The sequence below is a fragment of the Cellulomonas terrae genome, from assembly GCF_007990265.1.
Lineage (GTDB): Bacteria > Actinomycetota > Actinomycetes > Actinomycetales > Cellulomonadaceae > Cellulomonas > Cellulomonas terrae.
This window is the reverse complement of sequence record NZ_BJWH01000007.1, coordinates 56440-163014: the sequence shown is the minus strand read 5'-3', so window position 1 is coordinate 163014 and position 106575 is coordinate 56440. Positions and strand designations below refer to the sequence as shown.

The following is a 106575-nucleotide window of genomic DNA, read 5'->3' as shown; positions in this document are numbered from 1 at the left end:
CTCGCCGACACCGGCTTCGGCTCGGGGCTGCTCGAGCCGGTCGCGCTCGTCGACGGGCTCGTCTCCCGCCAGGGCGCCTGGACGTTCCGCACCGTCCAGCTCGACGACGGCTCCTGGCAGCTCCACGAGCAGCGCGCCGGGGCCTGGCAGACCCACTACACGATCCCGTCCGAGACCACGTACCCGGCCGACGTCGAGGTCGCCAACTTCGCGACGTCCCACCGCCCGACGTCCCGGTTCGTGCTCCAGGTCGTCGTGATGCGCAAGGACGAGGAGCGTCTCCGGGCCCTGATCGGGCGTCGGTTCACCGTCGAGACGCCCGCCGGTCAGGTGGAGGAGCGCACGGTCGGCGACGACGAGCTGGGCGGCGTGCTCCGTGACCTGGGTCTGTCCCTGACCGCCGACCAGCTCACGGCGCTCGGCGGCCGCTAGTCCTGCTCGGTGGAGCCCTCGGCCAGGTCCTCGGACTCGTCCGGCTGGTAGACGCACACCCACAGGTCGTCCGAGTGGACCGTGACCTCCATGGTGTCCGCCGGGTCGATGACGTCGCCGTCGAGCTGCCGCGGCTGCGAGCGGTCGCTGGTGATCCGGATCCGCGACCCGCGCAGGACCTCCATGTTGGGGACCCGGTGACGGCCGGGGCGGAGCACCGCGAAGGCCGTCTGGATCCAGTGGCCGAGGTTGCGCGGCGCCAGCACCGCCACGTCCATCTGACCGTTGTCGGGCTCGGCGTCGGGCAGCAGGTTGACCCCGCCCTGGAGCCGTCCGACGTTGCCGACGATCACCGTGCGGGCGCGCCGGCGCAGCACCGGGTAGTCGTCGACCTGCACCTCGACCTTCATCTCGGCGTCGTTGAGGTGCTTGAGCGCCGAGAAGACGTACGCGACCGGGCCGAGCACCGCCTTGAGCTTGGTGGGGGCGTCGTCGACCATCGCCGCGTCCAGGCCCATGCCCGCCATCACGGCGAACCGCTGCCCGTCGACCTCGCCCAGGTCGACCACGCGTCGACCGCGGTCCAGCGCCAGCCGCACGCCCTCGATCGTGTCCGTGGGGACGCCGAGGTTGGTCGCCAGCAGGTTGCCGGTCCCGCCCGGCAGGATCGCGAGCGCCGTCTCCGAGCCCGCGAGCCCGTCGATGCACGCGCGGACCGTGCCGTCGCCACCGGCCACGAACACGACCGCGGCACCGTCCTCGACCGCCTGCTTCGCCTGCCCGGTGCCGGGGTCCTCGGCCGTCGTCTCCAGCCACATCGGCTCGGGCCAGCCGGCCTCGGCCAGCTGCTCGACGATGCCGGCGCGGAGCTCGTCGAGGCCCTCGACGCGGTTCGGGTTGACGATGACCGCGGTGCGCAGGGGACCGCCGCCGTCGCGCTGCTCGGCGGCGGGCTGGGTGGTCGCGTCCTGGGGGGTCGTCACGGTGGCGAGTATGTCCCGAGCCTCTACGACCGGCCACTCAGGCACGTGTGACGCTCGCCGCCCGGCGGCCGTACGCTGCCGCGGTGATCACGGACGCGCTCGACGAGTGGACCCCGCAGGACCCTGCCCAGGTGACCCTGCTGGCGGAGTACCGGGCGTTCGTCGCGGCGTCGGGAGCGGCCGCGGTCGACCGGTCGCTGGCCCCCGCGCACCTGACGGCCACCTGCTTCGTCCTCACGCCCGACCTGTCGCGCGTGCTCCTGTGCTTCCATCGCAAGGGCCAGTTCTGGGTGCAGCTGGGCGGGCACCTGGAGCCCGGCGACGCGTCGCTGGCCGGGGCCGCGTCCCGCGAGGGCCGCGAGGAGGGCGGGATCGCGGGCCTCGTCGCGGGACGGCTTCCGGTCGACGTCCACCGGCACGAGCTGTCGGCGGCCTTCGGGCACTGCCGGACGCACTGGGACGTCGGGTTCGTCGCGTACGCATCCCCCGACGCGGTGCCTGTGGTCAGCGACGAGAGCGAGCACGTGGCCTGGTTCGACGTCGACGACCTGCCCGCGGGCACGCCCGACGACTTCCCCGTGCGGCTGCGCACCGTGCTCGACGAGGTACGGGCCCGGTGACCGGCTTCGCGCCGCTGCCGCTCCGTCTGGAGACCGAGCGGCTGGTCCTCACGCCGGAGGTCGAGTCCGACGCGCCGTGGTTCGCGGAGCTGCTGACCGCGCGAGGGACCGGCACGTTCACGGTCGACGACGCGCGCGAACGGATCGCGGCGATGGCGGTCGTCGTCGAGACGACCGGCATCGGCGCCCGGGTGCTCCGGCGTCGGGAAGACGACCAGGCTCTCGGGTACTGCGCGATCATCGTCGGCCGCGGGACGCTCGACGAGCCCGAGATCGCCTACGAGCTGCTGCCGTCCGCGCACGGTCACGGGTACGCAACCGAGGCGGCCCGGGCGGTGCTGGACGCCGCCTTCGCCACCGGTCGGACACGCATCTGGTCGACCGTGCGGCCGTGGAACGCGCCCTCGTTGCGGGTGCTGGACAAGCTCGGGTTCCGGCGCGACCACGTGACCGTCGACGACGCGGGCGAGATCGTCTGGCTGGCTGCTAGCCGCTGATCGGGCCGTCCTCGGCGCCGCCGGTCCGGCCCACCTCGATGGTCCCGCCGGTCATGGCGGCCGACAGGCAGTCGATGACGCGGCGGACGTCCGCCTCCGTCGCGCCGGGCGCCGAGGGGACGACGACGCGTGACACCGGCTCGTCCGACGACATCAGGCCGTCCGCCATCGCCGGGTCGTCCAGGCAGACGCTCCAGTCGCCCTCGGGGAAGGACAGCGCGATCGCCCACGGTCCCTCGGCGGGGAACCTGGTCGGCCGGGCGCCGAGCCCGGCCAGTGCCGACAGCGCCAGCGCCACCGCGAGCACCAGGGCCGCGACGACGCCGACTTTCCCTCTGATCGCTCGCACCCCCCGATCCTACGTCTCGTCATTGCACCAATCGGTTCAGTGTCGTATGGTGAACCACATGGTTCAGCATGACACCCTCGACCGGATCTACTCGGCCCTGGCCGACTCGACCCGGCGCGACATCCTCACCCGGCTCGGGGAGGGCCCCGCCAGCATCGGGGAGCTCGCCGAGCCGCACGGCATGACCCTCACCGGCATGACCAAGCACGTCCGGGTCCTCGAGGACGCCGGGCTGGTCCGCACCGAGAAGGTCGGCCGGTCCCGGCAGTGCCGCCTCGGCGAAGAACGGCTGGACGACGCCATGGCCTGGATCTCCTTCTACCAGCGGCTCTGGGAGCGTCGGCTCGACGGTCTCGAAGCCTTCTTCACCCTGCAGAGAGGAACGGAAGAATGACCACCGACACCACCCTCGAGCTGCGCGCCACGCGCGTCCTGCCCGCCACCCCGGAGCAGGTGTTCGACGCCTACACCGACGCCGAGAAGCAGAAGATCTGGTTCTCCATCCTCGACGAGGAGCCCGGCGTCGTGGAGATCGAGGTCGACCTGCGCGTCGGCGGCCAGCAGACCGCCGTGTGGGGGCCAGACCGCGACACCCTCTTCCGGGAGACGCAGACGTTCCTCGTCATCGACCGTCCGCACCGCCTCGTCACCGAGTCGTCAGGCAGCAGCCCCGACGGCATGACCATGACCACCCAGGTCGAGGTCACGTTCGAGGCGCACGGCGACGGCACGCTCATGTCCGTCGTGCAGACCGGGTTCCCGTCGGTCGAGATGCGGGACTTCTTCGCCGAGCACGCGTGGGTCGGCGCGTTCGACCGCATCGCCGCGTACCTGTCGCAGGCGTGACGACCACGACCCCCACGCCTGCCGTCCGCACCCGGCCGGCGTGGGTGACCGTGGGCGGAGCCGTCGTGGTCGCCGTGGCGGTCAACCTGGTGGTCTACGGGATCGGTCGGGCGGCAGGAGCGACGTTCGACTTCAGCTCCACCACCGGCCCCGCGAACGTCGACCCAGCGACCGTCGCCGGGTTCACCGCGGTGCCGCTGCTGGTCGGGCTGACGCTCGCCGCGCTGCTCGGTCGGCGGTGGACCTGGGTGGTCCCCGCGGCGCTGGTCATCGCCCCGGCGCTCGCCGTCGCGACGATCTTCCTCATGACCGTCCCGGCGGACCTCGACACCGCGAGCACCGTCACGCTCGCGTGCTGCCACCTGGCCCTCGTCCCGATCTCGGTCCTGGCACTCCGGGCGCTGCGGCATTGACGTTGCCCGCCGCGGGGACGGCGCGCGAGGCTGACCCGATGGTCGACCTCGTGCACGTCCCCGCGGACCCGGACCACCCCGACGCCTGGACGGTGGAGGGGACGGTCCAGGTCGGCGACGCCGTCGACCTCGCCCTCCACGGCTCGACCGACTTCGCGCTCGACGTCCCGACGACGCGCGCGACCTTGACCGAGCCCCACCGCGAGGTGCACCGGCTCGTCGCCCTCCCCGACGGTGCGCCGCGGACACCCGCGTCCGTCGTCGGCCGGGCCATGGTCGGCCTCCCGCTCGTCGGGAACGCGCACCTGGCCGTCGTCTACGTCGGTGTGCACCCCGACTGGCGACGACGCGGCATCGGGGCGGCGCTCTGGGACGCCGGCCTCGAGATCGCCCGGGCTGCCGGGCGCCGCGTCGTCGTCTCCGACTCCTCCTACCGGACCGAGCCACCGCCCGGACCGGACGCCCTCGAGTCCCCCACCGGCAGCGGCCGCATCCCCGTCGACGACGACGCCACCCGCTTCGCGCTGGCCCGCGGGTTCACGCTCGAGCAGGTGGTCCGGCACTCGGTGCTGGACCTGCCGGCCTCGGTGGACCACCTGCGAGCAGATCCGGGCAGCGACTACCGCGTCCACCTGATGCAGGACGAGTTCCCCGCGCAGTGGCTCGACGGCCTGGCCGTCCTGCGGACGCGGATGAGCACCGACGCCCCCTCCGCCGGCCTCGAGCTCACCGAGGACCCGTGGGACACCGAGCGCGTCCTCGCCGACGGCGCCGACATCCGCCGCCGCGGGCAGGGCTTCCTGGTGGCCGCCGTCGAGCACGTGCCCACCGGGGTGCTCGCCGGCTTCTCGGAGGTCCGCTACCCCCTGGACAAGCCGGCCGTCGTGCACCAGGGCGACACGCTGGTCCTGCGCGAGCACCGCGGCCACGGCCTCGGGATGCTCGCCAAGATCGCCGTCCTCGACGCCCTCGCCGAGGCCCGCCCGGACGCCGAGCGCATCCACACCTGGAACGCGCAGGAGAACGCGCACATGCTCGCCATCAACGTGGCGCTCGGCTTCCGGCAGGCCAGCGTGGACGCGGAGTGGCAGCGGCCCCTGTGACCGCTGCCGTCTCGTTCCGACCGGGTTCCGTGCGTGACGCCGCCGGTGGCCTGGTCGCGCTCACGCTGGCCACGTTCGTCGCGATCACCACCGAGCTGGTCCCCGTCGGCCTGCTGCCGCAGATCAGCACCGACCTGGAGGTCACGGAGTCCGTCGCGGGGCTGCTCGTCACCGTGTACGCGTTCATGGTCGCGGCGCTCGCGATCCCCCTGACCCTGGGCACCCGCCGGCTCCCCCGCAAGGGTCTGCTCCTGGTGACCCTGGTCGCCTACACCGCGAGCAACGTGCTCGTCGGGATCGCGCCGTCGTTCGGCCTCGTCGCCGCCGGACGCGCGGTCGGTGGCGTCGCGCACGCGCTCTTCTTCTCGCTGAGCATCGGGTACGCGTCCCGGCTGGTGCTCCCGCAGGTCACCGGCCGCGCGCTCGCCCTGGTCACCGCCGGGGCGTCCGCCGGTCTCGTGCTCGGCGTGCCGCTGTCCACCGCGCTGGGCACCGCGATCGGGTGGCGCAACGGGTTCCTGGTCCTCGCCGCCGGGTGCGCGCTGGCCACGGTCCTCGTCGCCACCCTGCTCCCCGCCGTCTCCGGCGACGACTCGCCCCACGCCGACCACACCCGCACCGACCGACGCCGACGGCTCGGCATCGTGTCGACCACCAACACGCTGACCTACCTGGCCCAGTACACCGTCTACACGTACGTGTCGGTCATCCTGCTCGCGACCGGGCTCACCGAGACCGCCGTCGGCCCGGTGCTCCTCGGCCTCGGCGCCGTCGGCCTCGTCGGCACCGCCTACGCCGCCGTGTCGCTCGACCGGTTCCCCCGCCGCGGCACCCTCGTCGTGCACGCCGTCATGGCCCTCGGCCTGCTCGCGCTCGGCCTCGCCTTCCCGTCGCGCGCCGGCGTCCTCGTCGCGGCCGCCGTGTGGTCCGGCGCGTTCGGCGCGATGGCGTCCGTGTTCCAGACCGCCGCCATCCGCACGCGCGGCGCGTCCCCCGACGTCATCGGTGCGCTGGTCAACTCCACCGCGAACATCGGGATCGGCGGCGGCGCAGCCCTCGGCGCGCTCGTCCTGGTCGGCCCCGGGCTCGGCGCCCTGCCGTACGTCGGCGCCGGGCTGCTCGTGGCGAGCCTCGTGGTCGTCGTCGTGGCCCGGCGGTCCTTCCCGACGCTGCCGGAGTAGCCCGGCCGTTCAGGGCGTCAGGACGTACCCCGTCGCGCTCCCGTCGGCCATCCCGCCCCAGGCGAAGACCACGGACGGCGACGCCGCGACCGCCGGGGAGTCGTTGTCCGACCACGGGTCGGCCGGCAGCGGCGTGGTCGTCCCGGCCACCGGGTCGAGCAGCACGTCGCCGACCCTGACCCGGTCCCCGACCACCACGCGCGGCCACGAGCTGCGGCCCGGCGCCGCGGGCAGGTCCGCCCAGGTCGCCGTGGCCGGGTCGAAGATCCCCCCGGACCGGTACGTCCGACCCCAGCTGCCCACCTCGCCCCCGTCCGCGCCGCCCACGTCCGGGAACACCACCCGGCCCGCGACCGCCACCGGGTCGGACCCGATGACCTCGCTGTCCGGCAGCACCGTCCACGCCGTCAGCGTGGGGTCGAGCTCGGCGGCCCGCACGAGCGACGGCGTCTCCGCCCCCGGGCTCGGCACCAGGTCCTTCGCCGTGAGGATCACCCGGCCGTCGACGACGACCACCGACCGGTCGTAGCCGGGACCGAGCGGGTCGTCCGGGATCCGGTGCCAGGTGCCCGTCGCCGGGTCGAGCCACGAGTCGACAGCCGCGACCTGCTCGTCCGAGGAGGGCACGGACAGCAGCACGTCACCGTGCGCCACGAGTCGCCCGGCGCCGTCCGGCGGCGTCGGCACCGTCGACCAGTGGTCGGCCACCACGTCGTACGCGAGCAGCACCGGAGACCTCTCCGGTGCTGTCGTGTCCGTCAGCAGGAAGAGCACGCCGCCGACCACCGCCGTGCTCGCCGTCGGGACGGGCACGGGAGCGTCGGCGATCCGCTCCCACGCACCCGTGGACGGGTCGAACGTGGCGCCGTCGGCGCGCCACTCGCCCGTCGGGACCGCGCAGTCCGAGTTCGGTGGGCACGCCGGACCGTCGTCACCCCCGACGACGACGAAGCGGTCGGCCACCCACGCCACCGTCGCGACCCGACGCGCCGAGAGCGGACCGTCCGGCACGCGGTGCCAGCCGTCGCCCGCGAGCGCTCCCGCACTCCGGCCTCCGGGCGCCTCCGCCGGTCCGCACGCCAGCAGGAGCGCGACGACGACCCACGCACCGACGGCCGACCTGCTGGTCCGCACCCGTCACCTCCTGTCACCGCGTTAGTGTCGCGTCGACCCCGTTCCTTGCACCGAGCCGGAGGCCCGTGTGACCGTCCCGCAGGCCGTGCTCGGGTTCGCCGTCGTCGCCGGGCTGCTGACGATCATCCCGGGCATCGACACCGCGCTCGTGCTGCGGTCGGCGATCAGCCGGGGGCGGGCGTACGCGTTCGCGGCCGCGCTCGGCATCAACGCCGGCTGCCTGATCTGGGGCGTCGCCGCGGCGGTCGGTGCGTCGGCCCTGCTCGCCGCGTCCGAGGTGGCCTACCGGATCCTCACCCTGGCCGGCGCCGCGTACCTGGTCTGGCTCGGCATCGGCCTGCTCCGGACGAGCCTGCGGCCCCACCGCGCGGCGGCCGTCGACCCGCCACGGGCGTCCGCCTGGCACGGGTTCGCCACGGGGCTGTGGACCAACCTGCTGAACCCGAAGATCGGCGTCTTCTACCTGGCGACGATCCCCCAGTTCGTCCCCGCCGACACCTCCCCGCTGCTCATGGGCGTCCTGCTCGCGGCCGTGCACAACGTCCTGGGCATGGTGTGGTTCACCGTGATCATCCTGGCCACCGGGTTCGCGGCCCGCTGGCTCGCCCGCGACGCCGTCGCGAAGGTCACCGACCGCATCACGGGCACCGTCCTGGTCGCGTTCGGCGCGAAGCTGGCGCTGGACGCCCGGTAGGCCTCAGTCGGCCGCGGGCTCCGGGTCGGGCGTGAGCTCGGGGTCCGGCGAGCGGTCAGGTACGGGCTTCGGCAGGTCCTCCCCCGACAGCCACGAGTACCAGGCCGTCTCGGGCCCGCCCTGCAGCAGCAGCGCCCGCGTCAGCAGGGTGAGCGGCACGGCGAGGATCGCGCCGAGCGGCCCGATCACGAAGGTCCAGAAGATGACGGACACGAAGCTGAGCGTGAGCGTGATGTTCACGGCGTCGGCGACGAACTTCGGCTGCACCAGCACCTGCAGCACCACGTTCACCGCGCTGTAGACGGCGACCACGGCGAGCGCGAGCGGCCAGCCGCCGACGACGAGCGCCAGGATCGTGGGCGGGACGACGCCGATGACGAACCCGATGTTCGGGATGAAGTTGGTGACGAACGCGAGGATCGCCCAGACGGCCGGGGCGGGGACGCCGAGGGCCCAGAGCGCGAGCCCGTCGATGATCGCGACGACGGCACCGAACGACGCACTGACCACGAAGTACCGGCGGACGCCGATGTTGAACGTGGTGGCCCGGCGCAGGACACCGCCCTGCGTCGCGCCGAAGTGCACGTGCGCACCGTCGTACCGGGCGGCGTCGACGGACATGAAGATGACGTAGGTGACGACGACGAACAGCGTGGTCGCGACCCCGAGCGCCGCTCCGGAGATGCTCGTCGCGAGGCCGAGCAGCTGCGACGGCTGGAACGCGTCCGTCACGGAGCTCACGGCGTCCTGGTCGAGCCCGAGGGTCGCGAGCCACGACGTCGCGCCGCCGACCGCATCCTGCAGCTCGGAGAGGTACTCCTGCACGAGACCGGCGAACTGGATCCCCGCGAACGTGAGCATGGCGATCAGGACGAGCAGGATCAGATAGACGACGACGATGACGACGGTCGTCGCGGCCGCGCGGTTCCACCCGCGGTGCTCGAGCGGGTGCCGGATCGGGTGCACGATGATGACGAGCACCGCGGCGAGGAACAGCGGGGCGAGGACCTCCCGCGCGGCGTGGACGCCGGCGAGGACGACGACCGCGGCCGAGAGGAACAGGAGCGTCCGGGTGGAGGGCGCGAGGCCCTGGGGCGGTGCCATCGGGCCGACGTGCTCCTTCGACGTTGTCCACGAGCGGGTGCTCGCAAGATAGCGCGGCGCCTAGCCCGGGGCGGCGCGCCACTCGCGCGGCGTCATCCCGTACTCCCGACGGAACACGCGTCCGAAGTGGGAGGCGTCGACGAACCCCCACCGGGCGCCGACGGCGGCGACCGTCAGGTGCGCGGACGCGGGGTCGCGCAGGGCTCGTCGGCACTCCTGCAGGCGCAGCGTCCGGATCGTGTCCTGGAGGCCGACCCCGGCGCGCTCCAGCTCCGCGTACAGGTGCCGGACCGAGACGTGGTGCGCGGCCGCGATGGCCGCCGCGGTCAGGTCGCGGTCCGCCAGGTGCGTCCGCACGTACTCCTGGACGCGGAGCACCAGCGATCCCCGCAGGGGCGCTGCGGCGCGCGGCGCGTCTGCCAGGTGGGTGGTGATGAGGGCGCGGAGCAGGTCGATGCTCGGACCGGCGACGAGCTCGGCCGCCGTCGGGTGGTCGAGGACGTCGGTGCTGCCGAGCGAGTCGAAGTACGGCGCGACGACGGCCGCGAGCGGGTTGTTGTCCGGGCCGATGCGCACCCCCGCGACGGCGTCGATCGTCGGGTCCGGCAGGGCGAGCGCACTGCGGGGTACCTGGAAGTAGTGCAGGTCGGTGCGGTTCGTGTTGAGCACGGTGTACGGACGGGTGCTGTCGTAGACGGCCATGTCACCCGCGCGCAGGACGGCCTGGTTGTCTCCCTGCGCGACCATCGTGGTGCCCGCCACCTGGACGGCGAGGAACACCGTCGGCTCGTGGTCCTGCCGGGCCAGGCCCGGCGTGCGCCGCAGGAGGGTGGGCGTCGACCGCGCCGACGAGAAGTTCACGGGACCCGCCTCGGCGACGCGGCAGAGCACCTCGATGTCCGCGGCGGGCCGGTCGTACTCGATCTCGACCGGGAGGACCCCGGACCAGATGGCGTCACGGATGATCTCGATGCGGTCGTCGGGCGGCAGGTCGTCGGAGCGCAGGACGAGAGTCACCGGAAACCCCCACATGTCGGACACGGCGGATGGACCCACCGTAAGCGTCTGGACGCGCGCCCGACAGGGGCGATCGTGCACGGACGGACCAGAACCGTGCACGTCACGGCCACCCGGGCGTCGCCCGCGCTCCGGAGACTGGCGTGGTCGTCGCCGCCTGGGAGGGAACCCGCCATGAGCCCCACCGTCGTCCTGATCCACGGAGCCTTCGCCGACGCCTCCGGCTGGGGCGGCGTGATCAGCCGCCTGACCGCCGCCGGCCACACCGTGTACGCCCCGGCGAACCCCTTGCGCAGCGTGTCGGGCGATGCCGCGTACGTCCGGTCGTTCGTGTCGACGATCGAGGGTCCCGTCATCCTGGTCGGCCACTCGTACGGCGGGGCGGTCATCACGAACGCGGCCGTGGGTGCCGACAACGTCAGGGCGCTCGTCTACGTCGCGGCGTTCGCGCTCGACGAGGGTGAGGCGGCCGGTCCTGCCACCGCGCTGGGCAGCGACGGCCCGCCGCCGGACCTCACGCAGGTGATCGTCGTGCGCCCGTTCCCGGACGCCGGCGAGGGCAACGCCGACGCCTACCTGGACCCGGCAATCTTCCCGCAGACCTTCTGCCAGGACCTGCCGCCGGAGGAGGGCGCGATCATGGCGGTCTCGCAGCGGCCCGCCGCGCTGGCCACGCTCGGGGAGCCGTCCGGGCCGCCCGCGTGGAGGACGCTCCCGTCCTGGTACCTGGTCGCGTCGCAGGACCGCGTGATCCCGCCGGCAGCCGAGCGCGCGATGGCGGCGCGCGCCGGGTCGACGACCGTGGAGATCGACAGCTCGCACGTCGCGATGATCAGCCACCCCGACGAGGTCGCGGACCTCATCCAGCAGGCGATCGCCGCTGTGTCCTAACGGGGTCGGACCAGCGGCGCGGGGAACCGGGGCATGACCGGGGTGCCCGCCAGCCAGGCGGTCAACCGGTCGGCCTCGGCGTCCAGCGCTGCGCGCGCGTCGCGGCCGACGTCCTCGAGCAGGACCAGGTCGACCGCGCCGTCCTTCGTCGACCACCCGCCGACGATCCGTCCGTCGACCCAGATGGTCGCGCCCCCGTTGCCCGCGGTGTCGAACAGCTGGGCACGGTGCGGGCCGAGGTACCAGTCGCGCTCGGTCCAGCCCATCGTCGTGGGGTCCAGCGCGGGCAGCAGCGCGACCCAGGGCTCGACGGGGCCGACGGGCTCGGTGTCGTCGGGCAGCACCCAGCCGGAACCGCCGCGGTCGAGCGTCACCTCGACCGCACCGACGTCCCGCAGCGCCTGCCGCACCGCGGTGAGCGTCGAGCCGAGCCACCACTTCAGGTCGAGCGTGGTCCCCGGCCCGAACCGGCGCAGCCACCGCCAGACCAGCTCCGCACGCGCGACGTCCTCGGGCAGGGACGGGATCGGCTCCCCCAGCCAGTCGGCCGCGAGCGCCCAGGTGGGCCGCGACGACACCCACGACCCGAGGTTGCCGGCGCGCACGATCGTCCCCGCGGCCTGCAGGTAGGTCATCACGCGCGACACGACGGGGAACGACCCCGCCCACGACTTCCCGTGGCCGTACGCGATCGAGCCCTCCAGCACCGGGTCGCGCTCCCGGAGCTGCGCCGCCGTGAGGGGCCCGTCGGCCAGTCCGGCGACGGCAGCGGCCGTGACCTCGTCGAACCATCGCTCGGCGTCCTCGACGAGGCCCGCCTCCCGGACCTCCTTCTGCAGCCGGCGCCGCTCGGCCCCGGCGACCTTGTCGCTCGACGCGGCCTGCACGACCGGCAGCAGGTCCCGCCCGACCGCGAAGAGCGTCCGGCGCATGGCCAGGTGCTTGACCAGCGTGCGGTCGTCGAAGAACGCGCGGTCCAGGTCCGGCACGGTGAACCCGTCGACGCGCGCCCAGGCCGACAGGTACAGGCCGGTCGGGTCGGTGGCGTGCAGGCAGACCATCGCGTCGGCCGCGGCCTCCACGGAGGAGACCCGGAAGGGCGGGGCGACCGCGTGCCGGCGGGCGATGCGGGCGCGGCGCTCGTCGTCGTCGAGGTGGGTCACGCGGTGATCTTCTCAGCAGACCGTCCTCAGCCGACGGTGTGGTTGTAGAGCCAGTCGTTGCGGGTGTCGTCGGCGGCCCGGCGCAGGAACATCGGCATCATCGCGTCGCGGATCGCGACGCCCAGGCGGCTCTTCGTGACCCGCTTCTGCGCGTTGATCGCGCGCGCGTACGTCACCACCGCGTCGGTGCGCGGCTGCCGGACCTCCTGATAGGCCGCGAACGCGGTCGTGTGATCGCCGTCGAGACGCAGGGACCTGGCCAGGACCGCCGCGTCCTCGAGCGCGAGGGACGCCCCCTGCCCGGCGCTCGGGCTCGTGGCGTGCACGGCGTCTCCGATCGCGACGACCCGCCCGCGGCTCCACCGCCGCACGCCGACCAGGTCGTCGATCGGGTACGGGCGCAGCTCGTCGGTGGTCGCCGCGAGGATCTGCGGGACCGGGTACGGGTCGTCGACGTGCAGCGCGCGGAGGTCGTCGAGAGTGACGGTCGCGTCCCGGTCGGGCGCGGTGACGTTGGCGAACCAGTAGGTGGTGCCGTCGGCGCGCACGAGGTACCCGAAGAACGAGCGCACGCCGAAGACGAAGTGCTGCGTCTCGGGTGTCGGTGCCAGCCCGGGCACCCGCGCGAAGCCGCCGACCCCGACCAGCCCGCTGTAGACCGGCTCGGGGGCGTCCGCGTCGATGTACCGGCGCGTCGGCGAGCCGATGCCGTCGGCGCCGACGAGGAGGTCGCCCTCCGCGACGGTCCCGTCCGCGAACGTCGCGCGCACGCCGTCGGCGTCCTGGTCGATCGAGACCAGCCGCGCGCCGTACGTCGTCGGGACGCCCGCCGCGTCGGACCCCTCGCGCAGCACCTGGTGCAGCCAGCTGCGCCGCACGATGACGCTGCCGCGCTCGGGCTCGCGCGCCGGGCCGTTGGGCACCGCGCCGAGCTCCTTGCCGGTCCGGCTCCACATCACCATCCGCCCGGCGCGGTGCGCGTCGGTGAGCAGCCGGTGCCGCAGGCCGAGCGTCTCCAGGACGGCGAGGCCGTTCGTCGCGACGTTGAGGAACAGGCCCGCATACGGGTCGGGCTCGGCGTGCGCCTCGTAGACGTGGGTGTCCCAGCCGTCGCGGGCGAGGAGCTGGGCGGCCGCGGGACCCGCGACGCCGCCGCCAATGACGAGTGCTCTGGGCATGACGCCCCCCTTTGATACCGTGGAAGTACGAGACTCTCGTTTCTAGAGTCTCTCGTATTTCGAGAGAGTAGGTCGTCCGTGAGACCCTCGTCAACCCGCGAGCAGTCGATCGCGCGCATGGCCGACGTCATGCGCGACTTCATGGCGAACGCCGTGCTGTTCCAGGACGCGGTCGCGCGCACCGGCGGGCTGAACAGCACGGACCTCCAGGCGGTCGGCCTGCTGATGAGCCACGGCCCCGCCACCCCCGGTGAGCTGGCCGAGCGCACCGGCCTGAGCGCCGGCGGCGCGATCACCGCGGTCATCGACCGGCTCGAGAAGGCCGGCTACGTCAGCCGCCAGCGCGACCAGGCCGACCGTCGGCGGGTCATCGTGACGGCCGACGTCGAGAAGGTCCTGCAGCAGGTCGGCCCGGTCTACGGTCGCGTCGGCGCGCGCTGGGCGGCCTACCTGGACACCCTCACCGACGAGCAGATCGAGCTGGCGAACGAGCTCTTCACGCGCGCGAGCGAGATCAACCGCGAGGAGATCGAGCTGCTGAAGGACCGTCGATGATCGAGGTCACGACGCCGGACGGCCGCACCCTGCGGGCCTACGACGTCCCCGTCGACGACGAGCGCCTCACCGTCGTCTGGCACCACGGCACGCCCAACGTCGGCACCCCGCCGGAGCCGCTGCTGCCCGCGAGCGCCGCACGGGGCATCCGCTGGGTGTCCTACGACCGTCCCGGCTACGGCGGCTCGACCCCGCACGCCGGACGCGACATCGCGTCCGCGGCCGGCGACGTCGAGGCGATCGCCGACGCCCTCGGGCTCGGCCGGTTCGCGGTCCTCGGCCACTCCGGCGGCGGGCCGCACGCGCTGGCCTGCGCCGCGCGCCTCGGGGACCGGGTCGTCGCCGCCGTCAGCGGGTCGGGCCTCGCGCCGTACCCCGCGGACGGCCTCGACTGGTTCGGGGGCATCGCCGCCGGCGGCACGGCCGAGCTCCGCGCCGCGGTCGAGGGGCGCGCGGCGCTCGAGCACGTGCTGACCACCAGCGAGTACGACCCGGAGATGTTCACCACGACCGACCACGCAGCGCTCGACGGGGCCTGGGGCTGGCTCGGCCGGATCGCCGGCGAGGCGCTGGAGGGCGGCATCGGCGGCATGGTCGACGACGACCTCGCCTACGTCGCGCCCTGGGGCTTCGACCCCGCGACCATCACCGCGCCGGTCCTCCTGCTGCACGGCGAGGCCGACCGCGTGGTGCCCAGCAGCCACGCGGTCTGGCTGGCGGACCGCATCCCGTCGGCGGAGCTCTGGCTGCGCCCCGGCGACGGCCACGTGTCGGTGCTGGCTGCGGCGACGGACGCGCTGGACTGGCTGCTCTCGAAAGTCGACGTCACGGGCACCTGAATCGCTTCGGTGCCTGGTCATCGTGCGGACTCGTCGTGAGGGTGGACGGACGCCCCCGTCACCCGTCAGCGACCCCGTCGCCTGACAGTGGGCGCTCCCGGGGGGTCAACGTCGACGTCTTCGAGAAGGGGACACACATGTCAGTCCGAGCACGACCTCGCGCGTTGGTCACAGCGCTCCTCGCCGTCACCATGGCGATGGCGGCCGCGATCGTCACGTCGCAGCCCGCCTCCGCCCACGGGTCGGTCACCGACCCCCCGACACGCAACTACGGGTGCTGGGAGCGGTGGGGCAGCAACCACCTCGACCCGACCATGGAGCAGAAGGACCCCATGTGCTGGCAGGCCTGGAAGGCCGACCCGAACGCCATGTGGAACTGGAACGGGCTGTACCGCGAGAACGTCGGCGGCAACCACCAGGCCGTCATCCCGAACGGCCAGCTGTGCTCCGGCGGCCGGACGTTCTCGCCGCGCTACGACGCCATGGACGCCGTCGGACCGTGGGTGGCCAAGGGCGTGCCGACGTCGTTCACCCTGACGCTGACCGACAGCGCGAAGCACGGTGCCGACTACCTGCGCATCTACGTCTCCAAGGCGGGCTTCGACCCGACCAGGGAGGCGCTCGGCTGGGACGACCTGGACCTCGTCAAGGAGACCGGTCGCTACGGCACCACGGGCCTGTACCAGACGGACCTGAACCTGTCCGGCCGCTCCGGCCGCGCGGTCCTGTTCACGATCTGGCAGGCCAGCCACCTGGACCAGCCGTACTACCTGTGCAGCGACATCAACATCGGTGGCGGCAACACGACGCCGACCCCCACCCCGACGCCGACCGTGACGGCCCCGCCGACGCCGACCCCCACGGTGACGCCGACCCCGACGCCCACCCCGACGGTCACCCCCACCCCGACCCCCACGCCCACCGGTGGCACCGGTTCGTGCACGGCGACGGTGAAGGTGGTCAACAGCTGGAACGGCGCGTTCGTCGGTGAGGTCACGGTGAAGGCCGGCTCGTCCGCACTGACCGGCTGGCACGCCACCATCGGCGGCGCGACCGTCACCCAGGCGTGGAACGGCTCGCTGTCCGGGGCCAACACCATCACCAGCGCCGCCTGGAACGGCTCCGTCCCGGCAGGTGGCACGGCGACCGCCGGCTTCATCGCCAGCGGGACCGGCAGCGGTCTGACGGCAGTCTGCGGCACGCACTGACGCAGGCCTGACCTGACGCCCGCCCGTCCCGAGCAGGGGACGGGCGGGCGTCCTCGCGTCCGGCCTCCTCCGCGGGCGGCCCGTGCGGTCTGCATGCCAGGCTCGGCCCCGCGGTCCGTGACGCCCTCTGCACGCCTGGCAGTCAGCCGCTGAGCGCGCGGCGCCGTCCGGACGCGCGGAGCAGGAGCACCGTCACGGTCCACACGAGTGCCACGCCCGCGACGCCCACGGACACCGCGACGACGGTGCGGGGGAAGTACTCCTGGAGCATCGTGCTGCAGTACTCGTCAGCGCTGATCCCCGGTGCGAGCTCGGCGTTCTGGAGGTCCTCGTGACAGCTCCGGACGATCGCGAACCTGCCGGCCGCCAGCAGCAGCCCCCACGGGAGCAGGAGGACCAGCAGCCAGCGCAGCTCCTCGACGAGCGACATCGGCGGCCGACCGCGCCGACGCCGCCGCTCGTGGGCGCGCGACCGCAGCAGTCGCGCGCCGAGCCAGGTCCCGACGACGACCAGCACCCCGACGGTGGCCATGAGCATCGTGCACCCCCTCCGTCGCGCTCGACAGTAGGGGTGGCGCGGGCCAGAGCCCCCCGGTCGGGGCCGCGCTCACCCGGATGGGTCAGGGCCGCGAGGTCGGCAGCCCGAACGCCTCGAAGTGCTCGGTGCCGATGAACGCGGTCAGCGCCGCAACCCGGTCCCCGTGGAGCGTGAGGACGTCGATCGACCAGGCGTGGTGCACGTCGTCGCCGGCTGCGCGCAGGTACGACGCCACCGCGGGCTGCCCGTTCGCGCTCGTCGGGACGTGCCGCCACGAGCCGCAGGAGAACGCCACCGTCGTCGCGAACTCGGTCACGGCCGCGCGGCCCGCGTACCAGTGCGTCAGCGGCGGCATCGACCAGGTGACGTCCTCGGTCAGCAGCGAGAGCAGCAGGTCCACGTCGCCGCGTTCGAGCGCCGAGGAGTACCCCGCGACGACCTCGCGCACGCGCGCGTCGGCGGCGGGGACGGCGTCGCGCGGCGGCACCTTCTCCGCGACGGTCGCCCGCGCGCGCTGCAGGGCGCTGTTCACCGACGCGGTCGTGGTGTCCATCCAGGTCGCGATCTCGGCGGCGGAGAAGCCCAGCACCTCGAACAGCAGGAGGGCGGCACGCTGGTTGCCGGGCAGGTGCTGGAGGGCGGCGACGAACGCGAGCTCGACGGACTCGCGCTGCTCGTAGCGCGCGTCGGGGTACGGGCTGAGCCAGGCGACGTCGGTCAGCGGGGCGTCCCCGACGACGGCGTGCTCGCTCGACGGGCCGAGGTCCACGGGCAGCGCGCGGCGGCCGCGCCGGGCGATGAGGTCCAGGCAGGCGTTGGTGGCGATCCGGTAGAGCCACGACCGCAACGAGCTCCGCCCCTCGAAGTCGTCGATCGCGCGCCAGGCGCGCAGGAGCGCGTCCTGCACGGCGTCGTCGGCGTCGTGCACCGAGCCCAGCATCCGGTAGCAGTGCGCGTGCAGCTCGCCGCGCAGGGGTGCGAGCTGCTCCGTGAAGGCATCGACCTCGGACAGGTCCGTCATGACCGATGATTCTGCCCCGCGGCGCAAGTCTTACCGGCATGACGACCATCACCACCTCCACCACGCTCGACGTCCCCGGCGCACGGCTGCACTACGAGCTGCGCGGCAGAGGCCCCCTGATCGCCCTCGTCGGCGCCCCCATGGACGCCACCGCGTTCGCTCCGCTGGCGGACCTGCTCGCCACCGACCACACCGTCCTGACCACCGACCCCCGCGGCATCAACCGCAGCTCCGTCGACCACCCCGACCGCGACTCCACCCCCGTCGAGCGTGCCGACGACCTCGCGGCGCTCCTGCGCCACGTCGACGCGGGGCCCGCAGCGGTCCTGGGCTCGTCGGGCGGTGCGGTCACCGTCCTGGCTCTGGTGGAGCGTGCGCCGGAGCTGGTGCACACCGCCGTCCCGCACGAGCCGCCGCTCGACGAGCTGCTCCCCGACCACGCCGAGCTGTACGACAGGACCGAGCGGATGGTCGCCACCTACCTCACCGGCGACACCCGGTCGGCGTGGAAGCAGTTCATGGAGATCGGGAACCTGCAGGTGCCCGACGAGGTGTTCGAGCTGTACTTCGGCTCGCCGCGCGAGGGTCAGGACGCGCTCGACGAGCACTTCCAGTTCGCGCACATGCTCCGGCACACCGTGCGGTTCCGGCCGGACATCCCTGCGCTCCGGGCGGCACCGACGCGTCTGGTCGTCGGCATCGGGGAGGAGTCCGCCGGTGAGCTCTGCGACCGTACCTCGCGCGCGCTGGCGGACCTGCTGGGCCTCGAACCGACCCTGTTCCCCGGCGAGCACATCGGCTTCGCCGAGCACCCGGAGGCGTTCGCGGTCCGGCTCCGCGAGATCCTGGGCGCATGAGCCTCGACGCCACGTTCACCGCACCCATCAAGAAGGACGGCGCCTTCGCCACCTACCTGGAGCTGGACGGCTCTGCGGAGGTGCTCGGCACGCGCAAGGCGGTCAAGGTGACCGGCACGCTCGACGGCCACGAGTTCGCCGCCACCCTCATGCCGTCGGGCGCCGGCCCGCACTGGCTCCCGCTGCGCAAGGCCCTGTGCACGACCATCGGCAAGAGCGAGGCGGGCGAGCTGGTCGAGGTCCGCCTGCTGGACCGCACGACCTGACTGTGACACTGCCCTGAGTGACGCGACGCAGTCCCAGACGTCACTCATGGCAGGGTCGGCAGGCTCCCTGGCGCCGAACCCGACATGAGTGACGTGACGACGGGTCGTGGCGCCACTCATGTCGGGCTCGGCCGGGTCAGCCGCCCGTGATCACGAACTGGGAGCCCGGTTGCGTGACGATGTTGCCGTTCGCGTTCCCCGAGAGCGTCACGTTGCTCAGGATCGCGTTGCCGCGGATCCCGCTCATCGCCAGGATGCCGGCTCCGTTGCGGCTGTTCGTGATCCGCACGTTCGCGATCCGGACGTCCGGCACGACGCCGCCGCCGTTCTTGAACTGGATGCCGTCGTAGGTGGAGTCGTCGATGTCGGTGTCCCGGATCGTGACGCCGGTGATGTCCAGGGTGCTCGGGAAGATGGTGATGGCCCCGAACTCCTGGTCCTCGTTCCAGAACGCCCCGCCGGTGCGGTACAGGCCGTTGTTGGCGATCAGCGTGGTCCCGCCGAACGGCAGGGGGCTGTGGTCGGTCGCCAGCATGATGCCCGGGTAGTTCATGGTGTCGTAGACGAGGTTGTTCTCGATCGACTGGTTGGAGCCGCCGTAGATCGCGATCCCGTTCGCGCGCCACGGCAGCTGGATCGTGTTGTTCACGAAGTGGTTGTCGCGGGCGTTGTCGGCGGTCCGGTCCTTGACGTACGGGTTGGACCAGATGGCCAGCGCGTCGTCACCGGTGGTGCGGAACGACGAGTTGAACACCCGCGAGCTCCTGGTGCCGTTGGAGAAGTTGATCCCGTCGGCGTAGGTGTTCCGGATGCGCATGCCCGTGAGCTCCAGGCCGTCGGCGGGTCCCCACAGCTCGGGGATGTTGTCGTAGTCCCGGCCCACCCAGACACCCACGTTGGCGTGCTCGATCCACACGTTGCTGATCTTCGTGCCCGTGCCGAACCGGCCGTTGAGCCCGACGCCGCCCTCGTCGTTCCCGTCGCCGCCACGGATCCGGCCGGAGCCGAAGATCGCGATGTCGGAGATCTGGACGGCCTTGTCGATGTCGAACCCGAAGTTGCCCTCGTGCGGGTGGTTGAGGGTGTTCGCGTCCTGCGGCTCGATCAGCGAGTAGAGCTGTGAGTGCCACATGCCCGCACCGCGGATCGTCACGTTCGAGATGCCCACCTGGTTGTACGTCCCGCGGTTGAGCGGGTCGTCGGTGAGGATCTTCTTCTCCTGGCGCCACTGCCCCTGCGGGATCCAGACGCAGCTGATCTGGCCGTTCTGGTCCGCCGTCACGGCCGCCTGGATCGCGGCCGTGTCGTCGAGCCCATCGTTCGGCACCGCGCCGTAGGCAGTGATCGAGGTGCACTCCGCAGGCTTGGACAGCGGCGGCGCCACCTGCTCCAGGTCGACGGAGTCGATGACGTAGAACGCCGCCGAGTCGCCCGCGTCGCGCTGCAGCCGGAACACCGTGCCCGCCGGGTAGGACTGCGCGAGCAGCGCGTGCGACTCGTCGAACAGCCGGCGAGCGTCGCCGCCCGGGGTGTTGGTGAGGCCCTCGGGCTGGTCGGTGGTCCCGTACAGCCAGCTGTGGCGCGACGACAGGGTCACCTTCTGCACGAAGGTCCCGTTCGCGTACAGGCTGATGGTCGCGTCCTGACCGCCGCCGCCCGCGGCGTCCGGGATGGAGTTCCGCACGACGATCGAGTTGGTCGCGCCGGTGGACGTGAGCTGCACGTACTGCCCCTGGCTGGTGAGGCGCACCGACCTGCGGCCCGAGGACTCGGTGCCGAAGTTGGTGTGCCCGAACGTCCGCACCGCGTCGGCCTCGAGGAGGGTGCCCGTGTAGGTGCCGGCCTCGGCCTCGTACGACGTGTACGGCACCGCGGCACCGCGCCCGACGACGATCGCCTGCGCGAGCGTGTTGTTGTTCTCGTTGGTCTCCGCGACGGCGTTCGTCGCGTCGGCCGTGGCGGTCAGCGTGGCCCCACCGGTGGCGGCGGTCCAGGTGCCGCCGATGGCGACCGTGGAGGTCGCGCCGGAGGCAAGAGAACCCGTCGCGCCGTTCAGCGTCGTGCTGCCGACGACGAGCCGCGTGGTGCTCGCTGCGGCGGCCGACGACCCGCGGTTCTTCACGGTGACGGTGAACGACACCGAGGACCCGACCGCCGGGTTGGCCGGGTTCGACGCGATGGCGAGGACCTGCAGGTCCGGGCCGGGCGCCTCGGTCACGACGACCTTCGTCGGGTTGCTGAAGCCGTTGTTGGCCTCGTTCTGCTCGACGACGGTGTTGGCGGGGTCGACGACCGCGCCGATCGTGTACGACCCGGCGGGCCGCGTGCCGATGGCCTTCGAGACGGTCGTGGACTGGCCGGCTGCGAGCGCGGGGACGGCCACGGAGTCGACGCGAGTGCCGTCGACCGTGAGGTCCACCGTGGTCGCCGCCGACGCCAGGGTGCCGCCGTTCCGGACGGTCGCGGAGAGCGTGATCGCGGCCGTCTCGACGGGCGACGCCGGGCTGGCCGTCACCGCGGTGACTGTGAGGTCCGGGTTGGGTGCCGGCAGGCCGACGACCTGGAGCACGGAGACCTGCCCGTTGCCCGCACCGGTGTTGCCGGTGAAGACGAGGCGGACGTCCGTGGCCGAGCCGCTGACCGGGATCGTCACCTTGTTGCCCGACGCGGGGGCGAACGCGTACGCCGCCGACGCCTTCAGGGACGTCCACGCGCCGGTGCCGACGCGGCCCTCGATCGAGAAGGTCTGCGTCCGCGCACCCCAGGCGGCGACCGGCGGGACGCCGACGACCACCTGCTGGAGGGTCGACTGCGACGCCAGGTTCACCGCGAGCCAGCTCGGGTAGGCACCGCCGGCGCCCTCCCAGTACGTGTTCGGGTCGGCGTCGACCGCGTTGCCGGCGACGAACGAGAACTCGGTCGACGACGCGGTCGCGGGCCGTCCGGCGGCGAGGTCCTCTCCCGTGCCACCCGGCGTGCTCACCACGAGGGACGCCGTGGCGCTGTTGTTGCTCTCGTTCGACTCGGCGACGGTGTTCGTCGGGTCCACGGAAGCGACCAGCGTGTAGGTCCCGGCGGCGCGGGTGCCGATGCTGATCGAGACGTTCTGCTGCGCGCCGGCGGCGAGCGCCCCGACGTTCGCCGTCCCGACGGCGGTGCCGTTCAGGGTGAGCGCGACCGTCGTCGCGGCCGACCCGGCCGTGCCGGTGTTGCGCGCGGTGCCCGTGACCGTGATGACGTCCGTCGGGGTCGGGCTCCCGGGCGACGTACCCGTGAGGCTGACCTGCAGATCGGCCGCGGTGGGCTCAGGTCCGGAGGACACGACGACCGAGCCGGACGCCGCGTTGTTGGTCTCGTCGGACTCGGCGACGGTGTTCGCCGGGTCGACCGTGACCGTGAGCGGGTAGTTGCCGGTGGCCCGGGTGCCCGCGGTGACGCTGATCGTGGTCTGCGCGCCGGCCGCGAGCGCCGGGACGTTCACCGTGCCGACGGTGGTCCCACTGATCGCGACGACGGCGGTGGTGGCGGCCGAGCCGGCGGTCCCGGAGTTCCGCACCGTGGCGCCGACGGAGATGGCCTGGGTCGGCGTCACCGTGATCGGGTTCGTCGTCAGCGCGACCTGGAGGTCGGGGCTCGTCGGGACGGGCGTGGTGCTGCCGAACACCTGGAGCTCGGCCACCTGGGCGTTCGACGAGCCGGTGTTCGCGGTGAACACGAGCCGGACGTCGGTCGCGGACCCGGTGACCGGGATCGTCACGGTGTTGCCGGACGACGGGCTGAACGCGTAGGCCGCCGACGCCTTGAGCGCGCTCCACGAGCCGCTCCCCGTGCGGCCCTCGACGGCGAACGTCTGCGTCCGGTTCCCCCACGCGGCGTCGGGGTTGAGCTTGACGACGACGCCGGTCAGCGTGGACTGCGCGGCCAGCGACACCGTGAGGTTCGACGGGTAGGCACCCGGCGCACCCTCCCAGTAGGTGGCGGTGGAGCCGTCGACCGCGTTGGCGGCGACGTAGGTCTGCTGCACGGAGGTCGCGGTGACCGGGCGACCCTGCGCGAGGTTGCTGCCCGCGGGCGGGTCGACCGGGGGTGTCGACGAGTTCCCGTAGACCTCGACCTCGGACAGCTGCGCGGCGGGCCAGCCGGTGTTCGCGCTGACCGCGGCGCGGACGTAGCGGGCGGTGGTGTCGGTCACGTCCACGGCGACGGTGTTGCCGCCGGTGAACGTGTAGGAGGCGGACGCCTTGAGCGTCGTGAAGGTGGACCCGTCGGTCGAGCCCTGGAGCGTGACGGTCTCGGTGCGGGCACCCCAGCCGCCGGGGATCTTCAGGGTGACGTCGGTGACGGTCGCGGCGACGCCGAGGTCCACCTGGACCCACTGCGGGAACGCGTTGTTGGCCGACTCCCAGTAGCTGGCCTGGTTCCCATCGGTGACGTTGCCGGCGACGTAGGTCTGGTTCGAGCTGCTGGCGGTGGCGGGCTTGCCCGCGGAGAGCAGCACGGGAGCGGCGGACGCCCCCTGTGCCACGAGCGCGATGCCCAGGGGCGCGACGAGCGCGACGGTGGCACCGGCCACGATCGCGCGCTTCAACCGAGTTCTCATGGACGTCCTCGTTCTCCCTGCGTCGTTGCAGGAGTCGACCCCGTGAGGGGTGTGCGGAGAGCGGACGGCGTGATGAGTGCGGTTCATCGCGACCGGCTGCACGGCTTTGTGCAGTGACTTTGTCGAATTCTTGCAGTAGTGAGGTGCGACATTACGAACATCCCGCACACCCCGTCAAGAGCGGCTGTCACCGGGTCACGCTAGGTTTCGTCACGACGAGAGGAGACGCCCATGTCGTTCCAGGCTTACTTGGACACCATCGAGGACAGGACCGGCCTCACCCCGAGGGAGCTCGTGGCGATCGCGCACGAGAAGGGCCTCGACGCGCCCGGCGCCAAGGCGGCGGGGGTCGTGACCTGGCTGGCGGACGACTACGGCCTCGGCCGCGGGCACGCCATGGCCCTGTGGCACGTGATCTCGAAGGGGCCCACGATCAGCACCAAGCACGTCGGCACGGACGGAGTGCACCGCGACGAGTCCGACACGCTGTGGCTCGACGGCAAGGCGACGAAGCCGGTCTGACGTGAACGCCACCGACGACTACATCGCGACGTTCCCCGACGACGTCCGGCCGATCCTGACCGAGGTCGCCGCGGCGCTGCGACGCGCGCTTCCGGGCGCGGAGGAGCGGATCCGGTACGACATGCCCGCGTTCATGCTGGGCGACCGGTACGCGCTGCACTTCGCGGGCTGGAAGAAGCACGTCGGCCTCTATCCCGTCGCGCCGCTGGAACCGGCGCTGGAGGCCGAGGTCGCTCCGTACCGGGCGGCGAAGGACACGGTGAAGCTCCTGTACCGCGACCCCGTGCCGACCGACCTCGTCGAACGCATCGCCGTCGCGCTGCGCCGGATGCACGAGGACCGCTGAGGGCTACTCGAGGCCGTAGACGTCCGCCACGAGCGCCCGCACGTCGTGCGCCCGTCTGCCCTCCACCGCACGCACCAGCGACCGCAGCCACACCGGGTCGTCCGCTCCCGGCAGGCCCAGCCGGTGCACCGCGTGCCAGCGCACCCGCGCGTTCACGGTGGACGTCAGCTCCTGCAGCACGGTGCTCCCGCTCGTGCGCTCGAGCACCGCGGAGGTCTGGTCGGCGGCAGCGAGCCGATCGTCCGCGCTCCTGGCGTTCTCCCACGCCGCGAGCGCCTGCTCCAGCTCCGCCGCGAGCTCGTCCGGCCGCGTCGCCAGGCCGCGGTCGAGGGCCAGCAGGCGGAGCACGCCGAGTGCACGGAAGGACTCCCGGGAGCTCTCCTCGTCGAGGGTGGCGACGGTCGCGGGCCGGTGGTGGGCCTGGACCACGAGCCCTCGGTCGGCCAGCGTCGTCAGGGCCTCCCGCACCGGGGTGCGGGAGATGCCCAACCACGCCATGAGATCGGACTCGCGCAGCACCTCGCCGGGCACCAGCGTGCCGTCGATGATGGCGTCCTGGATGACGAGACTGGCCCTCTCGCGCAGGGTCGGGGCGACCGGCGCGACCGGATCCCGGTCCTCACCTCCCGGGAGCGAGTGCGACGAGTGCTCGACGTGCTCGCGCCACGCTGCCACCGCACCGTCCGCGTCGCCGTCCAACGCCGCGTCGACCACCTCCGCCAACCGCGCACGCCAGGCCTCGGGATCGAGGAGCGCGACGCGCACGGCGACGTGCCGCTCGATCGTGGGCCGCACCCTGGCCTCGAGCCGCACGTACTCGGCGTTCCCCGCAGCGCGGAGGAAGGGCGCGGCGACCGCGCGGCCGAGCGTGGCGTGCGCCATGGCCGCCCGGGTGTCGACCGCGTCGGACAACGAGGCCGTGCGCAGGCGCTGCAGATCTCGCCGGTCCCGCTCGGTCAGCGTGGCGACCGACTCCCTCATCGCGCGTTCGACGACGGCGGCGAGCACGTCGGCGCACTCCCGCGTCCGTCGCAGGTCGAGGGGCGCGACGCGCGTGGACCGGCGGGGCACGACCTCGACCAGCCAGACGTCGGCGAGCCGGTTGAGCGCCTCGCGCAGCGGCGCCCGGGACCCGCTGGTCAGCGTCAGCAGGTCGGCGTCGTCGAGGCGGGCGCCGGGCGCGAGACGTCCCGTGACGATCTCGGCCAGGAGGACGTCGTAGGCCTCCGCACGGGCGGGACGGCCACCGAGGTCCAGCGGCGTGGAGGGGATGGGCACGTGCTCAGTGAACCTGGTCGATCGGTCGTGAACAACAGGACGTTGGTCCCTGTTTGTGGTTCTGGTTGCTGAAATACATTTGATCCATCAGCCCAGACAGCCCGTCGACAAGGAGCTTCCGATGTCCATCCGCACAGGTCGCAGCGCCCGCTGGTTCGCCTCGCTGGCGGTCCTGACCACCTCGGCCATCATCTTCTCCGGCGCCGGAGCGGCGCACGCCACCCCCGGCCACCCCGGCACCCCCGACGCCGGACGCGTCGTCTTCCACGAGGACTTCGAGAAGGCTCCCGACACGGGCCTGCGCAGCCTGCTGGCGACCTACAAGGGGGTGGACGGTCGCTCGTACACGGCCGACCCGTACTGGATGAACGCCGTGAAGGCCAACGGCATGATCCTGTCCTGGAACAACACGAAGGCCGCCTCCGACGCCACGGGCTCGCAGAACGGCTCCGAGGACGCCGCGTTCGACACCCTCCGCCAGCTCTCGGAGGCGATCGGCAAGGTCAACGGGACGACGGCCCCGAGGACCAACTCGGTCATCTCGGCGTACACCCAGGACAAGGGCACCCCGCCGGCCGGCAACCAGGTCATGTTCGCCACCACCGAGGACATCCAGCTCGCGGACTCGGCGGGCCGGTTCCTCGCGTTCTCCATGACCGCGGCCGCCACCAACGCCAAGAGCGCCACGGCACCGCAGCGCGAGAACCCGCAGCTCATGTTCTCCGTGTCCCAGGACGGCACCGAGACCACCCTGAACAACGCGCCCATCGACCCCCTGACGGACGGCCGCGGCGCGAAGGTCGCCGTGACCCAGATCAAGGGCGCCGCCAACGCGGACGTCTACGCCGGCCAGTACGCGTCCGACAAGTCGTTCCTCTACGACGGTGGCGAGTTCGGCATCGTCATCCGGAACCTGACGTCCGCCCACCTGGGCAACGACGGGGCGTTCGACGACATCAAGGTCCTCGACGTCACCCCGCAGCTCGACAAGCAGTTCGGGCAGTCCGAGGCGACGACGGGCGACTCGGTGCGGCTGACGTTCACCGTGACCAACACCGCCGAGCTCGCGAACAAGAAGGGCTGGTCGTTCACCGACTCCCTGCCCGCCGGCCTGGTCGTCGCAGCGGACCCGGACGTCGTCGTGGACGGCACCGCCACCGTGGTCGCCGACCCCGGCGCGGCAGCGATCACCGTCTCGGACGGTGACCTCGCGGCCGGCGACAACGCCCTGACGATCTCGCTGAACGTCACGTCCCACACCGCGGGCAGCTACACCAACGGCCCGTCCAACATCACCGTCCGCAGGGGCCTCGACTCGCCCGACTCGACCACCGTCACGTTCACGGACCCGGCACCCGCCCCGGCGGACCTGGTCGTCCGCTACGTCGACGAGGCCGGCAAGGAGCTCGCCCCGTCCGACGTGTCCGACGGCACGGTCGGGGACATGTACGACACGACCGCCCGGGTCATCCCCGACTACGAGCTCGTGGCGGTGCCGGCGAACGCGGCCGGGACCCTCGGCGAGGGCACGACCGAGGTCGTCTACGTCTACCGCCCGGTCCCCGCGCCCAAGGTCGGCGACCTGGTCGTGCGGTACGTGGACGAGGACGGCCACGAGGTCGCCGGCACCGAGCACACGCCCGGGACCCCGGGCGACAGGTACACCACCCACGCGAAGACCATCGACGGGTACACGCTCACCACCGACCCCCAGAACGCCGACGGCACCCTGGTCGAGGGCACCATCGAGGTCGTGTACGTGTACACGAAGGACCCCGTCGCACCCGCACCGGCCGACCTCGTCGTGCGCTGGGTCGACGAGGCCGGCACCGACCTCAGCGACCGGCTCGACCACACCGGCCTGGTCGGCGACAGCTACACGACGGAGGCCAAGGCGTTCGACGGCTACGTGCTCGTCGTGACTCCCGGCAACGCCGGCGGTGAGCTCACCGCCATCACGACCACGGTCACCTACGTGTACTCGAAGGTCGTCGCTCCGGTCCCGGCCGAGCTGACGGTGCGGTTCGTCGACACCGCCGGCAACCCGCTCGCCGAGGCCACGCACCGCGACGGCGTCGAGCACGACGCCTACTCGACCGCCCCGCTCGAGATCCCCGGCTACACCCTGACCGCCGTCCCGGCGAACGCGAGCGGCGAGATGGTCGGGAGCGTCGAGGTCGTGTACGTCTACACGAAGGACCCGGTCGTCCCGGTGACCCCGCCGGCCACCCCCGCCGCCCCGGTCGTCCCGGTCACGCCGGAGCCGGAGGTCGTCTCGCAGGTCCTCGCCACCCCGGACGCGCGGCCCGCCGCCGCAGGCTCGCTCGCCCACACCGGGTCGGACGCCGGCGTGGTCGCCGCCCTCGCGGCCGGGCTCGCCGTCGCCGGAGCAGCCCTCGTGGCCCTGCGCCGTCGGAACTCCGTCGAGGAGGGCTGACCTCGACGGCACGACCGGGAACGCCCCGCCGAGACGCTCGGTGGGGCGTTCCCGTTGCCGACGGTCAGAACGTCGCGGCGAGCTTGTCCAGCGACGACTCCAGGCCCTGCCGGGACAGCGCCGCGGTCTGCTCGTCGGCGTAGCCGCGCTCGACCACGGTGAGGAGCCCGTCGCGCACGGTCACGACGTGCGGCACCTCGCGCGGGATACCCGGTGGGAAGCCGAGGTCCTGGGGGTCGTAGGAACCGCCGTCGGCGTCGCTGAAGCCGTTGCGGAACTCCAGGCGCTCTCCGTCGTCGATGCGCGTGTAGGTCCACGTGTTCCACAGGTCGACCCCGTCGGGCGTCCGCATGGCGACGAGCGAGACGCCGCCCACCCGCACGTCCATCCGCGCGGCCGGGCAGGTGAACCCCTGCGGCCCCCACCACCGACGCAGGACGTCGGAGTCGGTCCACGCCGCCCACAGGGCGCTCGCCGGGGCGTCGAACGCCCGCCGCACCTCGAGGTCGGTCATGACGCCAGCTCCCGGTCCAGCGCCTCCATCGAGGCGCGCGTCCCGGACTCGAACCCGCCGGACGGGATCCACCGGTCACGGTCCTCGACGGAGGCGAACAGCGACACCGACGTCAGCCGGCACCCGCCCGGCGTGGGCTCGAACGTCTCGACGAGCAGCTGGAGGGCGCCCGGACCACCGGGCTCGAACTCGAAGGTCGACACGAGCCGGTGCGGTGCGCTGACCTCGTGGAACACCCCCCGCATCGGGTACTCGACGCCGTCGGAACGGGTCATCACCAGCCGCCAGCGGCCGCCGACGCGCAGATCGTGCTCGTCGACGACGACGGTGAACCGGTCCGACCCCTTCCACCGCGGCATCAGCGCGGGGTCGGTGTAGGCACGGAACGCCACCTCGGGCGGCACGTCGAAGTCGTGCACGACGACGACGTCCTGCCGCCCCGGCTCGACGATCAGCTCAGTGGAACCCATCGCGGTCCTCCTCCCGCCGCAGCGCGGCGATCTCGCGGTCCAGGGCGTCGAAGCTCCGCCGGAACGCCGCCCGGTGGTGCTCGAGCCAGTCGGTGGCGTCGTCCAGCGCGTCCTCACGGAGCCGGCTCGGCCGCCACTGTGCGCGCCTGCCCCGCGTGATCAGCCCTGCCTCCTCGAGCACCCGCAGGTGCTTGGAGACGGCCTGCGTCGTCATGTCGAACGGTTCCGCGAGCTCGGCCACGGTCGCCTCGCCGTCGGCCAGCCGGGCGAGGATGGCTCGACGCGTGGGGTCCGCGAGGGCGGCGAACGTCGCACTCAGCGGATCCACCTGTGAAACCTCTCGGTTGTGCAACCTGTTGGTTGAAGAATGCTCCTGCGGCGGTCGGGTCGTCAAGCGCATACGCTCGCGAAGGCGGCGACGCCGCCGCACGGCTGCGAGACGAGGGGAGTGTCCATGAGCATCAACGACGACGACATCACCACCGAGCCGGCACCCGCAGGGGAAGGTGTGGCAGACGGCGGCGCCAACCCGGGCGGCCACGACGGCGGCGCCGACGGGTCGGCCGGCGAGGGCCCCGCGGACGGCGGCGCCAACCCCGCCGGGCACGACGGGGGCGCCGACGGTTCCGCGGGCGAGGGACCGGCCGACGGTGGAGCGAACCCCGCTGGTCACGACGGCGGGGCGGACGGCTCGGCGTAGTGCCCGAGAACGTCCTGGCAGAGCGCGGACCGGTCCTGCGGTCCGCGCTCTCCCGCTGCATCGGCATCCCCGGCGAGCAGTTCGCCGACGAGTTCTGGGGGCGCGCGGCTCTGCTCTCCCCCGCGAACGACGACTTCGCGGACCTGTTCTCCGCGGCCGCCGTCGACGAGCTCGTCGGCCGCCGCGCCCTGCGCACGCCCTTCGTCCGCCTCGCGCACGAGGGCGACGTCCTGGCACCCGCCCGCTACACCGCGTCGGGCGGGTTCGGCGCCGAGGTGTCCGACCAGGTGTCGAGCGACAAGGTCCTGGCGGAGTTCGCGGCGGGCGCGACGATCGTCCTGCAGGGCCTGCACCGGCTGTGGCCGCCATTGGTCGACTTCACGCGCGAGCTCGTCGAGGAGCTGGGCCACCCCGCGCAGGTCAACGCGTACGTCACGCCGCCGTCGTCGCAGGGCTTCTCGCCGCACTACGACACCCACGACGTGTTCGTCCTGCAGGTGTCCGGCGAGAAGCACTGGGTGATCCACGCACCCGTGCACCCGGACCCGCTGAAGGACCAGGTCTGGACCGACCACCGCGCGGCGGTCGCTGAGGCAGGTCGGGGCACCCCCGTCATCGACCGGGTCCTGCGTCCGGGTGACGCCCTCTACCTTCCGCGCGGCTGGATCCACTCGGCGACCGCCCTCGGCGACACCTCCATCCACCTGACCGTCGGGATCTCCGCGTACACCCGGGCCGACGTCGTCGACACGCTCCTGAGCCTGGTCGGCGACTCGGCCGCCCTGCGGGCGTCGCTGCCGATGGGGATCGACGTCAGCGACCCCGACCGGCTGCGCCCGATCGTCGAGGCGACCGTCACCGACCTCGTCGCCGCACTCACCTCCGAGCAGGACCCGGTCGGGCTGGCCGCACGACGCCTCGGCGCCCGGTTCGACCGCGACACCCGTCCGGAACCGGTCGCACCCTTGGCGACGCTCAGCGCGATCACCGCGCTGAGCGAGCACACGACCGTCCGCTGGCGCCCGTCGTTCGGCGGCCGCATCGACACCGCCGGCGACCGCGTCCGGCTGACCGCCCGCGGCACGGTGCTCTCCCTGCCCGTCGAGGCGGCGCCGGCCCTGCACGTGCTCCGCACCGGCGACCCGGTCACCGTCGGCTCGCTCCCCGGGCTCGACCTGGCCAGCGCGCTCGTCGTCGTGCGCCGCCTGCTGCGCGAGGGTGTGGTGGTGACGTCGCCGTGACCGAGGAGTGGGTGCCCTGCAGCGACGGTGCCCGCGACCGCGACGACTCCCTCGTCGGCACCGGCTCCCACGGAGACCGCTGGTTCCTCGTCGAGAACCAGGCGGCCTGGGGCCGGCACGCACTGCTCGACCCGCCGTTCGACCAGACCCTCGGCCGCGCGCTGGTGCACCGCATCGAGGCCGCCGGGATCCGGCCGCTCGCCGTCCGCCGCCCCGGGCGCCGCACCACCCAGGTCGGCACCCGGTGGGCGCTCGTCGACTCCCGTCCGGGCCGGGAGTCGATCCGGTGGGGGAACGTCGACCGGACCTCCGACCTGCTCGACGTGCCGCTCGACGGCTCCGCGGGGGAGCCGTCGGACCGACCGGTCTTCGCCGTCTGCGCCCACGGCCGCCACGACCGGTGCTGCGCGGTCCGCGGGAGGGCGGTCGCCGCCCGGCTGGCGTCCGCGTACCCCGAGGAGACCTGGGAGTGCTCGCACCTGGGCGGCGACCGGTTCGCCGGGACGATGGTGCTGCTCCCGCACGGTCTGTACTACGGCTGGGTCGACGACGGCGACGCCGTCACCGTGGCCGACGCCTACCTGGACGGGCGCGTGGAGCCGCGGTTCCTGCGCGGCCGCAGCGCCTACTCCCACCCGGTCCAGGCCGCGCAGCACTTCGCGCGGGCTGCGCTCGGCGACGACCACCTCGACGCGTTCCCGCCGCTGGGCGAGCACCGCACCGCCGACGGCTCGTCGGTCCGGCTCGACGCGCCCGACGGGCCGGTGACGGTCGGGCTGGTCGAGACGTCGTCGGCCCCCCTGCTGTCCACCTGCACCGCCACGCAGGCGCTGCCCGTGCGGCAGTGGGCGCTCGGCGGGATGGAGCGCTAGGACGCCTGCGAGATGCGGACCGTGTTGCCCGACGGGTCCCGGAACGCACAGTCGCGCGGGCCCCAGCCCTGGTCGGTCGGCTCCTGGAGCACCTCGGCGCCGGACGCCTGCACGGTCGCGAAGGTCGCGTCGACGTCGTCGGAGGCGAACACGAGCATCGGCAGGACGCCCTTGGCGAGCAGCTCGGCGATGACGTCACCGTCGGCCTGCGACCGGCCGGCGTGCGGGTCGGACAGGACGATGCCGAGCCCGGGCTGCGCGTCGGTGCCGAGGGTGACCCAGCGGTGGCCGCCGGCGGACACGTCCTGCTGGACGTCGAGTCCGAGGGCGTCCCGGTAGAAGGCGAGCGCCTCGTCGACGTCGCTGACGGTGATGTTGGTGTACTGGAGTGAGATCGTCATGGGACCGACCCTAGGGAGCGGTCCACGGGCGTCGCTTCTTCGATCCTGACCGGTTACGGGACGATGTGGCCCGCTGTGCGGAACAGCTCGTACCACTCCGGTCGCGTCAGCGGGATGTCCGAGCCCTGCGCAGCACCCGTCACCCGGGCGGGGCTCGTCGTGCCCAGGACCACCTGCATCTGCGCGGGGTGACGGGTGATCCACGCGGTCGCGATCGCGATGGGCGGGACCTCGTACTTCGCCGCCAGCCGGTCGATCACCGCGTTGAGCTCCGGGTGGTCGGGCGAGCCGAGGAACACGCCGGTGAAGAACCCCGCCTGGAACGGCGACCACGCCTGGACGGTGATGTCGTGCAGCCGGCAGTAGTCGAGGATGCCGCCGTCACGGTCGATCGACTGGTCCTCCGCCTGCATGTTGGCGGCGACCCCGCGGGCGATGATCGACGAGTGCGTGATCGACAGCTGCAGCTGGTTGGCCACGATCGGCTGGCGCACGAACTTCTTCAGCAGGTCGATCTGCCCGGGGGTCTGGTTCGAGACGCCGAACGCGCGCACCTTGCCCGCGGCCTCCAGCTCGTCGAACGCCCGCGCGACCTCCTCCGGCTCCACCAGCGCGTCCGGGCGGTGGAGCAGCAGGACGTCGAGGTGGTCGGTGCCCAGCGCGGCCAGGGAGCCCTCGACCTGCCGGACGATGTGCTCGTAGGAGAAGTCGAAGCCGTCGGGCGGCACGATGCCGCACTTCGACTGGATGACGACCTCCGCCCGGTCGGCCGGCGTCAGCCGCATCGCCTCGGCGTACCGGCGCTCGCACACGTGCATCGCCCCGCCGTAGATGTCGGCGTGGTCGATCATCGTGATCCCGGCGTCGCGCGCCGCGCCGACCAGCGTGCGGATCTCGTCGTCGGACTTCTCGGCGATGCGCATCAGCCCGAGCACCACGTTGGGGACGACGATGTCGGTACCGGGCAGGGTGAACGTCTTCACAGCAGGGGTCCTCTCGGTGCGGTCAGCCCAGCCTGTGCCGGATCGTCCGTCGCCGCACCCGGCAGCGACGCGAGCAGGCTGGCCTGCGGTCGGCGCTCGCGGCCCGACGGCTCGCGGACCAGACGCGCGTCGACGACGAACCCGGCGGCCTCCAGCAGTGCAGCCACCGTGTCGGGGTCGTGCAGCCACGCGTCGCACCGCACGTCGTGGCCGTACGCGTGGGTCAGCGACCGGTGCTCGTCGGCGCCCGCCTGGAACCCGAGCAGCAGGTGCCCGCCCGGTGCGAGGACGCGACGCAGCTCGGTGACGACCGCCGGCAGGCCCTCGGGCGGCGTGTGGATGATCGAGTACCACGCGAGCACCCCCGCCACGGCGCCGTCGGGCAGGTCGAGCGCGGCCATCGACCCGACCTCGAAGCGCAGCGTCGGGTACGTGTGCCGCGCGACCGCGATCATCCCGGGCGAGAGGTCGATGCCGACGGCGTCGATGCCGTGGTCGGACAGGTAGGCGGTCAGTCGGCCGGTCCCGCAGCCGACGTCCGCGACGGGGCCGTCGACGCGGTCCGCGAAGTCGGCGAGCATCGCCCGGTCCAGCGGCCCCTCGGCGTCCAGGCCCGTGACGATCCGGGCGTAGTCGACGGCGACCGTGTCGTACGTGGCGCGGGTCGCGTCGAGGCTCATCGCGTCAGCCCGTGACCAGGAAGCCGGCGCGGAGCAGCACCTCGTCGCGGGACGACGGGCCCACCAGCAGCTCGAACCTCCCGGGCTCGACGATGCGGCGGCCGTCCGCGTCCACGAGCGTGCAGTCCGCCACGGGCAGCGTCAGGTCGACGACGACCCGCTCACCGGGCGCGACGTCCACCTGCCGGTAGGTCTTGAGCTCCTTCGTCGCCCACGTCACCGACGTGACGCTGTCGCGGACGTACACCTGCACGGTCTCTCGCGACGGCCGGTCCCCCGTGTTGTGCAGCGTGACGTGGGCACGGACGGTGTCGTCGACCCCCAGCACCGGCTCGACCACCTGCAGGTCCGCGTACTCGACGGTCGTGTAGGACAACCCCTCCCCGAACGCGAACGGCACCCGCTGCGTCAGGTCCGCGTACCGCGTCCCGTGCTGGCCGGGGAGCTGGTTGTAGAACACGGGCAGCTGACCGACGTGCTCCGCGAACGAGATCGGCAGGCGGCCCGACGGCTCGATCCGGCCGAGCACCAGCTCCGCGACGGCGGTCCCGCCGCGCATCCCCGGGTTGGCCGCCCAGATGATCGCGGCGGCGTCCCGGGCCGACGGCGGGAGCACGTGCGGCTTGCTGGCGATGACGACGACGACCATCGGCGTGCCCGTCTCGGCCAGCGCGTCGAGCAGCGCGACCTGCCCGCCGACGAGCTCCAGCGTGGCGGTCGACCGCCCCTCGCCGACGAGCTCGATGCGGTCACCGACGACCGCGACCACGACGTCGGCCTCCCGCGCGACGGCGACCGCCTCGGCGATCAGGGCGGCGTCGGGCTCGACCGGGAACACGACCTGCGGACGCGGCTGGCCGTCGGGGAAGAACTCCCCCTCCGGGTCGAGGCCGAGCGTGAGGATGTCCGCGCCACGGGCGTGCGTGACGGTCCAGCCGTCCGGCACCTCGGCGCGCAGGCCGTCGAGCACGGTCTGGGTCAGCTCGCGCGGGTGGCCGTCGGGCAGCCAGTCGGCCTGGCCCGACGAGCCCGCCCAGTCGCCGAGCTGCGCGTGCTGGTCATCGGCGTTGGGGCCGACGACGGCGATCGTCTTCGTCGCGTCGGAGAGCGGGAGGGTGCCGTCGTTGGTCAGCAGCACCAGCGAGCGACGGGCCAGCTCCAGGTTCAGCTCGGCGTGCTCGGCCGCGCCGATCACCGCCGTCTGCCGCTCGACGCTCGGGTGCCGCGGGTCCTCGAACAGCCCCAGCTCGAACTTCAGCGTGAGGATCCGGCCGACGGCCGCGTCGATGGCGGCCTCGTCGAGAAGCCCTTCACGGACGGCCTCCTGGGCTCCCTCGAAGAAGCCTGGCGTCACCATCACCATGTCGTTGCCCGCCCGCACCGCCGCGGCCGACGCGTGCGCGTAGTCGGGCTGGATGTGCTGCTCCCAGACCATCCGACCCACGTTGTCCCAGTCGGTGACGAGCGTGCCCTCGTAGCCCCACTCGCCGCGCAGGACGTCGTTGAGCAGCCACTCGTTGATCGTGATCGGGACTCCGTCCATCGACTGGTACCCGAGCATGAACGTCCGGCAGCCCTCCCGGGCCACCCGCTCGAACGGCGGCAGGAACCAGGAGCGGAGCTTGCGACGGGAGATGTCCGCCTCGGTGGCGTCGCGGCCGCCCTGCGTCTCGGAGTAGCCCGCGAAGTGCTTGGCCGTCGCCAGGATCGCCGTCGGGTCCGCCAGGCCGGTGCCCTGGTAGCCGCGGACCATCGCGGAGGCCAGCTCGCCGATGAGGAACGGGTCCTCGCCGAACGTCTCGCTGACCCGACCCCAGCGCAGGTCCCGGGCGATGCAGAGGACCGGGGAGAACGTCCAGTGGATGCCGGTCGCGGCCACCTCGACGGCCGTCGCCCGCGCCCCGCGCTCCAGCAGGTCGGCGTCCCAGGTGGCCGCCATGCCGAGCTGCGTCGGGAAGATCGTCGCGCCCTCCCAGAAGGAGTGCCCGTGGATGCAGTCCTCCGCGATCAGCAGCGGGATCTGCAGGCGGGTCTGCGCGGTGAGCTCGTGCGCCTGGCGCACCCGCTCCGGGGACGTGTGCAGGATCGACCCGACGTGCAGGTTCAGGACCAGGTCCTCGACACCGCCCTGCGCGTTGAGCTGCATCATCTGCCCGACCTTCTCCTCGAGCGTCATGCGCCCGACGAGGTCGGCGACGCGCTCTGCGACGGGGAGGGCAGGGTCCTGGTAGGGCGCGTTCATGGCGATGTCCCGAGTGTCGGATCGATTCGACGATGATGTCTGCGGGACACCCTAGAGGAGCGTGCGATGACGGACGAGTACGAAGCGGTTCGGGCCAAGCTGAACGACGGATCGCTGTATGTGGACTACGGCCCCGGGCTGGAGGCGCTCGAAGCCGAGCGCGTCGCCGGCAAGGAGCTGACCTACGACTACAACCACTCGCGCCCCGCCGAGGCCGCGCGGCGGACGTCGATCCTGCAGCAGCTCCTCGGCTCCGTCGGCTCCGGCGCGTGGGTCGAACCGCCGTTCCACGTGTCCTACGGCTCGCACGTGCACGTCGGCGACGCGTTCTACGCCAACTTCAACCTCGTGCTCGTCGACGACGCCGACATCCACATCGGCGACCGCGTGATGATCGCGCCCAACGTCACCATCTCGACCGCCGGCCACCCGACCGTGCCCGAGGAGCGCGTCGGAGGGCGGCAGTTCTCTCTGCCCGTGCGCATCGAGGACGACGTGTGGATCGGCGCGAACGTCGTGATCCTGCCCGGTGTGACCGTCGGCGCGGGGAGCGTCATTGGGGCGGGCTCCGTCGTCACCCGCGACATCCCGCCGCGCGTCGTCGCGGTCGGCTCGCCGTGCCGGGTGCTGCGCTCGGTCGACGACGAGGGCGGGCGACCGCACCGCCTCGCGTAGCCCCGCGACGGCCGATGCTCCAGCCCGGAGCACCGGCTCGGCGGCGTTCGTCGGCGGGTCGTTCCCGCAGGTCAGGGGCGCGTGTCAGTGGGGGATCGTACACTTGTTCTAGTCCCGATCGAGGGTGACGCGTGTGCGGCAGGAGGTGGTGACGGTGACGGCGGTGCTCGACGATCTGGTCATCGACGACCTCGTCGCGACCGACCTCGCCCGCGCGCGAGAGCTCGCGCCCGTGGCGTCTCCTGTCCTCGTGTGGGCGGACTCCGGGCGCGGCGCGCGTCCCGGCGCTTCACCGGACGTACCGCCGGGTGCGCGCATGGTGGACCTGGGGGCGGTCGAGGAGTTCCCGCTGCCCGGCGTGGAGATCGAGCAGCTCGTCGCGATGCTCGGCTCGGTGCCCGTCGCGGACGTGTCCGGGGCGGCGTTGGTCAACGGAGTGGCCGCGTGGCAGCAGGTGCTGAACATGGCCCAGGCGGCCCAGGCGGAGTGGGTCCGCGAGCTGGAGGCACGGACGCCGGATGCGCTCCGGCACGTCCCGGACGAGCTCTCGTGCGCCCTCGTGACCACCAGACGGAGTGCGGAGACGCTGCTCCTGCGGGCGTGGGGCGCCGCGCAGCACCCGGTCCTCGCTGACGCGTGGGCGGGCGGGGAGGTCGACGCCCGCAAGGTCGACGTGATCCTGGACGAGCTCGGCCGAGCCGGGCAGGCTCTGTCCGGCATCGAGGTCGCCTCGGTGGTGGCCGACGCGGTGGACCGAGCAGGGACCATGACCGGTCCGCAGCTGACCCGGCACGTTCGTGCCGCCCTGATCGCCGCTGACCCGGCCGTCGCCGAGCAGCGGCGGGTGGCGGAGCGGGAGCGGCGTGGAGTGTTCCTGGAGCTGGCGCCCGACGCGATGGCCCGCCTGATCGCGTACCTGCCCGCGGCCGAGGCGACGGCCGCGTTCACGGCGATCGACGCCCTTGCCGGCAACGCCGGCGCGGACGGGGACTCCCGGACGGTGGACCAGCGGCGGGCCGACGCGTTCGCCGACGTGTTCACGTCGACCCTGGACCGCCAGGCGACGCCGGACGGGACCCCGCTCCCGACCAGGCACGGGCAGCGGGTCGCCCTGCAGGTGAGCGTCGCGGCGACCACCCTGCTGGGGCTGGACGACGCGCCCGGCCACCTGGGCTCCTACGGTCCGATCCCCGCCCAGGCCGCCCGCGAGCTCGCCCAGGACGCCACCTGGCGACGTGTGCTCACCGACCCCGACACCGGGCAGGTCTGCTCCGTAGGGACTCGGGCCTACCGCCCGGGGGCGGACCTCACGCGGACCGTGCAGGCCCGCGACGTGACCTGCACCTTCCCTGGCTGTCGCCAACCCGCGACCCGGTGCGAGCTCGACCACCGCATCCCGTACGACGTGACGCGCAGCGCGAGCGATCAGGTGCACGACCCGCAGACCTGCGAGGCGAACCTCCACGCGTTGTGCAAGCACCACCATCAAGCCAAGACGGACGGCTGGTGGACCGTCACCTACGACCGGACCACCGGCGTCTCGTCGTGGACCGACCGACACGGCATCACGAGCGCCCGGCACCCCGTCCCGGTTCTGGTCCCACCCGAAGCCCTCCACCACCGACCACCCCCGGCACCACGAGCCGACCGCAGCGACCCACCGTTCTGACTGCGCGCGATCGTCGCCCTCGCCTACACCACTCACCCGCGCACCCTCGCTCACCCGCGCAGCCGAGTGAGGTTCCCGCGGCGACCGAGCGTGCCGCTGGTCACTTGACCGTCGGATCGTGGTTGGAGGCCGGTCCGCACGGGCCGGGTAGCCCGCTACGTTGGCGCGCATGCGTATCGCGGTCCTGTCCGACGTGCACGGCAACCTCACCGCGTTCGACGCAGTGCTGGCGGACATCGACGGTCGCGGGATCACGACGATCCTCAACCTCGGCGACGTGGCCGGGAAGGGTCCGCGGGGCTCGGCGGCGGTCGCCCGCACCCGCGAGCGCTGCACGCTGACGGTTCGCGGGAACTGGGACGACTTCCTGCCGGCCTCGGCCGAGCACGACGACCCGGCGATCCGCTGGTGGCATGCCGAGCTCTCCGGCGACGACCGAGACTGGCTCGCGAGCCTGCCGCTCAGCCATGACCTGGAGCTCGGCGGGCGGAACGTCCGGCTGTTCCACGCGTCGGCCACGAGCGTCTACACGCGCGTGCACTTCCACCACACCGACGAGGAGTTCGCGGCGATGTTCGCGACGACCGAGCTGACCGGCGACGGCCCGGAGCCCACCGTGGTGCTGTACGGGGACGTGCACGACGCGTACGTCGAGACGTTCCGCGGCCGGACGTTGGTGAACGTGGGCAGCGTCGGCAACCCGCTCGACGAGACGACTGCGTCGTACGTGATCCTGGAGGGCGTCGGCATGACCTTCAGCGTGCAGATCGTGCGCGTGCCGTACGACGTCGAGGCGGAGATCGCCGTGGCGCATGCCCTCGGGATGCCGGAGCTGGAGTCGTGGACGATCGAGCTGCGGACCGGCATCTACCGCGGGCGGCACGCCGAGGTGGGCCTCATCGGGCAGGAGTGAGACCGACCGCGTTGACCAGCCGACGCACCACCGCGTCCGGGTCCGACTCCCACTCGGTCGCGAGCACCTGCACGACGCGCCACCCGCCGGAGCGCAGCGCGGTCGGCTGGGTGACGCGGCGCTCGTCGAGGGAGTGGGCGAGGAGCCGGGTCGGCTGGTCGACGAGGACTCCCACGGTGTGCTCGGCGGCGCCGGGCGGACGCAGGGCCAAGTCGGCACGGAACGCGGACTGGCCGACCCCGGCGACGACCTCGACGCCGGCCGCGCGGAGCGCCTCGGCGATCTGCTCGACGATCGGGGAGACGGCCTCGGGCGCGGCACGCCCGCTGCGTTCACGGAGGCCGGCGAGCACGCCGGCCGCCGCAGCAGCGTCCCCGTTGGAGACCGCGTCGGCGTAGTGCAGGAAGCCGCGCAGGGTGTTGGCGCCGTCGTTGTAGGTGTTGGTGATCGCGGTGTGGTCGATGCTGCTGACCAGGACCATGTGCCGGCGCGCGCGGCTGAAGATGACGTTGAGCCGCTTCTCGCCGCCCGCGTTGTTGATGGGACCGAAGTTCATGCGCATGCGGCCGTCGGGTCCGGCGGCGTAGCAGACGCTCATGAGGATGACGTCGCGCTCGTCGCCCTGGACGTTCTCGAGGTTCTTCACGAACAGCCCGACCACCTGGCCGTCCTCCTCGCGCGCGAGCTCGGCGTCGTACCGGCGGGCGAACTCGGCGTCCTCGCGGCCCAGCCGCTCCAGCGCGCGCTCGATCTCCGACTGCTGCGCCTCGGAGAACGCGACGATCCCGAGCGTCTGCCCGGTCCCCCGGGCGAGCAGCTCGCGGACCAGGTGCGCGATCCACACGGCCTCCTGCGGGTTGGTGCGCTGCGTGTAGACACCGTCGAGCACCCGCATCGCGCTGATGCTGCGCTCCAGCAGGCCGTCGACGGCAGCGACGACGTCCTCCTGCGCGGGCATCGCGCCGACCGCCACCTCCAGCGGACGCGCCCGGACGTGGGTCAGCGTCCGGTCCGGGATCGTGGTCAGCCGCCCCTCGTAGAAGGCCGCGTTGCTGAACTGGATGAGCGCCTCGTACTGGCTGCGGTAGTGCCAGGTCAGCATGGTCGACGGCAGCCGGACGGACCCGACCGCGAGGAAGCTGTCGGAGTCGAGCACCACGCCGACGGGGGCGTCGTCGTCGCTGACCGGCTCGTCCGACGACGGCGCGCCGACCTGGAAGTACCGCGTGGGCGGCAGCTGCATCCGGTCCCCGACGACGATCACCTGCGCGCCACGGAACAGCGCCGGGACGGCCTCCTCGACGGGGATCTGGCTGGCCTCGTCGAAGATCACGACGTCGAACGACGTCTCCAGCGGCAGCGTGTCGGACAGCGACGACGGGCTCATCAGCCACACGGGCCGCATCGCCGCGACGACGGCGCCGGGGTCCGCGGAGGCCAGGTGCCGGATCGACTTGTACGCGCGGACCTTGCCGAACTCGTGCTCCAGCTCCCGCCGACCCGCCATCCAGACCGCCTTGAGCGCCCGGTCCTCGGGACTCATGCCGGTGACGCTGCGCTGCGAGTGCGCGACGGACTCCGCGAACCGTGCGCACAGCCGGGCGGTGACGACGGCGGCGTTGGCGCGCTGGAGCTCAGGGGCGCGTTCGGCCACCCGGTCCAGCAGGTCGGCCAGGCGGTCGCCGTCGAGCCTGTCGAGCGAGGGCTCCAGCGCGCGGGCCTCCCGCATGGAAGCGGCGACGACGGCGTACTCGAGCTGGTCCGGTGACGCGTCGAGGTGCCGGAGCGCACGCAGCACGGTCGGGGCCGCCGAGAGGTCACGCAGCGTGCCGGCCGTCGCCCGGACGAGGGCCTGCCCGTCGGCGCCGGTCAGGCCGCGCAGCTCGTCGCGCAGGTCGGTCATCGGGAGGTCGTCCGCGCCCAGGACGAGTCCCGACAGGAGCGCCCGTACGGCCTCGACCTGGTCGGGGAGCCGGTCGAGCACGTCGTCGGGCTCGGTGTCGGCCAGGCGGGTGCGCCACACGGCGAGCGCGCCGGTGTACTGCCGGATCGCGGTGATCCGGTCGCTGAGCACCGCGAGGTCACCGTGCCCCCACTCGCGGGCGAGCTCCTGCGAGAGCGCGTCGGCGCGGGCCGCGGTGTCATAGCGCGCGACGAGGAGCTCGAGAGCCTGCGTGGCCGTCGGCCGGACCTGCCGGTCCCCGGCGTCGAAACCGGCCGCGACCAGCTTCTTCACGCGCCGCCAGCCACCGTCGAGGAACTTCCACGCCGACGGCTCGCGTCGGCGCGCGATGTCGAGGGCGGCGGCTGCGTCGGGGGCGGAGAGCGGCGCGCGCCAGCCGACCGCGGCCCGGTCGGCGGCGTCCGCCGCGGCCTCGACCTCGCGCCACGCGGCCGTGGCGTCCTGCAGCCGCCGCGCGGCCGGCGTCCGTGGGGTGACCGCCGAGCCGAGGTCGCGCTGGACCAGCGGGGCGAGCACCGCGTGCATCTGCCCGATCGCGTCCGCGTCGTCCACCGTGAGCCCGTCGGCGTCGGACGACGCGACGAGCAGCGCGAGCACGGCCTCGATCGCGTCCACCGCCTCCTGGGCACGCTGGGCGACCACGGCGTCGGCGCGGGACTCGTGCAGGATCGCGGGGTCGACCAGGCGGACGGGCGTCCTCGCGAGCACCGGCGCAGCGCCCGCCCGCGCCAGGGCAGCGACGAGCGAGTCGACCAGCGGCCGGGCCGGCACCCAGTCGGCCGGCTCGGGCAGCAGGGCCTGCTCCGCGGGGGTCAGGTCGTCGCCCCAGCGGAACCCGCGCAGCGAGATCAACCGGTCGAGCACGTCCTGTACGTCCGCGAGCGCCCGCTCGTACGCGCCGACCTCGGCCAGCGCGGCGGTCGTCGCGTCGATCAGCGCCGCCCGTCGGGCCTCGACGGCCCCCAGCGGCTCGTCGTCGGCCAGCCACCGCTCGTACGTGTCCCGCAGCCCGTGCACGAACTCCTTCTTGTCCTGCTGGCTGTCGTGCACCAGCGTGCAGATCTCGCCCAGTCCCTGCGCACGAAGCCGCGCGTGCACCACGTCGAGCGCGGCGCGCTTCTGGCAGACGAACAGCACCCGCTTGCCGTGCGCGACGAAGTCGGCGACCAGGTTGGTGATCGTCTGCGACTTGCCGGTTCCGGGCGGCCCCTGGATGACGAAGTTGTCGCCGGAGCGGGCCAGCGCCACGGCGCCGACCTGCGACGCGTCTGCGGGGACCACGAGGTAGCGGTCGGCCACGGGGACGGTCGCGCCGTGCTCGGCGACGTCCCGCGGGGCGCTCGAGAACAGCTCGTCGAAGGCGGCGTTCTCCAGCGGCTCGGTCAGCAACGAGTCGTAGTCGCGGACCAGGCTGAGGGTGCGGTAGTTGAAGTTGGCCAGCGTGACCATCGTCAGGTCGACGTCCCACGTGTAGGGGTTGTCGTCGGCTGTCGACTGCACGGAGAACGTCTCCACCACGTGCTGCGGGGCGGGTGCGTCGCCCAGCTCGACCGACAGCGGGATCGGTCGACGCTGGATCCGGTCGGCGTAGATCTGCACGCCCAGCGGCGCCCAGCCCGGACGCCGGTACGAGTACGCGTACTGGCGGCGGCCGATCGTCGGGCGGCTCGACGGCCGCCGTCGCCGGTACGCCTGGAGCGCCACCTGCGCGCGGTGCCGGACGAGCTCGATGCGGGGCTTGTCGACGAGCGAGACCACGACGGCCGGCTGCGTCGCGCGCGCCTGCCTCTCGATGGTCGCCCGCAGCTCCTCGACGGCCCCGTCGGCGGCGAGGTCGACAGTCTCGGGCAGCCGCAGGCCGAAGAGCTCGTCCAGCTGGTGCCGCAGCACCGGGTTGACCTCGGCCACGGTGCTGGTCAGCTCCATGCGGTACGCGTCGCGCACGCCCCGCTGCTTGGTCAGCGTCACCGGCGCCAGCACCAGGGGCGACTCGATGGGCGTGGTCGGATCGTTCTTCACGTCGTGCCAGCGCAGGAACGCCACGACGAGCCGCAGCTGGTCGCGCCCGTACTCGGCGCGGTCCCGACGGGCCGACGAGATCAGCGCGTCGAGCGCCGCGGCGGCGTAGGGGGCGTCGTCCCACCGCACCAGCGAGCCGACGTCGAGCACCTTCCCGTCGACCAGCCGCGACGACGCCGGACCGCCCCACGTGAACAGCTGCGACGCGCGGATGTGCCGGACGTCGAGCACCAGCGGCACCGACGCCTCGGTGAGGTTGATGGTCCGGCCGGTGGGCCGGAAGTGCAGGAGCGGGTTGCGCCGGGACGCGTCGAAGAGCCGGTCGCGCAGGTGCGCCAGGACGGCCGCGCGGGAGTCGGGCTGGGCGCTCAGCACCCGGTCGAGGTCGAAGTCCTCGGGCTGGTCGCGGTACGACTCCAGCCGCCTGACGACGTCGGCGAGGTCCTGCGCGCGACGCCGGCGGTCAGGCGCGATCATCGCGCTGGCGACCGTCGCGAGGACCGGGTGCAGCCCGGGGTCGAGGGCGAACAGGTTGTTCCGCCGCTCCTGGAGCTGAGCCGCGTCGCCCTCGTCGGCCAGGTCGAGCCCGCACACGAGCGCGACGAACAGCTCGCCCAGGCTGGCGATGTCGGTGAGCTCGTCGTGGTGGCCGACGAGGTGCTCCCAGCGCTGCCAGCCGGCGACGATCCGGACGGTGCCCTCGTCCTGCTCGACCTCGACGGCGCCGGTGAGCTCCGCGGCCGCGATCGCCGACCGGTTCCGCACCGGCGGTCCGGCGAGCGACACGTCGACCGTCACCGGGTCGTCGCCGTCCTGCTCCAGCGCCGCGAGGCCCCGCAGCGGTGCGACCCTGCCGGTCTCGTGGAGCGTCTGCACCGTGCGGAACACCGGCAGCAGCAGTCCCAGGACGTCGTCGGCGGGCAGCCCGCCCCGCTCCACTGCGCGCTCGATCAGCCGCCGCATCAGCGCACCACCGGCACACGGGGACGTCCGCACGTCACGACGCGCCGCATCAGCGCACCACCCGCGGCGAGTCGGCCGACGCCAGCACGCGGGACATGGCCCGGTCGCCCAGGTCGAGCTCGGCGCCGATCATCCGCAGCACGTCGTCGCCCAGGCCGACCCGCCGCGCCAGCGCCAGGACCGCGCCCAGGTCGTCGGCACCGCCTTCGTCGTCGGCCGTCGCGAAGTCGAGCAGCACGGCCGCCAGGTAGGTGCGCGTCTCGGTGGCGAGCGTCGTGGGCATGTCCGAGATGACCGGGGTGCCTCCGACGACGACCCCGAACCGTCGCGCCAGGTCCAGGGCCTCCTCGCTGCGGACGGCGTCGTCCGCCACGAGCATCCAGACCAGCGAGCGCGTGATCTCGACGAGCCGGTCCTGCCCGAGCACGTCGAGCACCGCGAGGTCGAGCTGCGGGCCCAGGGACGCCTCGACCATCGCGTCGGCACCCGGACCGCGCTCGGCCCACTCCTGCAGCGCCCACGCCCGCAGGACGGTCTCCGGGTGGGTGCTCCCGGCGCTCGGCACGCTGTAGTCCACCTCGGCCGCCTGCCGCAGGTACGCCGCCGAGTCGACCTTCGCCAGGCCGGTGACCACCTTGACCAGCCCGCTCACGGTCGTCGTCAGCGAGCCGCACGCCAGCATCCCGCCGCGGTCGGCCACCAGCTCGGTGGCCAGGCGGTACCGGCGTGCGGTCTCGAGGTACTCCGACGGGGTGCGGGCGTCGGACTCGGCCGCGTCGAGCAGCCGCGACGCCGCGAGGTACCGGCCGTCGTCCGCGGTCCACAGCACGTGGTGCGCCAGCTCGTGCCCCGCGACCGCGCACAGCTCCTCGGGGTCGAGCAGGTTGAGCAGGCCGCCGGAGAGGATCAGGACCGCCCGGTCCGGCACGAACACGAGCTCCGCGTCGACGCCCTGGCCGCGCTCGTCGACGTAGATCTCGATCGGGAGCACGACCCCGAGCGCGTCCGCGGCCCGCTGGACGGCGGCGTGCACCTCGGCGTGCCCGACAGGATCCACCCGGTACGTCTGCCGCAGCAGCACCTGCTCGAGCTCCGCCGTCGGAGTCGTCGGCCGCAGGGACCGGAACGCCACGGGGTTCTCCCGTTCCAGGGTCGTCGCGACGTCGCGGTGGTACGCCAGCGGTCCGAACCCCGTCACCAGCGCTCCCTTCCTCGTCGTGGCCCGGCGACGATAACGCGAGCGGGGGACATCTTTGCGGAGTCTTCACATTCGCACCGTGGCGCGGCGGTGCACGTCTTCGGCAGGGTGAGGCGCGTCCAGACCGGACCGGGCGCAGGGGGCGAACGGACGGCGGACGCACACGCAGGGGGAACGCATGACTGCTGCACGTCGCCATGCCCGCAGGTGGGGCGCACTTCTCGGGGCTCTTGCCCTAACCGTCACGCTCGGGTCGGCCACCGCGAGCGCCAGCCCGTCGTCCGACCGTCCCGACCGCACGAGCCGGGCGGAGGCCGCCCGCGTCGACCGCGTCCCGGTGCCCGACCCGCAGTGGTTCGACTGCAGCAGCGTCTTCGGCGAACGCACCGAGTGCGGGACCGTCCGGCTGCCGCTCGACTACGACCAGCCGCGCAAGGCCACGACCGACGTCGCGCTGCTGCGGCTGTCGGTCGCGGACCCGGCGCGCAAGATCGGCACCCTGTTCATCAACCCGGGCGGTCCGGGCGGGTCCGGGGTGCAGATCGCCGCGGCCGCGTCGTTCTTCCTGTCCCCGGCGCTGCTCGAGCGGTTCGACGTCGTCGGCGTCGACCCGCGCGGCACCAACTTCAGCAGCAACGTGAAGTGCTTCCGCCACCTGGGTGAGCAGGCGGACGCCTTGACAGGTCTCAACGTCGCGTTCCCGGTGGGCGACGCGGAGACCGGTGCGTACGTCGCGTCGGCGAAGGCGTTCGGGTCGGCCTGCTCCACCGCCGGCGCTCCGCTCGCCGGGTCGATGTCGACGGCCGAGGTCGCGCGCGACATGGACGTGCTGCGCCGGATGGTCGGCGACAAGAAGCTGACCTACCTGGGCTTCTCGTACGGCACGTACCTGGGCAACGTCTACGCGAACCTGTACCCGGACCGCGTGCGCGCGGTCGTCATCGACGGCGTGCTCGACCCGCTGGCCTGGGCCGGCACGGCCGAGAACGCGAGCATCCCGCAGACGCAGCGGCTGAAGTCCGGCGAGGGCGCGTCGAAGGCGCTGGACGAGATCCTCGCCCGGTGCGCCACGGCGGGGCCGGAGTACTGCCTCCTCGCCGGCCTCGGCGACCCGGCGACGGTCTACGCGGACATCGTCGCGTCGCTCAAGGCGAACCCGGTCGTCATCACGGACGAGACGGGTGCGCCGCTGTTCGAGCTCACGTACCCGACGCTGGTCGGCCTTCTCTTGGGCGACCTCTACCAGCCGGACGCGGCGGCCTGGGTGGACCAGGACCTGACCTTCGTCCACAGCCTCGTCTTCCCGGCGGGCGCCGAGCTCCCCGGCGCCCGTGCAGCGTTCATCGCGCGGTACCAGGCGATGCACGGACCGGCCGCTCCGAGGCCGCCCGTCGCTGCCGGGTGGCCGTACGACAACTCGCCCGAGGCGTTCCAGAGCGTGCTGTGCACCGACGGGCTCAACCCCGCCCGTGCCGAGGACTGGGTGCCGGCGTCCGCCGCGGCCGACGCCGCAGCACCGGGCTTCGGTCCGCTCTGGACGTGGGCGTCGTCCCCGTGCGCGTCGTCGACCTGGACGATCCGCGACGAGGACGCGTACACCGGCCCGTTCACCAGGAAGACGGCCGCTCCGGTGCTCGTCGTCGGCAACTACTGGGATCCGGCGACGAACTACGACGGGGCCGTGGCCGCAGCCGCGCTCCTGCCTCGGAGCACCCTCCTGTCGAGCGACTCGTGGGGGCACACCGCGTACGGCACGTCGGCGTGCGTGACCGACGCCGTGGACGCCTACCTGCTCACGGGCGCGACGCCCGCGGCCGGGACCGTGTGCACCGGTGACGTGCAGCCGTTCACCGAGCCGCTGGGCGGCGAGGAAGATCCGCAGTCGCGGCGGTCGGCCCCGGCGCGGCCGCTCCCGCCGGTGGTGCCGCCGCTGCCGGGTGCGGTGCCGCGCTCCTGACGGCCAGGTGTCCTGACCGGGCGGTCCGCCGCCCGGTCAGGCGCCGCCGCCGGATGACCCGCTCCGCGAACGCGAGGTTGATCACCCACGCGGCACCCATGAGCACCGCCCGCAGCGTCTCGCCGGGTGCGCCGATGACCAGCGTCCACGGCGCGAAGATCAGCGCCTGCGTGCCGGCACCCTGGCCGATCGCGTAGCCGCGGGTCACCCACGCGCTGTGCGTGACGACGTCCCGTCGACGGATGGCCACGACCCCGAGCACGAGGAACGCGACCATCGCGCTGCCGAACACGAGCCGGATCCACATCAGCAGCGGCCCGTCGCCGGCCGGCAGGTCCGTGAAGACCGCCATCCAGAGGCCCGCGAGCGCCGCGAGGACCCCCGCCGGAGCCACGACCCGGCCGGCGAGGCGGTGCCAGCGAGGCCGGCGCCGCCGCAGGCCCGGGTGGAACTGGAACGCGCCGAGCACCAGGAACACCGTCGCGCACACGATGTGCACCACCACGGGCACCGGCATGGTCACGAACCGCTCGTTGGCGGCCGTCACCTCCGGGTCGCTGCTGAGCTCCGCGAGCCGGATCCCGCCGGCCAGCATCGGGACCAGGCTGAGCAGGATCAGTCCGGCGGGTATCCGCCACGCGTGCTTGGGCACCGGTTCTCCTCACGTCGTCCTGCGTCGAGCCTGCTGTCCGGGCGCGCGGGGCACATCGGCACTTCGTCCGTCGCGCGCTCGACCGATCGGCCGATCCGGAAACCCTGCACGCCGTCCGGTCGTTCACCCCTCGACGGCCACCCCCATCCGGACGGAGACCCCATGAACCCGCTCGTCTGCCCCAAGTGCGGCTCGGACATGCGCGCGTACGAGCGCAACGGCGTGACCATCGACCAGTGCACCGGCTGCCGGGGGATCTTCCTCGACCGCGGCGAGCTGGAGAAGCTCACCGACGCCGAGGCCTCCTACTACGGCACCCGCACGGCGGCTCCCGCCCCGGCGCCGGCACCCGCACCTGCCCGGTACCCCGACGACCGGTACCGCGAGGACGACCGGTACCGCGGCGGCGACCGTGACGACTACTACAAGAAGAAGAAGAAGCGCAGCTTCCTGGACGACCTGTTCGACTGAGCCCCGGGTCGGTGTCAGACCCGCACGGCAGGGTGTCCGCATGGACGTTCAGGCAGCAGTGGAGCGCAGGGTCTCCTCGGGTGAGGTGCACGGGGCGGCGTGGCTCGTGGACCGCGCGGGGGACGTGTCCAGCGGGGCCGTCGGGATCAGCGGGCCGGACTCGGTCTTCCGCATCTCGTCGGTGACCAAGCCGGTGGTCGCGGCGCTCGCCATGGGGCTGGTCGACGAGGGGCTCCTGCGCCTGGACGACCCGGTCGACGCGCTGCTGCCGGAGCTCGCCGACCGGCGTGTCCTGAGGCGACCCGACGGCCCGATCGACGACACCGTCCCCGCCGACCGCCCGATCACCGTCCGGGACGTGCTCGGGTTCCGGCTCGGGCTCGGCATGGACTTCACCGGACCGTTCCCTGGCACGGTGCTCGGCGCGCTCGCGGAGCAGGGCCTGCCCGTCGGACCGCCCGCGCCGCAGGCCTCCCCCGGGCCCGACGAGTGGATGCGGATCGTCGGGAGCGTGCCGCTGTCCCACCAGCCGGGTGCGCGGTGGCTCTACAACACGGGCGCCCAGGTCCTCGGCGTGCTCGTCGCGCGCGCGGCCGGTCGTCCCCTGCCGGACCTGCTGGCCGAGCGGCTGCTGGACCCGTTGGGCATGACCGACACCGGGTTCTGGGTGCCGCCCGACAGCCTCGATCGGGTCGAGCCGCTCTGGCTCGGCCCCGACGTGTACGACGAGCCCGACGGCCAGTGGGCGACGCCACCGGCGTTCCCCGACGCCGCCAGCGGTCTGGTCTCGACCGTCACGGACCTGCACGCGCTGGCGCGCGCCCTCCGCGCCGGCGGCGGACCGGTCCTGTCCCCCGCCGCGGTCACGCAGCTGGTCACGGCGGCGGGCGACGCGCACGACCCGGACGGCGGCGAGGGGTGGGGGCTGGGCGTCGGGGTCTGCGTGGCCGAACGACCCGACGGCCGGCACGCGGGCAGCTACGGGTGGGACGGCGGGCTCGGGTCGACGTGGTGGACCGACCCGGTCACCGACACGATCGCGATCCTGCTCACCACGGACGCGTGGACGTCACCGCAGCCGACACCGGTCTTCACCGACTTCTGGACGGCGGCGTTCTAGGCGGGCTGCTCAGCGCACCCGCACGTTCCCCACCGTCGCCTCGACGTGGAAGACGGCGTCCCGGAGCTCGAGGCCCGTGACCGTCACGCCGTCGACCTTGGCCTCGATCGCGCGCTGCACGGCGATGACGACCCAGGGCTCCGACTCGCCGCGCTGGACCTCCACCAGGCCAGGGGGCAGGCCACGGTCACGCAGCGCGGCGTTGATCGGACCCACGAGGTACGGCACCAGCTTGTGCGCGGGGAGCGCCCGCGCGTGCGCGGTCACGACGAGCGTCACCACACCGTCGGAGTAGTCCGCGAACCGGACCGTGACCGCGACAGCACCGACCGCGGCGGCGGCGAGGCGCAGCCCGGTGGAGGGGTCGGGGATCTCGCGCAGGTCGATGTCGGCGTGGATCGTCGAGCCCTCGCAGCGCAGCTCGCGCACCATGGGCGGCATCGGTTCCTTCGCCACCGCGACAGCGATCGCCTCGGTGAAGGGTAGGGCGAGCTGCATCCGGGCTCCTCGGTCGGCGGGACGGCGACCTCAGCACGGTACGGCCTATCCGCCCCGCCCGCCGACGTCAGCCGTCCGAACGGGCGACCGTGTGCCGGTCGACGAGACGGGTGTCCGTCAGGCGGGCGTGCTGTCCGCCAGCCAGGCCTCGAACGCGTCGAACGACGACCGCCGGCCCAGGAAGTCCGCGACGAGGTCGGCCGCGTCGGCGGACCCGCCCGGCGCGAGGATCGTGTCGCGGTACCGCCGGCCGACCGTCGGGTCCATCAGGTCGGCGCCGAACGCGGTGCGCAGGTCCTTCGCGATGATCAGGCTCCAGAGGTACGTGTAGTACGCGGACCCGTACCCGTCGAGGTGCCCGAACCCGGCGTACTGGTGGGTGTCCGCGATCGGCGTGTACGGCCCGAACCGGGCGTCGACCTGAGCCGTGTAGGCCGCCAGGTCGGCGGGTGGGTCGGCGTGCAGGCCGTACGACAGGGCCGTGTAGTTGAGCTGCCGACGGGTCCACGCCCCGCGCCCGAACGCGTCCGCGCGGCACATGCGCTCGACCAGCGCTGCCGGGATCGGCTCCCCGGCGGCGTTCGTCGCGAAGGACCCGAGCACGCCAGCGTCCCAGCCCCACTCCTCGAGCAGCTGGCTGGGCGCCTCGACGAAGTCCCACTCGGTCGCGACACCCGTGAACATCGCCCACGGCTGGTTCCCGCCCAGCACCTCGTGCACCAGGTGGCCGAGCTCGTGGAAGAACGTCAGCACGTCGTCGTGCTCCATGAGGCCGGTCGGGAAGTTGCAGACCAGCGCCCCCTCGGGCAGCGAGCGGCCGGCGATGCCCGGCACCAGCGGGAACTGGGCGGCGTGGTTGAACTTCCCCGGACGCGGGTGCATGTCGAGATAGACGCGGCCGATGGCCCGGCCGTCGTCGGTGACGTCGTAGACCTCGACGTCGTCGTGCCAGGTGGGCGCGTCCACCGGCTGGAGCTCGATGCCGAACAGCCGCGACACCACGCCCAGCACCCCCGGCTTGACGGTCTCGTACCGGAAGTACTCGCGGACCTCGCGCGAGTCGACGTCGTACTGCTCGTTCTTGATGATCTGGTCGTAGTAGAGGTTGTCCGCGGCGGTCACCGCCGTCGCGTCGGGGACGTCCTGGCGGTAGCGCGCGAGCATGATGTCGACGTCACGCGCGGCGGGCACGGCGGTGAGCGCGTCGAGCTGCTCGACCAGGTCGGCGATCGCCTGGCCGGAGCCGATCATCTTGACCTCGGCGTCGTACGTCGGCCAGTCCGGGTAGCCCAGGAGGCTGGCTCGCTCCGCGCGCAGCCGGAGCAGCTCCGCGAGGATCGGCTCGTTGGCCGGCCACCCGATGCGCTGGTGCTCCGTCGTGAGCGCCAGCCGGACGGCGGGGTCGGCCGCGTACGTGCGGACGGGCAGCAGGTCCGGGTACTCGGTGGTCAGCGTGACCAGACCGTCCTCGCCCGCCGGGTGCTCCGCGCGGAAGTCGTCCGGCAGCCCGTCCAGCTGCTCGGGCCGCACCGAGATGCTCCGGACGCCGTCGCGGATGTTCCGGGAGAACTCCAGGCCCAGCTCCGTGCAGCGCTGCGCGAGCGCCCGGAGCCGGTCGCGGTCCTCGGGCGACCGGTCGACGCCGGCACGCCGGAAGTCGCGCAGGACGTGCTCCCGCACGCGGGCCGCGCCGGGCTCGAGGCCCTCGGCATCCGTCGCGGCGAGCACCTGCCACAGCTCGTGGTCCAGGCCCCGCTCGGTCACGAGGTCCTCGGCGGCCTGCGCGCGTTCCTCGGCGGCCGCCCGCAGGTCCGCGTCGGGGTGCACCTCGGCCAGCAGGTGCGCGGCAGCCGAACCCGTCGCGATGGCGACGTCCGCGTCGTTCCAGAGCCCGAGCACCTCCGCCGTCGAGCGCGGCGTGCCGTCCTTCAGACGGGCCAGCAGCACGCGGGCGTCGTCGAGCGACGCGTCCACCGTGGTCGCGAGGAAGTCGGGCCAGGCGGCACTGTCGGTGGGGAACGAGGTCGGCATGAGCCGACGATAACCGCAGCCCCCACGACTCGTGCGACCCCTTTGTGGGCGAGGCGCCCGGCTGCAGGACCGCGGACTCGTAGGCTCGACGGGTGCAGACCCGGCTGGCCGACATCGCGCAACAGGCGCAGGTGAGCACGGCCACCGTCTCCCGCGTGCTGAACGGCCGGCCCGGTGTCTCCGGCGGCACGCGCCAGGCGGTGCTCGCCGCGCTCGACGTCCTCGGCTACGAACGCCCTGCCTCGCTGACGACGAAGTCGGTCGGCCTGGTCGGTCTCGTCGTGCCCGAGCTGACCAACCCGGTGTTCCCCGCGTTCGTCGACGCCATCGAGCAGTGCCTCACCGAGGAGCGGTTCACACCCGTGCTCTGCACGCAGTCCCCGGGCGGCACGTCCGAGGACCGGTACGTCGAGGTGCTGCTCGAGCACGCCGTGAACGGCATCGTGTTCGTCTCGGGCCTGCACGCCGACAAGCAGGCCAACCTCGGGCGCTACCAGCGGCTGCGCAACTCGGGCGTCCCGATCGTGCTGGTCAACGGCTACAACGAAGAGATCGACGCCCCGTTCGTGTCCACCGACGACGCGGCGGCGATCGACGCGTCCGTCGACCACCTCGTCGCGCTCGGCCACCGGCGCATCGGGCTGGCCATCGGGCCCGACCGGTTCGTCCCCACCCGTCGCAAGGTCGCCGCGTTCGGCGCGGCGCTCGCGCGGCACGGCCTCGACGACGGCGAGGTCCACGTCAGCTCGTCGCTCTACACCGCCGAGGGCGGGCAGGCCGCCGCGACCGACCTCCTCGACTCCCGGCACACCGCGATCATCTGCGGCTCCGACCTGATGGCCCTCGGCGCCGTCCGGGCCGCGCGCTCGAACGGGCTGCGCGTCCCGGAGGACGTGTCCGTGGTCGGGTACGACGACTCCCTGCTCGTCGCGTTCGCCGACCCGCCGCTGACCACCGTCCGGCAACCGGTCGACGCGATCTGCCGGGCCGCCGTCGACGCGCTCCTGGCCGAGATGCGCGGGGAGAAGCCGTCGCGGGTCGAGCAGCTGTTCGCCCCGGAGCTCGTCGTCCGGGGGTCGACGGCCCGCGGACCGGGCTAGCCCCGCTGTCGGAGGCCGTCTCTAGGGTGGGTCGCATGCCGGAGCCGTTCGTCTCACCGACCACGCCCGAGGCCGTCGAGGACCTGCGCGCGAGGTTGCGGGCGACGCGCTGGCCCGAGGCGCCCGAGGACGCCGGCTGGTCGCTGGGCGTCGACCTCGACTACCTGCGAGACCTCGTCGCCTACTGGGCCGACGGGTTCGACTGGCCTGCGCAGGAGGCGGCGCTGTCCCGGTACCCCCGGTTCCACGTGCCGCTGGACGACCGACGGATCCACGTGGTGCACGCTCGCGCGGGATCGTTCCCGCTGATCCTGACGCACGGCTGGCCGGACTCGTTCTGGCGGTACAGCGAGGTCATCTCGCTGCTCACCGACCCCGAGGACCCCGCGGACGCGTTCGACGTCGTCGTCCCGGACATGCCGGGGTTCGGGTACTCGGACGGTCCGCCGCTGGACGTCGTCGGCGTCGCCGGGCTGTGGGCGGAGCTGATGACGACGCTCGGGTACCAGCGGTTCGGTGCGGCCGGCGGGGACATCGGCAGCGGGGTCAGCCGGTTCCTCGCGCTCGACCACCCCGACCGTGTCGTGGCGGTGCACCGGACGGACGGCGGGCTCCCGATCTACACCGGCGACCCCGCGGACCTGGCCCCTGAGGAGCGCGAGTTCATCGCCGGCGCGCAGGCGTGGGGTGCGGGCGAGGGTGCGTACGCCGCGATGCACCGGACGAAGCCGCTGACAGCGGCCGTCGGGCTCACCGACTCCCCGGCAGGCCTCGCGGCGTGGATCGTCGAGAAGCTGGAGGCGTGGAGCGACCGTGCGCTGACCCGCGACCAGATCCTCACCAACCTGACGATCTACTGGCTGACGGGAACCATCGGCTCCTCGATGCGGATGTACCACGCCAACTCGCGGATCCCGCCGGAGCAGCACGCCCGCCGGGTCGAGGTGCCGTCCGGCTTCTCGCTCTTCCCCGCGGACCTCGTCCGGCCGCCGCGGGTGTGGCTGGACCGCACCGCGAACACCGTGCGCGTGACCGAGCCGCCGCGCGGCGGGCACTTCGCGCCGATCGAGGAGCCCGAGCTGTACGCCCAGGAGCTGCGGGACTTCTTCCGGCCCTACCGCTGAGGCTCACGGCGGGCGAGGACGACTCCCCCCGGCACCTCGGCGTCCGGGTCGATCAGCAGGTGCGCCTCGATCACGAAGCCGGCGTCGCGCAGCCAGCCCGCGACCCGCTCGACGGGCCGCCGGTGCACGTGGACCCGCATCGGGTGACCGCCGTAGCCTTCGGTCTTGAGGGTGCTGCGGTCGCCGACGTGGAACCCGAGCATCGCGACGCCGCCGGGACGCAGGACGCGGTGCAGGTGGGCGGCCACCGCCGGCAGCTCGTCGTCGGGGACGTGGATGGTCGAGTACCACGCCAGCGCCCCGCCGGCCGAGCCGTCCGGCACGTCCAGGTCCGTCATGGACCCGACCTCGAAGCGCAGCCCGGGGTGGTCGCGGCGCGCGAGCCGGATCATCTCCGGCGAGAGGTCGATGCCGACGGCGTCGAGCCCCAGGTCACGCAGGTACGCGGTGACGTGCCCCGGGCCGCACCCGACGTCGACCACCGGACCGCCGGCCGCGCGGGCGCGCTCGGCGAAGAGGGCCAGCACGCCCCGCACCACAGGGAAGGCGTCGAGAGTCACCGCCCGGGCGTAGCTCTCCGCGACGGTGTCGTAGGACGCACGTGCGTCCGCCAGCCACCCGGTCACGGACGCCCCAGGATCAGCTTCACCGTGACGGTGTCGCCCAGGTCGAGGAGCTCTGCCTTGCGCACCTTGTCCTTGACGGGCACGAGGTAGCGACCGTCCTTCGGGAAGAGCGACGTCTCCCACTCGGTGTCGTCGATGCGGGCGAGCACCGGGATGACGCCCCAGCCGTAGGTGACCTCCGAGGAGACGGCCTTGATCGCGGCGCTCTCCTCGGGCGGCACGGGGACGTAGTGGAACGGTGCAGGACCGCGCCAGTAGATGATCTCGCCGCTGAACTCGAACTCCATCGCGCCATGATGACGCGGGCCACAGACATGCGTCTTGACTTATATAAGCGACGGATGAATTATTGCCCTGTGCACGCCTTCGACATCCTCGGCGACCCGGTCCGCCGGCGCCTCCTCGAGCTCCTCGCCGACGGCGAGCGGGCCGCAGGCGAACTCGCCGAGACCGTGCACGCCGAGTTCGGGATCAGTCAGCCCGCGGTGTCGCAGCACCTGCGTGTGCTGCGGGAGCACGGGTTCGCGACCGTGCGGCCCGACGGCGCCCGTCGGCTCTATGCCGTCGACACCGGCCCGCTGCACGAGGTCGACGACTGGCTCGACGCGTTCCGCCGCGCCTGGGCACCCAAGCTCGCCGCACTCGACACCGAGATCGCCCGCGGGCGCCGCGCCCGCCGAACCGCCCCTGAGGAGACCCGATGACCGACCAGCCCGTGCAGACCGACGGCCAGCTCGACGCGGTGAGCCGCGCCGTGACGGCCACCCGCCACGACGACACCGTCGACACGGTGGCGACCATCAGCCAGTCCTACCGCACCGACGCCGACGACCTCTGGGACGCCTGCACCACGGCCGAGCGGCTGGCCCGCTGGTTCGGCCCGGTGAGCGGGGACCTGCGGCTCGGCGGGGCGTACCAGATCGAGGGCAACGCGCACGGCACGGTCACGTCCTGCACGCCGCCCCGCACGTTCACGCTCACGTGGGAGCTGTACGGTCCGCCCACGATCCTCACGGTCACGGTCGAGCCCGACGGCGACGACCGCTCCCGCCTCACCCTCGAGCACAGCGGCTCGCTCGACGCCGGCCTCTGGGACCAGTTCGGCCCCGGCGCGGTCGGCATCGGCTGGGACCTCGGGCTCGTCGGCCTCGCCCACCACCTGGCCACCGGGAGCGACACCCCGGCGGAGTCCACCGGGTGGGTCGGGACCGACAGCGGCCGCGAGTTTATGGCCGGCAGCAGCCGGCGCTGGGCCGACGCGTCGATCGCGGCCGGCACCCCCGAGGCCGACGCGCGCTCCGCGCAGGAGCGCACGTCGGCGATGTTCCTCGGCGGCTGACGGTCAGTGCCAGTCGGAGATCCGGACGTCGTGCGGCGCGGGTGCGCCGGCGCCCGTCTCGACCAGCTGCTTGAGGCTCATCAGGAACGTCGCCCACTTGGTGCTGCAGTGGGACATGAACTCGACCCGCTCCCGCCACCCCTCGTGCGCGAACAGGACGATGACGTAGTCGCCCTCCTGCTTGAGCTCCCAGCGGACGGTCGTCCCGATCCACTCGGGCGGCCCGTCGACGACCTCCCACAGCACGCTCCTGCCGGGCTCCGACTCGAGCACCACCATGTCGAAGCCGCCCTCGGGGAAGCGGAACTCCAGCACGCCGCCGACGTCCGCGCTGCCGGTCGTGTCGACCGTCCACCAGCCCGCGAGCCCGTCGACCGTCGCCACCGCCTGGTACACGTCGTCCAGGGCCGCACCCTTCACACCGACCCTGTGGATGATGTCCACCATCTCGATCCCTCTCTTCTCTCTCGTCACTTCTTCTGACTGCGCTCGATCGCCTCGGCGATCCGCTTGATCCGCTGCAGGCGGGCATCCCATGCCGACCCGACGTCCGCGAGCTGGGCCACCGCGCGGGCGAGCTGCACCTCGTCCACCCGGTACCGGCGCTCGCGGCCCTCGGGGGTGACGTGCACCAGCCCGACGCGGTCCAGCACCACCAGGTGCTTGGCCACGGCCTGCCGCGTCACCGGCAGGTTGTCGCTGAGCGTGGTGGCGGTGCCGGCCCCGTCGGCGAGCAGGAGGTCGAGCATCCGCCGCCGTGTCGGGTCCCCGATCGCCGACCACAGGTCGTCGTCGACGGCGATGCTCATGGCGTCGACACCAGCCCGGCCGCGTACTGGGCGATGGCCGGCACGAACCGGTCCCAGCCCTCGACGTGGTCGGCGTAGGCCGCCTCGAGGGTCGCGATCTCCCAGCCCTTCTCGCGGAACCCCGTCTCCGTCATCCGGAGCAGGGTTCCCGCTCCGGACGGGGCGAGCTCGAACGTGACGAGCAGTGACGGCCCGTCACCCGCCCCGTCGAACACCCACCGGAACGAGAACAGCCGCGGCGCGTCGACGTCGACGACCGTGAGCGGCTCCACGTGGTCGCCCCACCCGACCGAGGACACGGTCCCCGGGGTCGGTGTCAGGTCGGTCTCCGCGCCGCCCCACCACTCCCGGATGTGCTCGGGGCTGGTGACCACCGCGAAGACGGTCTCCGGCGACGCGTCGACGTGGATCTCGCGCTCGATGCTTCCGAACTCCATGAGCTTCTCGCTTTCTGCAACGATTGGTTGCAGATCACGATAGCGGCCGATCGATCGCCACGCAACCATTGGTTGCGTGGCGACGAATCCGACCTGAGCGTCGTGGCGAGAAGGTTCACGGCACCCCTGTCCGGTTCGTCAGCGCGCCGGTGGCAGGTCAGCGCCGAGCAAGCCCTGGATCGCGCGTCAGTGCACCCGAGCGGCACTCCTGGCTTGCTGGACTCGTTCCCTGGCTCGACGCGCTCGGGGCGCGGTCGTCAGCGGCGGCGCGCCGTGACGGAGGTGATCAGCGGTGCCACGAGTGCGACCGCCGCCGCGACGAACGCGGCCGTGGCGACCGTCTCGTCCACCAGCGGGCCGTTCGTGCGGCCCAGGCCGATCCACGCCAGGCCCCACGCCATCGCCAGTCCGACGGGGACGACCACCGACGGGCGACCCCGGCCGAACACGGCGTACGCGACGGACAGCGCGGCGCCGGCGGCCAGCACGATCACGGACCACGCCGTCGCCCCGAGGCCGAGCTCGCCCACGTCGGCGACCGTGAGGAACGCGGCGATGTTGGCGAGCGTCGCGACGCTGACCCACCCGAGGTACAGCCCCATCGTCGTGTCGGTGATCAAGGACGTCGCGACCCCGGTGTGCGCGAGGCGTACGAGCCGCACGAACACGACCGCCAGCACGGCGAGCAGCGCGAGGATCACCACGACGCTCCCGCCGACCGACCCGGCCTGCACGACCGCGATCCACAGCGCGTTGAGCAGCATCGACGCCAGCACCCACCAGGAGACGGCGCGCAGACGGGGGTCGGCGCCCTGGCGCGGCAGGGCCTGGGCGACCGCGAACACACCGAGGCCGAGGTAGATCAGCGACCAGATCGAGAACGCGGGGGTGTCGGGGGCGAGCGGGGTCGCGGTCGCGGACAGGGCACCGTCGGCGGCGTCGGCGATGGGCTGCCCGCCGAACGCGCCGGACCCGACCGCAGCACCGCCGATCGCGACGATCGCGCCGACGAGGACGGTGACCTGGCGGACCCGGTCCCGGGTCGTGACGGGTGCGTGGGTGTCGAGTGCGGTCTCCATGCCGCCCATCGTGCCAACGCTCAGCATGCTGAGCATCTCGAAACGAGTTGCGCCCGTGCGGGAGGCTGTCCGCGATGACGACCCGCATGCACGCCGACGAGCTCGACCTCCCGGTCGCCCTGGTCGAGCGACTGCTCGAGGACCAGTTCCCGCAGTGGACCGACCGACCGGTCCGGCGCCTCGCGTCGAGCGGCACCGACAACGCGATGTTCCGCCTCGGCGACGACCTGGTGGTCCGGATGCCGCGCATCCACTGGGCCGGCGGCACGGTCGACCACGAGGCACGGTGGCTGCCGCTCGTCGACGGCCTGCTCCCCGTGACAATCCCGCGGGTGCTGGCCGTCGGGACTCCCGGCGCCGGCTACCCGTGGTCCTGGTCGGTGCTGACCTGGGTGCCGGGCGACAACCCGGTGCTCGGGCGGCTCCGCGACCCGGAGGGGCTGGCGCGCGACCTCGCGACGCTGGTGCGGGCGATCCGCGCTCTGCCGCTGGTCGACGGCCCAGTGAAAGACGGGCGCCTGGTCGACCGCGACGAGCAGGTACGTCGTGACGTCGTGGCGGTCTCCGACGAGATCGACGCGGCCGCCGTGACCGCGGCCTGGGAGCACGCGCTCGCCACGGCCGAGTGGGACGGGCACCGCTCCTGGGTGCACGGCGACGTCGCGCCGGGGAACCTCCTCCTCACCGACGACCGGCTCACGGGCCTCATCGACTTCGCCGGCATCGCCACCGGCGACCCGACGCTCGACCTCGGCGTCGCCTGGAACCTCCTGCCCCCGCCGGCCCGGGCGGTGTTCCGGGACGACCTCGACGTCGACGAGAGCACCTGGACCCGCGCCCGGGCCCGCGCGCTGGCGCAGGCGCTGGTCCAGCTGCCCTACTACCGCGACACGAACCCGGTGCTGGCTGCGAACGCCCGGCACGTGATCCGCGAGGTGACCGCCGAGGTCAGCTGACCGCGACGCGGGCCGGCAGCTCCACGCCGATGCGCAGCGCCTCGACCAGGTCCCGGTACAGCGCGTCGGACTCCAGCAGCTCCTCGTGCGTCCCGCGGGCCCGCACCCGGCCGTCCTCCATCACCAGGATCGTGTCGGCGTCGAGCACGGTGGAGAGCCGGTGGGCGACCGTGACGACGGCCCCCCGTGCGGCCAGGTCCCGGATGCAGTCGTGGATCGCGGACTCCGTCAGGCCGTCCACCTGGGCGGTCGCCTCGTCGAGCAGCAGCACCTCGGGCGCCTTGAGGATCGCGCGCGCCAGGGCGATGCGCTGCCGCTGGCCGCCGGAGACGGAGGTCGACGTCAGCGACGTGTCCAGCCCGTCGGGGAGCGCGTCGAACGCGCCGTCGAGCCGGACCGCGGCGAGCACGCGGTCGAGCTCCTCGTCGGTCGCGTCGGGGGCGCTGAACAGGAGGTTGTCGCGGATCGAGCCCGGCACGATCGGCGTCTCCTGCTCGACGTACGCGAAGCGCTCGCGGAGGCGGTCGTGCCCGATCTCGGAGAACGGGCGCCCGTCCAGCAGCAGCTGCCCGGACTGCGGCTCGAGGAAGCGCAGCAGCAGGGAGAAGACCGTCGTCTTGCCCGCACCCGACGGGCCGACGAGCGCCGTGTGGCCCCGTCGCGGCACCGCGAACGAGATGTCGCGCACCGCCGGCTCGGCGTCGGGACCGTACGCGGCGGTCACGTTCCGGAGCTCGACGACGGGGGTCGAGTCGTCCGGCACGACCAGCGCGGGAGCACCGGGGGCCACGGGCTGCTCGCTGTCCATCTCCGTCACCTCGCGGATGCGCGCGGCGGCGGCGATGCCGGACTGCAGCTGCGTGAAGGCCTCCGTCAGCTCGGTGATCGGGCCGACGATGTTGAACGCGTAGAGCAGGAACGCGACCAGGCTCGACACCGCCAGCAGGTCCTGCGAGACGCGCCAGGCGCCGAGCCCGAGGATGACGACGATCGCGAGCTGGATGCCGCCCCACGAGATGGTCCAGGCGATCGCGGTGGTCCGCACCGCGCGCACCGAGTGGTCCTTGGCGTCGCGCGCGTCGGCGAGGATCCGCTCGCCCTGGCGCTCCTCGGCGCGGCTCGACTTCACGGTCCGGACCGCGCGCAGCGTCCCCTCGAGCGTGCCGCCGAGCCGGCCGACCGACTCCTGGGCGGCCTCCTGCGCCTTCGCGATGCCGGGCAGCAGCAGGGCCATGAGGACGCTGACGACGATGATCGCGGCGATGGTCGTGCCGAGCAGGACGAGGTCGAGGACGGCCATGAGGATGAGCGTCCCGATCAGGGCGACGACGCCGTTGACCAGGCTCACGAGGCTCGACGACGCCGCCTCGCGCAGCAGCAGCGTGTCGGACGTGGTGCGGGTGACCAGCTCGCCGACGGGACGCCGCGTGACCGCGGGGACGGTCGCGCGCAGGAACTTCCGCACCAGCGACTCGCGCGCGTCGAGCACGATGCGCTCGGCCACGGTGCCCATGAGGATCCACTGCGTCAGCCCGACGGCGGACCCGACCACCAGGAGCCCGATCAGCAGCGCGATGGGCGTCGCCAGGCTCAGCCCCTCCGAGAGCGAGTCGAGCACCCACTTGGTGACCATGGGCGTCGCGAGGCCCATGGCCGTGGCCACCAGGCTGAGCGCCAGGCCGAGCAGGAGGGTGTTCTTGTGGGGCCGGGCGAAGCCGACGAGGATGCGCAGCTTCTCGCCGCGCGGGGGTTGGTCGGTGTCCGTCGGGGTGTCCGTCGTCGTCGCCGTCATCCATCCAGTGGAACACTGATGTTCCAGAGAGGTCAACCGTGTCCCTCGGTGGAACACGGTGCTACTTTCGGTGGATGACAGTCGACAGCGAGACCGGTACACGGGGCCGGACCCGCAAGGCGATCCTCGACGCCGCCGTCCGGGTCCTCGCCACCGACCCGGGTGCGAGCCTCGGCCAGATCGCCGACGCCGCCGACGTCGGCCGCACCACGCTCCACCGCTACTACCCCGACCGCGCCGAGCTGCTCGCGGCCCTGACCCAGGAGGCGGCGCGACGGCTCACCGACGCGGGCGAGCGGGCCCGTCTCGACGAGGGCCCGGGCCTCGACGCGCTGCTGCGTGCCTGCCAGACGTGCCTCCAGCTCGGCGACCTCCTGACGCTCCTGTTCACCGACGTCGTGTCGCTCGAGGCGTGCGGTGACGAGGACGGCTTCTCCCGCGCGCTCGACGCGGCCTGCACGCGCGGGCTGGCGGACGGCACGCTCGACGCCCGCCTCAGCCCCGCCTGGCTGCAGGGCGTCCTGTGGTCGTCGCTCTACCTCGGCTGGAGCGAGCTCCGCGAGGGCACGGCCCCGCCCCACGACGTGGTCGGCCAGCTCCTGCTCACCGTGCGCAAGGCGCTCGCTGCCTGACGCATTCGGCTGGACGCGTCGCCGGTCTCGGATGCACCATCGAGCCCATGACGACGCACCAGGGAAGCGAGGCGGCCGTCCTGGCCTGCTCAGGCGGGGCCCGGACGCCCGCACAGCACGCCTGACGCCACACCCGGCGACACCACCGACGGACCCGTGATCCGCCGGTGCTCGGGCGTACCTGCGCGGGCGCTCGCGCCGCCACGATCCCGTGCCGGCTCCCGCCGCCTCGAAAGCCCACGCCCGTGAACCCCCTGACCGAGAAGCTCATCCGCGCGTCCTTCGTGAACTGCTCACGACGCGAGGCCGCCCAGCTCACCGTCCCCACCGACCTGTCCGACCTGCGCTGGGACCGCCTCGACTACCTGGGCTGGATCGACCGCAAGGCACCGCTGCGCGCCTATGTGGTGGTGCCTGACGAGGACACCCTCGTGGGCATCGCGCTGCGCTCGCCCGAGGTGGGCAAGCGACGCCCCGCCGTGTGCGCCTGGTGCGAGGACGTCTACTCCACCGAGGACGTCTCGATGTACGTCGCCCGTCGCGCCGGCGCACCCGGCCGCAACGGCGACACCGTCGGCACCCTCGTCTGCACCGGCTTCGAGTGCTCGCACAACGTGCGTCGCAAGCCCACGATCATCGAGGCCGGGCAGGATCCCGCCGGGGTCGTCCTGCGCCGGATCGACGGGCTGCGCGAGCGGTCGGTGCGATTCGCGCGCGAGGTCCTGCGCGACCTGTGAGTGCCGGTGGTGCGGCGGCAGTCCGCCGCACCACCGGACCGCCTAGTTGGTCCTGCCGTGCGGCGCGGCGGAGGCGTAGACCGCCGCCGCGGTGATCGCGAGGCTCGACAGGGTGACGTAGACGCGCGTGAGCGACGGGCGCTGCACGGTCAGTTGGTCCGGCTGAACGGGGCGGCGAACGCGTAGACCGCGGCGGCGGTGACCGCGAGGCTCGACAGGGTGACGTACACCCGGGTGGCGGAGGGTCGCTTCATGGTGTGCTCCTCGTGAGGGGGGAAGCCGTGGCCGGAGCCGTGGCAGTGGGGTGGTGCACCCCGGCGGCGTCGCCGGGGAGTGAGGTGGGCCGGGCGGCCGCCAGGACCAGCACCGCGGCGAGGCCCGCCCAGAGCAGGACGTCGCCGACGCTGAACACCATCGCGACGCCCGGGACGGGGACCAGGTCGGCCAGCGGCACGAGCAGCGTCGAGCCGTCGATCGGGACGTGGCCGGGCGCGCCGGTGACGTCGAGACCGACGGACCGCGCCGCGGGGACGGCGAACGGCATGCCGCCGTTGAGGGCGGTCGCGAGGGCGTTCGACAGGGCGCCGGCCGTGGCGATGCCGAGAGCGACGCGGACCGCACGGCCGGACCCGCGCGCGTTCGCGAAGGCGAACCCGACGGCGCACACCGCGAGCGCGAGCGGCACCAGCGCCCCACCGGCGGCCCCCAGCACGCCGGACGCCCACGCGGGATCCGCGGTGCGCAGCGCCTGGACGGCCGCACCCGACAGCGCCCAGGGCGCCCCGCGGACCCGGACGTTCGCGAGCGAGGCGAGCCCGCCGCGGCGGAGCACGAGGACGAGCACGGCGAGCACCGGGACGACCAGCAGCAGCACGATCTGCGCGGCATCCATCGTGACCTCCCCAGGTGTGGCGGGAAGGTATCGACCCTGGCCAGGCGTCCACAAGGGTCGTCTCAGCGCCCGGCCGCAGGTCAGTTGCCGCCGCGAACCATCTCCCGCCTGTGACCGTTCTGTGCTGGTCTAGGGGGCGGCCGACAGGGGGTTGGCCCGGCGCGGCCTACAGGTCGCGCCGACGCGTGAGGAGGACACCGCATGGCGGCACGTCGAACTCTGGTCGCACTAGCCTCATCGATCGTCATCGTCGCAGCGGGGGCGCTCACGTCCCCGGCCGCGGCGCACGATCGCGGGAGATCCCCGGAGAAGTTCGCCCAGAAAGTCAGCACCAAGGCCGTCCAGGGACACCTGGCAGCCTTCCAGCGCATCGCCGACAAGAACGGCGGCAACCGGGCAGCCCTGACGTCCGGCTACGAGGAGAGCGCCCGCTACGTCGAGCGCACCCTGCGCAAGGCCGGGTACCGGACGGAACGAGACCCGTTCACGTTCGACCGCGAGATCATCGACACGGCGACCCTCACGGAGAACTCGCCGGGCTCCGCCTCGTACGAGGTGGACCAGATGGAGTTCTCCCCGAACTCCGCCGTCGGCGGCGTGACCGGCAACCTGGTCGCCCCCGCCAACCCGCTCGGCTGCACCGCCGCCGACTGGTCCGGCATCGACGCCAGCGACCAGATCGCGCTCGTCAGCCGCGGGTCCTGCCCGTTCGCCGACAAGGCCGTGGCCGCCGAGGCGGCAGGCGCCGACGGTGTCGTCATCTACAACAACGTCGCCGACGTGCAGCTGTTCGGCACGCTGGGCACCGAGGGCCTGGTCGACGTCCCCGTGGCCGGGATCCGGCAGGCCGACGGGCAGGCGCTCGCCGCCGCGCTCGCCGCAGGCGACGTGAACGTCACCCTCGACCTGACCAGCCACACCGAGGTGGCGGAGTCGTTCAACGTGATCGCGGAGACCAGGCAGGGCCGGGACGACAACGTCGTCATGCTCGGCGCGCACCTCGACGGTGTCGAGGAGGGACCGGGGATCAACGACAACGGCACGGGATCGGCGACGATCCTCGAGACCGCCGTCCAGCTGGCCAAGTCGCACACCCCGCACCACAACACGGTGCGCTTCGCGTGGTGGGGCGCCGAGGAGCTCGGGCTCATCGGGTCGACGGCCTACGTCGAGGAGCTGGCCACGCAGGAGGGTGAGCTCGACCGCATCGCGACGTACCTGAACTACGACATGGTCGGCTCGCCGAACTACATCATCGGCGTGTACGACGCGGACGAGTCCACCTACCCCGCTCCGGTCGACGTCCCCGAGGGGTCGATCGCCACCGAGAAGGTGCTCACCGACTGGTTCGACTCGATCGGGCAGCCGTGGGTCGACACCGAGTTCTCCGGCCGCTCCGACTACCAGGCGTTCATCCTCAACGGGGTCCCGGCGTCCGGCCTGTTCACCGGTGCCGACGACGTCAAGACCCCCGAGGAGGTCGCCCTGTTCGGGGGCACCGCGGGGATCACGCACGACCCGAACTACCACTCCGTCGGTGACGACCTGTCGAACGTGAACGCGAAGGCCCTCGGCATCATGACGAAGGCGATCGCAGCGTCCGCCTACAGCCTCGCGTGGGACACGTCGGCCATCAACGGCGTCTCCGGCCCGGGCAAGGGCAAGCCGCACCCGGGTCACGGCCACGGGCCGGGCAAGCACCTCGCACCCGAGGACCGCGTCATGCTGGAGCGCGCCTCCTGACGACGAGGGTGGCGCGCACGGGGCTCCGTGCGCGCCACCCCTGTCCGGGTGCCCTCAGACATCCACCCGGTGAGCCTCAGCCACGCCGGTACACCGACACGTGCGAACGCGAGTCGGCGGTGAACTCCCCGCCGGACCAGTCGGCGTCGCGGCTCTCGAGGGTGAACCCGGCCAGCTGCGCCATGAGGTCGAGCTCGGCTGGCCAGATGTACCGGTGCGGCGTCCAGCCGTGGTCGGCCTGCCGGCCCTCGTCGAACCGGAAGTGGTGCGAGACGACCCGCTGGTGCAGCACGTCGTAGGTGTCGAGGCCGACGTACCCGGGCTCGTTCAGCCAGACCGTGGCCCCCACACCCGGCGGGAGCTTGCGCAGCTCGGGCACCCACAGCTCGATCAGGAACCGGCCACCGGGGACCAGGTGGCGGGCGGCGTTGCGGAAGCACGCGACCTGCTCCTCCTGCGTGAGCAGGTTGGCGATCGTGTTGAACACCAGGTAGACGAGGCGGAACTCACCCGGCGCGGTGGCCGTCGCCATGTCGCCCAGCACCACCGGGATCGTGTCCTCGTCGACCTTGGTCCGCAGCTGCTCGACCATGTGCGGTGACAGCTCGATGCCGGTGACGGGCACGCCGCACTCCGCGAGCGGGACGGCGACCCGACCGGTCCCGATCGCGAGCTCCAGCGCCCGGCCGCCCTCCGCGAGCGCGGCGAGCCGGTCCACGGTGGGGCCGAGGACCTCGGGCGCGAACATGCCGATGCCGGGGGTGTCGTAACGCCGGGCGGCCTCGGCGTCCCAGAGCTGCTGCTGTGTCATCGGGACGACGATGGCAGCGCAGCGCCGACGGCGTCCACGGGAATCACCGCGCGAGCTTGCGCTCCAGCACCGCCCTCTCACGCTCGTTCCCGCACAACCCGATGGCGCGCTCGATCTCGACCCGAGCCTCGTCGTCGCGCCCGAGCCGACGGAGCAGCTCGCCGCGGACGCTCGGCAGCAGGTGCGACTCGCGCAGGGCGCCCGTCGCGACCAGCCCGTCGACCACCGGCAGCGCCGCCGCGGGACCCTGCGCCATCGAGATCGCGACGGCACGGTTCAGCTCGACGACCGGCGACGGGGCCAGCCGCCCGAGCGCCTCGTAGAGGACGACGATCCGGTCCCAGTCCGTCTCCTGGACCGACGGGGATACCGCGTGGCACTCGGCGATCGCGGCCTGGACGCCGTACGCGCCGAGCCCTCTGCCCACCCGTCCGGCCGTGGCGAGCGCCGCGCGTCCGCGCCGGATCGCCGCGCGGTCCCACCGTCGACGGTCCTGCTCCTCCAGCAGGACGGGCTCGCCGTCGTCACGGACCCTCGCCGGGAACCGTGCGGCGGTCAGCTCCAGGAGCGCGAGCAGGCCGTGGACCTCGGGCTCGTCGGGGACCAGCCGCGCCAGCACGCGGGCCTGCCGGACGGCCTCGTGGGCGAGGTCCTGGCGGATCCAGTCGCTGCCCGACGTCGCCGAGGAGCCCTCGGTGAACACCAGGTAGAGGACGTTCAGCACCGCTGCCAGCCGCTCCCGGCGCTCCTCGGACGGCGGCACCGCGAACGGGACCCGGGCCGCGCCGAGCGTCTTCTTCGCACGCGTGACCCGGGCCTGGACGGTGGCCGTCGGCACCAGGAGCGCGCGGGCGATCTCGTCGCTGGTCAGACCGCCGACCACCCGCAGCGTCATCGTGACCTGCGCCTCGCGGGACAGGACCGGGTGGCACGCGACGAACATCAGGGCCAGCACGTCGTCGTCGATCTGGTCCGGGTCCCACACGAGGTCGTCCCCCGCACCCTCGCTCAGGTCGCGGGCGAGCGTCGCGTGCCGCTCGTCGAGCGCGACCCGACGCCGGTACGTGTCGACCGCCCGCCGACGGCCCACCGTGAGCAGCCACGCCGCCGGGCTGCTCGGGACGCCGTCGCGCGGCCACGCGACGAGCGCCGCCGCCAGCGCCTCCTGCGCGAGGTCCTCCGCGAGGGAGAAGTCGCCGGTGTACCGCGCGAGGGTCGAGACGATGCGCGCGGACTCGATCCGCCACACCGCCTCGACCGCCGCTCGCGCTCTTCCGAGGCTGGCGTCCGACGACCTCAGAGCTGCCCCGTCCGCTCGCGCCACGCACGCTCCTTCTGGATCCACTCGTTGTCCTGCGGGAACTCGTCGATGCTCGCCACGCGGCGGATCTCGGTCTTCTGGCCGGGGCCGGTCAGCGGCGCGCGCTTGGCCCACTCGACGGCCTCCTCCTTCGACGCGACGTCGAGGATCCAGAAGCCGCCGAACAGCTCCTTCGTCTCGCCGTACGGTCCGTCGCTGACGACGGGGGGCTGCGACGAGAAGTCGATGACGACGCCGTCGGCGGCGTCGTCCAGACCCTCGGCCGCGACGAGCACCCCGGCGGAGATCATCTCGTCGTTGAACCTGCCCATCGCCTCCATGATCTCGGCGAAGTCGACGTTCTCGAACGCGGCGAGCGCCTCGTCGGTGGCACGCATGATCAGCATGTACTTCACGGTTCTTCTCCTACCGTCCCGGGGACCCCCTTCGGACCCTCTCACCGACGAGTCGAACGGCGGAACCGGAGGATCGACATCGCCAGCGAGAGATTTCCTTCCTACGATGCGGCGATGGATCGCGCCGGGCTCGTCGAGTACGTCCGTACGCAGGCCGACGGTGTCCTGAGCACCCTCGGGCCGGACGGCTCGCCGCAGGCCGCGTACCTGCCGATCACGGCGACCGACCGCGGCGACCTCGTGCTGGACGTGCGGACGACCTCGCGCAAGGTCGCGAACCTCCGTCGGGACCCGCGGGTGGCGGTGGTCGTCGGGGGACGCGACGGGACGACGCTGCAGTGCGAGGGCGTCGCGGACCTGCCGGACGGCGCCGACCGGGACGCCTGTGCGCGGGCGTACCTCGACGCGTTCCCGCAGTTCGAGGCGTCGCTGGCCGATCCTGGGGTCGTGCTGGTCCGGGTCCGGCTCACGTGGGCCCGCCTCGGCGACTACCGGCCCGGCGTCTCGTCGTCGCAGGACGTCGACCTGCGCGTCGGCATCCGCCGCGTCCGCGCCGACGACTGGCGGTCGGCGCGCGCCCTGCGGCTCGACGCGCTCCGGGACGAGGACGCGGGCATCGCGTTCCTGGAGACCTACGAGCGCGCGGCGGCGGAGCCGGACGTGTTCTACCAGGGCCGCACCGCACGTGCGGCGGACGGGGACGACGTCGCGCAGTTCGTCGCGATCGACGGATCGGACTGGGTGGGCTCGGTGACCGTCATCACACAGCGGGCCGGCTCGGTCGACTACCACGGGCGGCCGGTCGAGCGGAGCCGCGCGGCCGTCGTCGGGGTCTTCGTCCGCGGCGAGCACCGCGGCTCGGGACTGGTCGACCGGCTGCTCGAGACGGGTGCGCAGTGGGCCCACGACCTGGGGTTCGACCTCCTGACCCTCGGCGTGCACCGTGACAACGCGCGTGCCCAGGGCGCCTACCGGCGTGCAGGCTTCGCGCCCTCGGGCGTCACGTTCGAGAGCACCATCGGCCCCGAGCTCGAGATGGTGCGGCACCTGCGTCCCGGTGTGCAACGCGACACTTCGGACATTTCTCCGCCCGTCGTCGGCTAGCCTCGACCGGCCGCCGCCTGCCGCTGAGGAGACCGATGACCGACGAACGCACCGCCGCCGACGCGGACCTGGCGACAGCGCGCCGGCTGCTGGCCGAGGGCGGGGACGACGCGTCCGACGCCGCCGCCGAGCACGCCGACCGCGCCGTCCAGGCGTACCTGGAGCTCGGCGACGTGCCGGCGGCCGCCGACGTGCTCTGGTTCCTGGGCCGGCTCGACGCCTCGCGCGGCCGCACCGACGACGCCGCTCGGCACCTGCGCGAGGCAGTCGAGGGCTTCGTCGTCACGCACGACGACCGCGCGGACGAGGTGGCCGACGAGCTGTTCGCGCTGCTGCGCCGCACGGGGCAGACCGACCGCGTGGAGGAGTTCCTGACCTGGCGGCTGTGGCTCGTCGGCACGATGTCCGGGGAGCAGGAGCGCACGACGGCCGCCGGGCGGCGACGGGCCCCCTGACGGTCGGGCGCTCAGGGCTGGCGGCGGTGCACGGTCCACGCCTCGGGGGTGTCCAGGTCGCCGTCCGCCACGCGCGTGTACACCAGCCGGTCGTGCAGCCGGTCGCGCCGGCCCGCCCACAGCTCGACCTCGTCGCACTCGACCCGCCAGCCGCCCCACCCGTCCGGCACGGGGACGTCGTCGGCCGACCCGGTGTCCGGGTAGAGCGCGGCGTACCGCTCGTAGGAAGCGACCAGCGCCGCCCGGTCGGCGATCGGCTGCGACTGGTCGGACGCCCACGCGCTGATGCGTGAGCCCCAGGGGCGCGTGGCGAAGTAGGCGACGATCTCGTCGCGACCCACGGGGACCGCGCGGCCGCGGAACCGGACCGCGCGGAACATCGCCGGCCACGTCAGCGACGCGGCGACCGATCCGGTGGCGGTGATCTCCCTGCTCTTCGCCGAGCCGAGGTCGGTGACGAACCCCGGCCCGCGCTCGTCGAGGAACCGCATCAGGACGGTGCGGACGTTCGCGTGGCCGTCGGCGTCGACCGTGGCGACCGACAGCGCCGTCGGCTCGACGACGTCACCCCGCTCGGCGTGCCGGGCGTGCGCCTCGGCGACCCACCGGCGGACCTGCTGGAGCGGCGTCGGCGCGAGGTCGTCCTCGCTCAGCCCTTCGCCCGAGTACTCGCTGCGCACACTGCCACCCCTCGCTCGGCCGGTCCGCTGCCCGGGCCTGGTGAGCGTACGTCGACCGATCGGATCCCGTCTCGCGGGCTACGCTGGCCGTGGCTTCCAGGCAGCCACCGGTCCGCGGGCAGGGCGCAGCCCACTGGGTGTGAGACGGCTGCACCCCTCCGCCTCCTTTCGGCCCGACGACGCGGACCTCGGGCGACGAGAGGAGGTCGCCGTGGCGACCCTGTCACTGCCCGCCCGCCCGGACCTCGGGCACCTGCGCCGACAGGCCCGCGCCCTGCAGCGCGCCGCAGTCGCCGGGGACCCGCAGGCCGCCGAGCGGATCGCGCGGAACCACCCGGACCCGCCGACCGACCTGACCACGTTCCGGCTCAGCGCCGCACAGCTCGTCGTAGCCCGCGAGTACGGCTTCCCGAGCTGGCCTCGGCTGCGCCACCACCTCGACGCCCGGGCCGCGCACACCTGGGTCCCCACCGACGAGGACCGGTCGGCGCCCGCACAGTTCTGCCGGCTCGCGTGCCTGACGTACGCGGGCACCGACGGACCGGACCGCTGGGCCGAGGCACGGGCGCTCCTCGTCGCAAACCCGCAGCTCGTCGAGGACGACATCTGGGCCGCCGCGGCCGCGTCCCGGCGGGAGGTCGTCGCCCGCCTGCTCGACCGTGACCCGGGCCTGGCCCGCCGCGGTGGTGGCCCGCACGGCTGGCGGCCGCTCGCCTACCTGGCCTACTCACGCGTCGGCGGCGGCGACCCCGTCGGCACGGCCCGGCTGCTGCTCGACGCGGGTGCGGACCCGGACGAGGGCTACCTCTGGCACGGGGAGCCGACCCTGTTCACCCTGCTCACCGGCGTGTTCGGCGAGGGCGAGGGCGGTCCCGTGAGCCAGCCGCGCCACCCGGAGTCGATCGCGCTCGCCCGGCTGCTGCTCGACCGCGGCGCCGAGCCGAACGACGGGCAGACCCTGTACAACCGCATGTTCGGCACCGACGACGACCACCTGGTCCTGCTGTTCGAGCACGGCCTCGGCCGCGGAGACGGCGGGGTCTGGCGGCGGCGGCTGGGACCGGAGACGGTCGACGAGCCGACGAGGCTGCTCCGCGACCTGCTGCGCTGGGCGGTGCAGCACGGGCAGCTCGCGCGGGTGCGGCTGCTCGCAGACCAGGGGGTGGACCTGCACGCCCCCTTCGACGACGGCGCGTGGCCGACGGGCGGCCGTTCGGGCACGCCCGCGCCGACCCCGCTGGGCCTGGCCGCCGCGAGCGGCGACCGCGCGATGGTCGACCTCCTGGTGTCGCTCGGGGCGGAGCCTGTCGACGCGGCACCGGTGGAGGCGTTCGTCGAGGCGGCGATGCTCGGCGACCGGGACCGGGTGGCGGCCCTGGGCGACGCGGTCGTCGCGCAGGCACGACGGGAGCGACCGGGGCTGGTGGTCTGGGCGGCGGCGCGCGGTCGGCACGACACCGTCGCCCTGCTGGCGGACCTCGGGTTCGACGTGAACGCGTACGGGCGCCACGACGTCCCCGTCGAGGAGCGGTGGGAGACCGCACTGCACGCCGCGGCGAGCTCGGGGGACGCCGACCTGGCCGCCCTCCTGCTGAGCCTCGGGGCCGACCCGTCGCTGCGGGACGCCCGGTTCGGCGCGACCCCGCTGGAGTGGGCGCGTCACCTCGGCCAGGCGTCGGCGGCGGACCTGCTCGACGGCCTCTGAGTCAGCGACCGGGCGGGCGGGTCATCGGGCGGCCACCTCCGTCCGGGCGAGCGTGTGCGGGTTGGCCGGACGCGCCAGGCCGTAGTGCTCCCGCAGGGTCGTCCCTGCGTACTCGGACCGGAACAGGCCGCGCTCGACGAGGATCGGGACCACGTCGTCGACGAAGTCCTCCAGCCCCGACGGCAGCACGGCGGGCATGATGTTGAACCCGTCGGCGGCGCCGTGGTCGTACCAGTCCTGGATGGCGTCGGCGACCTGCACGGCCGTGCCGGAGAACGTGCGGTGACCGCGCCCGCCGCCGAGCCGCCCGATGAGCTGACGGACCGTGAGCCGCTCGCGCCGGGCCAGGTTCACGATGAGCGTGTACCGGCTCTTGGCGCCCTCGATCTCGTCCTCCGACGGGAGGTCGGCCGGCAGCTCGCGGTCCAGCGGCAGGTCGTCGGGGTCCACCCGGAGCGTCTTGGCCAGCTGCACGCGGGCGTACTCGGGCGTGATGAGGCGGTCGAGCTCGTCCTCCTTCTCCCGTGCCTCGGCCTCCGTGGCGCCGATGACCGGCACGATGCCGGGCAGCACCAGGACGGTGGCGGGGTCGCGGCCCCACTCGACGGCCCGCCGCTTGAGGTCGGTGTAGAACGCCTGTGCGTCCTCGAGGGTCTGCTGCGCGGTGAACACCGCCTCCGCGTACCGCGCGGCGAGGTCCTTGCCGTCCTCCGACGAGCCCGCCTGCACCAGCAGCGGGTGCGCCTGCGGCGACCGCGGCGTGGTCAGCGCTCCCGCGACCGAGAAGTACCGGCCGACGTGCTCGATGGGGTGGACGCGCGACGAGTCGCCCCAGACGCCCGCCTCCTTGTCGCCGACCTCCGCGTCGTCCTCCCACGAGTCCCAGAGCTTGAGCGAGACCTCCAGGAACTCCGCCGCGCGCTCGTAGCGCTCGTGGTGCGGCGGCTGCTCGTCGAGACCGAAGTTGCGCGCCGCCTCGACGAACGCCGTGGTCACGACGTTCCAGCCGACGCGGCCGCCGCTGATGTGGTCGAGCGACGCGAACCGGCGAGCCAGGTTGTACGGGTCGTTGTAGGTGGTGGACGCCGTCGCGATGAGGCCGATCCGCTGCGTGACCGCGGCGATCGCGGCGAGCACGACCGTCGGCTCCAGCGTGCCCGCCGGACGCCGGCCCACGTCACGGCTCTGCGCGGGACCGTCGGCGAAGAAGATCGAGTCGAGCTTCCCGCGCTCGGCGGTCTGCGCGAGCCGCTGCAGGTAGGCGATGTTGGTGGACAGGTACGTCGGGTCGCTCTCCGGCAGCCGCCACGACGCCTCGTGGTGGCCGGTGCTCATGAGGAACGCGTTGAGGTGCAGGGGTCCGGGTCGGTGGGTCACGGGTGGGTCCTCTCGGTCAGGGGGACGCCGAGCGCGGCGAGGAGCTGCGCGCGCAGGTCGGCGAAGCGGGGGTCGGTGGTGTCGCGGGGGCCGTCGATGCCGACCTCCACGTGCAGGGCGATGCGGCCGTGGTCCAGCACGATCACGCGGTCGGCGAGGACGATCGCCTCGTCGACGTCGTGCGTGACCAGCAGGACCGCGGGCTCGTGCCGGGCGTACAGGTCCCGCAGGAGACCGTGCATCCGGATGCGGGTGAGCGCGTCGAGCGCGCCGAACGGCTCGTCGGCCAGGAGCAGCTGTGGTTCGCGGACCAGCGACCGTGCCAGCGACACGCGCTGCTGCTCGCCGCCCGACAGCTCGGTGGGCCACGCGCGCTCGCGGCCCGCCAGCCCGACCTCCGCCAGCCGCTCGATCCCGAGCTCCCGGACGCGCGGGCCGCGCAGACCCAGCATCACGTTGTCGAGCACCCGTGCCCACGGCAGCAGCCGGGAGTCCTGGAAGACCACCGACACCCGGTCCGGCACGGCGATCGTGCCGGTGCCGTGCACGTCGTGGTCCAGGCCGGCCAGGGCGCGCAGCAGGGTGCTCTTGCCGGAGCCGCTGCGGCCGAGGATCGCGACGAACTCGCCTGCCGCGATCGACAGGTCGAGACCGCGCAGCACGCGACCGTCGCCCTCGCCCAGCCCGTAGGCGCGGACCAGGTCGCGCACGACGACCGTGCCGTCCGACGTCGTCGTGCGCTCGTCGGCGAGGACGCCGTGCACAGGCGGCGGGACGTCCGAACGCTCGGGGACCCTCAGTCGGCCAGGGTGCGACGCCACGTCAGGGCCCTCCTCTGCACGAGTCGGACCAGGGCGTCGGACCCGAAGCCGAGGACGCCGTAGAGCACCAGGCCGACGACGATGATCTCGGTCTGCCCGTACGTGCGCGCGAGCTCCATCATGTAGCCGATGCCGGCGGTGCCGTTGATCTGCTCGACGACGACGAGGGACAGCCACGCCCCCGTCACCGCGAACCGCAGCCCCAGCAGGAACCCGGGCAGCGCGCCCGGCAGCACTACCCGTCGGACGAACTCCCACCGCGACAGGCCGACCGTCTCGGCGAGCTCGACGTACCGGGCGTCGATGGTGCGCAGCCCGTTGTGGGTGTGGATGTACACCGGCACGAACACGCCCAGCAGGATGGTGACGACCTTCATGGTCTCGCCGATGCCGAGCCACAGGATGAGCAGCGGCAGCAGCGCGAGGCTCGGGATGGCCCGCTTGACCTGCACGGGACCGTCGATCAGGGCCTCGCCCCACCGGCTCAGGCCGGACACGAGCGCCAGGAGCGTGCCCAGCACGATGCCGAGCGCGAGCCCGAGGAAGGCGCGCTGCGCGGAGACGGCCAGGTTCTCCTGCAGGCGACCCTGCTCGAGCAGCTCGCCCGTGGTGGTGACGACCGTCCAGGGTGCGGAGAGGGTCCGCTGGTCGAGGAAGCCCGTCGCGCTGCCGATCGTCCAGACGGCCAGGAGGGCGACGAGGCCGAGCGCGGCGCCGCCGGGGAGGGTGCGGCCCGGTCCGAGCCGCCGTGTCGTGCGTCGTCGGATCCGGGTGGTCCCTGTCGGGCGCGGTGCGACGAGCGCGCGCGGTGCGGTGAGCGTCGACATCAGCCCTCCGCCCCGGCGCGGTACTGCTCGACGGCCTCGGCGACGACCGGCGCGAACCGCAGGTCCCACAGGTCCGCCGCGTCGAGGACCTCGTTGCCGGTCTCCGCCGCGAGCAGGTCGACGGTCTCCTGGTGGCGCGCGATCGGCTCGGTCCAGTCGGCGGGGATGTCCGGGATCCCCGCGTGCTCGACCAGGTAGTCCGCGTCGGCCTCGCTCAGCCCCTGGTCCTCGACGTAGTACCCGGCCTTCCACTCCTCCGGGTGGTCGTGGATCCAGAGCTTGGCCGCCGCCCACAGCCGGACGTACGCGCGCAGGGCGGCCGCCTTGGCGGGGTCGTCGAGCGTCGACGTCGGCGAGTAGAGGACGCTCGGGTCGTCGCGGAGCCCGTGCTCGACCGTGTGGGCGCCGTCCTTGCCGTAGCTGTCGAGGTAGCGGGCGACCTGCACGCCACCGAGCGGCGCGATGTCGACCTCCTTGGCCGCGAGCGCCGTCGGGTACACGTCGCCGGTGCTGGGCAGCTCGACGAGCTCGACGTCGTCCGTCGTCAGGCCGGCCTCCTCCAGCGCGCGCAGGACGATCGCCCCCTGGGCCTGCCCCGGGCTGTACGCGATGCGGTGGCCCTCGAAGTCCTCCAGGGACTTCACCCCCTCGACGCCGGGGGCGACGCCGAACGAGTAGATCGGGTTCTCCTCCCAGTCCTCGCGGTACGACGCGGCGACGATCCGGACGTCCAGCCCGGTCCACGTCGCGTGGATCGGTGGGATGTCCGCGACGGCGCCCACGTCCAGCGACCCGGCGCGGAACGCCTCGGTCGTGGCGGGCCCGCCGGACACGTTGGCCCACTCGATGTCGAAGCCGAGGTCGCTGTCGAGGTCGTCGCCCGCGAGCTCGACGGCGACCTGGATGCTCGGGTCGCCGACGACGAGCGTCGTGCCCGCGGGCACCGTGGTGGGCAGCGTCGCGTCCGGGGCGGTGCTGGTGGCGGGGGTGGCGGCCGCGTCGGAGCAGGCCGCCAACATGGCCACGAGGAGGGCCGCGGCGACGGCGGACAGGGGTCGAGAACGCATGGTGGAGCCTTTCGATGGCATGACGGGGGTGCCGTGGGCGCGACGAGGCGGCACGGCAGGCGGTCAGGTGTCCCCGGAGCGACGGGGTCGTGCGGGCGAGAGGTCAGCGACAGGGCTGACAGGCACCGCTGGTCGACGGGTCGACGACGAGGCGCAGCAGGGCTGCGCGGTCGGTCACGCGACTCGTGGACATGGGGCGGGACCATGCCAGTGCGGTCGGGGTGTGACAACAGTGACCGGCGAGGTTTCCAGATGGTGAGACCCCGGGTTCTGCCAGGATCTGCGCAGGCCGTGAGGACGAGGTGGCAGATGCGCGAGGCAGGGAACCGCACCACGAGCACCGAGCTGTGGATGGAGCCGGACGACGAGGTCGTGTTCGACGCGGCCCTGCGCGAGCTGGTGCCGCAGGCGGCATGGAGGTGCAGCCACGGCGGCCCGCTGGTTCCGGGCAACACCCACCTGCACCCGACCCTGCCCGAGGCGCTGCACTGCGGCCGGGTCCAGGCGTTCCTCCCGCTGCCCCTGGGGGCGTTGCCGGCCGGCTGTGTGCCGCTCCCCGGGGTCCACGTCGGGGACCGGGGGTCGGTGGCGATCATCCAGTACCTCACCAGCACGCACCTGCCGGACTACGTCGGGGGGCGGTTCCAGAGCGGCCGCCTGGCCGTGCGGTGGAACATGCTCGACACCGGCCAGGCCCTGCACGACCAGCTCACCGCGGAGTGCCGCACGGTCTGGTCCGCGCTCCGCCGGGCCACGACACAGGTCACGGTCGCCCGCCCCTCCGGGACCGTGAAGGCGCAACGATTCGGCGCTGCCGCCCTGGCGCTCGCCCAGCAGCCGGACACCCGCCTGGCGCGGACCAGCGCCCACGCCGAGGTGACCCTCGTCCGTTCCTGAGCCAATAGAGGACTTGTCCTATAGATGACAGGTCCCCTATGGTCGGTGCATGTCCCTCAAGCACGCCGTCCTCGGGTTCCTCTCGATCTCCCCGATGTCCGGCTACGACCTGCGCAAGCACATGGAGGAGTCGGTCGCGCACTTCTGGCCGGCCGACCAGGCGCAGATCTACCGCACGCTCGGCCACCTGGCCTCCGAGGGCCTCGTCGACGTCCGGACCATCCCGCAAGAGGGCAAGCCCGACCGGCGCGAGCACTCCATCACCGACGCGGGCCTGGCCGAGCTCGACTCCTGGCTCGCCGCACCCGTGGAGTACGTGCCGTCGCGGGAGGTGTTCCTGGTGCGGCTGTTCTTCGTCGGCCGCCTCGGCACCGACCGCGTGCGGGCCGTCCTGGAGGAACGTGCCGCGGAGGCGCGCGAGCTCGCCGCCGTCCTGGAGCAGACCCGGGTCGCCTCCGAGCAGGCGCTCGCGGCCGCCGGCATCACGCCCACCCTCGAGATGCGCCTGCGTCTCGCGACCCTCGCCAACGGGCTCGTGCACGCGCGCGCCGAGCTCGACTGGGCCCAGGACCTGCTTGCCGAGCTGACCGACTGAGCCACCCGCCCCACCACCGACCGCCACCCGGCGGCCGGGCGATGCCCCACGCCCGAAGGAGCCCCACCATGTCCACGACCGCAGCAGTCCCCCGCACCCGCAGGCCCGTGACCCGCCGCGGGGTGACGGTCTACGCCGTCGGCGTCCTCGTCCTGTCCACGCTCGGCGGCCTGGTCATGGCGTCGTCGCCGGACCCGGAGACCAGCGCGGGCGCCCTCCTGTTCATCATGAGCCCGATCCTCCTGGCCGTGGGCCTGCGCACGATCGGCCGCGAGGGCTGGGCCGACGCAGGCCTGCGCCTCGGCCGCGAGCGCGGCTGGTACGCCGTCGCGCTGCTGCTGTTCCCCGTGCTGTTCGCGGTCCCGCTCGCACTCGGGGCACTCGTCGGGGACGTGCACCTGGCGCCCGGCGCGGCCGAGCGGTTCGCCGTGCTGTTCGCCACCGGGCTGGTCGCCCGCCTGACGTTCGCGGCGTTCGAGGAGTTCGGCTGGCGGGGGTACCTGGAGCCCCGGCTCGCCGCGCTGGGCGTCCCGGCGCTGCGTCGGCACCTCGCGGTCGGTGTCCTGTGGGCCGTGTGGCACGTGCCCTACATCGTCGCGTTCGGCGACGGGTACACCACGCTCCCCCTGGCGGTCCAGATCCCGATGTTCTCCGTCGCGGTGCTCGCGATGGCGGTCATCTGGGGGGTCGCCCGCGACCGCACCGGCAGCGTCTGGCCCGCTGTGCTCGGCCACGGCATGGCCAACGCCGTGGCCTGGCCGCTGCTGTCCGCAGACGTCGTCGTCATCGACACGCCTCTGCTCTTCGGCGTCCGCCCCGAGAGCCTCGCGGTGCTCCCGCTCCTGATCCTCACCGCAGCCGTGGTCTACCGGCGCTGGGGACGCGAGGCCGCCGGTACTGTCCCTGCATGACCGAGCAGGCCGCGGCGCGACGCGTTCCCTGGGCGAGCGTTCTCAGCTGGGTCGCGCTGCTGCTCGCGGCCGTCGGGGCGACCGGCGTCGTCCTCGCGGCGGTGTTCGCGGTCGAGGGTGCCCGGGACCCGCAGTCCTTCGGCACCCTCGGCGCGGTGACGCTCCTGATGTCCTCGCTGGTGCCGTCCCTGCCCGCCCTGGCGATCGCGCTCGTGCAGGCCCGGCGGGGGTGGGCGCCCCGGGCGCGGACCCGGACCACGGTCGTCCTGGCGGCGCTCGGCCCGGTCGTGATGGTGGTCCTGCTGCTCGTCGTGGCCGCCCGTGAGCTCGTCGGCTGACCGCCGCTCCCCCGGAGGACCACCCGTGTCGAAGAACGTTCGGATCGTGAAGGGCACCGTCGTCGCCGAGGGCAGCTTCTCGGAGTCGGAGCTCCTCGTCGGGAGATACACCTCGAGACGTGCCTTCGAGCTCTGGCGGGCGCAGCTCCCGTCCCTGGCGTTCCTGACGGACCTGCCACTGCTCGAGAGCCTGGGCCTGATCAACGTCAAGGTCGCCGACCCTGGTGCCCTCGCGGAGGTCGGCACGCTCAGGAGTCTCTTCCTCAACGAGTTCCGGTCGGCGGCGGGCTGGGACTTCCTCGCGGATCTCACGCAGGTCGAGGAGCTGCACATCCTCAACACCAGAGGAGCGCTCGTCCTGCCTGACCTGCGGCGGCTCGACCACCTGACGACCTTCCGCATCTGGGGGTGCAAAGGTCTGTCCGACATCTCGTTCCTCATCGACGTGCCCCACCTGGAGGAGGTGGCGCTCGTCGACACGGCCCTGACCCCGGACGACCTGCTGCCCCTCCTCCAGAAGCCGTCCGTCGCCTACCTGAGTTCCAGCTTCGCCAGGAGACGGGAGGCCGACCTGTTCGACGAGTACCTGGACAGGTACGGCAAGACGGCCGACCGGGAAGCGGCGTCGTGACCTGACGGATATCCCCGTGCACCGGCCGGGGCGCGCTCGTACGTTGTCGCGATGGAGCAGCCCGCCATCCACGACCACTACGACTCGGCGTTCGACGAGGACACGCGTCTGCGCCAGGGCCTCGGCCGCCTCGAGCTGGCGCGGGTGCAGGAGGTCGTCCGGCGTCACCTGCCGCCGGCAGCGCGGGTGCTCGACGTGGGCGGCGCGACGGGGGTGCACTCCGAGTGGCTGCTCGACGACGGCCACGCCGTCCACCTCGTCGACCTGCTGCCGGGGCACGTGGCGCGGGCGTCCGAACGCCTCGGGTCCGTCGACGGGTTCACCGCCCAGGTGGCCGACGCCCGCGCCCTCCCCCTGCCCGACGCGTCGGTCGACGCCGTCCTCCTGCTCGGTCCGCTCTACCACCTGACCGACCGCGCCGACCGGCTGGCCGCCTGGCGGGAGGCGCTGCGGGTCGTCGTGCCCGGTGGGGTCGTGATCGCGATGGCGATCACCCGGTTCGCGTCCCTGTTCGACGGGCTCGCGCAGTCGTACCTGTTCGACCCCGCGTTCCGGACGATCGTCGAGCAGGACCTGGCCACCGGCGTGCACGAGAACCCCACCGGGGACCCGCGCTGGTTCACCACCGCCTACTTCCACCGACCGGAGGAGCTCCCGGCGGAGGCGACCGAGGCCGGTCTCGTCGTGCGGGAGACGGTCGGCGTGGAGGGGATGGGCCACTGGATCAAGCCGCTCGCGTCCGCGTTCGACGACGGCGACGCCCGCCGCGAGGCGGTGCTCGACGCGGCACGCGTGATCGAGGCGGAACCCAGCCTGCTCGGGCTGAGCCCGCACCTGCTCACCGTGGCGACCCGCGCCGCCCGCTGACTACTCCGGAGCCGACGCCCAGACGCCCAGCTCGTTGCCGGCCGGGTCGTGGAAGTGGAACCGGCGGCCGCCGGGGAAGTCGTAGGGGCCGTTGACGACGGTCCCCCCGGCTGCCACCACCGCGGCGACGGTGGCGTCGAGGTCCTCGGAGAACAGCAGGACGAGCGGGCCGCCGGTACCGGGCGTGTTGTGCGCGCTGAGCCCGCCGACCTCGCCGTCGCCGTCGGACGAGCGGATGCCGGCGTAGTCGGGGCCGTACGGCGTGAACTCCCAGCCGAACGCGCGGGAGTAGAAGTCGATCGCCGCCGGCAGGTCCGGCGCCGCGATCTCGACGTAGTCCAGGGTGTGGTGTGTCGGAGCCATGCCACGACGCTAGGGGCAGCCACCCACACCCCTTGCACCTCACGTGACGTGAGGGCCTAGCGTCAGGCGCAAGCGGCGACGACGGTGCGCCGCCCGAGCCGAGGAGCGAGCATGACGAGCCTGGTCCCGTACCTGACGGTGCACGACGCGGCGGCGGCGATCGCGTTCTACACGGCGGCGTTCGGTGCGCAGGAGAACCTGCAGGAGTCGGAGCGTGACGAGACTGATGGGAAGATCGGCTTCGCCGCCCTCACCATCGCCGGCAACCCCTTCTACCTGTCCGACGAGTTCCACGACTACGGCGCCTACGCCCCGGCGACGCTCGGGCACAGCTCGTGCGCGGTCGTGCTCGGGGTCGACGACGCCGACGCGGTGTACGCGGCCGCGGTCGCCGCCGGTGCGACCGTCGACCGGGAGCCGTCGGACCAGGGCGACGAGAAGCGCGGCTGGCTGGTGGACCCGTTCGGCCACCGCTGGGCCATCCACTCGCCGCTGTCCTGAGATGGCCGACGAGTGGCGGGTGGGCGAGCTCGCCGACGTCTCCGGCCTGACCGTCCGCACGCTGCACCACTACGACGACATCGGGCTCCTGACGCCGGACCGCACGCCCGCGGGCCATCGGGTGTACCGGCGCGAGCAGGTGGAGCGGCTCTACCGGATCAGCGTGCTGCGCCGGTTCGGGACGTCCCTGGAGGACATCGCCACGGCCCTCGACGACCCGACGTGGACCCTCGACGGCGCCCTGCGCACGCACCTGGCCACGCTGGAGGACCAGGTGCTGCGGATGGAGCGGCTGCTGCACCGGCTCACCGTGGTCCCCGCCGACGGCTCCGCCGACGAGGACGTCTGCCGGCGCCTCCTGGCCGTCCTGGAGGACACCGCGGTCGCCGCCACCGAGCCGCTGCGCCGGATCGCGGTGCTGGTCTACGCCGACCTGGAGGCCGCGCACCGGCACCTGGTCGACGTGTTCGGCCTGGAGCCGGGACCGCTGCACCGCGACGACACCGGCATCGTCGTGCACGCGGAGGTCCGCACCGCGGACGGGGTCGTCATGCTCCACCGCGTCGCGCCCGAGTGGGGGCTCGCGTCCCCGGCCACGCTCGGCGCCGCGACCGGCATGCTCGTCGTCACCGTCCAGGACGTCGACGCCCACCACGAGGCCGTCGTCGCGCGCGGCGGCACCGTCACGTTCCCGCCCGCCGACCAGCCCTACGGGGTGCGCGAGTACGGGGCGCTCGGACCCGAGGGTGAGCCGTGGTCGTTCTGGGCGCCGCTGCCCTGAGCCTCCAGCACCGCCAGGTCCCGCTCGGCGTACCGGCGGTGCTCCCACTCCTCGTTGAGCACGATGCGCAGGCACTGGCGCGGCGTGAACGAGTCGCCCTCGTCGGGCCAGCCCGGGCCGACCAGCGGTTCCCCCTGGACGTCGAGCTGCTCGTCGGTGAGGCCGTCGACCACCCCGCGCACGAGCGCCATCGCGGCCAGCCGGACGGTGAGCGCCTCGTCGAGCGACGGGCGCGCGGCGCGGTCCCGCGGGACGCCCGGGCGGGGGCGCATCTCGTCCCACGGCAGGGACAGCGGGTGCCACGGGGTCGGGTCACCGAGGACGCCGCGGCCCACCCACGACTCCGACGCGAACGCCAGGTGACGCAGGGTCTCGATGAACGACCACTCCTCGGCGACCGACGCGTGCAGCTGTTCGGGCGGCAGCCGCCGGGCACGTTCCACCGTCGCGGCCCACAGCCGCTCGTTCACGTCCCACGCCTGCCGGAACCCGTCGGCGGTGGTCGGCCGGAACAGGACCCTGTCCGGGAACCGGCGGTCCAGCTCCGCCTCGATCAGCGGGGCGACGTCGACGCCGTTGATGACGACGTCCTCGATCTCCCCGTCGATGGTCGTGCGGGTGATCTCGACGCCGCGCATGACCACGCCGTGGAACCCGACGGACCGGAACGTCGCGCCGGTCAGGTCCACCATCTGGAAACGCGCGCCCCGCAGGTCGGCGTCGTCGAACCGCACCTCGTCGCTCATGGCGACCACGCTAGGACCGGGGTCCGACACGTCACCGCCCCGCACGTGCGAGCCGGGCCTCCCGCTGCTTCTGCTTCTGCTTCGCGAGGTCCTGCTCGCCCTTGAGCGTCGTGCTCTCGATCCACGACAGCAGCCCGGCGTCGTCGTCGGACCGGCGGAAGACCTGCCCGTACCGGATGCGGCTGAACACGTCCGGCATCCGCGTGGCCAGGTAGCCGATCGCGACGCGCGCCAGGGCCCACGCCACCGCGATCCCATTGAGCAGCCCCGCGACCACCGCGCCGACGACGAGGGCCGGCTCCCCGGAGACCTGCGACCAGACGATCATCCCGGCGGTGGGCAGGACCGTCACCGGGACCAGCAGGAGCACGATCCAGACGTGCAGGGCGATGTTGCCGTTGGCATCGTTCGGTCCCCGGCGCCGGCGCGGGTCGACGCCCGGCGACACCCCCAGCGCCGAGACGAGGATCGCGGCGCCGGCTGCGGCGCCGAAGACCGCGGGGATCGCCGCGAGCAGCACCGGCACCGTCCACCACGCCTGCGTGAGCAGCAGGAACGGGACCGTCACGACGATCGCGCGCGGCAGGAACACGATGAGCATCGCCCACTGCCGGCCGTGCACGTCGGACCGCACGGACGTCTCGTCCTGCCCGACGACGTTCTGCCAGACGGCCGACCCGTCCTGCCCGTAGAGGTTGCACCCGCTCAGGCCGAGCATGAACGCGACGATCAGCCCGGCGAACGGCGCAGCAGGTGCGGTGTACCCCCCGAGGTAGGCGAAGACGCCGATCGCGGCGCCCGTCCACACGGCGGTGCTGCTCTCCAGGGCACGCCACGCGTCGCGACGCCACTGCCGGACCTCCTTCATCGCGACGGCCCCGGTCTGCGTCGCGGGCAGGATCCCGCCACCGGCGACGAGGCCCGGGGAACGGCGGCGTCGGCGGCGCTTCTCGACGGCCGCGCCGCGCGGCACCAGCAGCGGGACCGTCGCCAGCACGAGGACGGCGTCGACGGCGGCGAGCGCCAGGAGCAGCAGCCCTGCGCGCGACCAGTCCCCGCCCGCAGCGGCGTCGACGGCGAGCACCGTCCACGACGTCGGCAGTGCGTCGACCACGGTCGTGATCGGCCCCTCGGGGAGCCCGTCCTGCAGCAGCCTCGGGATGCTCTGGACGGCGACCTGCACGATCATCCAGCCGGCGAACCAGGCCGCGAACATCAGGCCGAACTGCACGCCGGCGATCTCGACACCGAGCTTCGTCCGCATCGCGGCACCCAGCAGCCCGTACACGAGCCGGGACAAGGTCACGACGAGGAGCCAGGTCAGGGGGGCGCCGACGAGCACGACGACGACCGTGGCGGGCGCCACGACCAGCGCGTGGACGACGACCGCGAGGAGGGCGAGCAGCACGAAGCCGGACGCGATGCTCACGAGCACGCTCACCAGCAGCCCTCGTCCGAGCGCGGCGCGCGGCAGCGGGAGCAGGGCGAAGTAGTCGGCGCGCAGGACACCGGCCCCGCTGGTCAGGACCGGTCCGATCGCGGCACCGAGGCCCCACAGGGCGAGCACGAGGGTCAGCGCGGACGCGCGCACCTGGTCCCCGGACGCCAGCACGGCGACGGCCCAGGTGGCCAGGACGGCCAGCGCCCCGAACACCCAGCCGACCTTGCGCAGCCCCGGCGTGGTGTTCCGGAGCATGGTGAACTTCAGCGAGATCAGCTCGCGATCCATGCCAGCTCCTCCTCGTCGACCTCGGGCGCGCCGACCAGCTCGACGAACCGGTCCTCGAGGCTGGCCCCCCGCCGTACCTCGTCGAGCGTCCCGTCGGCCACGACCTGCCCGCGCGCGACGATGGCGACCCGGTCGCACAGCTGCTCGACCATCGCCATGACGTGGCTGGAGATCACCACGGCACCGCCGCCCTCGGTGAACCGGCGCAGGATCCGCGTCAGCACGCGCGCCGACACCGGGTCGACCGCCTCGTACGGCTCGTCGAGGACCAGCACCTTCGGCGCGTGCAGGAGGGCCGTGGCGAGGCCGATCTTCTTGCGCATGCCCGTCGAGTACTCGCCGACTAGGGTGCCCAGCGTCTCGGCCTCGTCGAGCTCCAGGATCCGCAGCAGCTCCTCGGTGCGCGCCGCGACGACGTCCTTCGGCAGCCGGCGGAAGCGGCCCCAGTACGTGAGGAGCTCGCCGCCGGTCAGCCGTTCGGGCAGGGCGAGACCGTCGGGGAGCACGCCGAGCCGCTGCTTGGCGCCGATGGGGTCGGCCCACACGTCGATCCCCTGGACCAGCGCGCGACCGCTCGTGGGGCGCAGCAGGCCGACCGCCATGGACAGGGCGGTCGTCTTCCCCGCGCCGTTGGGTCCGACAACCCCGTAGAACGACCCGTACGGGACGCGCAACGACATGTCGTCGACCGCGACCTTCTCCGCGAACTCCCGGCGGAGGTCGATGAGCTCGAGTGCGTGTTCGTCTGCCATGCCTCCAGTCTCGGCAGCCTGTCCACGGTCCTCTTCGGTCGATCGGCCAGACCTCCCGGCCGTCCGGCCAGAAGTCGCCGGCCGACCGTCGCCGGCGGACGGCGTCTCCGTATCCTCGGAGGATGGCTGACGAGACGCGTGCCCGCCGGTGGGTACGCGCGCTCTCGCCGCTGGAACCGCACCGGACCCGCCGCGAGTGGATCGCGGACGGGATCGTGTTCGCCGCGTCGCTCTGGTCCTGGTACTACTACGCCTTCCTGATCCCCCCGTCGTACGTCGCGGGCGTGAGCGCGTGGTTCTGGCCGGTCGACCAGGTCCTCGGCCTCGTCGCGTGCCTGCTCCTGTGGTGGACACGCCGGTACCCGCGAGCCGTCGGGCTGCTGCTGGTGGCGCCGGGCGCGCTGGCGATCACCGCCGCCCTGCCCACTCTCGTCGGCGTCTTCCGGATGGCGAAGCTCTCCCGGCCGCTGAGCTCCGTGGCCATCACCGCGCTGCACATCGCGACCGCGCTGCCCTACCACTGGCTCTTCCCGCTGCCGGGCATGGAGCTCGTCGTGTGGGTGGTCGTCATCCCGCTGATGTACGCCCTCACGCTCACGCTCGGGCTGCTCGCACGGTCTCGCCGCCAGGTCATCGCCGGTCTGCGCGAGTCCGCCGCCCGGGACCGCGAGCGCTACGAGGAGCGGTTGGCGACGACGCGCCGGGACGAGCGAGAACGGATCGCCCGCGAGATGCACGACGTGCTCGCCCACCGCGTCTCGCTGCTGTCCGTGCACGCCGGCGCCCTGGAGTACCGCACCGACCCGGCCCGCCCCGACAGCACCCCGCCGACCGCGGACGAGATCCACGCCGCGGCCGTGGTCATCCGCGAGAACGCGCACCGGGCCGTCGAGGACCTCAGCGAGCTGCTCACCGTGCTGCACGAGGTCTCGCCCGGCACCGAGCGACCACAGCCGCGGCTCCGGGACATCCCCCTGCTCGTCGCCGAGGCGCGGGAGGCGGGCGAGTCCGTCGACATCCACATGGAGGTCCCGACGGACGGGCTGCGGGAGTCGATGCAGCGCACCGCGTTCCGCGCGGTGCAGGAAGGACTGACCAACGCCCGCAAGCACGCCCCCCACGCGACCGTGCGGGTCGTCGTCGCGGAGCAGGACGACGATCTCCTCGTCGAGGTCGAGAACGCCGTGCCCGTCGGGCTGACCTCCGCGGAGATCCCCGGCGCCGGGCGAGGGCTCGTCGGGCTGGCCGAGCGGGTGCGGCTGGAGGGCGGTCGGATGGACGCTGCGGTCCGCGACGGGCGGTTCCGGCTGACCGTGGTCCTCCCGGCCGGGCTGCGATGAGCGACCGGACGATCCGCGTCCTCCTCGTCGACGACGACCCGCTGGTCCGGACCGGCCTGAGGCTGATGCTCGCGGGCGCCGACGGCATCACGGTCGCCGGGGAGGCGTCCGACGGCGACGAGCTCGACGACGCGGTCACCCGCACCCACCCGGACGTCGTGCTCCTCGACGTCCGCATGCCGCGCGTCGACGGGGTCACCGCGCTGCGCCGGCTGACGGCGGACCCCCGTCCGGCCGTCATCGTGCTGACCACGTTCCGCACCGACGGCGTCGTCCTCGACGCGTTGCGGGCCGGCGCCGCGGGGTTCCTGCTCAAGCACACCCCGCCCCAGCAGATCGTCGACGCCGTGCGGACCGCGGCCGACGGGCAGCCGATCGTCTCGCCGAGCGTCCTGAGCCAGCTCATCGAGCACGCCCGCTCGGGTGGCGCCCCGGCCGCCCCCGACCTGCGCGAGGCGGGGCTCAGCCAGCGGGAGCACGACGTGGCGATGGCGGTCGCCGACGGGCTGGGGAACGCGGAGATCGCCGAGCAGCTGTACCTGTCCCTGGGCACCGTGAAGTCGCACATCTCCAGCGCGCTGACCAAGCTCGGGCTGGAGAACCGGGTCCAGCTCGCCATCCGCGCGCACGACGCGAGGCCGAGAGACTGAGCCCATGAGCGACGACTTCCACGACCCGGCGTCGATCTCCACCGGACGGCTGCCCCGCGAGGAGCTGGTGGCGCAGCTCATGCAGGACGCCTACGACCGGTACGCCGGCGTCGACGACGGTGCGGTCGCCGACTACATCCCTGCGCTGGCCGCCGCCGACCCCGCCCTGTTCGGCCTGAGCATCGTGTCGGTCACCGGCGCGTCCCACAGCGTCGGCGACGCCCTGCACGAGTTCTCGATCCAGTCCGTGTCGAAGGCGTTCGTGTTCGCGCTGGTCTGCGACGCGCTCGGCCCCGAGGCCGTGCTCCGCCAGGTCGGGGTGAACAACACCGGCCTGCCGTTCAACTCCGTGATGGCTCTCGAGCTCAACGGCGGCAGCCCGATGAACCCGCTGGTCAACGCCGGGGCGCTGGCCACCACCAGCCTCGTGCCGGGTGCGACCGCGCAGGACAAGTGGACGTTCGTGCAGACCGGCCTGTCCGCGTTCGCCGGCCGCCCGCTGTCCCTCGACGACGACGTGTACGCGTCCGAGGCGGCGCACAACCGGCGCAACCAGGCCATCGCCCGCCTGCTGGAGTCCTACGGCCGCATCGCCCACGACCCGCTGGAGACCACCGACGTCTACACGCGGCAGTGCTCCCTGCTCGTCTCCGCGACCGACCTGGCCGTCATGGGCGCCACCCTGGCCGACGGCGGCGTCAACCCCGTCACCGGCGAGCGCGTCGTCGACCCGTCGGTGTGCCGGTACGTGCTCGCCGCCCTCGCCACGAGCGGCCTCTACGAGCGCTCCGGCGAGTGGCTGTTCAGCATCGGCCTGCCCGGCAAGAGCGGCGTGTCCGGCGGCATCGTCACCGTCGCGCCCGGCAAGGGGAGCCTGAGCACGTTCTCCCCCCGCCTCGACGCCGCCGGCAACAGCGTCCGCGGGGGTCTGGCCACCCGCTACCTGTCGGGCGCGCTGGGCCTGAACCTGTTCGCGTCCCGCCCGGAGTAGGGGCGACTCGGACAGCCCCTCATGTCGGGCGCGTGAGGTGCCGATCCCCTGGTTGCGTCCGACGACACGATCGGGCACCCGCGACGAGAGGCCCGTCAGTCATGACTGCGTCACCGAAGCGGCACCGTCACCGTGCCGAGCCGCAGCCCCGCCGCGTGCCCTCGTGGTCGCGGCCGCTCGCGGTGGCCCCCGTCGTGAGCGTCGGGGTCATCGCCGTCGCCCTGCTGACCAGCGCGAGCGCGAGCTCGTCACCGCTGGGCGCCGGCATCGGGACGCACGGGGAGGTGACGTCGGCCGCGCTGCAGGCGCCCGTCTCCGCCGCGGTGAGCGCACCGGCGGACGCGATGTGGACCGCCCCGGACGCCGAGGTGCCGTGGCTCGGGCCAGCGATCGACGCCGAGCTCGCGCGGATCGCCGCCGCGCAGGCCGAGGCGGCGCGGCTCGCCGCGGAGGCCGCCGCGCAGGCCGAGGCGGAGGCCGCGCTCAAGGCCGCCGCGCACAAGGCCGCACGGGACGCGGCGCGCCGACCGGCGGGGAGCTCGGCCCCGACCGTCCCGTCGAGCACCCCGGTCGGCGAGGTCAAGGAGTACGCGGCCTCCCTGGTGGCCGCCGACCAGTTCGGCTGCCTGGACGCGCTCTTCCAGCGCGAGTCGGGCTGGAACCCCACCGCGAAGAACAAGTCGTCGAGCGCGTACGGCATCCCGCAGGCGCTCCCCGGGTCCAAGATGGCGTCCGCCGGTGCCGACTGGCAGACCAACCCGATGACGCAGGTCCGCTGGGGCGTCTCCTACGTCAACGCCCGGTACGGCTCGCCGTGCGGCGCGTGGGCGCACTCGGAGTCCCACGGCTGGTACTGACGTCGCGTGCCTATGCCGGGCGATCCAGCCGGGCGCTCAGGTACCGCAGCGTGCCGGCGGCGAAGCCCTCCGGGTTGCGGGTGCCCTCCAGGCCGGCGAACGGACGCAGCGCGCGCTGGAACGGGCGCGGGATCCACTCGCGGACCAGCTCGGACTTGCGGTCGTCGTCGAGGCGCAGCGCGGCCAGCACCTCGGCGGTGATGTCGCGCTCCTCGACGGGCACCAGCCCGCTGGACATGAGCTGGGCGCGGGTCGTCGCGACGTCGTCGGCACCGCGCAGGTCCGCCCACACGAACGAGCCGGCGGGCCGCAGGACGCGGTGCGCCTCCGCGACGAACGCCTCCATCGAGGCGTAGCAGTGCGAGGACTCGACGTTCACGACGACGTCGAACGACGCATCCGGGAACGGCAGCGCCTGCGCGTCCCCCTGCACGAAGCGCAGGCCCGGGCCGGTCCGGTCGCGCCGGGACAGGTCGACCGCCGACGACGCGAAGTCGACGCCCGTCGTGGTGCTCGGGCCGAGCGTCCGGCTGATCCACGACGCGCCGCCGCCACGGCCCGACCCGACCTCCAGCACGTCGGTGCCCGACACGTCGAGGCCGTCGAGCACGTGCGCGTAGAGCTGGATGCAGAACCGGTCGGGCTCGTCGGCCGGGTCCAGCGTCAGGGGCGTCCCGCCTGCGTAGCCGTAGTTCATGAACGACCACTCCGGACGACGGACGCGGGACCCGAGCAGCTCGTAGGTGGCTCGCCAGGCGAGCTGTCGCAGACGCATCGCGCGAACGCTACCGCCGCGGGGTGCAGCCGTACAGACGACCGCGCACGGGTGGCCGGCGCCGGTCGGAGCCTGGATCGACCTGTCCCGGCACGGCTCCCGGGCTTAGGCTCGGAGGACCCGCCGCAGCCCGCGACGCACGACCCACGGGAGTCCCCGTGACCGACGCGATCGACCGGCCCGTCGTACTCGACCTCGACGACGACGTCTTCGAGCGCCCAGTCGTCACCCGGCGCCCCCTGCACGCCCCGGCACCCGCCTACCAGCCGCTGTCGGCCACGGTCCGCTACCCGGCCGGCCCCGTGCCGGACCTCGAGGACGCCGTCCCCGAGCCGACCCCCACCCGCACCCCGCGACGGTGGCCCTGGCGGGGCCTGCGCATCCCGCGCCGGGAGTCCTGGCAGGGCATCCGCGTCAGCGTGCAGCTCCGGCCGTCCACCTGGTACCGGTCGCGCGTCGCCGCCGGGCTGCTCGGTGTCTTCCTCGGCGCGTTCGGGCTGCACCGCATGTACCTCGGGCACTGGAAGCGCGGGCTGACGATGCTGGCCATCACGGTGGTCGGCGGGTTCTTCACGCTCGGGCTCGCGGCGCTCGCCATGGGGATGTGGGGGTTCGCCGAGGGCCTCCTCATCCTGTCGGTGCACCGGGGCCGGTACGCGCGCGACGCCTACGGCAAGTTGCTGCGCGGCTGAGTCCGGTCATCCCGAGAAAGATCGGGAACCGGACCTGGCCAGGCCGCCACGTCGAAGGCCACCACTGCGGCGACGATTCTTCGGATGTCGGCCGCCGTCATGTCCTCGCCACGGAAGATGTCCACAGCGGGGTTGGCGACGGCGACGCCGTGAGGACCACCTGGAACGACGGTGAACGTCGTCTCGATCTCCTGCCCGCGCACGCTGCGCACGACGGCGTGAATCTCGTGCGCAGCCGTGGTGGACAGCGACACCAGGATCATCGGACGACTCGGTGGACGTACGTCAGGAACGCCTCGTCGTCGTGCTCGGCGACCGGTGCGGACGGCCCGTCGACGGTGAAGCCGAGCCGCTCGTACAGCGCCCGGGCCGTCGCGTTCTCCGGTTGCGTCTCCAGCCGCACCTCCGACACCCCGTGCGTCGCGGCCTCGTCGATAACGTGCTGGACCAGCGCCCGGCCGGCACCGAGCGAACGGGCCGCCGGGGCGACGAAGAGGTCGTTCAGCCACCAGACCGTGCCGAGGTCGAGCGACGTATGCGCCGGGTAGACCTGAACGAAGCCCGCGACGTCGTCGCCGGCGAGCGCAGCCCAGACGAACGAGTCCTGCGTCTGCACGCGACGGCGCAGGAACGTGCGGGCGTCCTCGTCGGTGTCGAGCCGGCCGTAGAAGTGCCGGTACGCGACGAACAGCTCGACGACGGCGGACGTCGTGCCGACGGCGGTGGCGCCGTCGATGCGGGTGATGATCACGAAGACTCCTGGGGTCGGGTCGGAACCCCGACCAGGTCGTAGTCAGGCAGCGCTGTCTCCTCCCAACGAACAGGGGTCGCCCAGGCCGGCGGGTAGGCGCGGACCGGTGGCAACCCTCGTCGGCAGCTGTCGCACCAGAAGGCCGGCATCACTGCCTCGCCGCCGTGGCTGAAGGAGACGAACTCCAGCCTCAGCGCCTGGACGCCACACGTGGGGCAGGACAGGCGAGCGGCCCTCCCCGGCAGAGCCGCTGCCTGTTCGTAGGCGTCGAGCCATCGCTCGAGCTCGTCGTCGTCGCTGCCGGTCATCGTGGGCTCCACGGGTCAGCGGCGACGGTGAGCGGCCCGGTCCCCTGCACTGTCGGACCCTATCGACATCTCGATGCCGCACCGGGTTCTGTGCCGACAGCTCCTGGGCGCCCGCCGGCCGATCAGCTCGCCGCACGGGCGGCTGGTCCACCGACGTCATACGTCCGGGCGACGAGACGCGTCGTCGCGCGCGGGGCGATCGTCAGGCCGAGCCCCAGGCCACGGAGCACCGCGACGACGCCGGTCACGTGCAGCGACCCGTGCCGTTCCAGCACCAGGTGCACGCGACCGTGCGACCGTTCGGCGCGGTGGAACCCGAGGATCGTCGTGGACACGGTGGTGTGCAGCGGGAACCGGTCCCGGGCGACCGCGTCGTCGTCGTGCTCCAGGATCACCAGGTCCGCGCCGCCGAGCTCGGCGCGCAGCCCCTCGACCCGCCAGTGCACCGGCGCATCCAGGCCACCGGTGACGTGCCGGGACCGGTTCGCCGACGAGATCGCCAACGGCTCGCCGCCGACGGCCGCGGACGCGGCCGCCAGGAACGTCTGCGACGGGCACGCGTCCCCCGGCACGATCACCTGGGTCGTCCTCGCGTCCGCGTCGACAGCGGCCAGGTCCGCGGGGACGTGACCGGCCGCCGGGCCGCGGAACCCGAACGGACCCAGCGCGCTGAACGCGTCGACCACGTCCCGCAGCAGCGACGGCGGCACGGCTGCGGGGAGCGCCGCGAGGTCGAACGCGTCGAGGACGTGACCGGTCGGTGCGGTGACGCTGCCGGTCTGGTCCAGCGGACGGCCCTTCAGGGCGTTGACCCTCCGGACGCCGTCCCCGCGGGACGTCAGTGCGTAGATCGCGCCGAACCCGTGCGCGACGGGCGTGCCGTCGGCGAGCAGAGCGGCCGCGACCCGCGCGTCGGCGGGACGGTCGAGGACGAGGCGCGCTGGGGCGTCGGACATGGTGGTTCCTCCCGGGGTCACCACGAAGGACGAGCGGGAGGCCTCCGGGATACCACCTGCCACGGATCCTGCTCGATCGCGGCGACCGTGGCATCGTGGGTGGACATGGCCGTGATCCTCGACATCACCCTCTCCCTCGACGGCTTCGTGTCGGGCCCCGACGACGGGGTCGAGGCCCTGCACCGCTGGGCGGTGGGCGACGACCGCACCGCGCAGGACGTCGGGCTGCTCGCCGCGCTCACCGACGCCACGGGTGCGGTCGTGATGGGCCGCCGCACGTTCGACGTGGTCGACGGGCCGGACGGCTGGAACGAGGACATGCACTACGGCGCCGACCAGGGCGACGTCCCGCCGCCGTGCTTCGTCGTCACCCACCACGCCCCCCAGCACGTGCGGCTCACCGACCGGATGACCATCGTCACGACGGGCCTGCGCGACGCGCTCGACCAGGCGACCGCCGCCGCGGGCGACAAGGACGTGTTCATCATGGGCGGGGGCGAGCTCGGCGGGTCGGCTCTGCACGACGGGCTCGTCGACCGCCTGCACCTGCACGTCGCACCGCTGCTGCTCGGGACCGGCACCCCGCTGTTCGAGGGTTCGCGCATGAACCTGCGGCTCGACGAGGCCGCGACCGTCGTCACCCGCAACGCCGCGCACCTGCACTACGACGTCCTTCGGTGACAGGCCGGTGTCGGCGCCCCGTGGAACCGTGGACGCCATGGAGATCACACGTCTGCAACCGGCCGGTCTCGTGCAGAGCCCGGCATTCAGCCACGTCGCCGTCGTGCCCGCAGGTGCGACGACCATCTACGTCGGCGGTCAGAACGGCGTCGACGACACCGGGAAGGTCGTCTCCGACGACGTCGCGGAGCAGTCGGTCCGCGCGGTCGACAACGTGAGCGCCGCGCTCGAGGCGGCCGGTGCGACGCTCGCCGACGTCGTGCAGTGGACCGTGTTCCTCGCCGAGGGTGCGGACCTCGCGGCGGCCTACGGCGCGATCGGGCCGCGGCTCGCCGGACCGGGTGCCCCGCCGCTGGTCACGGCCGCGGTCGTCTCCGCGCTGGGCGTGCCGGGTGCGCTGCTCGAGGTGAGCGCGATCGCGGCGGTCGTGCGCGACTGAGGTCAGAGCGCCTCGACGACCTGCTTGAGCAGAGCGAGGTCGGCAGTGACGAGCGCCGTGTCCCGGTCGAGCTCGGCGTCCGTCATCCCTGGCGTGGGCCGCAGCGTGAACACCACCTCGCAACCGTCGCCGTCGGCGATCGCGCGCAGCGGCACGTACACGGTGTCCCCGGACGGCGTCCGTACGACGTGGTCCAGCACGCCGTAGTCGTTCTGCGGGGCGAACGTCAGGCCGACCCGGCCCTGCGAGGTCTCGACGAACCAGGCGTCGCCGTCGGGCTCGACCGCGCTGCCGAGCCCGGGCGCCCACCGGGGCAGGTTCCGCGGGTCCGACGCGAACGCGTAGACCTCGGACGACGGACGGTCGATGTGCACGCTCAGGTGCCGGGACTGCGTCATCCGGCGATCGTGCCACCGCCCGCTGACACGGACGCGCCGACGTCGTGCCCGGTGCTCCGGCTCACTCCTCCGGGACCAGGCGGAGCGTCACGGCGACCACGTCCGGTCCGACGACGGTCCGCACGATCCCCGGCCCGTACCGGTCGTACTTGGCGTGGTACGCGGCGTCGATCGCCGCGTGCACGTCCGGTCCCGGCGTCGTGAAGGTGACGTCCTGCTCCAGCCCCGCGACCTTGATCCGGCCGCGGCCGGAGGCCTGCGCGCGGCGGAACCAGCCGTTGCCCGGCCCGTACGCGGAACGGATGTAGACGTCGTCACCGACGCGCACGACCCAGATGATGACGAAGGGGCGCAGGGTGCCGTCGGGGCGGTACGACGAGACCCGCAGCTCGTCGGCGGTGTCGATCGCGGTCAACGTCTCGCTCGCCCATGCACTCATCGGTCGGCCTCCTGTCAGGCGTGGCTGCGGCGATCAGCCCCATCGTGCTCCCCGGTGCACGTCCTGGCATGACCTCCCTCGTGCGCCGTCGCCGTCGTACGGTCGATGGCGTGGACGACCACGACGGCGTCCGCAGAGGGAGGACGTCCATGCACACGCGCACGCTCGGACACGGGCTCCAGGTCTCCGCCGTCGGCCTCGGCGCCATGGGCATGTCCATGAGCTACGGCCCCAACCCCGGCACGCGCGAGGACATGGTCGCGGTGCTGCGCGCCGCGGTGGACCTGGGCGTCACGTTCGTCGACACCGCCGAGGTCTACGGCCCGTACGTCAACGAGGAGCTCGTCGGCGAGGCGCTGGCACCCGTGCGGGACCAGGTGGTGATCGCGACGAAGTTCGGCTGGAACATCGTCGACGGCACGATGCAGGGCGTGGACAGCCGCCCGGAGCAGATCCGCCGGGTCGCCGACGCGTCCCTGCGGCGCCTCGGCACCGACGTGATCGACCTCTTCTACCAGCACCGCGTCGACCCGGCCGTGCCCATCGAGGACGTCGCCGGGACGGTCGGGGAGCTCGTCGCCGCCGGGAAGGTGCGCCACTTCGGGCTCTCCGAGGCGGGTGCCGCCACCATCCGTCGCGCGCACGCCGTGCACCCGGTCACGGCCGTGCAGTCCGAGTACTCCCTGTGGACCCGGGACCCGGAGCCCGAGGTGCTGCCGACGCTCGCGGAGCTGGGCATCGGGTTCGTGCCGTTCAGCCCGCTGGGCAAGGGGTTCCTCACCGGGACGGTCGACTCGTCGACCACCTTCGCCGAGGGCGACATCCGCAACCGCGTGCCCCGGTTCACCGCGGAGAACCGCGACGCCAACACCGCCCTCGTCGAGCACGTGCGTGCGCTCGCCGACAGCCGCGGCGCGACGCCCGGCCAGGTCGCGCTCGCGTGGCTGCTCGCGCAGCAGCCCTGGATCGTGCCGATCCCCGGCACCCGTCGGATCGAGCGCGTCCGGGAGAACGCCGCCGCGACGGCCGTGGCGCTCTCCGCCGACGAGCGCGCCGAGCTCGACGGGCTGGCGTCGACCGTGGGCGTCGCAGGCAACCGGTACGACGACAACGGCATGGCGATGGTGGGGCTCTAGAGGGGCAGCGGAGCGTCCTCGACGACGGAGCGCATGACGAGCGTGGAGCTGACCCGCTGGACGCCCGGCAGGCCGGACAGCTCCTCGTCGTAGAGGCGCTGGTAGTCGCTCAGGTCGCGGGTGACGACGCGGAGCAAGTAGTCGGGGTCGCCGAAGAGGCGCTGCGCCAGCAGGACGTTCGGGATCAGGGCGACGGCCGTCTCGAACGTCTCGATGGACGTGCGGGTGGCCTCGCGCATGGTGACGAAGACGAGCGCCTCGAAGGTCAGACCGAGCGCGGCCGGGGCGATCCGCGCGTGGTAGCCGGTGATGACGCCGGCCTGCTCCAGCGCGCGCACCCGTCGGTGGCACGGGGAGACGCTGAGCCGGACCCGTTCCGCCAGCTCGGTCAGGGTCTGGCGGCCGTCGCGCTGGAGCTCCGCAAGGATCTGTCGGTCGATGGCATCCATGCGACAGATCCTTTCACCGTCTCCGCTGAGTCGCGAAGAAGTCGGAACCACCTTCCGCTGCTTCGTCCATAGTCTTCCCGCATGATCCTGTCGGACGTGCTCGGCTTCTGGGCGGTGTCCGCCGTGTTCGTCGTCGCCCCCGGCTCCGACTGGGCGTACGCGATCAGCGCCGGCCTGCGCGGTCGGGTGGCCGTGCCCGCGGTCGGCGGGATGCTCGCCGGTCACCTGGCCGCGACGCTCCTGGTGGCCGCCGGCGTCGGCGCGCTGATCGCCGGCGCGCCGGGACTGCTCGGCGCTCTGACGCTCGTCGGCGGTGCGTACCTGCTCTGGCTGGGGTTCACGACCTTCACCCGACCTGCGTCGCCGCTCGTCGAGGAGGTCGCGGAGTCGTCGCGGGCGCGCTGGCTCTGGAAGGGGTTCGGGGTCAGCGGCCTGAACCCGAAGGTGCTCCTGCTCATCCTCGCGCTGCTGCCGCAGTTCACGTCGACGGACGCCGCGTGGCCGGTCTGGGCCCAGATCCTGGCGCTCGGCCTGGTCCACCTGACCACGTGCGCCGCCGTCTACCTGACCGTCGCGACGGCGGCGCAGCGCGTCCTGTCCGCCCGCCCGGCGGCCGCCCGGATCGTGTCGCGCACGTCGGCGGCCGTGATGACCGGGCTCGGTGCGGCGCTGATCGTCGAGCAGGCACTCGTCTGACCGGCGAGGATGCGGGCATGGACGCCCGAGCACTGTTCGAGGACCTGACCACCGCGCACGTGGCCGACGCGTGCCTGCGCCTCGGCGTCGCCGTCCGGTGCGCCCCGCCGACGCTGCGACCGGCGTGGGCGGGCACCCACGTCGCCGGACGGGCCCGGCCGGTGCGGCACGTCGGCAGCGTCGACGTGTTCCTGGAGGCCCTCGGGCACGCCGCCCCCGGCGACGTGCTCGTCGTCGACAACGAGGGCCGCACCGACGAGGCCTGCGTCGGCGACCTCGTCACGCTCGAGGTCGCCCGCGCCGGTCTGGCCGGGATCGTCATCTGGGGGCTGCACCGCGACACCGCGCAGCTGCGCGCCATCGGCCTGCCCGTCCTGAGCCTCGGCGCCTGCCCGAACGGACCCGAGCGCCTGGACCCACAGGCCGTGGACGCGTTGGCCTGGGCCCGGTGCGGACCGCACCTCGTCACCGGAGACGACGTCGTGCTCGCCGACGACGACGGCGTGGTCCTCCTGCCTGCTGATCGGGCGGCGGAGGTGGCGGCCGTCGCCGCCCGGATCCGGGACACGGAGGAGCGCCAGGCCGAGCAGATGCGGGCCGGGACGACCCTGCGCGAGCAGACCCGGTTCGACGAGTACCTGGCCGCCCGCGAGCGCGACGGCGTGACGTTCCGCCAGCACCTGCGCTCGCTCGACGCCGCGATCGAGGAGTGAGCGCGTCAGCCGGTCGCTGACGGTCCGTCCGCGGCCGTCGTGAGGACGACGAGCTGCTGGGTCGCGCGGGTCATCGCGACGTAGCGGTCGACGGCTCCCTCGATGCCGGTGCCGAACGACTCGGGGTCGACGAGGACCACCAGGTCGAACTCGAGCCCCTTGGCCAGCTCGGGGGTCAGCGACCGGACCCGCGCGGTCCCCTCGAACGTCGGGTCGCCGATCACGCACGCGACGCCCGTGGTGTGCTCGGCGAGGACCGCGGCCAGGTCCGACACCGGTCCGCGCCGGACGGGGACGCCGGTGCTCCGGACGGACGTCGGCACGTTGGCGTCGGGGAGGGCCGCACGGATGACCGGTTCGGCCTGCGCCATGACCTCCGCCGGCGTCCGGTAGTTGATGCCCAGCGATGCGAGCTCGACCTGGCGCAGGCCGACCCGCTCCAGCCGGTCCTGCCACGACTCGGCGAAACCGTGCCGGGCCTGCGCACGGTCGCCGACGACCGTGAGGCTCCGCGACGGGCAGCGGCGCAGCAGCATCTGCCACTCGGCGTCGGTCAGCTCCTGCGCCTCGTCCACGACGACGTGCGCGAACGGGCCCGCGAGCGCGTCCGTGTCCACGGGGGGCAGCACGGCCCGGTCGACGAGCTTGTCGCGCAGGTCGTCCCCGCGGAGCATCGACATGAGCTTCAGCTCGGAGTCGTCGGTGGCGATGAGGTCGTCGACGATCGTGTCCATCGAGGCACGCTCGGCGGCGAGGGTGGCCTCGTCCCGGCGTCGTCGCCGGGACGCCTCGGGGTCGCCGAGGCGCTGCCGGGCAGCGTCGAGGAGCGGCAGGTCGGAGACGGTCCACGCCTGGGCGTCGGCGCGCTGCAGCGTGCGGATCTCGCCGAGGGACAGGTGCGGCGCGCACAGCCGCAGGTACGCGGGGACCGTCCACAGGTCGCCGACGAGGTCGGTCGGCTCCAGCAGCGGCCACGCGCGGTCGAGCGCGGTGGTCAGGTCCCTGTTGCCGAGCAGTGCCCGGCGGAGCTGGTCCCGCTCCACCTCGTCGTCGTCGACCTTGTCCACGAGGATCTCCAGCAGCGCGTCCCGGACCTGGTCGCGCGCCTCGTTGTGCGGGGTGCCCGGCTCGGGCGCCTCGAACGCCTCCGCCCAGTCGTCGGCGCTGACCCAGACGTCGAACCAGGACGTCTCGACCTCCATGCCCTCCTGCGGGGGCCGCTCGTAGAACCGGACCGCAGGCTCGATCGCGCGGACCAGCTCGACGGACGCCTTGAGCCGGGCCACCTCCGGGTCGGGCTCGGTCGCCGCCGCGGCACCCTCCGCGACGAGGTCCCGCAGCGTGCAGGTCTGCACGCCCTCCTCCCCGAGGCTGGGCAGGACGTCGCCGACGTAGTCGAGGTACGGCTGGTGCGGGCCGACGAACAGCACGCCGCCGCGCCGGTGACCGAGGCGCGGGTCGGAGTACAGGAGGTAGGCGGTGCGGTGCAGGGCGACGACGGTCTTCCCCGTGCCGGGACCCCCGTCGACGACGAGCGCACCCGCCGACCCCGCGCGGATGATCGCGTCCTGGTCGGCCGCGATGGTGCCGAGCACGTCCCGCATCCGCTCGGACCGCTCCGCGCCGAGGCTCGCGACGAACGCCGACTGGTCGTCGAGCGCGGCGCTGCTGCGCAGGCCCTCCGCGGTGAACACCTCGTCCCAGTAGTCGACGACCCGACCGGCGGTCCACCGGTACCGGCGGCGGCTGACCAGTCCCATCGGGTTCGCGTGCGTCGCCCCGAAGAACGGCTCCGCGGCGGGGGACCGCCAGTCGAGCAGGAGCCGACGGCCGCTGCTGTCGGTCAGGCCGAGCCGGCCCACGTACACGGTCTCTCCGTCCGCACCGACGGTCCGTCCCAGGCACAGGTCCAGCCCGAACCTGCGCAGCGTGCGGAGGCGGGAGCTGAGCCGGTGGATCTCCTGGTCGCGCTCCAGCGCCGCCGTGCCACCGCGGCCGGGCGCCCTGCGGGTCTGGTCGAGCCGGTCGGACAGCTCCGCGACCGTCTGCTCGAGGGCCGCCGCGATCGCCGCGAAGTGGCTCTCGTCAGGCCCGGTCGACGCAGGATCGGCCTTCGCCGCGAGGTCGTCAGGGAGGTCGAACGCACGGGTCGTCACAGGGGTCACGTCGTCATCAGCTCCGTACCGAGGGCCGTCTCACCCGGGGAGGGACCCGGGCACGGTCGGAGATTCTGCGCCGCGACGGGGGCCTTGCCGCAAGACCCCCCGTCGGCTATACCTTGGAAGAGGCGGGCACCCGTGCCCGCCTCTCGCGTGCCCGGCTCAGGACACCTTGCCCTTCAGCAGCCGGTGCCAGTACACCTGCGGCTCCAGGTACCGGTCGAACAGCAGCAGGCTGCGGCGCGGGCGCACCAGGTCGGGTGTCGACGTGGTCGGTTCCGGCCGGCCGTCGCGGTCGAACTCGGCGAGCAGGAGCTCGCGGCGTGACGTGGTGACCGGGGCGACGGAGTAGCCGTCGTAGCGGCGCATCGTCGCACCCGTCCGCCGGGCCGCGATGTTGTGCGCGACGACCGGCACCTGCTTGCGCAGCGCCCCGCCCGACGGCAGCGCGTCCACGGCGGCCGCGTCACCCAGCCCCCACACGGTGGGGTGCGCGACGAGCTGCAGGGTGCGCGGGTCGACGGCCAGGAAGCCGTCGCTGGTCGGGGAGGTCAGGCCGCTCGTCGCCAGCCAGTCGGGCGCCCGGTGCGGCGGTGCGAGGTAGAGGGCGTCGTAGCGCAGGTCGTCGAACCCGTCGGGCGTCCGCAGCCGCAGGGAGCGCGTGAACGCGTCGACCGACTCGATGCTCGTGCGGGTCCGCACGTGCACGCCGTACGACTCGGCCACGGAACGCAGTTCACGGTCGGCCCGCGGGAGGTCGACCAGGTGCTCCCCGGAGACGAGCAGCTCGATCGTGATCGCGTCGAGCGCCCCCGTCCTGCGCCAGTGGTCCGCGGCCGTGAACAGCGGCTTCAGGCCGACCGGTGCGCAGGGCACGTGCCGGTCGGAGATCGCGAACACCGCCGTGCCCGCCACGAGCGACGACAGCATGGTCCAGGTTCCGGGCGCGAGCTCCGGCAGGTAGCTCGTCGAGGCCTGCGGGGTGGTCATCGCCTGCTGCGCGCCCGGGATCGCGTCCCAGTCCACCTGCGACCCGGGGCACACGACCAGGTCGGAGTACGTCAGGTCCTCCCCGTCGGCCAGCCGGACGAGCGAGCGCTCGGGCTCGATGCCGACCACCGAGCCGGCGTACCACCGCACGCCGCGCGGCATGACGGACGCCTGCGGCTTGCGCAGGTCGTCGAGGGTGGCCATGCCCGAGGCGACGTACGACAGGAGTGGCCGGTACTCGTGGACCTGCTTCGGCTCGACGATCGCGACGTCACGGCACCCGTCGCGCCGCAGCTTGGCGGCGAGCGAGATGCCTGCGTTGCCACCGCCGACCACCAGGACGTCGTGGTGTCGGGGACCAGCCATGCCACACCGTCTTCCGCGTGCCGGGAACGAACGTCGGGCCACCGTAAGCGCCACCACCCGGCGACGCGCGGCGGGGAGGTCGAGCACGTGCGCCCGGCCTCGCGGGACGTCTCGTCGGTTCAAAGGGCGTTCCCAGCCAGGAGGCCTACCGTGAGCCCGACCAGCCGAGTCGCGTGGAGGTCACCATGTCTACCGAGCCCGTCCCCAGCGCCGCCCCCGCTCCGACGCCCCCGCCCCCGCCCCCGCCTCCATCGACACCTGCGGCCCCCGCCACCTCGGCGCCCGTCGGCTGGGTCATCGCCGCCATGATCCTGTTCTGGCCGACCGGGATCCCCGCGCTCCTGGCGTCGCACCGCGCGGCTCGCGCACTCGGCGCCGGCGATGCCGTGGCGGCCGAGCGAGAGGCCGCGAACGGCCGCCGGTGGGGCATCATCAGCGTGATCGTCGGCGGCGCCCTGATCGTGCTCTCGATCCTCGTCTCGATCGCCTGGGCGTTCCTCGCCGTCCTCGCCTTCCACGGCTACAGCGACGGCGTCGACTGGGAGCACGGCCCCCGGTGGAACGACGAGCGGTCGTTCGGTGGCCCGTCCGGACCGGTCCTCCCGGACCGCCCGGGCAACGACGGGTAGCCCGGACGGGACGAGGAGCCGTCGTCTACGAGGCGAGCTGCTCTCGGGGTGCGGCGTCGCTGATCTCCGCCCACACCGCGTCCAGGGAGAGCCCGAGGACGGCGGCGATCGCCGCGATCGTCGGGAAGGCCGGGGTCGCGACGCGGCCGGTCTCGATCTTGCGGAGGGTCTCGGGTGAGACGCCGGCGTCGAGCGCGACGTCGAGCATCGAGCGGGCGCCGCGGGCGCGCCGCAGCAGGGCACCGAGGCGCCGTCCGCGCTCGAGCTCCTCGGGGGTGAGCGGCAGCCTGACCATGGGCCCAATCGTAGCCGGGATAATATGGCCGGGATAGTTATTGGTCCCCGCGTGAAGGACGCCGCATGATCGAGATCCTCAGCCCCGCCGAGCTGGACCGCGCACGGGAGTCCGGCGCCCTCGTCGCGCACATCCTCCGGACGCTGACGGAGCGCGCGACGGTCGGCACGAACCTCTTGGAGATCGACCGGTGGGCTCAGGCGATGATCGTCGAGGCCGGTGCGGTGTCCTGCTACGTCGACTACGCCCCGACGTTCGGGCGCGGTCCGTTCGGCCACTACATCTGCACGTCGGTCAACGACGCGGTGCTCCACGGCCGGCCCCGCGACCACACGCTCGCCGACGGTGACCTGCTGACCCTCGACCTCGCCGTCGCCACGGGCGGGATCGCCGCCGACTCCGCCGTCAGCGTCCTGGTCGGCCGCGCACGTCCTGCGGAGAGCGTCGCCATGATCGAGGCCACCGAGCGCGCGCTGGACGCGGCGATCGCCGTCGCCCGCCCGGGCGCCCGCATCGGCGACCTCTCCCACGCCATCGGCACGGTGCTCAGCGACGCCGGCTACCCGGTCAACACCCAGTTCGGCGGGCACGGCATCGGGTCGACGATGCACCAGGACCCGCACGTCTCCAACACCGGTCGGCCCGGCCGCGGGTACACGCTGCGCCCCGGTCTGCTGCTCGCGCTGGAGCCGTGGGTCATGGCCGACACGGCCGAGCTCGTCACCGACCCCGACGACGGGTGGACGCTGCGCAGCGCGACCGGCTGCCGCACCGCGCACAGCGAGCACACCATCGCGATCACCGAGGACGGCGCCGAGATCCTCACGCTGCGGGGGTAGCAGCGATCAGCCCGGGAAGGTCGTCGCGAACACGTCTGCGAGCGCCCGGTGACCGTCCCCGTCCGGGTGCACGCAGTCCGCGCCGCCGACGAAGTCCCCGTCGCCGAGCGTCCCGAACGTGTCCACGACGACCGCGTCGTACCGGTCCGCGACCACCCGCAGCCGGTCGTTGAAGCCGAGCGGCAGCGCACCGAGGCCGATGTCGCCGCCCTCGAGGATGAAGTCGCCGAGGACGCGCGCGGTGGCCGGGTCCGCCGCGCCGAGGGCGCAGTACGGCAACGGGTTGTAGTACGTCATCGCGAGGATCACCGTGTCCCGGCCGGCCGCGGCCCGCAGAGTCGCGAGGATCTCGTCGTACCGGGCCTCGAAGCCGGTGAACGTCTCCTGGAGCGCGGGCACGCAGGAGCCGGTCGGGGGGACGCACGCCCGCACGGCAGGCCCGTACAGGTCGTTGCCCCCGACCGAGACGGTGACGACCTCGACGTCGTCGCGGGGCGACCGGGTGTCGTTGCGCGCCTCGATCAGCGCCACGGCCTGGTCGAGCTGGTCACCGGGCTGCAGGACCGTCGCCGTCGTGACTCCCGCCGCGACGCCCGGGATACCGGTCCGGGACAGGTTCACCAGCTCCAGGGCGTGGCAGCTCTTCCCCGGGCCGCGGTGGTGGTGCGGACGTCCCGGCGCGCAGTCCAGCTCGTGCCGGAGCACCCGGTGGTACTGCGCGACGAAGCCGCTGGCCTTCCACAGCGCCGCCGTGGTCGGGAAGTCCATCGCCGGCGGCACCGACTGCTGACCGGCCGGCAGCGAGTCGCCGATGACGACGTGGACGGGATGACCCCGGTGCGGCGGCCCTCCCGGCGGCGACGCCACCGCGGACGACCCGCCCAGGACGAGCAGGACGGCGACCAGCCCGGTCATCCACGAACGCCTCACGGTGAGCCCCCTCGTCCCGGTGCGATCGCTCCACGCTACGCCCGCCAGACCCACGCAGGCCGTCGCTACGCAGGCGGACATCTGCTCGTGCGTCGGGGGATCCCGACCTGCAGGTCTCCGTCGGACACGGCCCGGTCTCGGTCCGGTGACGATCGGGCGGACCGCACGACAGACGGCGGCGACCGGTGCGAGCCTGGCGGGCATGCTCACCCGCACCCGTGCCGCGCTGGTCCCGGTCGTCGCCGTCGTCCTCCTCGTCGCGGGCTGCGCCGGCCGCCCCGGTGGCACCGCTGCAGGCGACCCGTCGGCGTCCGTGACGCCGACGGCGGCGTGCCCGATCGTGGAGGGGCAGGAGATGCCGTCCGACTGCGTCCCCTACGACGGCGAGGCGGCGATGGCGCAGAACGACGCGTACCGGCAGCGGTTCGAGCCGGGCGAGGAGAGCCGGGCCGAGGTCGAGCCGCAGCGCGTCGCAGCGCAGGACGCCCTGGCCTCCCTCGTCGGCGGCCCGCTGTCGGTCGGTGCCGTGCACGACGCGCTCGAGGCCGCCGGGTTCGATCCCGACGTGCCCTGGGTGGAGGCGGCCGGCGACCCCGCGGCACCGTCGTCGATCGGGGTGATCATCTCGGTCGGCGGGCTGTGCCTCGTCGGGACGCTGGACGCGGACCACGCCGAGGTGGAGACCGACGGGATGATCGCCGACGGCGGGTGCGTGCCGGCGCAGTGACGCGCGTCAGCAGCAGCCGTCCGCGCAGTGCTCCCCGTCGCCGACGAGCTGGGACACCGGCGTGCAGCACGCCTCGCCCTTCCAGGCCTCGATGCCTTCCCGGACCGCGAACCCGGCGATCACGACGGCGGCGATCGGGTCGGCCCACCACCACCCGAGCGTGCTGTTCAGCACGAGACCCACGAGCAGGACGGCGGACAGGTAGGCGCAGACCAGGGTCTGCCGGGAGTCCGCGACGGCGGAGGCCGACCCGAGCTCGCGACCGGTGCGGCGCTCGGCCCAGGACAGGACCGGCATGACCGCCAGGCTGACCGCGGCCAGGACGATGCCGACCGTCGAGTGCTCCGGCTCGGCCGCGGTCAGCAGGGTCCGCACGGCGTCGACGGTGACGAACGCGGCCAGGCCGAAGAACGACAGCGCGATGGTCCGCATCGCGGCGCGCTCGCGGGTGCGCGGGTCCGGGGCGGAGAACTGCCAGGCGACCGCGGCGGCGGACAGCACCTCGACGACCGAGTCGAGCCCGAACCCGATCAGGGCCGACGACGAGGCGATCCGGCCCGCGACCAGCGCGACGCCGGCCTCGACGACGTTGTACGTGATCGTCGCCGCGACGATCCACCGGATCCGCCGTTCGAGCAGTGGTCGGCGGTCGGTCGAGATGCTGCTCATGCGCAGGCGCAGTCCGGTCCGCAGCACGACGGGTCCACCGCGAGCACCAGGCCCAGCAGGTCCGCGAGCGCCGACGACAGCCGCGGGTCCGCGAGCCGGTACCAGGTGCGGCGCCCGTCCGGGACGGACTCGACGAGCCCGCACCCCCGCAGGCACGCGAGCTGGTTCGACATCACCTGCCGGGACACCCCCAGCGCGTCGGCGAGGTCCGACGGGTAGGCCGGAGCCTCCCGCAGCGACAGGAGGATCTTGGTGCGTGTCTCGTCCGAGAGGGCGTGCCCCAGCCGGGCGAGCGCGGAGGTGTGCGTGAGCGTGGCCGTCCCCATGCGCATGGACAGTACACGCAACGCTGTACTGCGAGGGGCGCTAGCGTGCGGGAGATGACAGATCCCGCGACCGCGCACGCCTGGCGGGCGCTCGGCGGTCCGGCAGGCCTGGTCGAGCACGTCTCCTCCACGGGGACGCCGCAGCCGGGTGGCAGGCTGCCGACGCGCGAGCTCTCCCGGGCCTGCGTCGGGGTGTGCTCGCTCGCCGCCGCCGAGCTGCTCGCAGCGCGGACCGGGCGCGACATGCCGGCCGTCCGGGTCGACGAGGGAGCAGTCGCCGTCGCCTTCGCGAGCGAGCGCCACCTGCGCGTCGACGGGCACCGGATCCCGCTCTTCGCCCCGCTCTCCCGCTTCTGGCCGACCGCCGACGGCTGGGTGCGCACGCACGCCAACTACCCGCACCACCGGGCGCGACTGCTCGCGGCGCTGGGACTGCCGGACTCCGGCGACGACGCGGACCTGGTCGACCGGCTGTCCGCGGCGCTCCGCGAGCGCACAGCGATCGACGTGCAGGAGACGGTCTACGCCGCGGGCGGTCTGGCGGTCGCCGTCGCCCCGCCGGGAGCGCTCGACGAGCCGCTCGTCACCCGCGTCGCCTCCGGCGAGGACACGACCGGTCCCCTGCCGCCGGCCACGCTCCCCGCCCAGGGCGTCCGCGTCCTCGACCTCACCCGGGTCCTGGCCGGACCGGTGGCCACCCGGACGCTCGCGCTCCTCGGCGCGGACGTGCTGCGGGTCGACGCCCCGTGGCTGCCCGAGGACCGCGGCACGCACATCGACACGGGGTTCGGGAAGCGGACGACGCGGCTCGACCTCGGACAGGCAGCGGACCGGACCGCCTTCGAGGCGCTGCTCGACACCGCGGACGTCGTCGTCACCGGCTACCGTCCCGGCGCGCTGGACCGCCACGGGCTCGGCGCGGACACGCTGGTCGCGCGACGACTCGGGCTGGTCGTCGCCGAGCTCTGCGCCTGGGGCTGGGCCGGGCCCTGGACGGGCCGGCGAGGCTTCGACAGCCTGGTCCAGGCCGGCACGGGCATCTCTGTCGTCGAGGCGACGGACGACGGACGCCCCGGCACCCTGCCCGTCCAGGCGCTCGACCACGGCACGGGCTACCTGCTGGCCGCGGC

116 protein-coding genes (1 of these 116 only partly in view) are annotated in these 106575 nt (G+C 73.3%); 60 read left to right on the top strand and 56 right to left on the bottom strand.

Annotated features, from left to right (window positions below; genetic code table 11):
- The coding region (locus CTE05_RS09170) for an arylamine N-acetyltransferase (protein ID WP_146845818.1) at positions 1-432 on the top strand (432 nt) is incomplete at its 5' end.
- On the opposite strand, the gene CTE05_RS09165 is transcribed toward CTE05_RS09170, so the two are convergent.
- Positions 429-1415 carry a diacylglycerol/lipid kinase family protein gene (locus CTE05_RS09165; RefSeq protein ID WP_146845817.1) on the bottom strand — a complete coding sequence of 329 codons (987 nt, stop codon included), beginning with the start codon at positions 1413-1415 and terminating at the stop codon, positions 429-431. The two genes, CTE05_RS09170 and CTE05_RS09165, sit on opposite strands and share 4 nt — an antisense overlap.
- An 83-nt stretch (positions 1416-1498) precedes the next feature.
- Here CTE05_RS09165 and CTE05_RS09160 point away from each other — a divergent pair, with 83 nt between their 5' ends.
- Together CTE05_RS09160 and CTE05_RS09155 are read left to right on the top strand one after the other, a co-directional pair.
- Complete coding sequence (locus CTE05_RS09160) at positions 1499-2035, top strand: NUDIX hydrolase (RefSeq protein WP_246123450.1); 537 nt, start codon at positions 1499-1501, stop codon at positions 2033-2035.
- A complete protein-coding gene (locus CTE05_RS09155) occupies positions 2032-2532 on the top strand; it encodes a GNAT family N-acetyltransferase (RefSeq protein ID WP_146845816.1) in 501 nt (166 codons plus the stop codon). Before CTE05_RS09160 ends, CTE05_RS09155 begins: the two co-directional genes overlap by 4 nt.
- On the opposite strand, the gene CTE05_RS09150 is transcribed toward CTE05_RS09155, so the two are convergent.
- A complete protein-coding gene (locus CTE05_RS09150) occupies positions 2522-2881 on the bottom strand; it encodes a hypothetical protein (protein ID WP_146845815.1) in 360 nt (119 codons plus the stop codon). The two genes, CTE05_RS09155 and CTE05_RS09150, sit on opposite strands and share 11 nt — an antisense overlap.
- A 58-nt stretch (positions 2882-2939) precedes the next feature.
- Between CTE05_RS09150 and CTE05_RS09145 the strand changes: the two genes are divergently transcribed.
- Genes CTE05_RS09145 through CTE05_RS09125 form a run of 5 tightly spaced genes read left to right on the top strand, consistent with a single transcriptional unit; the run spans position 2940 to position 6424 of the window.
- A complete protein-coding gene (locus tag CTE05_RS09145; protein WP_146845814.1) occupies positions 2940-3275 on the top strand; it encodes an ArsR/SmtB family transcription factor in 336 nt (111 codons plus the stop codon).
- Positions 3272-3727, top strand: a complete 456-nt coding sequence (locus CTE05_RS09140) for an SRPBCC family protein (protein WP_146845813.1) — start codon at positions 3272-3274, stop codon at positions 3725-3727. Before CTE05_RS09145 ends, CTE05_RS09140 begins: the two co-directional genes overlap by 4 nt.
- Entirely contained in the window at positions 3724-4140 is a 417-nt protein-coding gene (locus CTE05_RS09135; protein WP_222595447.1) for a DUF6069 family protein, read from the top strand. The genes CTE05_RS09140 and CTE05_RS09135 overlap by 4 nt, the downstream gene beginning before the upstream one ends.
- A 38-nt stretch (positions 4141-4178) precedes the next feature.
- Positions 4179-5243, top strand: coding sequence for a GNAT family N-acetyltransferase (locus CTE05_RS09130; RefSeq protein ID WP_146845812.1), 1065 nt, complete (start codon positions 4179-4181; stop codon positions 5241-5243).
- Positions 5240-6424: an MFS transporter gene (locus CTE05_RS09125; RefSeq protein WP_146845811.1), complete on the top strand. Its 1185-nt coding sequence runs from the start codon at positions 5240-5242 to the stop codon at positions 6422-6424. The genes CTE05_RS09130 and CTE05_RS09125 overlap by 4 nt, the downstream gene beginning before the upstream one ends.
- A 9-nt stretch (positions 6425-6433) precedes the next feature.
- On the opposite strand, the gene CTE05_RS09120 is transcribed toward CTE05_RS09125, so the two are convergent.
- On the bottom strand, positions 6434-7558 hold the full coding sequence (locus CTE05_RS09120; protein ID WP_146845810.1) for a Kelch repeat-containing protein: 1125 nt from the start codon (positions 7556-7558) through the stop codon (positions 6434-6436).
- A 67-nt stretch (positions 7559-7625) separates the two neighbouring features.
- Between CTE05_RS09120 and CTE05_RS09115 the strand changes: the two genes are divergently transcribed.
- Positions 7626-8252, top strand: coding sequence for a LysE family translocator (locus tag CTE05_RS09115; RefSeq protein ID WP_146845809.1), 627 nt, complete (start codon positions 7626-7628; stop codon positions 8250-8252).
- Positions 8253-8255: 3 nt separating this feature from the next.
- On the opposite strand, the gene CTE05_RS09110 is transcribed toward CTE05_RS09115, so the two are convergent.
- Both CTE05_RS09110 and CTE05_RS09105 read right to left on the bottom strand, forming a co-directional pair.
- A complete protein-coding gene (locus CTE05_RS09110; protein ID WP_146845808.1) occupies positions 8256-9356 on the bottom strand; it encodes an AI-2E family transporter in 1101 nt (366 codons plus the stop codon).
- Positions 9357-9416: 60 nt separating this feature from the next.
- Positions 9417-10373, bottom strand: a complete 957-nt coding sequence (locus tag CTE05_RS09105) for a helix-turn-helix domain-containing protein (protein ID WP_186814804.1) — start codon at positions 10371-10373, stop codon at positions 9417-9419.
- Between the two features lie 174 nt (positions 10374-10547).
- Here CTE05_RS09105 and CTE05_RS09100 point away from each other — a divergent pair, with 174 nt between their 5' ends.
- A complete protein-coding gene (locus tag CTE05_RS09100) occupies positions 10548-11264 on the top strand; it encodes an alpha/beta fold hydrolase (protein ID WP_146845806.1) in 717 nt (238 codons plus the stop codon).
- Here CTE05_RS09100 and CTE05_RS09095 read toward each other — a convergent pair.
- Positions 11261-12427 (bottom strand): winged helix DNA-binding domain-containing protein, encoded by a 1167-nt coding sequence (locus CTE05_RS09095; protein WP_146845805.1) that lies wholly within the window; start codon positions 12425-12427, stop codon positions 11261-11263. The two genes, CTE05_RS09100 and CTE05_RS09095, sit on opposite strands and share 4 nt — an antisense overlap.
- 26 nt (positions 12428-12453) lie before the next feature.
- Positions 12454-13605, bottom strand: coding sequence for an FAD-dependent oxidoreductase (locus CTE05_RS09090; protein ID WP_146845804.1), 1152 nt, complete (start codon positions 13603-13605; stop codon positions 12454-12456).
- Positions 13606-13683: 78 nt separating this feature from the next.
- Between CTE05_RS09090 and CTE05_RS09085 the strand changes: the two genes are divergently transcribed.
- The 3 genes from CTE05_RS09085 to CTE05_RS09075 all read left to right on the top strand — a co-directional run bounded on the left by CTE05_RS09085 (position 13684) and on the right by CTE05_RS09075 (position 16207).
- The gene (locus CTE05_RS09085; protein WP_146845803.1) at positions 13684-14160 is read left to right on the top strand and encodes a MarR family winged helix-turn-helix transcriptional regulator; all 477 of its coding nucleotides are present in this window, start codon (positions 13684-13686) and stop codon (positions 14158-14160) included.
- Entirely contained in the window at positions 14157-14999 is an 843-nt protein-coding gene (locus CTE05_RS09080) for an alpha/beta fold hydrolase (protein ID WP_146845802.1), read from the top strand. The genes CTE05_RS09085 and CTE05_RS09080 overlap by 4 nt, the downstream gene beginning before the upstream one ends.
- Before the next feature lie 164 nt (positions 15000-15163).
- Positions 15164-16207 carry a lytic polysaccharide monooxygenase gene (locus tag CTE05_RS09075; protein WP_246123448.1) on the top strand — a complete coding sequence of 348 codons (1044 nt, stop codon included), beginning with the start codon at positions 15164-15166 and terminating at the stop codon, positions 16205-16207.
- A 142-nt stretch (positions 16208-16349) separates the two neighbouring features.
- Here CTE05_RS09075 and CTE05_RS09070 read toward each other — a convergent pair whose 3' ends face one another.
- Together CTE05_RS09070 and CTE05_RS09065 are read right to left on the bottom strand one after the other, a co-directional pair.
- Positions 16350-16745 (bottom strand): hypothetical protein, encoded by a 396-nt coding sequence (locus CTE05_RS09070; RefSeq protein WP_222595446.1) that lies wholly within the window; start codon positions 16743-16745, stop codon positions 16350-16352.
- Between the two features lie 82 nt (positions 16746-16827).
- Positions 16828-17766: a sigma-70 family RNA polymerase sigma factor gene (locus CTE05_RS09065; RefSeq protein ID WP_146845799.1), complete on the bottom strand. Its 939-nt coding sequence runs from the start codon at positions 17764-17766 to the stop codon at positions 16828-16830.
- Positions 17767-17804: 38 nt separating this feature from the next.
- Here CTE05_RS09065 and CTE05_RS09060 point away from each other — a divergent pair, with 38 nt between their 5' ends.
- Positions 17805-18623 carry an alpha/beta fold hydrolase gene (locus CTE05_RS09060; protein ID WP_146845798.1) on the top strand — a complete coding sequence of 273 codons (819 nt, stop codon included), beginning with the start codon at positions 17805-17807 and terminating at the stop codon, positions 18621-18623.
- A complete protein-coding gene (locus tag CTE05_RS09055; RefSeq protein WP_146845797.1) occupies positions 18620-18889 on the top strand; it encodes a DUF1905 domain-containing protein in 270 nt (89 codons plus the stop codon). Before CTE05_RS09060 ends, CTE05_RS09055 begins: the two co-directional genes overlap by 4 nt.
- 136 nt (positions 18890-19025) lie before the next feature.
- Here the strand turns inward: CTE05_RS09055 and CTE05_RS09050 are convergent, their stop codons facing one another.
- Positions 19026-23489 carry a CARDB domain-containing protein gene (locus CTE05_RS09050; RefSeq protein ID WP_186814803.1) on the bottom strand — a complete coding sequence of 1488 codons (4464 nt, stop codon included), beginning with the start codon at positions 23487-23489 and terminating at the stop codon, positions 19026-19028.
- Positions 23490-23720: 231 nt separating this feature from the next.
- Between CTE05_RS09050 and CTE05_RS09045 the strand changes: the two genes are divergently transcribed.
- Positions 23721-24011, top strand: coding sequence for a DUF4287 domain-containing protein (locus CTE05_RS09045; protein ID WP_146845795.1), 291 nt, complete (start codon positions 23721-23723; stop codon positions 24009-24011).
- 1 nt (position 24012) lies between these two features.
- Positions 24013-24357, top strand: coding sequence for an iron chaperone (locus tag CTE05_RS09040; protein WP_146845794.1), 345 nt, complete (start codon positions 24013-24015; stop codon positions 24355-24357).
- Positions 24358-24360: 3 nt separating this feature from the next.
- Here the strand turns inward: CTE05_RS09040 and CTE05_RS09035 are convergent, their stop codons facing one another.
- Entirely contained in the window at positions 24361-25635 is a 1275-nt protein-coding gene (locus CTE05_RS09035) for a GntR family transcriptional regulator (RefSeq protein WP_146845793.1), read from the bottom strand.
- A gap of 121 nt (positions 25636-25756) precedes the next feature.
- Here CTE05_RS09035 and CTE05_RS09030 point away from each other — a divergent pair, with 121 nt between their 5' ends.
- Positions 25757-28072 carry a MucBP domain-containing protein gene (locus tag CTE05_RS09030; RefSeq protein WP_146845792.1) on the top strand — a complete coding sequence of 772 codons (2316 nt, stop codon included), beginning with the start codon at positions 25757-25759 and terminating at the stop codon, positions 28070-28072.
- Between the two features lie 64 nt (positions 28073-28136).
- Here the strand turns inward: CTE05_RS09030 and CTE05_RS09025 are convergent, their stop codons facing one another.
- From CTE05_RS09025 to CTE05_RS09015, 3 genes are read right to left on the bottom strand one after another with little or no spacing between them, the layout of a single operon-like run.
- A complete protein-coding gene (locus CTE05_RS09025) occupies positions 28137-28586 on the bottom strand; it encodes an SRPBCC family protein (protein ID WP_146845791.1) in 450 nt (149 codons plus the stop codon).
- On the bottom strand, positions 28583-29056 hold the full coding sequence (locus tag CTE05_RS09020; RefSeq protein WP_146845790.1) for an SRPBCC domain-containing protein: 474 nt from the start codon (positions 29054-29056) through the stop codon (positions 28583-28585). The genes CTE05_RS09025 and CTE05_RS09020 overlap by 4 nt, the downstream gene beginning before the upstream one ends.
- The gene (locus CTE05_RS09015; RefSeq protein WP_246123446.1) at positions 29043-29384 is read right to left on the bottom strand and encodes an ArsR/SmtB family transcription factor; all 342 of its coding nucleotides are present in this window, start codon (positions 29382-29384) and stop codon (positions 29043-29045) included. Before CTE05_RS09015 ends, CTE05_RS09020 begins: the two co-directional genes overlap by 14 nt.
- 126 nt (positions 29385-29510) lie before the next feature.
- Here CTE05_RS09015 and CTE05_RS20730 point away from each other — a divergent pair, with 126 nt between their 5' ends.
- The 3 genes from CTE05_RS20730 to CTE05_RS09000 are packed head-to-tail and all read left to right on the top strand — an operon-like array spanning position 29511 to position 31869.
- The gene (locus CTE05_RS20730) at positions 29511-29756 is read left to right on the top strand and encodes a BatC protein (protein WP_146845788.1); all 246 of its coding nucleotides are present in this window, start codon (positions 29511-29513) and stop codon (positions 29754-29756) included.
- Complete coding sequence (locus tag CTE05_RS09005; protein WP_222595445.1) at positions 29756-30997, top strand: cupin domain-containing protein; 1242 nt, start codon at positions 29756-29758, stop codon at positions 30995-30997. Before CTE05_RS20730 ends, CTE05_RS09005 begins: the two co-directional genes overlap by 1 nt.
- A complete protein-coding gene (locus CTE05_RS09000; protein ID WP_146845787.1) occupies positions 30994-31869 on the top strand; it encodes a ferredoxin family protein in 876 nt (291 codons plus the stop codon). The genes CTE05_RS09005 and CTE05_RS09000 overlap by 4 nt, the downstream gene beginning before the upstream one ends.
- On the opposite strand, the gene CTE05_RS08995 is transcribed toward CTE05_RS09000, so the two are convergent.
- Genes CTE05_RS08995 through CTE05_RS08980 form a run of 4 tightly spaced genes read right to left on the bottom strand, consistent with a single transcriptional unit; the run spans position 31866 to position 36175 of the window.
- Positions 31866-32270 (bottom strand): VOC family protein, encoded by a 405-nt coding sequence (locus CTE05_RS08995; protein WP_146845786.1) that lies wholly within the window; start codon positions 32268-32270, stop codon positions 31866-31868. The genes CTE05_RS09000 and CTE05_RS08995 overlap by 4 nt on opposite strands.
- Before the next feature lie 53 nt (positions 32271-32323).
- Positions 32324-33253: an aldo/keto reductase gene (locus CTE05_RS08990; protein WP_146845785.1), complete on the bottom strand. Its 930-nt coding sequence runs from the start codon at positions 33251-33253 to the stop codon at positions 32324-32326.
- Complete coding sequence (locus tag CTE05_RS08985) at positions 33250-33933, bottom strand: class I SAM-dependent DNA methyltransferase (protein WP_146845784.1); 684 nt, start codon at positions 33931-33933, stop codon at positions 33250-33252. The genes CTE05_RS08990 and CTE05_RS08985 overlap by 4 nt, the downstream gene beginning before the upstream one ends.
- A 4-nt stretch (positions 33934-33937) precedes the next feature.
- Positions 33938-36175 (bottom strand): exo-beta-d-1,3/1,6-glucosidase, encoded by a 2238-nt coding sequence (locus CTE05_RS08980; RefSeq protein ID WP_222595444.1) that lies wholly within the window; start codon positions 36173-36175, stop codon positions 33938-33940.
- A gap of 66 nt (positions 36176-36241) precedes the next feature.
- Here CTE05_RS08980 and CTE05_RS08975 point away from each other — a divergent pair, with 66 nt between their 5' ends.
- The 3 genes from CTE05_RS08975 to CTE05_RS08965 all read left to right on the top strand — a co-directional run bounded on the left by CTE05_RS08975 (position 36242) and on the right by CTE05_RS08965 (position 39432).
- Entirely contained in the window at positions 36242-36850 is a 609-nt protein-coding gene (locus CTE05_RS08975) for a sugar O-acetyltransferase (RefSeq protein WP_146845782.1), read from the top strand.
- 133 nt (positions 36851-36983) lie between these two features.
- Positions 36984-38519, top strand: coding sequence for an HNH endonuclease signature motif containing protein (locus CTE05_RS08970; protein ID WP_146845781.1), 1536 nt, complete (start codon positions 36984-36986; stop codon positions 38517-38519).
- Between the two features lie 169 nt (positions 38520-38688).
- Positions 38689-39432, top strand: a complete 744-nt coding sequence (locus CTE05_RS08965; protein ID WP_146845780.1) for a metallophosphoesterase family protein — start codon at positions 38689-38691, stop codon at positions 39430-39432.
- On the opposite strand, the gene CTE05_RS08960 is transcribed toward CTE05_RS08965, so the two are convergent.
- A complete protein-coding gene (locus tag CTE05_RS08960) occupies positions 39416-44377 on the bottom strand; it encodes an AAA domain-containing protein (protein WP_146845779.1) in 4962 nt (1653 codons plus the stop codon). The genes CTE05_RS08965 and CTE05_RS08960 overlap by 17 nt on opposite strands.
- A gap of 49 nt (positions 44378-44426) precedes the next feature.
- Positions 44427-45575: a M48 family metalloprotease gene (locus CTE05_RS08955; RefSeq protein WP_146845778.1), complete on the bottom strand. Its 1149-nt coding sequence runs from the start codon at positions 45573-45575 to the stop codon at positions 44427-44429.
- Between the two features lie 178 nt (positions 45576-45753).
- On the opposite strand from CTE05_RS08955, the gene CTE05_RS08950 reads away from it, so the two are divergent.
- The gene (locus CTE05_RS08950; RefSeq protein ID WP_146845777.1) at positions 45754-47532 is read left to right on the top strand and encodes an alpha/beta hydrolase; all 1779 of its coding nucleotides are present in this window, start codon (positions 45754-45756) and stop codon (positions 47530-47532) included.
- On the opposite strand, the gene CTE05_RS08945 is transcribed toward CTE05_RS08950, so the two are convergent.
- Complete coding sequence (locus CTE05_RS08945) at positions 47423-48184, bottom strand: DUF2306 domain-containing protein (protein ID WP_246123443.1); 762 nt, start codon at positions 48182-48184, stop codon at positions 47423-47425. The genes CTE05_RS08950 and CTE05_RS08945 overlap by 110 nt on opposite strands.
- A 162-nt stretch (positions 48185-48346) precedes the next feature.
- On the opposite strand from CTE05_RS08945, the gene CTE05_RS08940 reads away from it, so the two are divergent.
- Positions 48347-48655 carry a TFIIB-type zinc ribbon-containing protein gene (locus tag CTE05_RS08940; RefSeq protein ID WP_146845776.1) on the top strand — a complete coding sequence of 103 codons (309 nt, stop codon included), beginning with the start codon at positions 48347-48349 and terminating at the stop codon, positions 48653-48655.
- A 40-nt stretch (positions 48656-48695) separates the two neighbouring features.
- Positions 48696-49775: a serine hydrolase domain-containing protein gene (locus tag CTE05_RS08935; protein WP_146845775.1), complete on the top strand. Its 1080-nt coding sequence runs from the start codon at positions 48696-48698 to the stop codon at positions 49773-49775.
- 9 nt (positions 49776-49784) lie between these two features.
- Here the strand turns inward: CTE05_RS08935 and CTE05_RS08930 are convergent, their stop codons facing one another.
- Both CTE05_RS08930 and CTE05_RS08925 read right to left on the bottom strand, forming a co-directional pair.
- Positions 49785-50273, bottom strand: coding sequence for a hypothetical protein (locus tag CTE05_RS08930; protein WP_146845774.1), 489 nt, complete (start codon positions 50271-50273; stop codon positions 49785-49787).
- A gap of 117 nt (positions 50274-50390) precedes the next feature.
- The gene (locus CTE05_RS08925; protein WP_146845773.1) at positions 50391-52304 is read right to left on the bottom strand and encodes a M3 family metallopeptidase; all 1914 of its coding nucleotides are present in this window, start codon (positions 52302-52304) and stop codon (positions 50391-50393) included.
- Positions 52305-52396: 92 nt separating this feature from the next.
- Between CTE05_RS08925 and CTE05_RS08920 the strand changes: the two genes are divergently transcribed.
- Together CTE05_RS08920 and CTE05_RS08915 are read left to right on the top strand one after the other, a co-directional pair.
- Complete coding sequence (locus CTE05_RS08920; RefSeq protein WP_146845772.1) at positions 52397-53404, top strand: LacI family DNA-binding transcriptional regulator; 1008 nt, start codon at positions 52397-52399, stop codon at positions 53402-53404.
- Positions 53405-53439: 35 nt separating this feature from the next.
- On the top strand, positions 53440-54528 hold the full coding sequence (locus CTE05_RS08915) for an epoxide hydrolase family protein (protein ID WP_146845771.1): 1089 nt from the start codon (positions 53440-53442) through the stop codon (positions 54526-54528).
- Here the strand turns inward: CTE05_RS08915 and CTE05_RS08910 are convergent.
- Positions 54519-55154, bottom strand: a complete 636-nt coding sequence (locus CTE05_RS08910) for a class I SAM-dependent DNA methyltransferase (RefSeq protein ID WP_146845770.1) — start codon at positions 55152-55154, stop codon at positions 54519-54521. The two genes, CTE05_RS08915 and CTE05_RS08910, sit on opposite strands and share 10 nt — an antisense overlap.
- Positions 55151-55441, bottom strand: a complete 291-nt coding sequence (locus CTE05_RS08905) for a DUF1905 domain-containing protein (RefSeq protein ID WP_146845769.1) — start codon at positions 55439-55441, stop codon at positions 55151-55153. The genes CTE05_RS08910 and CTE05_RS08905 overlap by 4 nt, the downstream gene beginning before the upstream one ends.
- A gap of 69 nt (positions 55442-55510) precedes the next feature.
- Between CTE05_RS08905 and CTE05_RS08900 the strand changes: the two genes are divergently transcribed.
- Together CTE05_RS08900 and CTE05_RS08895 are read left to right on the top strand one after the other, a co-directional pair.
- The gene (locus CTE05_RS08900) at positions 55511-55858 is read left to right on the top strand and encodes an ArsR/SmtB family transcription factor (protein ID WP_146845768.1); all 348 of its coding nucleotides are present in this window, start codon (positions 55511-55513) and stop codon (positions 55856-55858) included.
- A complete protein-coding gene (locus CTE05_RS08895) occupies positions 55855-56493 on the top strand; it encodes an SRPBCC family protein (protein ID WP_146845767.1) in 639 nt (212 codons plus the stop codon). The genes CTE05_RS08900 and CTE05_RS08895 overlap by 4 nt, the downstream gene beginning before the upstream one ends.
- A gap of 3 nt (positions 56494-56496) precedes the next feature.
- Here CTE05_RS08895 and CTE05_RS08890 read toward each other — a convergent pair whose 3' ends face one another.
- The 4 genes from CTE05_RS08890 to CTE05_RS08875 all read right to left on the bottom strand — a co-directional run bounded on the left by CTE05_RS08890 (position 56497) and on the right by CTE05_RS08875 (position 58818).
- On the bottom strand, positions 56497-56940 hold the full coding sequence (locus CTE05_RS08890; protein ID WP_146845766.1) for an SRPBCC family protein: 444 nt from the start codon (positions 56938-56940) through the stop codon (positions 56497-56499).
- A gap of 23 nt (positions 56941-56963) precedes the next feature.
- Positions 56964-57302, bottom strand: coding sequence for an ArsR/SmtB family transcription factor (locus tag CTE05_RS08885; protein ID WP_146845765.1), 339 nt, complete (start codon positions 57300-57302; stop codon positions 56964-56966).
- Positions 57299-57739, bottom strand: a complete 441-nt coding sequence (locus CTE05_RS08880) for an SRPBCC family protein (protein ID WP_146845764.1) — start codon at positions 57737-57739, stop codon at positions 57299-57301. The genes CTE05_RS08885 and CTE05_RS08880 overlap by 4 nt, the downstream gene beginning before the upstream one ends.
- 257 nt (positions 57740-57996) lie before the next feature.
- On the bottom strand, positions 57997-58818 hold the full coding sequence (locus tag CTE05_RS08875) for a TspO-related membrane protein (protein WP_146845763.1): 822 nt from the start codon (positions 58816-58818) through the stop codon (positions 57997-57999).
- A 74-nt stretch (positions 58819-58892) separates the two neighbouring features.
- On the opposite strand from CTE05_RS08875, the gene CTE05_RS08870 reads away from it, so the two are divergent.
- On the top strand, positions 58893-59774 hold the full coding sequence (locus tag CTE05_RS08870) for an aminoglycoside phosphotransferase family protein (protein WP_222595443.1): 882 nt from the start codon (positions 58893-58895) through the stop codon (positions 59772-59774).
- Here the strand turns inward: CTE05_RS08870 and CTE05_RS08865 are convergent.
- Positions 59767-61566 (bottom strand): ABC transporter ATP-binding protein, encoded by a 1800-nt coding sequence (locus tag CTE05_RS08865; RefSeq protein ID WP_186814802.1) that lies wholly within the window; start codon positions 61564-61566, stop codon positions 59767-59769. The two genes, CTE05_RS08870 and CTE05_RS08865, sit on opposite strands and share 8 nt — an antisense overlap.
- Positions 61567-61640: 74 nt before the next feature.
- Between CTE05_RS08865 and CTE05_RS08860 the strand changes: the two genes are divergently transcribed.
- The gene (locus CTE05_RS08860; protein WP_146845762.1) at positions 61641-62198 is read left to right on the top strand and encodes a TetR/AcrR family transcriptional regulator; all 558 of its coding nucleotides are present in this window, start codon (positions 61641-61643) and stop codon (positions 62196-62198) included.
- A 245-nt stretch (positions 62199-62443) separates the two neighbouring features.
- Positions 62444-62935, top strand: coding sequence for an FBP domain-containing protein (locus tag CTE05_RS08855; protein ID WP_146845761.1), 492 nt, complete (start codon positions 62444-62446; stop codon positions 62933-62935).
- Between the two features lie 250 nt (positions 62936-63185).
- Here CTE05_RS08855 and CTE05_RS08850 read toward each other — a convergent pair whose 3' ends face one another.
- A complete protein-coding gene (locus tag CTE05_RS08850; RefSeq protein ID WP_146845760.1) occupies positions 63186-63827 on the bottom strand; it encodes a DUF5317 family protein in 642 nt (213 codons plus the stop codon).
- A 201-nt stretch (positions 63828-64028) separates the two neighbouring features.
- On the opposite strand from CTE05_RS08850, the gene CTE05_RS08845 reads away from it, so the two are divergent.
- Complete coding sequence (locus CTE05_RS08845) at positions 64029-65570, top strand: M20/M25/M40 family metallo-hydrolase (RefSeq protein WP_146845759.1); 1542 nt, start codon at positions 64029-64031, stop codon at positions 65568-65570.
- A 76-nt stretch (positions 65571-65646) separates the two neighbouring features.
- Here the strand turns inward: CTE05_RS08845 and CTE05_RS08840 are convergent, their stop codons facing one another.
- Genes CTE05_RS08840 through CTE05_RS08830 form a run of 3 tightly spaced genes read right to left on the bottom strand, consistent with a single transcriptional unit; the run spans position 65647 to position 68097 of the window.
- Complete coding sequence (locus CTE05_RS08840) at positions 65647-66381, bottom strand: class I SAM-dependent methyltransferase (RefSeq protein WP_146845758.1); 735 nt, start codon at positions 66379-66381, stop codon at positions 65647-65649.
- Between the two features lie 43 nt (positions 66382-66424).
- The gene (locus tag CTE05_RS08835) at positions 66425-67630 is read right to left on the bottom strand and encodes an RNA polymerase sigma factor (RefSeq protein WP_307724286.1); all 1206 of its coding nucleotides are present in this window, start codon (positions 67628-67630) and stop codon (positions 66425-66427) included.
- Positions 67631-67677: 47 nt separating this feature from the next.
- Positions 67678-68097 carry a YciI family protein gene (locus CTE05_RS08830; protein WP_146845756.1) on the bottom strand — a complete coding sequence of 140 codons (420 nt, stop codon included), beginning with the start codon at positions 68095-68097 and terminating at the stop codon, positions 67678-67680.
- A 114-nt stretch (positions 68098-68211) separates the two neighbouring features.
- Between CTE05_RS08830 and CTE05_RS08825 the strand changes: the two genes are divergently transcribed.
- Together CTE05_RS08825 and CTE05_RS08820 are read left to right on the top strand one after the other, a co-directional pair.
- Entirely contained in the window at positions 68212-69201 is a 990-nt protein-coding gene (locus CTE05_RS08825; RefSeq protein WP_146845755.1) for a GNAT family N-acetyltransferase, read from the top strand.
- Positions 69202-69236: 35 nt separating this feature from the next.
- Positions 69237-69656 (top strand): tetratricopeptide repeat protein, encoded by a 420-nt coding sequence (locus CTE05_RS08820; protein WP_146845754.1) that lies wholly within the window; start codon positions 69237-69239, stop codon positions 69654-69656.
- Between the two features lie 11 nt (positions 69657-69667).
- On the opposite strand, the gene pdxH is transcribed toward CTE05_RS08820, so the two are convergent.
- On the bottom strand, positions 69668-70336 hold the full coding sequence (pdxH, locus tag CTE05_RS08815; RefSeq protein ID WP_146845753.1) for a pyridoxamine 5'-phosphate oxidase: 669 nt from the start codon (positions 70334-70336) through the stop codon (positions 69668-69670).
- A 211-nt stretch (positions 70337-70547) separates the two neighbouring features.
- Here pdxH and CTE05_RS08810 point away from each other — a divergent pair, with 211 nt between their 5' ends.
- Complete coding sequence (locus CTE05_RS08810; RefSeq protein WP_146845752.1) at positions 70548-72041, top strand: ankyrin repeat domain-containing protein; 1494 nt, start codon at positions 70548-70550, stop codon at positions 72039-72041.
- A gap of 21 nt (positions 72042-72062) precedes the next feature.
- On the opposite strand, the gene CTE05_RS08805 is transcribed toward CTE05_RS08810, so the two are convergent.
- Genes CTE05_RS08805 through CTE05_RS08790 form a run of 4 tightly spaced genes read right to left on the bottom strand, consistent with a single transcriptional unit; the run spans position 72063 to position 76133 of the window.
- Complete coding sequence (locus CTE05_RS08805; RefSeq protein WP_146845826.1) at positions 72063-73376, bottom strand: LLM class flavin-dependent oxidoreductase; 1314 nt, start codon at positions 73374-73376, stop codon at positions 72063-72065.
- A gap of 38 nt (positions 73377-73414) precedes the next feature.
- Positions 73415-74182 (bottom strand): ABC transporter ATP-binding protein, encoded by a 768-nt coding sequence (locus CTE05_RS08800; RefSeq protein WP_146845825.1) that lies wholly within the window; start codon positions 74180-74182, stop codon positions 73415-73417.
- Between the two features lie 32 nt (positions 74183-74214).
- Entirely contained in the window at positions 74215-75066 is an 852-nt protein-coding gene (locus CTE05_RS08795; protein WP_146845751.1) for an ABC transporter permease, read from the bottom strand.
- Positions 75066-76133: an ABC transporter substrate-binding protein gene (locus tag CTE05_RS08790; RefSeq protein WP_186814801.1), complete on the bottom strand. Its 1068-nt coding sequence runs from the start codon at positions 76131-76133 to the stop codon at positions 75066-75068. The genes CTE05_RS08795 and CTE05_RS08790 overlap by 1 nt, the downstream gene beginning before the upstream one ends.
- Before the next feature lie 309 nt (positions 76134-76442).
- Here CTE05_RS08790 and CTE05_RS08785 point away from each other — a divergent pair, with 309 nt between their 5' ends.
- The 6 genes from CTE05_RS08785 to CTE05_RS08760 all read left to right on the top strand — a co-directional run bounded on the left by CTE05_RS08785 (position 76443) and on the right by CTE05_RS08760 (position 80372).
- A complete protein-coding gene (locus tag CTE05_RS08785; RefSeq protein WP_146845749.1) occupies positions 76443-77030 on the top strand; it encodes a hypothetical protein in 588 nt (195 codons plus the stop codon).
- Positions 77031-77079: 49 nt separating this feature from the next.
- Positions 77080-77625 (top strand): PadR family transcriptional regulator, encoded by a 546-nt coding sequence (locus tag CTE05_RS08780; RefSeq protein ID WP_146845748.1) that lies wholly within the window; start codon positions 77080-77082, stop codon positions 77623-77625.
- A gap of 68 nt (positions 77626-77693) precedes the next feature.
- Positions 77694-78536 (top strand): CPBP family intramembrane glutamic endopeptidase, encoded by an 843-nt coding sequence (locus tag CTE05_RS08775; RefSeq protein ID WP_186814800.1) that lies wholly within the window; start codon positions 77694-77696, stop codon positions 78534-78536.
- Positions 78533-78874: a hypothetical protein gene (locus tag CTE05_RS08770; protein WP_146845746.1), complete on the top strand. Its 342-nt coding sequence runs from the start codon at positions 78533-78535 to the stop codon at positions 78872-78874. The genes CTE05_RS08775 and CTE05_RS08770 overlap by 4 nt, the downstream gene beginning before the upstream one ends.
- A gap of 25 nt (positions 78875-78899) precedes the next feature.
- Positions 78900-79505 carry a leucine-rich repeat domain-containing protein gene (locus CTE05_RS08765; protein WP_146845745.1) on the top strand — a complete coding sequence of 202 codons (606 nt, stop codon included), beginning with the start codon at positions 78900-78902 and terminating at the stop codon, positions 79503-79505.
- Positions 79506-79556: 51 nt separating this feature from the next.
- Positions 79557-80372 carry a class I SAM-dependent methyltransferase gene (locus CTE05_RS08760; RefSeq protein ID WP_146845744.1) on the top strand — a complete coding sequence of 272 codons (816 nt, stop codon included), beginning with the start codon at positions 79557-79559 and terminating at the stop codon, positions 80370-80372.
- Here CTE05_RS08760 and CTE05_RS08755 read toward each other — a convergent pair whose 3' ends face one another.
- Positions 80373-80735, bottom strand: a complete 363-nt coding sequence (locus CTE05_RS08755; protein ID WP_146845743.1) for a VOC family protein — start codon at positions 80733-80735, stop codon at positions 80373-80375. It lies immediately after the preceding gene.
- Between the two features lie 111 nt (positions 80736-80846).
- On the opposite strand from CTE05_RS08755, the gene CTE05_RS08750 reads away from it, so the two are divergent.
- Both CTE05_RS08750 and CTE05_RS08745 read left to right on the top strand, forming a co-directional pair.
- Positions 80847-81236, top strand: a complete 390-nt coding sequence (locus CTE05_RS08750) for a VOC family protein (protein ID WP_146845742.1) — start codon at positions 80847-80849, stop codon at positions 81234-81236.
- Between the two features lies 1 nt (position 81237).
- Complete coding sequence (locus CTE05_RS08745) at positions 81238-82017, top strand: MerR family transcriptional regulator (protein ID WP_146845741.1); 780 nt, start codon at positions 81238-81240, stop codon at positions 82015-82017.
- Here the strand turns inward: CTE05_RS08745 and CTE05_RS08740 are convergent.
- Genes CTE05_RS08740 through CTE05_RS08730 form a run of 3 tightly spaced genes read right to left on the bottom strand, consistent with a single transcriptional unit; the run spans position 81945 to position 85244 of the window.
- Positions 81945-82763: a DinB family protein gene (locus tag CTE05_RS08740; RefSeq protein WP_146845740.1), complete on the bottom strand. Its 819-nt coding sequence runs from the start codon at positions 82761-82763 to the stop codon at positions 81945-81947. The genes CTE05_RS08745 and CTE05_RS08740 overlap by 73 nt on opposite strands.
- A 31-nt stretch (positions 82764-82794) precedes the next feature.
- Positions 82795-84492 carry a hypothetical protein gene (locus CTE05_RS08735; RefSeq protein ID WP_146845739.1) on the bottom strand — a complete coding sequence of 566 codons (1698 nt, stop codon included), beginning with the start codon at positions 84490-84492 and terminating at the stop codon, positions 82795-82797.
- Positions 84477-85244, bottom strand: a complete 768-nt coding sequence (locus CTE05_RS08730) for an ABC transporter ATP-binding protein (RefSeq protein WP_146845738.1) — start codon at positions 85242-85244, stop codon at positions 84477-84479. Before CTE05_RS08730 ends, CTE05_RS08735 begins: the two co-directional genes overlap by 16 nt.
- Positions 85245-85366: 122 nt before the next feature.
- Here CTE05_RS08730 and CTE05_RS08725 point away from each other — a divergent pair, with 122 nt between their 5' ends.
- The 4 genes from CTE05_RS08725 to CTE05_RS08710 all read left to right on the top strand — a co-directional run bounded on the left by CTE05_RS08725 (position 85367) and on the right by CTE05_RS08710 (position 89082).
- On the top strand, positions 85367-86584 hold the full coding sequence (locus tag CTE05_RS08725; protein ID WP_146845737.1) for a sensor histidine kinase: 1218 nt from the start codon (positions 85367-85369) through the stop codon (positions 86582-86584).
- Positions 86581-87234: a response regulator transcription factor gene (locus CTE05_RS08720; RefSeq protein WP_146845736.1), complete on the top strand. Its 654-nt coding sequence runs from the start codon at positions 86581-86583 to the stop codon at positions 87232-87234. The genes CTE05_RS08725 and CTE05_RS08720 overlap by 4 nt, the downstream gene beginning before the upstream one ends.
- A 4-nt stretch (positions 87235-87238) precedes the next feature.
- Positions 87239-88225 (top strand): glutaminase A, encoded by a 987-nt coding sequence (gene glsA / locus CTE05_RS08715; protein WP_146845735.1) that lies wholly within the window; start codon positions 87239-87241, stop codon positions 88223-88225.
- A gap of 155 nt (positions 88226-88380) precedes the next feature.
- The gene (locus CTE05_RS08710; RefSeq protein WP_222595442.1) at positions 88381-89082 is read left to right on the top strand and encodes an aggregation-promoting factor C-terminal-like domain-containing protein; all 702 of its coding nucleotides are present in this window, start codon (positions 88381-88383) and stop codon (positions 89080-89082) included.
- A gap of 10 nt (positions 89083-89092) precedes the next feature.
- On the opposite strand, the gene CTE05_RS08705 is transcribed toward CTE05_RS08710, so the two are convergent.
- A complete protein-coding gene (locus CTE05_RS08705) occupies positions 89093-89857 on the bottom strand; it encodes a class I SAM-dependent methyltransferase (RefSeq protein ID WP_146845734.1) in 765 nt (254 codons plus the stop codon).
- Positions 89858-90015: 158 nt separating this feature from the next.
- Between CTE05_RS08705 and CTE05_RS08700 the strand changes: the two genes are divergently transcribed.
- Positions 90016-90549, top strand: a complete 534-nt coding sequence (locus CTE05_RS08700; protein ID WP_146845733.1) for a TM2 domain-containing protein — start codon at positions 90016-90018, stop codon at positions 90547-90549.
- Here the strand turns inward: CTE05_RS08700 and CTE05_RS08695 are convergent.
- From CTE05_RS08695 to CTE05_RS08685, 3 genes are all read right to left on the bottom strand, one after another.
- Positions 90525-90812: a hypothetical protein gene (locus CTE05_RS08695; protein WP_146845732.1), complete on the bottom strand. Its 288-nt coding sequence runs from the start codon at positions 90810-90812 to the stop codon at positions 90525-90527. The genes CTE05_RS08700 and CTE05_RS08695 overlap by 25 nt on opposite strands.
- Complete coding sequence (locus tag CTE05_RS08690; protein WP_222595441.1) at positions 90809-91300, bottom strand: GNAT family N-acetyltransferase; 492 nt, start codon at positions 91298-91300, stop codon at positions 90809-90811. Before CTE05_RS08690 ends, CTE05_RS08695 begins: the two co-directional genes overlap by 4 nt.
- A gap of 430 nt (positions 91301-91730) precedes the next feature.
- Positions 91731-92564, bottom strand: coding sequence for a hypothetical protein (locus tag CTE05_RS08685; RefSeq protein ID WP_146845731.1), 834 nt, complete (start codon positions 92562-92564; stop codon positions 91731-91733).
- Between the two features lie 105 nt (positions 92565-92669).
- Here CTE05_RS08685 and CTE05_RS08680 point away from each other — a divergent pair, with 105 nt between their 5' ends.
- A complete protein-coding gene (locus CTE05_RS08680) occupies positions 92670-93245 on the top strand; it encodes a dihydrofolate reductase family protein (protein ID WP_146845730.1) in 576 nt (191 codons plus the stop codon).
- Between the two features lie 37 nt (positions 93246-93282).
- On the top strand, positions 93283-93684 hold the full coding sequence (locus tag CTE05_RS08675; protein WP_146845729.1) for a RidA family protein: 402 nt from the start codon (positions 93283-93285) through the stop codon (positions 93682-93684).
- Positions 93685-93686: 2 nt separating this feature from the next.
- Here CTE05_RS08675 and CTE05_RS08670 read toward each other — a convergent pair whose 3' ends face one another.
- Both CTE05_RS08670 and CTE05_RS08665 read right to left on the bottom strand, forming a co-directional pair.
- Complete coding sequence (locus tag CTE05_RS08670) at positions 93687-94082, bottom strand: SRPBCC family protein (protein WP_146845728.1); 396 nt, start codon at positions 94080-94082, stop codon at positions 93687-93689.
- Positions 94083-94143: 61 nt separating this feature from the next.
- The gene (locus tag CTE05_RS08665) at positions 94144-94521 is read right to left on the bottom strand and encodes a DUF2255 family protein (protein WP_146845727.1); all 378 of its coding nucleotides are present in this window, start codon (positions 94519-94521) and stop codon (positions 94144-94146) included.
- 149 nt (positions 94522-94670) lie between these two features.
- Between CTE05_RS08665 and CTE05_RS08660 the strand changes: the two genes are divergently transcribed.
- Positions 94671-95657, top strand: coding sequence for an aldo/keto reductase (locus CTE05_RS08660; protein ID WP_146845726.1), 987 nt, complete (start codon positions 94671-94673; stop codon positions 95655-95657).
- Here CTE05_RS08660 and CTE05_RS08655 read toward each other — a convergent pair.
- Entirely contained in the window at positions 95654-96106 is a 453-nt protein-coding gene (locus CTE05_RS08655; RefSeq protein ID WP_146845725.1) for an Lrp/AsnC family transcriptional regulator, read from the bottom strand. The genes CTE05_RS08660 and CTE05_RS08655 overlap by 4 nt on opposite strands.
- 81 nt (positions 96107-96187) lie before the next feature.
- Between CTE05_RS08655 and CTE05_RS08650 the strand changes: the two genes are divergently transcribed.
- Together CTE05_RS08650 and CTE05_RS08645 are read left to right on the top strand one after the other, a co-directional pair.
- A complete protein-coding gene (locus CTE05_RS08650) occupies positions 96188-96802 on the top strand; it encodes a LysE family translocator (protein WP_146845724.1) in 615 nt (204 codons plus the stop codon).
- A 17-nt stretch (positions 96803-96819) separates the two neighbouring features.
- Positions 96820-97515 carry an RraA family protein gene (locus CTE05_RS08645; protein ID WP_146845723.1) on the top strand — a complete coding sequence of 232 codons (696 nt, stop codon included), beginning with the start codon at positions 96820-96822 and terminating at the stop codon, positions 97513-97515.
- 5 nt (positions 97516-97520) lie between these two features.
- Here CTE05_RS08645 and helR read toward each other — a convergent pair whose 3' ends face one another.
- Together helR and CTE05_RS08635 are read right to left on the bottom strand one after the other, a co-directional pair.
- The gene (gene helR, locus CTE05_RS08640; RefSeq protein WP_146845722.1) at positions 97521-99680 is read right to left on the bottom strand and encodes an RNA polymerase recycling motor ATPase HelR; all 2160 of its coding nucleotides are present in this window, start codon (positions 99678-99680) and stop codon (positions 97521-97523) included.
- Between the two features lie 156 nt (positions 99681-99836).
- Positions 99837-101030 (bottom strand): NAD(P)/FAD-dependent oxidoreductase, encoded by a 1194-nt coding sequence (locus CTE05_RS08635; RefSeq protein WP_146845721.1) that lies wholly within the window; start codon positions 101028-101030, stop codon positions 99837-99839.
- Between the two features lie 185 nt (positions 101031-101215).
- Here CTE05_RS08635 and CTE05_RS08630 point away from each other — a divergent pair, with 185 nt between their 5' ends.
- Positions 101216-101659, top strand: coding sequence for a CD225/dispanin family protein (locus CTE05_RS08630; protein WP_146845720.1), 444 nt, complete (start codon positions 101216-101218; stop codon positions 101657-101659).
- 25 nt (positions 101660-101684) lie between these two features.
- Here the strand turns inward: CTE05_RS08630 and CTE05_RS08625 are convergent, their stop codons facing one another.
- The gene (locus CTE05_RS08625) at positions 101685-101954 is read right to left on the bottom strand and encodes a helix-turn-helix domain-containing protein (protein WP_146845719.1); all 270 of its coding nucleotides are present in this window, start codon (positions 101952-101954) and stop codon (positions 101685-101687) included.
- 65 nt (positions 101955-102019) lie between these two features.
- Between CTE05_RS08625 and map the strand changes: the two genes are divergently transcribed.
- Complete coding sequence (map, locus tag CTE05_RS08620; protein WP_146845718.1) at positions 102020-102793, top strand: type I methionyl aminopeptidase; 774 nt, start codon at positions 102020-102022, stop codon at positions 102791-102793.
- A gap of 6 nt (positions 102794-102799) precedes the next feature.
- On the opposite strand, the gene CTE05_RS08615 is transcribed toward map, so the two are convergent.
- Positions 102800-103723: an SGNH/GDSL hydrolase family protein gene (locus CTE05_RS08615; RefSeq protein ID WP_186814799.1), complete on the bottom strand. Its 924-nt coding sequence runs from the start codon at positions 103721-103723 to the stop codon at positions 102800-102802.
- A 202-nt stretch (positions 103724-103925) separates the two neighbouring features.
- Between CTE05_RS08615 and CTE05_RS08610 the strand changes: the two genes are divergently transcribed.
- Positions 103926-104450: a hypothetical protein gene (locus CTE05_RS08610; protein WP_146845716.1), complete on the top strand. Its 525-nt coding sequence runs from the start codon at positions 103926-103928 to the stop codon at positions 104448-104450.
- A gap of 6 nt (positions 104451-104456) precedes the next feature.
- On the opposite strand, the gene CTE05_RS08605 is transcribed toward CTE05_RS08610, so the two are convergent.
- Together CTE05_RS08605 and CTE05_RS08600 are read right to left on the bottom strand one after the other, a co-directional pair.
- A complete protein-coding gene (locus CTE05_RS08605) occupies positions 104457-105119 on the bottom strand; it encodes a cation diffusion facilitator family transporter (protein ID WP_186814798.1) in 663 nt (220 codons plus the stop codon).
- The gene (locus CTE05_RS08600; RefSeq protein ID WP_146845715.1) at positions 105116-105445 is read right to left on the bottom strand and encodes an ArsR/SmtB family transcription factor; all 330 of its coding nucleotides are present in this window, start codon (positions 105443-105445) and stop codon (positions 105116-105118) included. Before CTE05_RS08600 ends, CTE05_RS08605 begins: the two co-directional genes overlap by 4 nt.
- 54 nt (positions 105446-105499) lie before the next feature.
- Between CTE05_RS08600 and CTE05_RS08595 the strand changes: the two genes are divergently transcribed.
- Positions 105500-106575: the 5' portion of a CoA transferase gene (locus CTE05_RS08595; protein WP_186814797.1), read on the top strand. The gene runs 292 nt beyond the window's last position; the window shows 1076 of its 1368 coding nt (coding positions 1-1076); the start codon lies at positions 105500-105502; the stop codon falls past the right edge of the window.

What these genes read in the sequence shown, in the direction of transcription:
- CTE05_RS09145 (WP_146845814.1), top strand. Translation starts at nt 2,940, where the DNA reads ATGGTTCAGCATGACACCCTCGACCGGATCTACTCGGCCCTGGCCGAC.
- CTE05_RS09140 (WP_146845813.1), top strand. Translation starts at nt 3,272, where the DNA reads ATGACCACCGACACCACCCTCGAGCTGCGCGCCACGCGCGTCCTGCCC.
- CTE05_RS09130 (WP_146845812.1), top strand. Translation starts at nt 4,179, where the DNA reads ATGGTCGACCTCGTGCACGTCCCCGCGGACCCGGACCACCCCGACGCC.
- CTE05_RS09110 (WP_146845808.1), bottom strand. Translation starts at nt 9,356, where the DNA reads ATGGCACCGCCCCAGGGCCTCGCGCCCTCCACCCGGACGCTCCTGTTC.
- CTE05_RS09100 (WP_146845806.1), top strand. Translation starts at nt 10,548, where the DNA reads ATGAGCCCCACCGTCGTCCTGATCCACGGAGCCTTCGCCGACGCCTCC.
- CTE05_RS09090 (WP_146845804.1), bottom strand. Translation starts at nt 13,605, where the DNA reads ATGCCCAGAGCACTCGTCATTGGCGGCGGCGTCGCGGGTCCCGCGGCC.
- CTE05_RS09080 (WP_146845802.1), top strand. Translation starts at nt 14,157, where the DNA reads ATGATCGAGGTCACGACGCCGGACGGCCGCACCCTGCGGGCCTACGAC.
- CTE05_RS09070 (WP_222595446.1), bottom strand. Translation starts at nt 16,745, where the DNA reads ATGCTCATGGCCACCGTCGGGGTGCTGGTCGTCGTCGGGACCTGGCTC.
- CTE05_RS09065 (WP_146845799.1), bottom strand. Translation starts at nt 17,766, where the DNA reads ATGACGGACCTGTCCGAGGTCGATGCCTTCACGGAGCAGCTCGCACCC.
- CTE05_RS09060 (WP_146845798.1), top strand. Translation starts at nt 17,805, where the DNA reads ATGACGACCATCACCACCTCCACCACGCTCGACGTCCCCGGCGCACGG.
- CTE05_RS09055 (WP_146845797.1), top strand. Translation starts at nt 18,620, where the DNA reads ATGAGCCTCGACGCCACGTTCACCGCACCCATCAAGAAGGACGGCGCC.
- CTE05_RS09050 (WP_186814803.1), bottom strand. Translation starts at nt 23,489, where the DNA reads ATGAGAACTCGGTTGAAGCGCGCGATCGTGGCCGGTGCCACCGTCGCG.
- CTE05_RS09045 (WP_146845795.1), top strand. Translation starts at nt 23,721, where the DNA reads ATGTCGTTCCAGGCTTACTTGGACACCATCGAGGACAGGACCGGCCTC.
- CTE05_RS09030 (WP_146845792.1), top strand. Translation starts at nt 25,757, where the DNA reads ATGTCCATCCGCACAGGTCGCAGCGCCCGCTGGTTCGCCTCGCTGGCG.
- CTE05_RS09025 (WP_146845791.1), bottom strand. Translation starts at nt 28,586, where the DNA reads ATGACCGACCTCGAGGTGCGGCGGGCGTTCGACGCCCCGGCGAGCGCC.
- CTE05_RS09020 (WP_146845790.1), bottom strand. Translation starts at nt 29,056, where the DNA reads ATGGGTTCCACTGAGCTGATCGTCGAGCCGGGGCGGCAGGACGTCGTC.
- CTE05_RS20730 (WP_146845788.1), top strand. Translation starts at nt 29,511, where the DNA reads ATGAGCATCAACGACGACGACATCACCACCGAGCCGGCACCCGCAGGG.
- CTE05_RS08995 (WP_146845786.1), bottom strand. Translation starts at nt 32,270, where the DNA reads ATGACGATCTCACTCCAGTACACCAACATCACCGTCAGCGACGTCGAC.
- CTE05_RS08985 (WP_146845784.1), bottom strand. Translation starts at nt 33,933, where the DNA reads ATGAGCCTCGACGCGACCCGCGCCACGTACGACACGGTCGCCGTCGAC.
- CTE05_RS08980 (WP_222595444.1), bottom strand. Translation starts at nt 36,175, where the DNA reads ATGAACGCGCCCTACCAGGACCCTGCCCTCCCCGTCGCAGAGCGCGTC.
- CTE05_RS08975 (WP_146845782.1), top strand. Translation starts at nt 36,242, where the DNA reads ATGACGGACGAGTACGAAGCGGTTCGGGCCAAGCTGAACGACGGATCG.
- CTE05_RS08965 (WP_146845780.1), top strand. Translation starts at nt 38,689, where the DNA reads ATGCGTATCGCGGTCCTGTCCGACGTGCACGGCAACCTCACCGCGTTC.
- CTE05_RS08960 (WP_146845779.1), bottom strand. Translation starts at nt 44,377, where the DNA reads ATGCGGCGGCTGATCGAGCGCGCAGTGGAGCGGGGCGGGCTGCCCGCC.
- CTE05_RS08950 (WP_146845777.1), top strand. Translation starts at nt 45,754, where the DNA reads ATGACTGCTGCACGTCGCCATGCCCGCAGGTGGGGCGCACTTCTCGGG.
- CTE05_RS08940 (WP_146845776.1), top strand. Translation starts at nt 48,347, where the DNA reads ATGAACCCGCTCGTCTGCCCCAAGTGCGGCTCGGACATGCGCGCGTAC.
- CTE05_RS08935 (WP_146845775.1), top strand. Translation starts at nt 48,696, where the DNA reads ATGGACGTTCAGGCAGCAGTGGAGCGCAGGGTCTCCTCGGGTGAGGTG.
- CTE05_RS08930 (WP_146845774.1), bottom strand. Translation starts at nt 50,273, where the DNA reads ATGCAGCTCGCCCTACCCTTCACCGAGGCGATCGCTGTCGCGGTGGCG.
- CTE05_RS08925 (WP_146845773.1), bottom strand. Translation starts at nt 52,304, where the DNA reads ATGCCGACCTCGTTCCCCACCGACAGTGCCGCCTGGCCCGACTTCCTC.
- CTE05_RS08915 (WP_146845771.1), top strand. Translation starts at nt 53,440, where the DNA reads ATGCCGGAGCCGTTCGTCTCACCGACCACGCCCGAGGCCGTCGAGGAC.
- CTE05_RS08905 (WP_146845769.1), bottom strand. Translation starts at nt 55,441, where the DNA reads ATGGAGTTCGAGTTCAGCGGCGAGATCATCTACTGGCGCGGTCCTGCA.
- CTE05_RS08895 (WP_146845767.1), top strand. Translation starts at nt 55,855, where the DNA reads ATGACCGACCAGCCCGTGCAGACCGACGGCCAGCTCGACGCGGTGAGC.
- CTE05_RS08890 (WP_146845766.1), bottom strand. Translation starts at nt 56,940, where the DNA reads ATGGTGGACATCATCCACAGGGTCGGTGTGAAGGGTGCGGCCCTGGAC.
- CTE05_RS08885 (WP_146845765.1), bottom strand. Translation starts at nt 57,302, where the DNA reads ATGAGCATCGCCGTCGACGACGACCTGTGGTCGGCGATCGGGGACCCG.
- CTE05_RS08880 (WP_146845764.1), bottom strand. Translation starts at nt 57,739, where the DNA reads ATGGAGTTCGGAAGCATCGAGCGCGAGATCCACGTCGACGCGTCGCCG.
- CTE05_RS08875 (WP_146845763.1), bottom strand. Translation starts at nt 58,818, where the DNA reads ATGGAGACCGCACTCGACACCCACGCACCCGTCACGACCCGGGACCGG.
- CTE05_RS08870 (WP_222595443.1), top strand. Translation starts at nt 58,893, where the DNA reads ATGACGACCCGCATGCACGCCGACGAGCTCGACCTCCCGGTCGCCCTG.
- CTE05_RS08865 (WP_186814802.1), bottom strand. Translation starts at nt 61,566, where the DNA reads ATGACGGCGACGACGACGGACACCCCGACGGACACCGACCAACCCCCG.
- CTE05_RS08860 (WP_146845762.1), top strand. Translation starts at nt 61,641, where the DNA reads ATGACAGTCGACAGCGAGACCGGTACACGGGGCCGGACCCGCAAGGCG.
- CTE05_RS08850 (WP_146845760.1), bottom strand. Translation starts at nt 63,827, where the DNA reads ATGGATGCCGCGCAGATCGTGCTGCTGCTGGTCGTCCCGGTGCTCGCC.
- CTE05_RS08845 (WP_146845759.1), top strand. Translation starts at nt 64,029, where the DNA reads ATGGCGGCACGTCGAACTCTGGTCGCACTAGCCTCATCGATCGTCATC.
- CTE05_RS08840 (WP_146845758.1), bottom strand. Translation starts at nt 66,381, where the DNA reads ATGACACAGCAGCAGCTCTGGGACGCCGAGGCCGCCCGGCGTTACGAC.
- CTE05_RS08825 (WP_146845755.1), top strand. Translation starts at nt 68,212, where the DNA reads ATGGATCGCGCCGGGCTCGTCGAGTACGTCCGTACGCAGGCCGACGGT.
- CTE05_RS08820 (WP_146845754.1), top strand. Translation starts at nt 69,237, where the DNA reads ATGACCGACGAACGCACCGCCGCCGACGCGGACCTGGCGACAGCGCGC.
- CTE05_RS08805 (WP_146845826.1), bottom strand. Translation starts at nt 73,376, where the DNA reads ATGAGCACCGGCCACCACGAGGCGTCGTGGCGGCTGCCGGAGAGCGAC.
- CTE05_RS08795 (WP_146845751.1), bottom strand. Translation starts at nt 75,066, where the DNA reads ATGTCGACGCTCACCGCACCGCGCGCGCTCGTCGCACCGCGCCCGACA.
- CTE05_RS08790 (WP_186814801.1), bottom strand. Translation starts at nt 76,133, where the DNA reads ATGCGTTCTCGACCCCTGTCCGCCGTCGCCGCGGCCCTCCTCGTGGCC.
- CTE05_RS08785 (WP_146845749.1), top strand. Translation starts at nt 76,443, where the DNA reads ATGCGCGAGGCAGGGAACCGCACCACGAGCACCGAGCTGTGGATGGAG.
- CTE05_RS08780 (WP_146845748.1), top strand. Translation starts at nt 77,080, where the DNA reads ATGTCCCTCAAGCACGCCGTCCTCGGGTTCCTCTCGATCTCCCCGATG.
- CTE05_RS08775 (WP_186814800.1), top strand. Translation starts at nt 77,694, where the DNA reads ATGTCCACGACCGCAGCAGTCCCCCGCACCCGCAGGCCCGTGACCCGC.
- CTE05_RS08770 (WP_146845746.1), top strand. Translation starts at nt 78,533, where the DNA reads ATGACCGAGCAGGCCGCGGCGCGACGCGTTCCCTGGGCGAGCGTTCTC.
- CTE05_RS08760 (WP_146845744.1), top strand. Translation starts at nt 79,557, where the DNA reads ATGGAGCAGCCCGCCATCCACGACCACTACGACTCGGCGTTCGACGAG.
- CTE05_RS08755 (WP_146845743.1), bottom strand. Translation starts at nt 80,735, where the DNA reads ATGGCTCCGACACACCACACCCTGGACTACGTCGAGATCGCGGCGCCG.
- CTE05_RS08750 (WP_146845742.1), top strand. Translation starts at nt 80,847, where the DNA reads ATGACGAGCCTGGTCCCGTACCTGACGGTGCACGACGCGGCGGCGGCG.
- CTE05_RS08745 (WP_146845741.1), top strand. Translation starts at nt 81,238, where the DNA reads ATGGCCGACGAGTGGCGGGTGGGCGAGCTCGCCGACGTCTCCGGCCTG.
- CTE05_RS08740 (WP_146845740.1), bottom strand. Translation starts at nt 82,763, where the DNA reads ATGAGCGACGAGGTGCGGTTCGACGACGCCGACCTGCGGGGCGCGCGT.
- CTE05_RS08735 (WP_146845739.1), bottom strand. Translation starts at nt 84,492, where the DNA reads ATGGATCGCGAGCTGATCTCGCTGAAGTTCACCATGCTCCGGAACACC.
- CTE05_RS08730 (WP_146845738.1), bottom strand. Translation starts at nt 85,244, where the DNA reads ATGGCAGACGAACACGCACTCGAGCTCATCGACCTCCGCCGGGAGTTC.
- CTE05_RS08725 (WP_146845737.1), top strand. Translation starts at nt 85,367, where the DNA reads ATGGCTGACGAGACGCGTGCCCGCCGGTGGGTACGCGCGCTCTCGCCG.
- CTE05_RS08720 (WP_146845736.1), top strand. Translation starts at nt 86,581, where the DNA reads ATGAGCGACCGGACGATCCGCGTCCTCCTCGTCGACGACGACCCGCTG.
- glsA (WP_146845735.1), top strand. Translation starts at nt 87,239, where the DNA reads ATGAGCGACGACTTCCACGACCCGGCGTCGATCTCCACCGGACGGCTG.
- CTE05_RS08705 (WP_146845734.1), bottom strand. Translation starts at nt 89,857, where the DNA reads ATGCGTCTGCGACAGCTCGCCTGGCGAGCCACCTACGAGCTGCTCGGG.
- CTE05_RS08695 (WP_146845732.1), bottom strand. Translation starts at nt 90,812, where the DNA reads ATGATCCTGGTGTCGCTGTCCACCACGGCTGCGCACGAGATTCACGCC.
- CTE05_RS08685 (WP_146845731.1), bottom strand. Translation starts at nt 92,564, where the DNA reads ATGTCCGACGCCCCAGCGCGCCTCGTCCTCGACCGTCCCGCCGACGCG.
- CTE05_RS08680 (WP_146845730.1), top strand. Translation starts at nt 92,670, where the DNA reads ATGGCCGTGATCCTCGACATCACCCTCTCCCTCGACGGCTTCGTGTCG.
- CTE05_RS08675 (WP_146845729.1), top strand. Translation starts at nt 93,283, where the DNA reads ATGGAGATCACACGTCTGCAACCGGCCGGTCTCGTGCAGAGCCCGGCA.
- CTE05_RS08670 (WP_146845728.1), bottom strand. Translation starts at nt 94,082, where the DNA reads ATGACGCAGTCCCGGCACCTGAGCGTGCACATCGACCGTCCGTCGTCC.
- CTE05_RS08665 (WP_146845727.1), bottom strand. Translation starts at nt 94,521, where the DNA reads ATGAGTGCATGGGCGAGCGAGACGTTGACCGCGATCGACACCGCCGAC.
- CTE05_RS08660 (WP_146845726.1), top strand. Translation starts at nt 94,671, where the DNA reads ATGCACACGCGCACGCTCGGACACGGGCTCCAGGTCTCCGCCGTCGGC.
- CTE05_RS08655 (WP_146845725.1), bottom strand. Translation starts at nt 96,106, where the DNA reads ATGGATGCCATCGACCGACAGATCCTTGCGGAGCTCCAGCGCGACGGC.
- CTE05_RS08650 (WP_146845724.1), top strand. Translation starts at nt 96,188, where the DNA reads ATGATCCTGTCGGACGTGCTCGGCTTCTGGGCGGTGTCCGCCGTGTTC.
- CTE05_RS08645 (WP_146845723.1), top strand. Translation starts at nt 96,820, where the DNA reads ATGGACGCCCGAGCACTGTTCGAGGACCTGACCACCGCGCACGTGGCC.
- CTE05_RS08635 (WP_146845721.1), bottom strand. Translation starts at nt 101,030, where the DNA reads ATGGCTGGTCCCCGACACCACGACGTCCTGGTGGTCGGCGGTGGCAAC.
- CTE05_RS08630 (WP_146845720.1), top strand. Translation starts at nt 101,216, where the DNA reads ATGTCTACCGAGCCCGTCCCCAGCGCCGCCCCCGCTCCGACGCCCCCG.
- CTE05_RS08625 (WP_146845719.1), bottom strand. Translation starts at nt 101,954, where the DNA reads ATGGTCAGGCTGCCGCTCACCCCCGAGGAGCTCGAGCGCGGACGGCGC.
- map (WP_146845718.1), top strand. Translation starts at nt 102,020, where the DNA reads ATGATCGAGATCCTCAGCCCCGCCGAGCTGGACCGCGCACGGGAGTCC.
- CTE05_RS08610 (WP_146845716.1), top strand. Translation starts at nt 103,926, where the DNA reads ATGCTCACCCGCACCCGTGCCGCGCTGGTCCCGGTCGTCGCCGTCGTC.
- CTE05_RS08605 (WP_186814798.1), bottom strand. Translation starts at nt 105,119, where the DNA reads ATGAGCAGCATCTCGACCGACCGCCGACCACTGCTCGAACGGCGGATC.
- CTE05_RS08600 (WP_146845715.1), bottom strand. Translation starts at nt 105,445, where the DNA reads ATGGGGACGGCCACGCTCACGCACACCTCCGCGCTCGCCCGGCTGGGG.